Origin of the sequence: Siphonobacter sp. BAB-5405 (assembly GCF_002872335.1) — a bacterium.
In the GTDB taxonomy this organism is placed as follows: Bacteria; Bacteroidota; Bacteroidia; order Cytophagales; family Spirosomataceae; genus Siphonobacter.
Window position 1 is genome coordinate 230,686 of sequence record NZ_NJAG01000036.1, and the last position, 115,343, is coordinate 346,028.

The 115,343-nt window shown below is 49.8% G+C and carries 77 protein-coding genes and 1 pseudogene (2 of these 78 only partly in view); 38 read left to right on the forward strand and 40 right to left on the reverse strand.

Going from position 1 to position 115,343, the window contains the following annotated elements:
* Together BWI97_RS20390 and BWI97_RS27430 are read left to right on the forward strand one after the other, a co-directional pair.
* Positions 1–2,255 carry the 3' portion of a PAS domain S-box protein gene (locus tag BWI97_RS20390; RefSeq protein ID WP_102202560.1) on the forward strand. The gene continues 895 nt to the left of window position 1, outside the view, so only the last 2,255 of its 3,150 coding nucleotides appear in the window; its start codon lies off the left edge, out of view; it ends in the stop codon at positions 2,253–2,255.
* Between the two features lie 611 nt (positions 2,256–2,866).
* The gene (locus BWI97_RS27430) at positions 2,867–3,181 is read left to right on the forward strand and encodes a GH32 C-terminal domain-containing protein (RefSeq protein ID WP_141217322.1); all 315 of its coding nucleotides are present in this window, start codon (positions 2,867–2,869) and stop codon (positions 3,179–3,181) included.
* A gap of 165 nt (positions 3,182–3,346) precedes the next feature.
* Here the strand turns inward: BWI97_RS27430 and BWI97_RS27735 are convergent, their stop codons facing one another.
* A complete protein-coding gene (locus tag BWI97_RS27735) occupies positions 3,347–3,484 on the reverse strand; it encodes a hypothetical protein (protein WP_158242810.1) in 138 nt (45 codons plus the stop codon).
* Between the two features lie 387 nt (positions 3,485–3,871).
* On the opposite strand from BWI97_RS27735, the gene BWI97_RS20395 reads away from it, so the two are divergent.
* Positions 3,872–4,267, forward strand: a complete 396-nt coding sequence (locus tag BWI97_RS20395; RefSeq protein WP_094808627.1) for a barstar family protein — start codon at positions 3,872–3,874, stop codon at positions 4,265–4,267.
* A 200-nt stretch (positions 4,268–4,467) separates the two neighbouring features.
* Here BWI97_RS20395 and BWI97_RS20400 read toward each other — a convergent pair whose 3' ends face one another.
* Positions 4,468–7,908, reverse strand: coding sequence for a ThuA domain-containing protein (locus BWI97_RS20400; protein WP_102202561.1), 3,441 nt, complete (start codon positions 7,906–7,908; stop codon positions 4,468–4,470).
* A 309-nt stretch (positions 7,909–8,217) separates the two neighbouring features.
* Between BWI97_RS20400 and BWI97_RS20405 the strand changes: the two genes are divergently transcribed.
* The 3 genes from BWI97_RS20405 (at position 8,218) to BWI97_RS20415 (ending at position 12,749) form a co-directional block, all read left to right on the forward strand.
* On the forward strand, positions 8,218–8,937 hold the full coding sequence (locus BWI97_RS20405) for an NUDIX domain-containing protein (RefSeq protein WP_094808511.1): 720 nt from the start codon (positions 8,218–8,220) through the stop codon (positions 8,935–8,937).
* Positions 8,938–9,162: 225 nt separating this feature from the next.
* The gene (locus tag BWI97_RS20410) at positions 9,163–9,957 is read left to right on the forward strand and encodes an SDR family NAD(P)-dependent oxidoreductase (RefSeq protein WP_102202562.1); all 795 of its coding nucleotides are present in this window, start codon (positions 9,163–9,165) and stop codon (positions 9,955–9,957) included.
* A 263-nt stretch (positions 9,958–10,220) separates the two neighbouring features.
* Positions 10,221–12,749: a PAS domain-containing protein gene (locus tag BWI97_RS20415; protein ID WP_102202563.1), complete on the forward strand. Its 2,529-nt coding sequence runs from the start codon at positions 10,221–10,223 to the stop codon at positions 12,747–12,749.
* Between the two features lie 60 nt (positions 12,750–12,809).
* Here the strand turns inward: BWI97_RS20415 and BWI97_RS20420 are convergent, their stop codons facing one another.
* From BWI97_RS20420 to BWI97_RS20445, 8 genes and pseudogenes are all read right to left on the reverse strand, one after another.
* On the reverse strand, positions 12,810–13,184 hold the full coding sequence (locus BWI97_RS20420; protein WP_102202564.1) for a hypothetical protein: 375 nt from the start codon (positions 13,182–13,184) through the stop codon (positions 12,810–12,812).
* 128 nt (positions 13,185–13,312) lie between these two features.
* Entirely contained in the window at positions 13,313–13,585 is a 273-nt protein-coding gene (locus tag BWI97_RS20425) for a hypothetical protein (protein WP_094808507.1), read from the reverse strand.
* A gap of 35 nt (positions 13,586–13,620) precedes the next feature.
* The gene (locus BWI97_RS20430) at positions 13,621–14,505 is read right to left on the reverse strand and encodes a hemolysin family protein (protein ID WP_369826625.1); all 885 of its coding nucleotides are present in this window, start codon (positions 14,503–14,505) and stop codon (positions 13,621–13,623) included.
* Positions 14,402–14,950 (reverse strand): CNNM domain-containing protein, encoded by a 549-nt coding sequence (locus BWI97_RS29270; protein WP_369826623.1) that lies wholly within the window; start codon positions 14,948–14,950, stop codon positions 14,402–14,404. The genes BWI97_RS20430 and BWI97_RS29270 overlap by 104 nt, the downstream gene beginning before the upstream one ends.
* 190 nt (positions 14,951–15,140) lie before the next feature.
* A complete protein-coding gene (locus BWI97_RS27435) occupies positions 15,141–16,598 on the reverse strand; it encodes a TolC family protein (protein ID WP_146010987.1) in 1,458 nt (485 codons plus the stop codon).
* Positions 16,588–19,755: pseudogene (locus tag BWI97_RS20435) on the reverse strand (efflux RND transporter permease subunit). Before BWI97_RS20435 ends, BWI97_RS27435 begins: the two are co-directional and overlap by 11 nt.
* Positions 19,756–19,962: 207 nt before the next feature.
* Entirely contained in the window at positions 19,963–21,111 is a 1,149-nt protein-coding gene (locus tag BWI97_RS20440; RefSeq protein ID WP_102202566.1) for an efflux RND transporter periplasmic adaptor subunit, read from the reverse strand.
* 150 nt (positions 21,112–21,261) lie between these two features.
* Entirely contained in the window at positions 21,262–21,666 is a 405-nt protein-coding gene (locus BWI97_RS20445; RefSeq protein WP_146010988.1) for a hypothetical protein, read from the reverse strand.
* A 277-nt stretch (positions 21,667–21,943) separates the two neighbouring features.
* Between BWI97_RS20445 and BWI97_RS20450 the strand changes: the two genes are divergently transcribed.
* Together BWI97_RS20450 and BWI97_RS20455 are read left to right on the forward strand one after the other, a co-directional pair.
* The gene (locus BWI97_RS20450) at positions 21,944–22,450 is read left to right on the forward strand and encodes a DUF4269 domain-containing protein (RefSeq protein ID WP_102202672.1); all 507 of its coding nucleotides are present in this window, start codon (positions 21,944–21,946) and stop codon (positions 22,448–22,450) included.
* 99 nt (positions 22,451–22,549) lie between these two features.
* Complete coding sequence (locus BWI97_RS20455) at positions 22,550–22,975, forward strand: response regulator (protein ID WP_102202568.1); 426 nt, start codon at positions 22,550–22,552, stop codon at positions 22,973–22,975.
* 280 nt (positions 22,976–23,255) lie between these two features.
* On the opposite strand, the gene BWI97_RS20460 is transcribed toward BWI97_RS20455, so the two are convergent.
* A complete protein-coding gene (locus tag BWI97_RS20460; protein WP_102202569.1) occupies positions 23,256–24,533 on the reverse strand; it encodes a sensor histidine kinase in 1,278 nt (425 codons plus the stop codon).
* 421 nt (positions 24,534–24,954) lie between these two features.
* On the opposite strand from BWI97_RS20460, the gene BWI97_RS20465 reads away from it, so the two are divergent.
* From BWI97_RS20465 to BWI97_RS20495, 7 genes are all read left to right on the forward strand, one after another.
* The gene (locus BWI97_RS20465; protein WP_102202570.1) at positions 24,955–26,547 is read left to right on the forward strand and encodes an ABC-F family ATP-binding cassette domain-containing protein; all 1,593 of its coding nucleotides are present in this window, start codon (positions 24,955–24,957) and stop codon (positions 26,545–26,547) included.
* Between the two features lie 516 nt (positions 26,548–27,063).
* Complete coding sequence (locus tag BWI97_RS20470; RefSeq protein ID WP_094808498.1) at positions 27,064–27,477, forward strand: hypothetical protein; 414 nt, start codon at positions 27,064–27,066, stop codon at positions 27,475–27,477.
* A gap of 157 nt (positions 27,478–27,634) precedes the next feature.
* Positions 27,635–28,717 (forward strand): efflux RND transporter periplasmic adaptor subunit, encoded by a 1,083-nt coding sequence (locus BWI97_RS20475; RefSeq protein ID WP_102202571.1) that lies wholly within the window; start codon positions 27,635–27,637, stop codon positions 28,715–28,717.
* A gap of 25 nt (positions 28,718–28,742) precedes the next feature.
* On the forward strand, positions 28,743–31,910 hold the full coding sequence (locus BWI97_RS20480; protein ID WP_102202572.1) for an efflux RND transporter permease subunit: 3,168 nt from the start codon (positions 28,743–28,745) through the stop codon (positions 31,908–31,910).
* Complete coding sequence (locus BWI97_RS20485; RefSeq protein ID WP_102202573.1) at positions 31,903–33,339, forward strand: TolC family protein; 1,437 nt, start codon at positions 31,903–31,905, stop codon at positions 33,337–33,339. The genes BWI97_RS20480 and BWI97_RS20485 overlap by 8 nt, the downstream gene beginning before the upstream one ends.
* Before the next feature lie 701 nt (positions 33,340–34,040).
* Positions 34,041–36,449 (forward strand): TonB-dependent receptor plug domain-containing protein, encoded by a 2,409-nt coding sequence (locus tag BWI97_RS20490; protein WP_102202574.1) that lies wholly within the window; start codon positions 34,041–34,043, stop codon positions 36,447–36,449.
* Positions 36,450–36,461: 12 nt separating this feature from the next.
* Positions 36,462–37,790: a hypothetical protein gene (locus tag BWI97_RS20495; protein ID WP_094812174.1), complete on the forward strand. Its 1,329-nt coding sequence runs from the start codon at positions 36,462–36,464 to the stop codon at positions 37,788–37,790.
* A gap of 76 nt (positions 37,791–37,866) precedes the next feature.
* Here BWI97_RS20495 and BWI97_RS29275 read toward each other — a convergent pair whose 3' ends face one another.
* Complete coding sequence (locus tag BWI97_RS29275) at positions 37,867–37,962, reverse strand: hypothetical protein (RefSeq protein ID WP_141217458.1); 96 nt, start codon at positions 37,960–37,962, stop codon at positions 37,867–37,869.
* 224 nt (positions 37,963–38,186) lie between these two features.
* Between BWI97_RS29275 and BWI97_RS20500 the strand changes: the two genes are divergently transcribed.
* Positions 38,187–41,660, forward strand: a complete 3,474-nt coding sequence (locus BWI97_RS20500) for a PAS domain-containing protein (RefSeq protein ID WP_158242811.1) — start codon at positions 38,187–38,189, stop codon at positions 41,658–41,660.
* A gap of 93 nt (positions 41,661–41,753) precedes the next feature.
* On the opposite strand, the gene BWI97_RS20505 is transcribed toward BWI97_RS20500, so the two are convergent.
* Positions 41,754–42,968, reverse strand: coding sequence for a hypothetical protein (locus BWI97_RS20505; protein ID WP_102202576.1), 1,215 nt, complete (start codon positions 42,966–42,968; stop codon positions 41,754–41,756).
* Between the two features lie 120 nt (positions 42,969–43,088).
* Here BWI97_RS20505 and BWI97_RS20510 point away from each other — a divergent pair, with 120 nt between their 5' ends.
* Positions 43,089–43,796, forward strand: a complete 708-nt coding sequence (locus BWI97_RS20510) for a hypothetical protein (protein ID WP_102202577.1) — start codon at positions 43,089–43,091, stop codon at positions 43,794–43,796.
* A gap of 2 nt (positions 43,797–43,798) precedes the next feature.
* Here BWI97_RS20510 and BWI97_RS20515 read toward each other — a convergent pair whose 3' ends face one another.
* Complete coding sequence (locus BWI97_RS20515; RefSeq protein WP_102202578.1) at positions 43,799–44,437, reverse strand: M949_RS01915 family surface polysaccharide biosynthesis protein; 639 nt, start codon at positions 44,435–44,437, stop codon at positions 43,799–43,801.
* 99 nt (positions 44,438–44,536) lie between these two features.
* Between BWI97_RS20515 and BWI97_RS20520 the strand changes: the two genes are divergently transcribed.
* On the forward strand, positions 44,537–45,529 hold the full coding sequence (locus BWI97_RS20520) for a hypothetical protein (protein WP_102202579.1): 993 nt from the start codon (positions 44,537–44,539) through the stop codon (positions 45,527–45,529).
* 88 nt (positions 45,530–45,617) lie between these two features.
* Here the strand turns inward: BWI97_RS20520 and BWI97_RS20525 are convergent, their stop codons facing one another.
* Positions 45,618–47,540 carry a DUF4153 domain-containing protein gene (locus BWI97_RS20525; RefSeq protein WP_102202580.1) on the reverse strand — a complete coding sequence of 641 codons (1,923 nt, stop codon included), beginning with the start codon at positions 47,538–47,540 and terminating at the stop codon, positions 45,618–45,620.
* Positions 47,541–47,594: 54 nt separating this feature from the next.
* On the reverse strand, positions 47,595–48,011 hold the full coding sequence (locus BWI97_RS20530) for a hypothetical protein (RefSeq protein WP_102202581.1): 417 nt from the start codon (positions 48,009–48,011) through the stop codon (positions 47,595–47,597).
* A 277-nt stretch (positions 48,012–48,288) separates the two neighbouring features.
* Here BWI97_RS20530 and BWI97_RS20535 point away from each other — a divergent pair, with 277 nt between their 5' ends.
* The 8 genes from BWI97_RS20535 (at position 48,289) to BWI97_RS20575 (ending at position 57,314) form a co-directional block, all read left to right on the forward strand.
* Positions 48,289–49,827, forward strand: coding sequence for a YgcG family protein (locus tag BWI97_RS20535; RefSeq protein WP_158242812.1), 1,539 nt, complete (start codon positions 48,289–48,291; stop codon positions 49,825–49,827).
* 880 nt (positions 49,828–50,707) lie between these two features.
* Positions 50,708–51,094, forward strand: a complete 387-nt coding sequence (locus tag BWI97_RS20545; RefSeq protein ID WP_146010989.1) for a curlin repeat-containing protein — start codon at positions 50,708–50,710, stop codon at positions 51,092–51,094.
* Positions 51,095–51,139: 45 nt separating this feature from the next.
* Entirely contained in the window at positions 51,140–52,513 is a 1,374-nt protein-coding gene (locus BWI97_RS20550; protein WP_102202585.1) for a curlin repeat-containing protein, read from the forward strand.
* A gap of 172 nt (positions 52,514–52,685) precedes the next feature.
* Positions 52,686–53,219, forward strand: coding sequence for a hypothetical protein (locus tag BWI97_RS20555; protein WP_094812151.1), 534 nt, complete (start codon positions 52,686–52,688; stop codon positions 53,217–53,219).
* A 104-nt stretch (positions 53,220–53,323) separates the two neighbouring features.
* Complete coding sequence (locus tag BWI97_RS20560; RefSeq protein WP_102202673.1) at positions 53,324–53,839, forward strand: hypothetical protein; 516 nt, start codon at positions 53,324–53,326, stop codon at positions 53,837–53,839.
* Positions 53,840–53,900: 61 nt separating this feature from the next.
* Positions 53,901–54,326, forward strand: a complete 426-nt coding sequence (locus tag BWI97_RS20565; protein ID WP_102202586.1) for a curli production assembly/transport component CsgF — start codon at positions 53,901–53,903, stop codon at positions 54,324–54,326.
* A gap of 60 nt (positions 54,327–54,386) precedes the next feature.
* Positions 54,387–55,793 (forward strand): CsgG/HfaB family protein, encoded by a 1,407-nt coding sequence (locus tag BWI97_RS20570; RefSeq protein ID WP_102202587.1) that lies wholly within the window; start codon positions 54,387–54,389, stop codon positions 55,791–55,793.
* A 27-nt stretch (positions 55,794–55,820) separates the two neighbouring features.
* On the forward strand, positions 55,821–57,314 hold the full coding sequence (locus BWI97_RS20575) for a carboxypeptidase regulatory-like domain-containing protein (protein WP_102202588.1): 1,494 nt from the start codon (positions 55,821–55,823) through the stop codon (positions 57,312–57,314).
* Positions 57,315–57,426: 112 nt separating this feature from the next.
* Here the strand turns inward: BWI97_RS20575 and BWI97_RS20580 are convergent, their stop codons facing one another.
* The 3 genes from BWI97_RS20580 to BWI97_RS20590 all read right to left on the reverse strand — a co-directional run bounded on the left by BWI97_RS20580 (position 57,427) and on the right by BWI97_RS20590 (position 63,529).
* Positions 57,427–58,509 carry a PD40 domain-containing protein gene (locus BWI97_RS20580; protein WP_102202589.1) on the reverse strand — a complete coding sequence of 361 codons (1,083 nt, stop codon included), beginning with the start codon at positions 58,507–58,509 and terminating at the stop codon, positions 57,427–57,429.
* A gap of 325 nt (positions 58,510–58,834) precedes the next feature.
* The gene (locus BWI97_RS20585) at positions 58,835–60,526 is read right to left on the reverse strand and encodes a RagB/SusD family nutrient uptake outer membrane protein (RefSeq protein WP_102202590.1); all 1,692 of its coding nucleotides are present in this window, start codon (positions 60,524–60,526) and stop codon (positions 58,835–58,837) included.
* A 12-nt stretch (positions 60,527–60,538) separates the two neighbouring features.
* A complete protein-coding gene (locus tag BWI97_RS20590; protein WP_102202591.1) occupies positions 60,539–63,529 on the reverse strand; it encodes a SusC/RagA family TonB-linked outer membrane protein in 2,991 nt (996 codons plus the stop codon).
* A 255-nt stretch (positions 63,530–63,784) separates the two neighbouring features.
* Between BWI97_RS20590 and BWI97_RS20595 the strand changes: the two genes are divergently transcribed.
* The gene (locus BWI97_RS20595; RefSeq protein ID WP_102202592.1) at positions 63,785–67,720 is read left to right on the forward strand and encodes a two-component regulator propeller domain-containing protein; all 3,936 of its coding nucleotides are present in this window, start codon (positions 63,785–63,787) and stop codon (positions 67,718–67,720) included.
* Positions 67,721–68,215: 495 nt separating this feature from the next.
* Here the strand turns inward: BWI97_RS20595 and BWI97_RS20600 are convergent, their stop codons facing one another.
* Positions 68,216–69,550 carry a hypothetical protein gene (locus BWI97_RS20600; RefSeq protein ID WP_102202593.1) on the reverse strand — a complete coding sequence of 445 codons (1,335 nt, stop codon included), beginning with the start codon at positions 69,548–69,550 and terminating at the stop codon, positions 68,216–68,218.
* Positions 69,551–69,717: 167 nt separating this feature from the next.
* Here BWI97_RS20600 and BWI97_RS20605 point away from each other — a divergent pair, with 167 nt between their 5' ends.
* From BWI97_RS20605 to BWI97_RS20615, 3 genes are read left to right on the forward strand one after another with little or no spacing between them, the layout of a single operon-like run.
* Positions 69,718–72,741: a TonB-dependent receptor gene (locus BWI97_RS20605; protein WP_102202594.1), complete on the forward strand. Its 3,024-nt coding sequence runs from the start codon at positions 69,718–69,720 to the stop codon at positions 72,739–72,741.
* A gap of 23 nt (positions 72,742–72,764) precedes the next feature.
* Positions 72,765–74,441 (forward strand): RagB/SusD family nutrient uptake outer membrane protein, encoded by a 1,677-nt coding sequence (locus BWI97_RS20610; protein ID WP_102202595.1) that lies wholly within the window; start codon positions 72,765–72,767, stop codon positions 74,439–74,441.
* 46 nt (positions 74,442–74,487) lie between these two features.
* Positions 74,488–76,959 (forward strand): hypothetical protein, encoded by a 2,472-nt coding sequence (locus BWI97_RS20615; protein ID WP_102202596.1) that lies wholly within the window; start codon positions 74,488–74,490, stop codon positions 76,957–76,959.
* A gap of 562 nt (positions 76,960–77,521) precedes the next feature.
* Here BWI97_RS20615 and BWI97_RS20620 read toward each other — a convergent pair.
* From BWI97_RS20620 to BWI97_RS20670, 11 genes are all read right to left on the reverse strand, one after another.
* Positions 77,522–78,025: a WYL domain-containing protein gene (locus BWI97_RS20620; protein WP_102202597.1), complete on the reverse strand. Its 504-nt coding sequence runs from the start codon at positions 78,023–78,025 to the stop codon at positions 77,522–77,524.
* Complete coding sequence (locus BWI97_RS20625) at positions 77,947–78,489, reverse strand: YafY family protein (protein WP_102202598.1); 543 nt, start codon at positions 78,487–78,489, stop codon at positions 77,947–77,949. Before BWI97_RS20625 ends, BWI97_RS20620 begins: the two co-directional genes overlap by 79 nt.
* 11 nt (positions 78,490–78,500) lie before the next feature.
* Positions 78,501–79,094 carry a YdeI family protein gene (locus BWI97_RS20630; protein ID WP_102202599.1) on the reverse strand — a complete coding sequence of 198 codons (594 nt, stop codon included), beginning with the start codon at positions 79,092–79,094 and terminating at the stop codon, positions 78,501–78,503.
* Between the two features lie 176 nt (positions 79,095–79,270).
* Complete coding sequence (locus tag BWI97_RS20635; RefSeq protein ID WP_102202600.1) at positions 79,271–81,517, reverse strand: ATP-binding protein; 2,247 nt, start codon at positions 81,515–81,517, stop codon at positions 79,271–79,273.
* Positions 81,518–82,060: 543 nt separating this feature from the next.
* Positions 82,061–85,087 carry a PA14 domain-containing protein gene (locus tag BWI97_RS20640; protein ID WP_102202601.1) on the reverse strand — a complete coding sequence of 1,009 codons (3,027 nt, stop codon included), beginning with the start codon at positions 85,085–85,087 and terminating at the stop codon, positions 82,061–82,063.
* Between the two features lie 631 nt (positions 85,088–85,718).
* Positions 85,719–87,398 carry a PepSY domain-containing protein gene (locus BWI97_RS20645; protein ID WP_102202602.1) on the reverse strand — a complete coding sequence of 560 codons (1,680 nt, stop codon included), beginning with the start codon at positions 87,396–87,398 and terminating at the stop codon, positions 85,719–85,721.
* Between the two features lie 7 nt (positions 87,399–87,405).
* On the reverse strand, positions 87,406–87,681 hold the full coding sequence (locus tag BWI97_RS20650; RefSeq protein ID WP_094808397.1) for a hypothetical protein: 276 nt from the start codon (positions 87,679–87,681) through the stop codon (positions 87,406–87,408).
* Positions 87,682–87,683: 2 nt separating this feature from the next.
* Positions 87,684–88,013, reverse strand: a complete 330-nt coding sequence (locus BWI97_RS20655) for a hypothetical protein (RefSeq protein ID WP_102202603.1) — start codon at positions 88,011–88,013, stop codon at positions 87,684–87,686.
* 76 nt (positions 88,014–88,089) lie between these two features.
* Positions 88,090–89,292, reverse strand: a complete 1,203-nt coding sequence (locus BWI97_RS20660) for a DUF4374 domain-containing protein (RefSeq protein WP_102202604.1) — start codon at positions 89,290–89,292, stop codon at positions 88,090–88,092.
* Positions 89,293–89,296: 4 nt separating this feature from the next.
* Positions 89,297–91,636, reverse strand: a complete 2,340-nt coding sequence (locus BWI97_RS20665) for a TonB-dependent receptor (RefSeq protein WP_102202605.1) — start codon at positions 91,634–91,636, stop codon at positions 89,297–89,299.
* A gap of 487 nt (positions 91,637–92,123) precedes the next feature.
* Positions 92,124–92,750 (reverse strand): MarR family winged helix-turn-helix transcriptional regulator, encoded by a 627-nt coding sequence (locus tag BWI97_RS20670; protein ID WP_094808393.1) that lies wholly within the window; start codon positions 92,748–92,750, stop codon positions 92,124–92,126.
* Between the two features lie 120 nt (positions 92,751–92,870).
* Between BWI97_RS20670 and BWI97_RS20675 the strand changes: the two genes are divergently transcribed.
* Positions 92,871–94,085 carry an FAD-dependent monooxygenase gene (locus tag BWI97_RS20675; protein ID WP_102202606.1) on the forward strand — a complete coding sequence of 405 codons (1,215 nt, stop codon included), beginning with the start codon at positions 92,871–92,873 and terminating at the stop codon, positions 94,083–94,085.
* A gap of 159 nt (positions 94,086–94,244) precedes the next feature.
* On the opposite strand, the gene BWI97_RS20680 is transcribed toward BWI97_RS20675, so the two are convergent.
* On the reverse strand, positions 94,245–95,351 hold the full coding sequence (locus tag BWI97_RS20680; protein WP_102202607.1) for an NAD(P)/FAD-dependent oxidoreductase: 1,107 nt from the start codon (positions 95,349–95,351) through the stop codon (positions 94,245–94,247).
* Positions 95,352–95,444: 93 nt separating this feature from the next.
* Here BWI97_RS20680 and BWI97_RS28405 point away from each other — a divergent pair, with 93 nt between their 5' ends.
* Both BWI97_RS28405 and BWI97_RS29280 read left to right on the forward strand, forming a co-directional pair.
* Positions 95,445–96,257 (forward strand): AraC family transcriptional regulator, encoded by an 813-nt coding sequence (locus BWI97_RS28405; RefSeq protein ID WP_233207923.1) that lies wholly within the window; start codon positions 95,445–95,447, stop codon positions 96,255–96,257.
* Entirely contained in the window at positions 96,251–96,379 is a 129-nt protein-coding gene (locus tag BWI97_RS29280; protein WP_369679075.1) for a helix-turn-helix domain-containing protein, read from the forward strand. Before BWI97_RS28405 ends, BWI97_RS29280 begins: the two co-directional genes overlap by 7 nt.
* A gap of 100 nt (positions 96,380–96,479) precedes the next feature.
* On the opposite strand, the gene BWI97_RS20690 is transcribed toward BWI97_RS29280, so the two are convergent.
* The 7 genes from BWI97_RS20690 to BWI97_RS20720 all read right to left on the reverse strand — a co-directional run bounded on the left by BWI97_RS20690 (position 96,480) and on the right by BWI97_RS20720 (position 108,165).
* On the reverse strand, positions 96,480–97,943 hold the full coding sequence (locus tag BWI97_RS20690) for a DUF3526 domain-containing protein (protein WP_102202608.1): 1,464 nt from the start codon (positions 97,941–97,943) through the stop codon (positions 96,480–96,482).
* Between the two features lie 27 nt (positions 97,944–97,970).
* The gene (locus BWI97_RS20695) at positions 97,971–99,368 is read right to left on the reverse strand and encodes a DUF3526 domain-containing protein (RefSeq protein ID WP_102202609.1); all 1,398 of its coding nucleotides are present in this window, start codon (positions 99,366–99,368) and stop codon (positions 97,971–97,973) included.
* Positions 99,369–99,453: 85 nt separating this feature from the next.
* Positions 99,454–100,170, reverse strand: a complete 717-nt coding sequence (locus BWI97_RS20700; RefSeq protein WP_102202610.1) for an ABC transporter ATP-binding protein — start codon at positions 100,168–100,170, stop codon at positions 99,454–99,456.
* 9 nt (positions 100,171–100,179) lie between these two features.
* Positions 100,180–102,549 carry a TonB-dependent receptor domain-containing protein gene (locus tag BWI97_RS20705; protein ID WP_102202611.1) on the reverse strand — a complete coding sequence of 790 codons (2,370 nt, stop codon included), beginning with the start codon at positions 102,547–102,549 and terminating at the stop codon, positions 100,180–100,182.
* 460 nt (positions 102,550–103,009) lie between these two features.
* Positions 103,010–105,067 (reverse strand): PAS domain S-box protein, encoded by a 2,058-nt coding sequence (locus BWI97_RS20710; RefSeq protein WP_102202612.1) that lies wholly within the window; start codon positions 105,065–105,067, stop codon positions 103,010–103,012.
* Between the two features lie 159 nt (positions 105,068–105,226).
* Entirely contained in the window at positions 105,227–105,652 is a 426-nt protein-coding gene (locus BWI97_RS20715; RefSeq protein ID WP_094808385.1) for a response regulator, read from the reverse strand.
* A 53-nt stretch (positions 105,653–105,705) separates the two neighbouring features.
* Entirely contained in the window at positions 105,706–108,165 is a 2,460-nt protein-coding gene (locus BWI97_RS20720; protein ID WP_158242813.1) for a PAS domain-containing protein, read from the reverse strand.
* 312 nt (positions 108,166–108,477) lie between these two features.
* Between BWI97_RS20720 and BWI97_RS20725 the strand changes: the two genes are divergently transcribed.
* Both BWI97_RS20725 and BWI97_RS20730 read left to right on the forward strand, forming a co-directional pair.
* A complete protein-coding gene (locus tag BWI97_RS20725) occupies positions 108,478–109,368 on the forward strand; it encodes a helix-turn-helix domain-containing protein (RefSeq protein ID WP_102202614.1) in 891 nt (296 codons plus the stop codon).
* A 71-nt stretch (positions 109,369–109,439) separates the two neighbouring features.
* Positions 109,440–110,177, forward strand: a complete 738-nt coding sequence (locus BWI97_RS20730) for an SDR family oxidoreductase (protein WP_102202615.1) — start codon at positions 109,440–109,442, stop codon at positions 110,175–110,177.
* Positions 110,178–110,347: 170 nt separating this feature from the next.
* Here BWI97_RS20730 and BWI97_RS20735 read toward each other — a convergent pair whose 3' ends face one another.
* Positions 110,348–111,556, reverse strand: coding sequence for an enolase C-terminal domain-like protein (locus BWI97_RS20735; protein ID WP_102202616.1), 1,209 nt, complete (start codon positions 111,554–111,556; stop codon positions 110,348–110,350).
* Positions 111,557–112,469: 913 nt separating this feature from the next.
* Between BWI97_RS20735 and BWI97_RS20740 the strand changes: the two genes are divergently transcribed.
* From BWI97_RS20740 to BWI97_RS20750, 3 genes are all read left to right on the forward strand, one after another.
* On the forward strand, positions 112,470–113,231 hold the full coding sequence (locus tag BWI97_RS20740; RefSeq protein WP_102202617.1) for a DeoR/GlpR family DNA-binding transcription regulator: 762 nt from the start codon (positions 112,470–112,472) through the stop codon (positions 113,229–113,231).
* A gap of 17 nt (positions 113,232–113,248) precedes the next feature.
* Complete coding sequence (locus BWI97_RS20745) at positions 113,249–114,454, forward strand: anhydro-N-acetylmuramic acid kinase (protein WP_102202618.1); 1,206 nt, start codon at positions 113,249–113,251, stop codon at positions 114,452–114,454.
* Positions 114,455–114,568: 114 nt separating this feature from the next.
* On the forward strand, positions 114,569–115,343 hold the 5' end (the start) of the coding sequence (locus BWI97_RS20750) for a SusC/RagA family TonB-linked outer membrane protein (protein ID WP_199182047.1). Its footprint extends 1,355 nt past the window's final position; the window shows 775 of its 2,130 coding nt (coding positions 1–775); its start codon is at positions 114,569–114,571; the stop codon falls past the right edge of the window.

A 115,343-nucleotide genomic window follows, 5' to 3' on the forward strand; every position in this document is an offset into this window, starting at 1 on the left:
ACAGCATTCAGGCCTTTGAAGCCGTTCGGGATTCGTCTGGAAAGATTGTGGATTTTGTCTGGATCATGAATAACCAGCTGGCCGTACAGCAAAATGGCGACGTGATCGGAAAAAGTTTGCTGGAAATGAACCCCGGCGTACACGAAGCTGGTTTGTTTGAGAAGTTCGTTCAGGTAACCGAAACCGGTATTACCATCGACGATGAACAGTTTTATGACTTTGAACAATTGAAAGACTGGTTTCATCTGACCCTAGTCAAAATGGGCGATGGGTTCGTCATGAACACTGACAATATTACCCAGCGGAAACGGGCGGAACTGGAAAACCTTCGGTTAAAAGATGAGGTCACACAGCGGGCGGAATCGGCTTTACGTGTGAACGAAGAGCGGTACCGGGTACTTATTCAGAACTTGCCCGATTACGCCATTTTTCGCATTGACCCAAACGGCATCATTGCTGAATGGACCGAAGGAGCCCAACGGGTGAAAGGCTTTTCGGCGGCAGAAATACTCGGTCAGCCGATCGCGATCTTCTACACGCCGGAAGGACTGGCCGCTGGCGATCTGGAGCAGGAATTAGTCGAAGCAAGCCGCATCGGGCATACCGAAAAGGAAACCCAGCGAATACGAAAAAACGGCGAACGATTCTGGGTCAATGAAATCACGGTTGTCATTCGTGATGAACAGGGTCAGCTTCAGGGTTTCACCAAAATTAGCCGGGATATTACCTTACGTAAACAGGAAGAAGCGGCTCGGCTGCAACTCGAAACCCGAACCCGGCTGGCCGTTGAAGCCGCTGAAATGGCTACCTGGGAGTGGCATTTACCGACGGATCGCGTCTACTGGAATGAACAGCACTTTCTATTGTTGGGACTAGAGGTGCAAACCGGGGAACAAAAATCCGGGCTGTTTTTAAATCACATTCACCCCGACGATCGGAACCGTATTATTGCCCAGCTTAATCAAACCATCGAACAGCGAGTTCCTTACGATGAGCAGTTTCGAATTATTCGGGAGGATGAACAGGTTCGCTGGATGAGTGGTTACGGCAAAGTTACGGCCGAAGAAGACGGCATTCCCGTACAGCTTAGCGGCGTGATGTTTGATATCACCGACCGGAAAGTAGCAGAAGAGGCCCTTCGCGAAGCCGCTCGGCGGAAAGATGAATTTCTGGCCATGCTGGCTCACGAGCTACGAAATCCCATGGCCACCATCCGCAACGGCCTTCAGGTACTATCGCTCACCACCCCCACCGATGCCAAAGCCCAAAGTATACTGGGAATGATGAATCGACAGACGGATCATCTGGTACGGCTGGTCGATGATTTGCTGGATGTAAGCCGGATCAGTCAGGGCAAGATTGACTTACGAAAGGAACGCGTAAACCTGGTGGAACTGGTTCAACAGGCGGTGGAAGCCGCAAATCCGCTGTACCAGTCCAGACAACGTCGTCTGTACGTGAGCCTTCCGGTCACGGAAATTTTGATGACAGGTGATGATACCCGTCTGATTCAACTGGTAACCAATCTTTTAACTAATGGCGTACGGTACACCGTTGATGAAGGTCAGGTATGGCTGAGTCTGGAACACAAGGAACAGCAGGCTATTCTCCAGGTGCGGGATAACGGTATTGGACTCACGCAGGAGCAGCAGGCATCGATTTTTGATCTGTTTGTGCAGGTAGATCATTCGCTGGCCCGCTCACAGGGAGGTTTGGGCGTGGGGCTAACCGTTGTTAAACGCCTGGCGGAAATGCACGGGGGTCGAATTGAAGTCCAGAGTCCGGGCCTGGGTCAGGGCAGTACCTTCACCGTTTACTTACCAACGCTTGACCTGCCGCACGTCAATGAAATCGTTACGGATCCGGAGGAAACGGTCACGCCTTATCGGATTCTGGTCGTTGATGATAATCCGGATGCCTGTCTGACCCTGCGTATCTATCTGGAGCTGAAAGGGTATGAAGTGTACTCCGAAAACAGCGGATACGCGGGAATCAAGGCCGCTGAACGGCTTAACCCGGAGGTTATCCTGCTGGACATTGGCATGCCCGGTCTGGATGGCTACGAAACCTGCCGACGCATTCGGCAACAACCCTGGGGCGACTCTATCCTGCTTATTGCGTTAACCGGTTACGGACAGTATGAGGACAAACAGCGTACGCAGGAAGCCGGATTTGATCAGCATCTGATCAAGCCCGTCAAGCTCGAAACACTTACCCAACTGATTAAGGACTGGATGAATCAAAAGAAGAAGTAAGCAGTACCGAAGAAGACACGGATACGTTCCGGGGACTGTTGAAATAACCCTCTTTGGGTGGAATCTGAATCCATACATCCCTCCAGGCAGGAACTCCGCTGATTTGATTAGTTATCCCCTTATGAACCAATTCAAACCAACGAAGGAGGTCCCCAACCGCCATTAAGGTGCCTCAACCTGCCTAAAGGAGCAGAAGATGTACACGTACTCCCCTGCTGTACAAGTACTTTACAAAGGTAACTAACAGATTTTTAGAACATTTAGGGAAATAGTAACTACACTGTGACCCCTAAATTTGAGGTCTTCCGTTCAAGCAAATGAGTACCGAAAAGGGCGGGTTTGTGCTCTTGTTTAACTCTGCTACCGGTTTTAACAATACTTCCTGCCATCAGAACGAGTACAGGGACGGTCTGAGTCCGGATTGCCCTGCCAATACGTTCAGCCTGCCTCGAAAATAGATGCACAAACGAGGTTACCCCAGTGCGTGAAATCCCTTCAAGCTACATACGCCGGAACCTCGTCAATACCCCGTTTGTCAATACGTCACCCACCCCCTTTTAAACCGCACCAGCTATGATTACTCATGAACCGAATCCCAATTTCCCGCAACCTTGAAATCTTACTGGATTGTGCACCGAAAGCGTAGGTTCTTCTCTACATTCGGCTCGCCTATTCAGCAGGGCCGCTATACAGCTGGTGCCAGATCAGGCCCATACGCAGGCATTACGCTTGTTCAGAAACGGAAACGAGGAAATGGTACTTTCTATCAGGACGGCTCGGTTCGCCTGGATCGCCGTCGCTCCGGAAAAGTCGATTTCAACGCCCGCTTTCACAGCGTCGAGCAGGTCCCGGTAAAACTTCAAAAAGGAGTCGTTAAGCTACAGATCATTGCCGACGCCCCGGTGCTGGCGGTATACGTCAACTAAGGCGAAGTCGTACTTACGGATCGGGTTTTCACAACCTAGCAGTACGGGGTCGCTCGAACTGTTTACCGAGGGAGGCCCGGGAACGTTTCACAACCTGAAAGTTTCAGCATTAAAGCCTTGATACTTATCGCCGAAAATGGTACGGTTTATTGCGAAACACTCCGTTTACAGATAAGGCCCAATCAGCGTAACCAGAATACGGGCTAGTCCGACCGCAATCCACAGGCTACAGCCAATGATTACCCGGAGCGGATACGGTTTGCAGCGATGGTTGAGTCGCGATACTTTTCCCAACCGTTTCATAGTAAGCGAACGAGTGGTTGAAAAAGCTGGTTTTTGCATTGGTCTAAACAGTTCATCTTCTGTAAGGTTCATACCTCATGTTCATTGATTTAGGTTTGGTTGAAAAGGGCATACTGTTCGTTAATCGAATTTTATATAATTGATAGTCAAATATTTACCTCCATATATTGTTCACTTACCTTTTCAGAATGAAAAATCAATTTTCACTTTGAAAGGCTCCTTTTCTAAATCCTCTGTGATTCCAACAGTCTATTCAAGGGTGTCTACCCTGCAACGTACATTGACCGTAGAAATGGGGTTTATACTGGGCGACATTTACTGCTTCACCCTAACCTGGAGCCGGATACTTTGCTGGACGACTACACCCGCGTACAAAACGTAGATTTTATGAAAAAACAAATCGTCCTTAATGGTCAGGCAATCAATGACCTCCCTTCTTTTTACCAGGAAATCAATCGGGTCTTCATGGCGGAAGAAGACTGGGAAATTGGTCCGAGTCTGGATGCCCTAAATGATTTGTTGTACGGTGGGTTCGGTGCCCTCAAGGATCAGGACGAAATCCAGCTGGTCTGGCAGCATAGCTCGCACAGCCAGAAAGCCCTGGGCTATGAAACGACGAAAGCCTATTATGAAGCCAAACTACAGCCGGGATCTCCGTTTAATGTTTCCTTATTTCAAGAAAAGCTAAGGGAGCTGGAAAGTGGCTCGGGACCGACCTATTTCGATCTGATCCTGGAAATCATTGCCGAGCACCCTACGATTGAACTTGTAGCCCTGAATTAATTCTTTGTACTCACCAATTCTGGAATTTCCGCGATTGCAAAGCTTTGCGTATAACTAAAAACGGAGAAGGAACTATCCGTAGACAGTCCCTTCTCCGTTTTTAGCAAACGCCTAGACTCACTTTACTTTATAGCTATACGCGTTTAGATGGGTAAGTACATGGATCACATTGGAAACCCTAGAACTATCCTGCTTTCATCCTATTCCGTACCCATCAGAAACTCCGTACCCATCACCACCATCAAACTGCCCGTAACATTACTGGGACTGACAAATAGCAAGTACACATCCTGTGGTTTGGTTTCCGTAGCCATCGGACCTTTCAACGGAATGGTCAGGGCCTGGGGTTGAAAATCGAGTTTGTCGGAAGGCTCTAACATCGCCGACTCTCCCAGTAAGGGACCCGTGGGACTATTCAGACGGAGTTGTATTTTTCCACCCACGGCATTAAGCTGCGGTTTCGGAGCTACCGCCAAAACCCGGACTCCTGATACGCCATTCAGATGCACCTGTTTAAGGACCATGTACGCACCGGACTTAGCGGGAATGGCCAGGTTATTTCCACCATAAGCCATTTTATTGACATTGTCGTAATCGTCGAAATTGTGCACATCCACCTTGGCATTTCTGAGTACGTAGCTTTGTTCAGAGCGTAAGGCAGGCAATCCTTTGGCTCCTTTATCTTCGTAGGAAGCCCGGACGATGTAAACCCCTTTTCCTTTATCTCCCGTGGGCAAATTCGCCGTATAACTTCCCTTCAGCGGTAGCGTCTTCGCTCCGGCCGTCTGATCGGATACGCTCAGAATGTATTTTACCATTTCGGCCGCATCGGACGTAGACAGCTGCGGATGAGCCGCCATTGCCGTTTCTCCCCAGACACCGCCACCGCCAGCAATCACTTTCTTCGTCAGCCGTTCTACCGCCGAAGGGTCACCTTTGTATTTTTTGGCCACGTCCAGATAAGCAGGTCCGATGGACTTTTTGTTCAGACTATGGCAAGCCTTGCAATCACTCGATTCGATGAGCTTTTTACCCGTTGCCAGCAAAGCCCCCGCATCTGCCGAGCGGTGCCCCTGAGCAATGGCAACTTTGTCGTAGCCTTCAGCGAGGTAATCAATGTTTACGGCTACTCGCTCCGGGTTGATGCCCTTGCCTAATGTTCCATCTTCCTTATCGCTTACCTTTACCTGATACTGAATGGGCTGGTTGGGCGTGAAAAAGGACTTCTGGGGTAATTCAACCGAAAGTACAGGAGCTTCATTGCCTACGGTGATGTCCAGCGACTGCGAAGCGATACCTCCCTTGCCATCGTTCACCGTCAGCGTAGCTTTGTAAAGGCCCGTTTGAGCCAGGGTCAGAGCCGCTTCGGGTTGCGTAATGGTTTTGTTGAATCCATTTTTAGAAGTGATCTTCCAGGAATAGTTGAGTTCATCACCATCCGCATCGGTGGTGCCTTTAGCAGTAAGCTTCACGGCCAGCGGAGCAGCTCCCCCCAGCTTGTTGGCAGCGATTTGTACCTGTGGCTTACGGTTGCCGCCGTTAAATTCAATCCGAATCAGACGGGCGTCGTCGTTCGCCGTAAACCAGCCGGAACCGTATTCCAACATGTACAAATCCCCATTGTCAGCGAATTCCATATCCATCGGATTACTGAATTTGTAGCTGGGCATGAAGCGATCCATTGACACATAGTTGCCCACCGAATCCATGGTCACGGCCATAATCCAGCCTCGCATCCAGTCATACGTGAACAGTTTTTTGTCGTAATAACTAGGAAAGGCCCGCTCTGCTTTCGCAAAATCTTCGGTGTAGAAAACGGGACCTGCCATGGCGTTTCGACCGCCCGCTCCTACCAGGGGAAACTCCGAAGAGGCCTCATACGGATACCAGATAAATGCTTTCTGAGCGGGTGGTAAGACTTTCAGTCCCGTATTGTTCGGGGAGTTATTCGTCGGTGCACTGACCTGCCATTTTTCACCGGATTTGCTGGCGGCGAAGTCGTATTTCGCATATGCTTTGTTGTCGCCCACAAAATGCGGCCAGCCGAAGTTTCCGGCTTTGCGAGCCTGCCCAACTTCATCGTGGCCCGCCGGACCACGACTGGAATCCGCTTTGGCAGCATCCGGACCCACTTCGCCCCAGTACAGGAAGCCCGTTTTCTGATCGACCGAGATCCGGAAGGGGTTGCGGTGGCCCATCGTGTAAATTTCGGGTCGGGTCTGAGCGGTTCCTTTCGCAAATAAATTTCCTTCGGGAATGCTGTAACTACCATCAGATTGAGGCTTGATTCGCAAAATCTTACCCCGTAAATCGTTGGTATTCGCCGATGATTTCTGAGCATCCCAGGCCGAACGACCTTCCCGCTCATCGCTGGGACTAAATCCGTTCGAACCGTGCGGGTTGGTGTTATCGCCCGTTGACAGGTACAAATTGCCTACTTTATCCCAGGCAATGGAGCCGCCCGTGTGGCAGCATTCCTCCCGCTGGGTGGGGATTTCCAGCAATATCTTTTTCGAATCCATTACGAGTTCATCGCCTTTCAACTCAAAGCGACTCAGTACATTCTTCGATTCGCTGGGATCCGAATAATACAGATAAATCCAGTGGTTCTGGGCAAAGTTGGGATCCTTACTCAGCCCCAGCAGACCATCTTCACCCATCGACTCCTTGCCTTCCTTACTTACGTATTTAATGCTTACGGGTAGTTTGGCAATGGTTTTCAGTTCCTTGGTTTTGGTGTTATACAGTCGGACTTCGCCCTTGCGTTGGATAAAAAGTACCCGACCATCGCCCAATACGCTCAGTTCCATCGGCTCGTCGAGTTTCTCTTCCAGGATCACTTTGGTAAAGCGGTTTTCTTCGGGCCGGGCCTTCGAAAAGTCCAGGGACTGGGGCGTATCGCCCCCCGCCGTATACTGAATACCTGCCCAGAGGTGATTCAGAAACAAAGGTTCCGAAAAGGTTTCATCGGTATGCCCCATAGCGGTGTAAAAGGCTCGTCCACCGTCGAAGGGCTGGTACCAGCTCATGGGATGAAAATCGGGATTCTTGCCGCCGATGTAACTCTTTTCGTCAATTTTCAGGACGACGTTGATCTGGGGTGAAATATTCTTAAAGCTATAAAATTCATCCGTACGCTCGAATTCATCCGGCATACCCCGCGTGGCCCAGTGGTTTTTCAGGGTTACGATGAATTTGCCTTTCTGCACATTACTCGGCGTCATGGGGTGATCCAGAAAGTACGCTCCCGCCAATCGGCCGTACCAGGGCCATTCGTATTCGGTATCCGTAGCCGCGTGGACGCCCACCCAGCCGCCACCCGCCTGAATGTAGCGTTCGAAGGCCGTCTGCTGCTGCTCATTCAGTACATCACCCGTCGTATTCAGAAAAACTACCGTGCTGTACTTCTTCAGGTTGGATTCGGTAAACTGACTGGCATCTTCCGTAAAAGCGACGGCAAAACCTTTTTCGCCGGCCAGTTTGGTCAGAGCCGTTTTTCCGGCGTCAATGGAAGCGTGACGAAATCCGGCCGTTTTACTAAAAACGAGAACGTTAAAGGTCGGTTTCTGAGCGAAAGCGGCTTGCTGGAGGAGGCAGATTCCCAGCCACAGCGAGGTAATTCGGAGAAATATAGCTTGCATAGGTAAGTAAACGAGTGCTTGAATGCAGCAAAGCTAGAGAAATACTTTTATTGTCTAATTTTTAGACAATAAATTTTACACAATTATTTATCTGGTTAATACAAATTAATAACTCCGAAGATAGCTAAGTTATTCTACTGATTTCCTGTAATTTACACGCTGTCTTTTCGCTTTAGACGAAGCCATTTTACTTACACTGCGTTTACGTTCACCAAGACTATTTTTTGATTTGTAATTTTAGCTATTTCAGGAAAATCAGGGATTGAAGCTATTTTTAGGTCTTTCTTCTAAACTTTATAGTATTCTCCTATGCAACCGCTACGTGAGCAAGATTATATTCAACAACTCTCTATCGATTGCGTCATTTTTGGGTATGAAGCGGGTGAGCTTAAAGTGCTGGTACCTAAAATGGATTTTCGGGGAGACTTCTGGGCTTTACCCGGGGGTCATATCTTACAGAAAGAAAGTATTGATGAAGCCGCGTACCGGATTCTTAAGTTCAGAACCGGCATCAGCGACATCTATCTGGAACAATTCTGGGTTTTCGGGGATCAGTCGCGAAGCAGTCAGGATTTTATTGACCGCTTACTAGCCCTCAATACTGACAAACTCGAACACCAAGATCTCCGGGCCTACGCCTGGTTGAGCCGACGTTTTGTATCGATTGGTTATTATGCTCTGGTTGACATGCATCAGGTAAAACCTCAAACCAGTGAGTTGGACGCATCGATTGAGTGGATGAATGTCAGGGAGTTACCACCGTTGATTATGGACCATAACGCCATCGTAGTCAAAGCCCTGGAAACGTTGCGTACCAATCTGGATCAGAAATTGATTGGGTTTAACCTGCTGCCCGAAACCTTTACCATGAAGGAAGTACAGCAGCTTTACGAAGCCATCTTTGACAAACCATTGGCCCGTAACAATTTTCAGAAGAAGATGCTGGATCTTCAGGTACTCGAACGTCTGGAAAAGAAATTCACGGGTGCCGCTAACAAAGCTCCGTATCTCTATCGGCTCGTTCGGTGACCTGGCAAGCGTAGAATGTATGCCTCTTTTTCATTGCGAAGCATTGCTTTATCATCGACTTTGTTCTCTGGAATCCTGCTGACCCGCTGGCTATTGCACGGTTGAGAAACTAAACCGCCCTGTATTCGTTATTCCATCGATTTCAGATCTCGTCAAGCCTTCCCGTAATTCAACAACGAATTGGAGTGAAGCAGGCGAGTGGTCCATCTTCAAAAATCAAGCATTATGGATTTGCAATTAGCAGGAAAAACAGCGTTTGTGAGTGGTTCAACGGCGGGCATCGGTTATGCCATTGCCCTTGGTCTGGCTAAGGAAGGCGTCACGGTCATCCTAAACGGCCGTACCTCCGAAAACGTAGCCGCTGCCGTGAAGCAGTTACGATCCGAAGTTCCGGATGCCCAGGTCAGCGGTTTTGCCGCCGATTTTGCTCAGGCGGCCGACGTGGAGGCTTTGCTGGCCAATCTGCCTCCCGTGGATATTCTGGTCAATAACATTGGCGTGTTTGAGCCCAAAGCCTTTACGGAGATCCCCGACGAAGACTGGTTCCATTTTTTTGAAATCAACGTCATGAGTGGCATCCGGCTTTCCCGTCACTTCTTCCCGAAAATGCTGGAGAGAAACTGGGGACGTATTCTTTTTATTTCCAGTGAATCAGCCGTATTCATTCCCAGTGAAATGATTCACTATGGGATGACCAAAACCGCCCAGCTGGCCGTCGCCCGGGGACTAGCTGAACTTACCAAAGGCACGGGGGTGACCGTGAATACAGTTTTACCAGGTCCGACCAAGTCCCGCGGTGTGGGCGAATTCATTGCCAATCTGGCGAAGCAGGAGAATAAAACGGAAGAAGAAATGGAAAAGGTATTTTTTCAGGACTTCCGCCCCACCTCGCTGATCCAGCGGTTTGCCAGTCCGGATGAAATTGCTCACATGGTTACGTACCTCTCCAGCCCCCTGGCTTCGGCTACGAACGGGGCTACCTTACGCGTAGAAGGAGGGTTATTGAAAACTGCTTTTTAGCTTTTCATGGGCTGAACTAGCAGACTAATTAAAGGCTTTGCTAGTTCAGCCCAGCCATAAACGTATACACATATACGTCAATCCATTTCGCTCATTCAGTTCATTGATTGTCAGGTTAGCAATGTCCTAATCGCTTTTTGAATCTGTTTTATAAATCATTATACCCAACGACCCGCCGTAAGTTTTTCCCCCAATTGATAACATTTCTCGTCCGCTTCAAGTTTTCCCATAACTTTACCCATACATTGGATTGAAACGTACGAATGGCTATCCCTCCTGTATCACCCGAGGAAAACAATCGGATCACCGCCCTTAAAAGCTATGACATTCTCGACTCCTTACCCGAAGAGGATTATGAGGATATTACCCGACTGGCTTCAGATATCTGCGAAACGCCCATTGCGTTAATCAGTCTGGTTGATAAAGACCGCCAGTGGTTTAAATCGCATCGCGGTCTTGACCTGCAGGAGACTTCGCTGGAACATTCCTTCTGCGTACACAACCTCATCAGCCCACAAAAGCCGCTGGTAGTGGAAGATGCCCGGCAAGATCCCCGCTTTGTCAACAACGCCTTTGTCACGGGCTACCCCAATATCGTTTTTTACGCGGGATCACCTCTGGTCGATCCCAATGGCTACGTACTCGGATCGCTTTGCGTGATTGATCACCAGCCGAAACAGCTCACTGAAAAACAGTTATCTGCTCTTAAAATTCTTGCGAAACAGGTCATTAAACTCCTGGAATTACGTAAACAAAATCAGGCCCTGAAAGAAAGCGAAGAACGGTATCGACTCGAAAACATAGCCCTGGCAACCAGCCGTAAGCGATTCGAAACGGTTCTGAAACACGCCCCCATTGGCCTGGGCCTGCTCCGTGGCGATGACCATGTATTTGAGTTAGTTAACGACCGTATTGCTGAAATGGCCGGTCGACGCGTCGAGGATATGCAGGGAAAAACCTTGCTGGATGCCCTCCCCGAGTTGAGCCGTCAGGGTCTCAAAGAAATATTTGATTCTGTTCGTACTACCGGACAGCGATTCGTAGCACCGGAGATTCCCCTTCAACTCCAGCGAAATAATCAACTGGAAACGGCCTATTTCTACGCCAGTTTTGAACCCGTCCAGGAGCCCGACGGCACGGTAAGCATCGTGGATTTCAGTATGGAAATTACCGAGCAGCTTAAAGCCCAGCGGGATTTACAGGAAAGTGAAGCCCGTTTCCGAGCCATTTTTGAGCAGGCTCCCATGGCGATAGGTCAATTGAAAGGCCGGGATCTGGTGATTGAACTGGGTAATAAGCAGCTTTTTGAAGTCTGGGGAAAAGATCCGTCCATTAGGGGAATGCGGCTCATCGATGCCTTACCAGAAATGCAGGGCCAGCCCTTTATAAACATTCTGGAAGGCGTGTTTGATAGCGGTAAACCCTTTTACGGGAATGGCGTCTTAGCCCAGCTTTTCCGAAACGGTCGCCTGGAAGATTTGTACTTCGATTTCAGTTATACGCCGCTCCGCTCCGCCGAAGGCGAAGTAACCGGAATTATGATTATGGCTGTCGAGGTTACGGAACAGGTATTATCCCGGCGAAAACTTGAAAAAAGTGAAGCTCGATTCCGGGGTTTGATTAAAGAGGCTCCTTTCGCCATTGGAGTCTACGAAACCAATGATCTGATCATTTCCATTGCCAATGATGCGATGCTTCAATTCTGGGGCAGAACACCAGAGGTCATTGGTCAGAAGTTACCCGAAGCTCTGCCCGAGCTGGAAGGACAACCCTTTATTCCGCTCTTGCATGAGATCCTGCGTACGGGCGAAACGTACCGGGCGACTGAAGAACCCGCTGACCTCCTAACGAATGGTCGTTTGCAACGGTACTGGTTCAATTACGTTTACCAGCCCATTTTTGATAATGAAGGCAAGGTATTTGCGATTCTGAATTCAGCGGTCAACGTTACGGATAAATACCTGGCTCGGCAGGAATTGCAACAGAGCGAACAGCGGTATCGCGATTTGGCGGCTGAGCTGGATCAGCATGTACAGGAACGCACCCAGGAACTGTTACAGACGAATCAGGAATTACAACGTTCGAATGAAAACCTGCAGCAATTTGCTTACGTAGCCAGCCACGATTTGCAGGAGCCTTTACGGAAAATTCAAACCTTTAGTACGCTACTTTCCAAACGCTTTGCGGGCCAACTCGATGAGCAGGCCTCAAATCTGCTTGAACGCATCAACACGGCCGGGTATCGCATGTCCTCGCTGGTTAGCGATCTGCTGACCTACTCCCGGTTTGCAACGCGACAGCAAAGTTTTGACGACGTTTCGCTGGATGCCGTACTGGCGGGTGTTCTGGATGCCCTCTCACTAACCATTCGTGAACGCAAGGCCCGTATTCAAACCAATACATTGGGTTCGGTTAAAGGGGATGTGGTGCAGTTGCATCAGCTCTTTCAGAATCTGGTTTCGAATGCCATTAAATTTACCCCGGCTGAAGACCAGCCCCTGGTGCGTATTCAGTATGATGTGATCAAACGTCAGGAGTTACCTCCCCAAAGCAAACTTACCGGACATCTCTTTCACCGCATCAGCGTAACCGATCAGGGAGTAGGATTCGATGAGCAGTACCTCGACCGAATCTTTATGGTATTCCAGCGTCTGCACAACAAAAATGAATTTCCGGGTACGGGTATTGGACTGTCGATCTGTCAACAGGTAGTAGAAAACCACGGTGGATGGATTACGGCAAAAAGTCAACCCGAGGCAGGTACTACCTTCCTGGTGTATCTGCCCGCCTAAGAATAGGCTACTAACAAAAGGGATCTGGAAGGTTTCACGCCTCATCATTAGGCGTCCCACTTATTTACGCATCGCCGCCTTAAAGGCCGCCAGATCCTGAGCGGTGGGAGGAAGAATTTCGGCTACTTCAGCTCCCCGATTCATCGTTGAATGCGTAAAAACTTTCGCCCGTACAGGTGTACTTTTCTGCTCCGCGGACCGGATCGCTTTCACAAACTCCTCACTATTTTTGAGTTTCATATCCAGGAAAAATACCTGAGCGAGCGGATAAAGTGCGAGCCATGCCGTGTCATTTTTAATGCTCCGCAGTTCGGGTAGTACGGCTCCGGTTTCGTAGGTGTCACCCTGTTTAACCACCTTTCCATCGGAGTACTCGTTTTTGTGACAAGCCGAGCAAACCGTTACAAAAGTCAGGAGTAGGAGTAAGCGATTCATGGCTTCAAGGTTGATAGGTTTTTTTCGTTTTATACTGTAACGTCAATCGTGTATACCAGCGTCTACGAACAAGTCATCGATTTTACAGAAACTATATTTTCCAACTCGCCTATCTGCTGCAAGTTCCTTTACCTCCGTCTCAAGGCGTTATAAGCCAGCAGAATCAGCAGTTCTAGGGCATAGATAACAATCACTGGAAGTAGGTACGCTTCATCCGTCATATCCAGAAAATGATACAATCCCCACGTAACGAGAAAACCGAAAATCAGCATCAAAAACGTGGAAACTGTCACTTTCTGACCATGACGGAATTTATTAATGATGTGTACTAACAGCAGTCCCTGAATGAGCAGAAAGAAAAACAGACAGACAACCGTACCAAACTGATGAACAAACATCATACTTTTACTTTTTTCCAGTGAGCTTCCAAACGCAGTTATTCCTCACTGGCAAGGGGCTCTTCACCCAGATCTTTGAGCAGTACCAGTCCAATTGCATTATTTTCAATACTTTCAATTTTGATTTCATAGCGATCCACTGTTGCCATTTGTCCTACGGCAGGCAGGCGACCAAATCGCTCAACCAGAATTCCCGCCAGGGTTTCATAACCAGCCCGCTTCTGAATGGGCCGGGGTAAGAGTGCGTTTAGATCCAGGAGCGAACTAGTAGCCCGGAGCCGATAGCGATGTTCATCCACCTGTTCTACAATGGGCCGTTCTTCGTCGGATTCGTCCTGGATTTCACCCACCAGTTCTTCCAGAATATCTTCCATCGTGATAAGCCCTTCCGTACCACCGTATTCATTAATTACAATGGCCATTTGCTGACGACTTTGCTGAAACTCCCGCAACAAAGGACGGATTCGCTTCGTGGAAGGTACGAAAAACGTGGGTTTAATCAGCGAACGAATATCGATGCCTGGGCCTTCCTGAAGCTTCAACAGGATTTCCTTTAAATACACAACGCCCAATACATGGTCCAGGTTTTCTTCGTAGCAGGGAATGCGGGAATAATTTTCTGCGATGATTTCGTCCAGAATGGCCTGATTGAACTCCAGTACATCGATACCAAAAATCTGCGTCCGGGGCGTCATAATCTGGCGTACGCTCCGCTCGGAAAACTGAAAAGCTTTTTCTACCAGGGTCAAATCCGAACCCTCGGTATGATCTTCCTTCGCCTGATAATCCTGCTGGCTCTGATGCACCAGATACTTCAACTCATCCGCACTGTGTACTTCCGTGCTGTGGCTCACCGTAATGCCAAAAAGTCGGAGCACTACCGCCGCAATGCCATTCAACAGCCAGATTACGGGACGGAAAATGAGAAAGAAAAATTGCAGCGGGTACGAAACGGCCAGGGTCGTTTTTTTCGGCCTGCTGGATGGCCAGCGATTTGGGTGCCAACTCTCCAAAAACAATGTGTAGAATAGTAATAACCACGAAAGCGACGGGCAGGGCAATCTGGTGGGCCAGTTTTTCGTCCAGTTCGAGGCCCACGGCGTGCATACCGGCGATCAGGATTTTGGATACGACCGGCTCGCCGATCCAGCCCAGCCCTAAACTGGCCAGCGTAATACCTAATTGCGTAGCGGCCAGATAGCCATCCAGATTCCCTAAAATTCGGGTGGACAGACGGGCAGCTGCGTTTCCGGCCTGAGCTTTCATTTCCAATTGCGAGGCTCGTACTTTGACAATCGCAAACTCAGCCGCCACAAAGAAACCATTGAGTAAAACTAGAAGCAGCGTGATTAAAAAGTTGAGTAACATGGTTTGGTTGAATTAATAAACATAAAGAGGGAAAGTGTGGGGATTAAAAACCTAGGATACGCCCTCGTTAGACTTGCTGCAAAAATCCATTGCCAGCCCCAATTCGGAAATCCGGTGATGCCGTTGAACAGCTTGCACACAAAGCGTTTGAATATACGCACGTTTCTTTGCATACAAGCTGTTTTCAGGCTTATTGCCAGCCGCCGCCCAAGGCCCGGTACAAATCTACCAGGGATAAAAACTGGGAACGTTTGGTATTGATTAGGGACAATTCCGATTCCAGAACCGATCGCTGGGCCGTAATTACTTCCAGATAGGTGGCGTAGCCCGTAGCAAAAAGATTATCCGAAGTCGTAGCTGCCTGCTTCAATACATTCACCTGTTGCGTCTGGTAGTCAGCTACGTTACGAAAGTTTTCCAGGCCTTTCAAACTTTGTACCACTTCCGAAACGCCCCGTAAAATGACCTGCTGATACGCCAGGAAGGAGCGATTTCGTTCGGCCTCGGTCACCCGTAAATTACCTTTGATGAACCGACGATTCAGTACAGGGGCTGATAGACCGCCTAAAATACCCGCCGTCATGGACTCCACACTTCCCAGTACACCCAGCCGGAATGCATTCAAACCAACATAGGGCGTCAGATTCAGCGAAGGAAGAAATTCGGCCCGGGCCACGGCTACGTCGATGTTGGCGGCTTCTAGCTCCCGTTCAACCTGACGAATATCGGGACGGCGGCTCATCAGCTGAGCCGGTACCCCCGCCGCGACCGTCGCGGGGAGTTGTTGCTCACGAATCGAGATGCCCCGCTGGATGGGTTGCGGATACCGGCCCAGTAAGACGTTGATCTGGTTTTCGGCCTGAAGAATTTGCTGGCGTACGCCGCCTTCCAGGCTTTTTGTATTCAGCAACTGAGCGTTAAACTGCTGCACGGCCAGTTCGGTAACCCGACCCGCTGCCTTCTGTACTTCGACCAGCGACAGGGCCTGCTGCTGTAATTCAACGTTATCCCGAATGATTTCCAGTTCCGCATCCAGCGATAGCAGCGTGAAATACAGGCGAGCCACCTCAGACACCAGATCCGTTACGATGACATTACGACCTTCCTGACTGGCCAGTACCCGGTTGTACGCGGCCCGTTTGCGGTTACGCAGTTTTCCCCAGAGGTCAATTTCCCAGGAACTCCGAAAGCCCACGAAATAATCCGGTACGGGGTTGGGGATGATACTGGAACCCGTTACGTACTCCGAAAAATTGGTATCGTAATTTCCTACGCCATTAAGGGTATAACGGCCGAAACGGTCCACCCCCGCCGAAACCACGGCGTCTACCTGGGGCCGCAAGGCGGCCTGACTGATGCCGTACTGGGCCCGGGTTACTTCCAGGCGTTGTAGAGCCATTTTTACGTCCAGATTCCGGGCCAGAGCCGTATCAATCAACGCCACCAGATTGGCATCGGTAAACAGACGGTTGTAGGGATCGTTCCCAATACTCAGGGAATCCGTATTGGGGTCATTTAAACTACCCGCGTAAGACGAGGGTACGGGCACCGGAGCAAGGGTCGCGGGCGTATGCCTGACCCGACAACTGCTTAAACTCAATAGCCAGGCTCCGGCTAGTATAGAAAAAATTTGACGTTTACGATTCATGCACATACGTAGATTCAGTGGGGGAAGAAACCGAATCGGACTCTGATTTAGAGCCCATTCGCTCCGCAAGTTTGGCGAAGATGACGTACAGACCGGGTACAACGACCAGTCCGAAAATGGTACCGATCAGCATACCGCCCGCGGCAGCCGTACCGATCGAGCGGTTGCCCAACGCTCCGGCACCCGTAGCAATACACAGCGGAATCAGACCCGCAATAAAGGCAAAGGAAGTCATCAGAATCGGGCGTAGGCGGGTCACGGCACCTTCCATGGCTGCTTTCACAATACTCAGACCTTCGCGTTGTCGCTGACTGGCAAACTCCACAATCAGAATGGCGTTTTTACCCAACAATCCAATCAACATGACCAGGGCTACCTGAGCATAAATGTTATTTTGTAAACCAGCCAGTTGCAAACACAGAAACGAACCAAAAATCCCCGTAGGCAAGGAAAGTAGTACGGGCAGAGGCAACAACAAACTTTCGTACTGAGCTACCAGTAATAGATAGACAAACAGCAGACACAGCATGAAAATATAAATGGCCTGATTGCCCGAGAGTACCTCCTCCCGCGACATGCCCGACCAGGCAAACGAGTACCCGCGTGGTAATTCCTTGGCCGCTACTTCCTCGACGGCTTTCAGGGCGTCGCCACTACTGTAGCCAGTGCCCGCATCCCCATTGATCAGAGCCGAGGTGTACATATTATAACGGGTGAGCTGCTCGGGACCGTAGACGCGTTCCAGCCGAACGAAATTGGAATAGGGCACCATTTCGCCTTTTTCATTTTTCACGTGCATAGTGAGTACGTCTTCGGGCTTGGTCCGGTATTCGGGCGAGGCCTGTACCATCACCTTGTACATTTGTCCGAAACGAATGAAGTTGGAAGCGTAGAAACTCCCCATCAGGGTTTGCAGCGTACTCATGGCATTGTCTACCGAAATACCCTTTTGGGCCGCTTTATCGTAATCCACATGCAGCATGTACTGCGGGAAAGTGGGGTCGAAACTCGTAAAGACCTCACCCAATTCCGGCCGTTTCCGCAGGGCGTCCATGAAGGCTTCGGTAACTTTTTTGGTGGCTTGCAAGTCCCCTTTCCCCGTTCGATCGAGCAATCGAAGCTCAAAACCACTGGAGTTACCAAATCCGGGTACGGTTGGGGTGGGAATACTGAATACTGGCTCCCTGAATATGCCGGGTTTGTTTGGTCAACGCCGCAATGACGTCGTCTACCGTTTCCTTCCGTTCCTCCCAGCTTTTGAGGTTGACCATTGCCATTCCGTAGGAAGAACCCGAGCCATCGGTCATCAAACTAAAACCAGCCAGAGTCGATACGTTTTCAACGGCGGGCATTTTCGCCGCCACTCCCTGAATCTGATCGAGTAATTCTTCGGTTCGTTTCACCGTAGCTCCTGCGGGGGTCGTCACGTTGACGTAAATCATACCCTGATCTTCCGTAGGAATAAAACCGCTGGGCAGAATGGTATTGATGCCCCAGGTACCCGCTACGAAAATCAGTAATATACCCACCGTTACGACCCGTCGGCTGATGATGCGTTTCAGCAAGCTCTGGTAACGACCCGTCAGACGATCAAAACCTCGGTTAAATCCATCAAAAAAGCGATCTAATAGATTCTTCTTCCCACCTGCTGCGTGCGGACGCAGCAGCAAGGCACACAAAGCAGGCGTAAGCGTCAGAGCGTTCAAACCTGAAATCAAAATCGCTACGGCCAGCGTCAGCGAGAACTGTCGATAGAAAATCCCCACGGGACCCGACAGAAACGCTACAGGAACGAATACGGCGGACATCACCAGCGTAATGGCAATCAAAGCCCCGCTGATTTCCCGCATGGCGGCAAACGTTGCCTGCGGGGTGATAAATGTTCCTGCGTAATTTTAGCGTGGACGGCTTCCACAACCACAATCCCATCATCCACCACAATACCAATGGCCAATACCAGGGCAAACAAGGTCAGCAGGTTAATCGAAAAACCGATAACGCTCATGAAAGCAAAAGACCCTACCAACGCAACGGGTACTACTAAGGCACAAATCAGCGTTGATCGCCAGTCCTGTAGGAAGAGAAATACAACGATGAACACCAGTACGAACGCTTCAAACAGCGTCCGTACCACTTCGTGAATGGACGCATCAAGAAAGCGGGAAACATCGTAGGCAAAATTATAAGTCATGCCCGGCGGAAACGTCTCTTTCTTGAGTTCAGCCATCCGCTGTTTAACGTTGGCGATGATCTCGCGAGCATTGGAGCCAGGGCGTTGTTTGAGCATGATCGCCGCTGAAGGTCGTCCATCGGTTTTGGAAAGGACATCGTAATCCAGGGAGCCGAATTCTACATCGGCTACGTCTTTCAGCCGCAGGATCGAACCGCTCGGATCGGCCCGCAGGACAATGTTTTCGTACTGTTTGGGTTCGAAAAACTTACCCGTGTAGCGAAGTACGTACTGCAAGACCTGCGGAGCCCGGTCGGCACTCTCCCCGGCTTTTCCCGGAGCGGCCTCCACGTTTTGTTCCCGAATCGCTTCGATGACTTCTTCGGGAGAAAGGTTATAGGCGGTGAGCCGGTCGGGTTTAAGCCAGACCCGCATGGAGTACTCCCGGGAACCCATAATATCGGCAAAGCCCACGCCGTCGATGCGTTTCAGTTCGGCCAGAATATTAATATCCGCGAAATTGTAAATGAACTTTTCATCGACCGTAGAATCGTCACTGAAGATGTTCAGATACAACAGCATACTATTCACTTCCTTCTCCGTAATTACCCCGGCTTTGATTACCTCCTCGGGCAATTCATCCAGTACGGCCGTCACACGGTTCTGCACGTTCATGGCCGCCAGATCGGGGTCCGTACCGACTTCAAAAAAGACCTGAATCAGGGTAGTACCATCATTCCCGGATACGGAGTTCATGTACACCATACCGGGAACGCCGTTAATGGCCCGTTCGAGCGGTGTGGCAACGGCCTTCGTACAAACTTCGGCGTTGGCACCCGTGTATTTCGTGGTGACGGTAACCGATGGGGGAACAATATCGGGAAACTGCGTCACGGGTAAACCCGTCAGAGCCAGTACCCCCAGTAGCGTAATGACTACGGAGATAACCGACGACAGCAGCGGCCGTTTAATGAATATATCAAACATGAGTTCATTTATTTTTTATGATCGTTTCATGGACAGGTATTACGTCCCTTAGCAAAGCTGGCTTTCACTTCCCTGATAGGATTGTCAGCGTCGCATGCGACAGGGCACCGTTTGGCTTGTTGTCGTTTTACAACCACTTCTTCAAACCAGGTACTACCAGCCATCCACTCTCCATTCATTAGTCATCAGCGTATGAAAACCATACGTTTACATCACCTTGACGGCGTTTTCCTGCGAAATACCGAGGCTATCGCTGGAAATGGGTTTGGGAGTAATTTCTTCACCATCCCGAACGTTCTGAATGCCTTCAAAGACGATGCGTTCACCGGGCTGTAACCCCGAGCTGACGATGTAATGCTTGCCGACCCGGCCCCGGGGAACGAAACTGCGGGATTTCACTTTCCCTCCCTGATCTACCACAAAGACGTAGTTTTTATCCTGTACTTCAAAAACGGATTTTTGCGGGACGAGCAGGGCATTGGATACCTGGGTACTGATCCGGATTTTACCGGAAGAGCCGTGCTTCAACAGTTGCTTGGGATTGGAAAACCGGGCCCGGAAGGCAATCGTACCGGAGCCGCCTTCAAACGTACTTTCCATCACTTCGATGTGACCTTTGTAAGGGTACAGGGATTCGTCGGCCAGCAGCATTTCTACTTCTTTGCCTCCTTTGCCCAGCAAATTCCGGTTGTTTTTGATGAAGCCCAGGTACTCGCGTTCCGAAACGTCGAAATAGGCGAATACCTCGTGAATGTCCGAAACGGTCGTTAGCAGAGCCCCTTCCTCAATTAGACTACCGATTTTAAAGGGAATCCGGTTGATGACACCGTCGAACGGAGCCCGGATCTGAGCCTGCGTCAGTTTCAGGGCCGCCGCCTGATGCGAGGCCCGGGCTTCGTCGATTTCGGCCCGTGCCGCTTCCAGTTTGGCCTGAGCCAACTCCATCTCCGAGGGCGATACCACTTTGCTAGCCAACAGTAGCTTTACTCGCCCTACTTCTACTTCGGCGGTTTTGGCTTGTGCCTGGGCAATTTTCAGGGCGGCCTTTGCCTTGTCGGCTTCTACCTGATATTCGGCGGCGTTCAGACTAAAGAGTACCTGTCCTTTCTGAACCCGCTGTCCTTCGTCTACATGAATTTTTTCGAGAAAACCTCCTACACGAGCCCGAATCTCTACATTACGTACCGCCTCAAGCGTACTCACGTATTCGCGTTGCAATTCTGTTGATTGCTGGGTAAGCTTTACGACGGGCAAGGTCAATTTTTCGTCCGTTTGATCGGACTGCTCCTGCTTGGTCTGACAACCCGTCAACCACGCACCGAGCAGCATGGCCCCAAAGCCTATGCTCTTTTTCATAATAACAAGCGGTAAATCGTCCGTAGGCTGCACGCGTTGAGTCAGCATCCCACGAAACCAGTGAAGAAAGAATGGAAAAGAAACGCAGCCCGTCCAGACAGCACGGTATAAGTGTACTGTCTCAACGTTCGCTGAGTGAAGGAAAAGAATTTAGGCAGTCGCCTGGGGGGGAGGCAAAGAAATTTCCATCAGGCAGTGCAGCAACTCAATGGAAGGTTCGGGGGTACGAACCATGGGTAAGGTTACTACGGTAGGAACCGGCGGTAGTAATCGAAAGACCGGAACGAAGCAGTAGTCTTGCTGGAGTTTGGTGAGGTCACTATCCTCGTCGGGATCATCGTGTTCAGGAATGACGTCTTCGAGTCCGAGGCCTTTTTCCAGCACAAACTCAATGAGACTTTCCATGTCGTTGATCGTCGGATCTTCATGCGTTTCACCGCTTTCCGAATGGATTACGATATGGTCGGGCGTGTCAATGCTCAGGTTGATGACGTGTAACGCCATCACCAGACAAAACATCTGATACAACCACCAACTTCGTTTTCGTTTTTTCATTCGATCCAATCAACCCCATACAAAACTAAATCTAAACTAGCCCTAATGCCTAAAAAGTGGATAAATCTTAAAACAAATTGTTTCTATCCTACTATTACTTGTTGATTTAATGATATTCTAATGCTACTCGCTAGGGAAAGCTATGTTTTGGTGTATGGAAAATGTGGGGCAATTTTTGCCGGTTGCGTTGGCAATTCATAGCCTTTTCAGCGAAAAACAGGATCGCATGGCTCACAAAATCGCTTACTTTTGTTGCTGTAGCTTCTCTTCTAAAGTCATGCATTTTGAAACCCTGGCGTACTTACAAACCGGTACGCCTCGCCAACAGGAAGCGTATCGCGTACTTACGCAGTATCAGGTTTTAGAAAAACTCAGCCGGTACGATCCACTGCTGGTCGGAACGATTCCCCTGAATATCGACATCGAAAGCAGCGATCTGGATGTGATCTGTCAGTGGCAGGATCAGCAGGAGTTTATCGATACAGTACGAAATTCGTTTAGCAGTTTAAAGGATTTTCAGATTCGTGAAAAGCGGGAAATCGTGGTCGCGACGTTTAGACTGGATACGTTCGACATTGAAGTTTTTGGACAGAATCTTCCCACTCGCCAGCAACTGGGCTATCGTCATATGCTCGTGGAAGACCAGTTACTTCGGCAATACGGCGAAGACTTCCGCCAACAGATCATTGCTTTGAAACGCCAGGGTTATAAAACGGAACCTGCGTTTGGTAAACTACTCGAACTTACCGGCGATCCCTACGAGCAGTTACTACGCTTTGAATGAGCTACCCTTGTATCGTAACGTTGACATGATTGATGAGTACCTTAACTATTAATATGTGGTATACTTCTTTAGCGTAAATTTTACTCACATGTATACCCTATGAATCAAGCTATGATATGCCCGTTGATCCTGGTTGTGGAAGACGATAAAGAGTACCAGGAATTACTGGAAAGAGGCCACAAGAGAAGCCAAATCTCTTGTGAGTTTAAGATAGTAGATTCGGCGGAAGAGGCTTTTCAGTATCTAGAAAATCATCATACGATTCCCAATCTTATTTTGCTGGATTATGATTTGCCGGGTATGGACGGTTTGCAAATGGTAGAAGAGCTGAAAAAGTCGTCTTATCGGGCTCTGCCCATTCTTATGTTTTCCGTGCACAATCGTCCTCAACTTATTGAGCAGGCTTACGAAAAAGGGGTTAGTTCATTCATCCCCAAGCCTGAGGGCTATACTTCGATTATTGAGCTTTGGCACAGCATCTGTACCTTTTGGGGTGAGTATGCCAGTTTGCCTACGCTTACTTAACTTACAAGTATAGATTTACAATACTTTCTGCTGTATCCCGCGTGATGTAAAAAGCGGATTCTGTAGTGAATCGTTTGATTCTCTCCAGATTTACATACCTAGATTTGGGTGAGCCTGAAAAGATTACATCGCTAGTAGCTCAACCCATACTAAGGGCTTGAGTGAAGTACAGACTTCTTCTAATCGTCTATCTTCTTCCATAAGGCATCAAAGGCGGACAGTTCATGAGTGAGCAGTAACCGTTAACTCTGACTATTCATACCCATACAAAAGGCCTGATTCAGGAATGACTATCCTGTTTCTGGTTGATTAACAGACGAATACGAATCAGAGTACCTTTTTCGCTGGTTTCAATTTCCATGTTCGCTTTTAATAGCTCACATAAACGTTTGATAATAAACAAGCCAATCCCTTCCCCGCTGCTTTCACCGCTTTGTTTGTTACTCAATCGGGTTGCAGGAACTTCCGGATCCAGAATTTCTACCTGTCTATGCGAGCTGGTTGAGTGTACGTAAGGCTGTAGCTGCTGGGCTAATAGAGAAACGACTCCTTCTTTGAGGCCAGGACCTGTATCCTGCACACTTACCTGCCAGCGGGAGTCCGTTTCCTGTATCCAGGTCACGTTTACCCATCCTTTTTCCGTATACTTGAGGGCATTGAGTAAGAGATTCTGAATGATCCGTTCTATCTTCATGGGATCGCCCACTACTAATAATTTCGGTGGACCATCAACATTTAGCTTCAGCTTTTTGGTTTTTGCCAGCCCTTCAAACCGTTTAATGATTTTCTGTAGTAATTCACTGGCATCGAACGGCTGGTTCTCAATTACTTCCTGACCAGCTTCCAAGCGAGCGTAATTCATCAACTGCGTAAGCATATCTTCGGCCGCTCGTATATTTTTCGCCAGCATTTCCAGAAACTTTTGCCGATCCGACTCCTTCTTGGGCAGCTGCAAGGAAGCCGTAGCTCCCGACATTAGTCCCAGATTACCGCGTAAATCATGCGAAACCTGCCGCAGATGTTCCCCCCGTTGTTTTGTAATTTCCTCCAGGTTTTTCAGGGCATTTTCCAAGGTTCGTACCTGTTCAGCGGCGGCCGTTTGGCGAAGCTGATCAAAGTACAAAATGCTTCCTAAATTTAAATCTTTAGCTAACTGAAGAAGCTGGCGATGAGCATGCGTCATTACGTGTACTTGCGTATCCGGATACTGGTCCAGAAAGGCCTGGAATCGCTCCTGAATGACTTCGTATAAATGACTCAATTCCCGCGACAATTCACTGAGGGAATATCCACTTTGCCAGCGATGAAGCCCGTGCTCTTCGGAAAACTCAAGAACGTTGTTGTTTTTTGTCTCGCCTTTGATGCGTTGCGATAGATAGTTAAGCAGACTCGGAATTTGATCGTTGAATTCTTCCCGTGAGAAGTTGGTATGCTTAGGAGAGGCCGGATCACTGGCACACCGCATCCGCCAAGCGTTCAAAATAGTTTCCCGATTAGCAAAGAGATAATCTGTTAATAAATCGAGCTGGGTACTGTATTCCGAGTTCTGTTTAGCCATTGGCTGGAAGATCTGATGGATCCCTTGATTTGCTTAATAAACCTTGAATGGACGAAAGAGTTTTGCATTCACGGATTTGAATCATGGCTAGCGGAACGGATTAAACCCCAGTCCTTGATTTTTTACGCCTATCTTTAGCATTAATCGAATGCTCGTGCCTATCTTTGTCGCATCTTAAAGATCATTTCCATGTTATAGTTAAGTAAATCGGACGGGTACTACCCCTTTATCACTTCTCTTTCACGAAGTTTAGATAGTAGTCCAATTCACCCCTACGCCTTGGTAGTGGGTTCTTACTTAGCCCTTATGTGATTCATCGTTTTTCTTCTTAGGCCGTAATCGAGCCATCCCTACCCAACGTTTCCGCCCCGCAGCCGGGCCCGGATCGTCAATTCTTTTTATTTTTTTAAGACTTACCTTCATGAGTATAATCGTGAACGCACTTTCCTATGTGCATGCCAACGGTGACGCCCTACTGGACTCGATCAGTCTTTCAGTTGCTACGGGGGAAAAAGCCGCTCTTGTCGGCAATAATGGCGTAGGAAAATCTACTCTACTACAAATCATTGCAGGCCAGCGGCAAGCCGCTTCGGGAGAAATAGTCCTTTCCGAAAAACCCTATTACGTACCCCAGCATGTAGGTCAATATGATTCATATACCGTTGCCGAAGTACTGGGCGTGGCAGAAAAGCTGAAAGCCCTACGGGCCATCCTTTCGGGCGACGCAGCTGAAGCACATTTTACGACATTGGCCGATGACTGGGAACTGGAAGAACGCCTACAGGCGGCCTTTGAATCCTGGCACATCAAAACCCTCGATCTCAACCAAACCCTTGAAGGGCTGAGCGGTGGTGAAAAAACCAAGGTTTTTTTGGCGGGCCTGTTTCTGCATTCGCCCGGTATTGTGCTATTAGACGAACCGACGAACCACCTGGATGGTACGAGTCGCCAACGGCTGTACCGTTGGCTTAGTCAAAGTAAAGCTACCGTACTCATCGTCAGTCACGATCGGGCTTTGTTGAATCAGTTGGATACTACTCTGGAACTTGGCAAGGGCCATCTGGAGGTATACGGAGGGAATTACGATTTTTACCAGGAACAGAAACGAACCCAGCGGGAAGCGTTAAAAGCACAGGCTGATGAACATGAAAAAACCCTTAAACAGGCACAGCAAAAGGCTCGTGACCTAGCTGAGCAACGCCAAAAACAGGAAATCCGGGGTAAAGCCCAGGGGCAGAAACAGGCACTGCCCCGCATCATTGCCGGTGGTCGAAAAACTCAGGCCGAACAAAGCACGGCCAAGCTCAAAGAGGTCCATCAGGAAAAGCTACAGGACTTATCCGGTCAGCTTCGCTCGGTACGTACACAATTGCATCAGACTCAGCCCTTACATTTAGTACTGGAATCTTCTGATTTGCACCATGGAAAGCTGCTCATCGAAGCTCAGCATCTCAACCAGCATTTGGGGGAATCCAGTCTTTGGCCAGAGCCCTTACAGTTCCAGATTTGTTCCGGCGACCGTATTCGAATTCAAGGGCCCAATGGGTCGGGTAAAACAACACTTTTGAAACTGGCAACGGGTCAGCTAACGCCTTCCCAAGGAGAAGTAACACGAGCGGATTTTTCGTACGTCTACCTTGATCAGGAATATTCACTACTGGCCAGTGAACTGACGGTTTTTGAGCAGGTTCAACGGTTCAACAACCGACAATTACTGGAACATGATTTGAAGAATCTCCTACACCAGCATCAATTGCCGCGGGCAAGTTGGGATCGTACGTGTGATAGCTTGAGTGGCGGGGAGAAAATGAAACTGGCCCTCTGCTGTTTGCAGGTTAGTCAAAACCGACCCGATTTGCTGTTACTGGACGAGCCTACCAATAACCTGGACTTAACCAGTCAACAGATTTTCACGCGGGCTGTAAAAGATTTTAAGGGCTCCTTACTCGTGATTTCGCACGATGAATATTTTATTGAAGAAATCCAGGTGAATCGTACGCTTTTGTTATCTTGAACAAAAAGCTCAGGTGGTTACATAACTACCTGAGCTTTTATTGACTATAAATCATCCCTGGCTATTTATTCCTCTACTCGCAGGAGAGAAGTCCATGTCATACCCTCATCATTCGTTAGCCCTCTACATCCGCTTAGGTAGGTACGTTAGCAAAGCTCTGTCATTTGCTTAAATCTTACTAAAACCTGATAAATATTAAAAAAAGTCAATTCATTCTTCTGTATAAACTAAAAAACAGGCTTAAAAGGGATTTTAAGCCCTTTTTAATACAATATGCAGGGTCTTATTTCTTAAATGAATCTAATTTTGGTCAACCAAGCAGACGGTATTCCCCAGTATCTCTGATGTATAGCCCACTAGGATAGACTTTCGATCGAAACTTCCGAACTGCTTCCTGCATCTCAAACTTCGTAAAACGCCTGATCGGTACTCATTACAACGAGTAAAATGGCTGAATAGCCTAAAGTTAGCCGGTTAGCCAACAAACGTGAGCCGGTGTGATTTTAACCAACGAGGATGAAGATTCGATTTTTCATATCGCTTTGTTTTCTCCTGTGGACAGGATGTAGCTCCTTATATGCGGCAACGTGTAAGGATGCTCTCCGCTATTCATCCCTTTCCATCGCTGGTTTCTGTGAAACGGCTCAGCCCGACACACCTGCCAATCTTCAAACGCTCCAATCAACCTCTTCCGAGGCTCGACACGGTAAAGCCAATCTGGAAGCAACCGAACTGAAAGAAGAGAAAGAAGATGAAAAAGGGCCCTTATCTCCTCAGCAACTTGACGTTGATCGTGCGTTCATTACGATAGCGTATCTTCCTTTATTTCACTGGCTTGTTCATTTTCAGCCGCTGCAACACCCACAGGGTCAGCAGGTTTCCTATGGTTCTCAGGACCGTTACCTTTTCCTTCGCGTACTTCGCTTATGAGCTTAATCGGGTTTTGTAACTGAACCTGACCTTACATATCCATTACCCTCCATTACAATTAGCATCCCGCTCAGGGGATGTTGCTGGATTGTCTTGTTTACACCTTCCATAATAACTACTTAGTAACCCGTATTCCGCTTTAAAAAGCAATACCCCTATGAATCGAATGCTCCTGCTGATGAGCTTGTGTGGCCTATTGTGCCTCGCAAGCTGTGAATCCAAACACGAAGAAAAGGAAGAGGAAACCAAATATTTGGTGACCAGTCCCGCCCAAATGGATACGCTGATTACGCAAAATTACGTATGCCAAATCCACTCCATCAGCCACATTGAACTTCGGGCTCAGGAAAAAGGCTATCTGCAGAACATCTACGTGGACGAAGGAAAGTTCGTTAAGAAAGGACAGCTTCTGTTCCGCATCATGCCGAACCTGTATCAGGCCGAATTCCAGAAAGCACAGGCCGAAGCCAAAGCGGCCCAGATTGAAGTAGACAACGTTAAGCCCCTGGCTGATAAAAACGTAGTCGCCAAAAATGAACTGGCGATGGCGATGGCAAAACTCGAAAAAGCCAAAGCCGAACTTTCCCTCGCTCATACGCATCTTGATTTTACCGAAATCCGGGCCCCTTTTGATGGCATCATCGACCGTTTTCAGGTACGGTTGGGGAGTCTGGTGGATGAAGGCCAATTGTTAACCACGCTCTCTGATAATCGCCAGTTGTGGGTGTACTTCAACGTACCGGAAGCCGAATACCTCAATTTCAGGGCTCACAACCAAAACCAGGACAAAATTAAGGTGAACCTCTTAATGGCAAACAATGAATTGTTTGCTCATCCCGGCGTGGTCGAAACCATTGAAGCGGACTTCAATAACGAGACGGGTAACATTGCTTTCCGGGCCACCTTCCCCAACCCTAAAGGTCTGCTTCGTCACGGCGAAACGGGTAATATTCAAATGGCCGTCCCGCTGAAAAACGCCCTCATCATTCCGCAGAAAGCCACGTTCGAGGTACTGGAAAAACGATACGTATACGTGGTGGGTAAAGACAACAAAGTACACTCGCGTGAAATTACCGTCGGAGCCGAGATGCCCGACCTCTACGTAGTCAAAGAAGGTTTAGCGGCTAATGACAAGATTCTTCTCGAAGGTATCCGTAAGGTACACGACAATGATAAAATCGCTTATAACTACGAGGACCCCAAATCGGTGATCCCGAAATTAAAAGTGTATACCGAGTAGTAGAAGCATTTAAAATATTCAGCGTATGTTTCGTCAATTCATTCATCGACCCGTACTGGCAATTGTCATTTCACTGGTCATTATATTAACGGGTATACTGGCCATCAACAGTCTGCCCATCTCCCAGTTCCCGGAAATTTCTCCCCCAATGGTTATCGTACGGGCGTCGTATCCCGGAGCGAGTGCCAAGGTACTGACCGAATCGGTGCTGATTCCGATCGAGCAGGCCATCAACGGGGTTCCAGGCATGAAGTACATGACTTCCGATGCTACGAGTGCCGGGGAAGCCAACGTTCAGGTTGTCTTTAACCTGGGTACGAACCCCGATCAGGCGGTCGTCAACATCAATACCCGGATTGCTCAGGTACTCAACCGGCTGCCCGTTCTGGTCCAACGCGAAGGGATCATTGTGAACCGGATCGTGCCGAACATGTTGATGTACGTCAACCTGTATAGTAAGGACCCGCACGCCGACATGAAGTTCCTCTTCAACTTTGCCGGGGTCAACATGTTACCCGAATTGCAGCGTCTGGGCGGGATTGGTCAGGCGAGTATCCTCGGTAGCCGTCAGTATGCCATGCGGATCTGGCTGAAACCCGACCGGATGCGGGCCTACAACATTTCGGCGGACGACGTGATGGAAGCACTTAACGAGCAAAGCGTCATCGGATCGCCGGGTCGTTTGGGTCGAAGCGACGGAAAGCGGGCCGAAGCTCTGGAGTACGTACTGACCTATCAGGGCCGCTACAATGATGTAGAGCAGTACAAAAATGTGATCGTCAAGTCGAATCCGAACGGAGAAATTCTGTACCTGAAAGATGTAGCCAACGTAGAGCTGGGCAGTGAGTACTACGATATTTACTCCAACCTCAACGGCTATCCTTCGGCGGCTATTGTCCTGAAACAAACGTACGGTAGTAACGCTTCGGACGTAATTAAAGAAGTAAAAGACAAACTGGAGGAGCTGAAGAAAACGTCCTTCCCGCCGGGCATGGATTACAAAATCAGCTACGACGTTTCCAACTTCCTCGATGCTTCCATTGAGGGAGTAATTCACACCCTGCGGGATGCGTTTATTCTGGTGGCTCTGGTGGTATTCATCTTCCTGGGCGACTGGCGTTCAACGCTGATTCCGACCATTGCCGTACCCGTATCGTTGATCGGAGCCTTTACCTTCATGCAAATGTTTGGGCTGACCATCAACATGATTACGCTGTTCGCTCTGGTACTCGCCATTGGTATCGTAGTCGATGATGCCATTGTAGTCGTCGAGGCCGTGCACGCCAAGATGGAGGAGAAGCATTTATCGCCCTATAAAGCGGTAAAAGAAGTACTGCACGAGATTAGCGGAGCCGTAATCGCCATTACGCTGTTAATGACGGCGGTATTCGTTCCAGTTGCCTTCATGACGGGTCCCGTAGGGATTTTCTACCGGCAATTCTCAATTACCATGGCTACGTCCATTGTACTTTCGGGTCTGGTTGCTCTAACGCTTACGCCGGTACTCTGTGCCATGATTTTGAAGAATAACCACGGCAAGCCCCGCAAGAAAACGGTACTGAACCGGGCTCTGGACAGCTTCAACCGCGGTTTTGATAAACTAACGGGTAAGTACACTGGCCTGTTACGTATGATCGTGAATCGTCGGGTGATCACCTGGGGTATTCTGCTGGTCTTTGGGTTGGGCATCTTTGGTATTTCCAGTACCCTGCCTTCAGGCTTTATTCCCAGCGAAGATCAGGGGATGATTTACGCCATCATTCAGACGCCTCCGGGTTCTACCCTGGAACGTACCAATGACATTGGCCGTAAGCTTCAGTCTATTGCCGAAAAAGTAGAAGGGATTGAGTCGGTTTCTGCTTTGGCCGGTTACGAGGTATTGACGGAAGGTCGGGGTTCCAACGCCGGTACCTGTTTGATTAACCTCAAGCCCTGGTCAGAACGCCACCAGACCGTGAACGAGATCATCTACGAACTGGAAGAAAAAGCCAAGGCCATTCCCGGAGCGACGATCGAATTTTTCGATCCCCCAGCCGTACCGGGTTACGGTGCTGCGGGTGGTTTCTCGCTCCAGTTGCTGGACAAAACCAACAGCGGGGATTACAACCAGTTGCAGAAAGTCACGAACGATTTCATGGCTGAGCTGAAAAAACGGAAAGAACTGATGGGTCTGTTCACGTTCTACAGTGCGAACTACCCGCAGTACGAACTGGAAATTGATAATAAACTGGCCATGCAGAAGGGCGTTTCTATTGGCAATGCCATGAACACGCTGTCCATTCTGATCGGTAGTACCTACGAGCTGGGCTTTATCAAATTCCAACGCTTCTTTAAAGTATTCGTACAGGCCGCTCCCGAGTACCGTCGCTTACCGGACGATCTGCTGCAACTGTACGTGAAGAACGATAAAGGTGAAATGGTACCTTTCTCAGCCTTCATGAAAATCAAGAAGACGCAGGGAGCCAACGAGATTAACCGCTACAACATGTACACGACGGCAGCCTTCCGGGGTGCTCCAGCCAAAGGATACAGTAGTGGTGAGGCCATCAAAGTTATCAAGGAAGTAGCGGCCAAAACGCTGCCGAAAGGATATGACATTGACTGGGCCGGTCTTTCGAAAGATGAGGTAATGCGGGGGAACGAAGCCATTTACATCTTCCTCATCGTACTGGTATTCGTTTACATGGTACTCGCTGCTCAGTACGAAAGCTTTATTCTGCCGCTGGCGGTTATTTTCTCACTGCCCGCCGGTATTTTCGGCTCCTTTGCTCTGATTAAAATGATGGGTCTGGCCAACGACATCTACGCTCAGGTAGGTCTGGTCATGCTGGTTGGTCTGCTCGGTAAAAACGCCGTATTGATTGTGGAGTTTGCCGTACAGAAACACCGCGAAGGGATGTCGGTCTTCAATGCGGCCATCGAAGGAGCCAAGGCTCGTTTCCGACCCATTTTGATGACTTCTTTCGCCTTTATTGCGGGATTGATTCCGCTGGTGATTGCTACGGGCCCCGGTGCCATTGGTAACCGTACCATTGGTTCATCCGCTCTGGGCGGGATGCTTTTCGGAACGGTCTTCGGCGTGATTGTCGTACCGGGTCTGTACTACATCTTCGGCAGTATTGCGGCCAAGCGTAAACTCATCAAGCACGAAGAGGAAAATCCCTTAACTGAAGAAATTGAGCATCATGTTTAGAAATCGAATCATTCAGTACGCGGGCCTGATTCTTTTTTGCCTGCTGTACACCACGGCGTGTAAGGTACCTTCGCTGGTGCCGAAAACCGAAAATAAAAAGTTACCGGGCAGCTACGGCTCTTCGGAGGATTCTACCAACACCGCTCAGCTTAAGTGGCGGGAGTTTTACAACGACCCCAATCTGGTAGCCCTGATTGACACGGCCCTGAAGAATAATCAGGAATTGAATGTGGTCTTGCAGGAGATTGAGATTTCCCGGAATGAAATCAGTGTCCGCCGGGGGGAATACCTCCCCTTCGTGGGCCTGAGAGCCGGAGCGGGTTTCGATAAAGTACCCCGGTATACCAACATCGGAGCCATGGAAGCCACTACGGATATTAAACCGGGCAAACCCATGCCCGAACCCGTACCCGACCTTGGCTTAGGGGCCTACGCTCGCTGGGAAGTGGATATCTGGCACAAACTGCGGAATGCCCAGAAGTCAGCCGTGAAACGGTATCTGGCTTCCAGCGAAGGTCGGAACTTCGTCATTACGAACCTGATTGCCGAAGTGGCCAATAATTACTTCGAACTGTTGGCTCTGGATAATCAGTTGGCCATTCTGAAACAGAACATCGAGATTCAGACCAATGCACTGGAAATCGTGCGACTGCAGAAGCAGGCTACCCGGGTAACGGAACTAGCCGTACGTCGATTTGAAGCTCAGGTATTGAATACCCGAAGCCTTCAGTACGACATCCAGCAGCGGATTACGGAAACGGAAAACCGGATTAACTTCCTGCTGGCTCGTTACCCCCAGCCCATTCCCCGGAACGACGATGCCTTTAATACCATGATTCCGAAAACGATCCAGGCGGGCTTACCCTCTCAACTGCTCACCAATCGTCCGGACATTCGCCGGGCGGAGTTTGAGCTGGCTGCGGCCAAGCTGGATGTACAGGTAGCCCGGGCTCAATTCTATCCTTCGCTGGGTATTTCGGCTTCCTTGGGATACCGGGCCTTTAGTCCTGCGTATTTGTTCAGCACGCCCGAATCGATTCTGTACTCATTGGCGGGTGAACTGGTGGGACCCCTGGTCAACCGACGGGCCATTACGGCTACTTACGCCAACGCTAATGCTCGCCAGACGCAAACGGTTTACAACTATGAGCGGATCGTTTTGAATGCGTATTTTGAGGTAGCCAATCAACTGGCTAAGATCAATAACCTGGAAAGAAGTTATGATCTGAAATCGCAGGAAGTACAGGCTCTGACCCAGTCGATTGGCATCTCCAATGATTTGTTCCAATCTACCCGGGCGGATTACATGGAAGTATTGCTCACCCAACGGGATGCTCTGGAATCACGATTTGAACTGATCGAAACCAAGAAGCAGCAACTTAATGCCATGGTGAATATCTATCAGGCCTTAGGAGGCGGCTGGAATTAATACATTCGTCAAGCGAGTACGCTGACAAAAAAGCCCGGATTCAGTTGAATCCGGGCTTTTTTATTGGTTCAGAAAACGCTTTTATTGTCAAAGCCTCTCGGAGAAATGAATGCAACCTTACCTGTATCTAGAGAAATTCCTGGAATAACCTGGTAAAGCAGGCTATGCTTACCGATCCGAGTAGGTTTGAACTCTAGTATTCAGCAGAAATCATTAAACAAATTTTAATATAGATTAAACTGAGGTTAGTCTATAAAAGCTCGTTTACGAATAAAATAAAAAGTTTTCTATCGTTTTCTTGCTTCACTTTTTACTTGCCGTGACGACTAGTAGCGTGTTCCTTTCAGGCCTCTTTTCTCAGAAGTTTACGTCTTTCATTATACGTTATTTAGGATATAAATAATGTATCAATTATTTCACTATCCATTACAATATTCTATTTATCAACGACTTGCACAGTATAAACAGTCAAAATAAAGGGTATCTATTTCATAAGATCGGCCATTCGTAGAAGTACATCACCGGACGAATGAAACCCTAAAATACAGGCTAGCAGCCTCTACCGATTTACGTACTCGCTTCATTGTAATCTTCAGCATTTTTAAAAACGGCGTTCGGAATTTTAATCCCGTTTTTATATTTTCGCAGCACCATTTATTTAGTCTTGGTCTAAATAACATCCCATTGAAATTTTACCACGCATGAAATATATCTATCTGGTGTCCTTACTGCTGGCCAGTGGTCTGGCTTTTGCTCAAACCAGTACGCTTCAGCTCGCTACCGTGAAAGGCAACATTCATTTCGAAGGAGGTACCGGAGTAGAGCATGTTACGGTTCGCATTAAGAATAGCAATGTGGTAACCATGTCCGATCAACAGGGCGGTTTCGAGCTAAAGAACGTACCCTACGGACATCAGGAAATTCTGATTACATCGGTAGAAATCCAGCCCAAGAGTTTAAAACTCAGCGTTCATAAATCGTCTCACAGCGTATCTGTTCTCGTTAATAAGGCCATCCAGGATCTGGCTGAAGTGCAGGTGACCCACAAAACCGAGAAGAAAGAGCTGGAAACCCAGGGATTTGCGGTCAACGTAATCGAGACAAAGGATGTCGCCACCCGCAATTTTCAAACCAACGAAATGCTGGATCGCACCGTTGGGGTACGCGTTCGTCAGAACGGGGGTCTGGGTTCGGCGGTGACGTATAACTTGAATGGCATGTCAGGTGAATCGGTACGTATATTTATTGACGGCATTCCTATTTCCACCTACGGAGCTTCGTTCAGTTTGAACAGCATTCCCCCGGCCTTAATCGAGCGAATTGAAGTATACAAGGGCGTCATCCCGGCTCATTTGTCGGACGATGCCCTGGGCGGAGCCATCAACGTAATCCTGAAAAAAGGAATGAGTAATAACCTGACGGCCTCGGTTTCGTACGGTTCCTTTAACACGCTACAGGCCAATGTCAGCGGTACGCACCGGTCAGCCAAAAGTGGGTTCACCGTAAAAGCATCAGGTTTTTATAATTACTCGGACAATGATTACGAGGTGTGGGGAAAATTCGTTCGGAATATTCTTCCGAATGGCCGCTATGATTACGTTCGAGCTCGTCGCTTTAACGATGCCTATCGCTCCGTGGGCGGCCAGATTGAACTGGGTTTCACGGATGTAAAATGGGCCGATCAGTTTTTCATTGGCTACAACGGTTCCAGCGATTACAAGGAAGTGCAGCACGGAACGTACATGTCCATTCCCTACAAAGGACGTTTTACGGAATCCGAAGCCCATGTATTCAGCCTGAATTACCGCAAGAAAAATTTCATGGTGAAGGGCCTGGAATTAACCGTAAGCGGCATGTCGAGTATGCGGAAACAGGTGGTTGTGGATACGGTGAAATGGAATTATAACTGGTACGGGGAACGTAGCGTTGGACTGGACGGCAGACCCATTCTGCGTCCCACCGGTGCTCAGCAGGGTGCTCCAACGATCAATCACATCAACCGAAACGTGACGACCTTCCGGGCGGGGGTTAACTATGATTTTCACAAAAACCACCGATTGGTTGTCAACCACATCTACTACAACATTGACCGGGATCAGCAGGATTTTATGCGATCCGTCGTGGAGCGGGAATTTATCGGAACCCGTAATCTGTCCAAGAATATCACTTCAGTAGCCTATGAACTGAAAGCACTGGATTCCAAATTACGAGCGAACATTTTCGGTAAATATTACCAGCAGAAAATCGACCGCATGGACCCCGTGCTGGTGGAAAATAACCGCCGGGAGAACCGTACGTCGAGTAACAAAACGACAACTGGTTACGGAGCAGCTCTTTCCTACGCGGTTATCCCTAATCTGTACCTGCTTACTTCCGCTGAACGGGCCGTACGCCTGCCCTCTGAAAATGAAGTCTTTGGTAGTCCGGGCGAGAACATTGTGGAAAATTTCGGAATCCGTCCGGAAGTCAGTAACAATCTCAACGTGGGTTTCCGAGCCGGTACGTACACGTCTGGCTCACACAAGTACAACTTTGCTCTGTCTGGCTTTATTCGGGATACCCGCGATAAGATTGTCCAACGAGTGAACCCGCGTCTGAACGATGCCGTACAAACCGATCCATTTGAAAATTTGGGCAAGACGAAATCGATTGGTTTTGAAGTCGAGGGTAACTACATCTATAACAATAACCTGACCGTTGGGCTGAGTGCTTCAAAGTTCAATTCGGTTTTCAACATGCAGTACGACCCGAATGGTCGGGAATATGATTACTACCGTCGTCAATTGCCCAATGAGCCGTTCTTCACCATTAACAGTACCGTTCAGTATTCCTTCAAAAATGTGCTGAAGTCAAACTCAAGACTGAATGTGTATTACGGATTTCGTTTCGTAGAGCGGTTTTACACCACCTGGATGATCATTGAGGATTTCCGCACCCCGCGTCAGTACATCCAGGATCTGGGAGCGAGTTACATGTTCCCTAACAAACGCTTCATCGTGAGTGCTGACGTCAAGAATATGTTCGACCGACAGGCGTACGACAATTTCGCCGTTCAGAAGCCCGGACGAGCCTTTTACCTGAAGTTAAATTACACTATAAACAATTTTTAATCAATCGCTTCCATGAGAAAACAAGGTCTGAATCTTTCCCTGTTAGCCGGTCTTTTGATGACGGTTGCCCTGACGGGTTGTAAGGACAATAACACAACTGAACCAGAAGACAATGCAAACGCGGACCGTTGGATTACGGTAGCGGGAGCCTTGATGGGCACTACGCCCGGAGATGGGAATGGGGGTACGATGGTGTATTCCGTAAGTAAGGAAGATGCTAAAAACCCAAATGTATCCATTAGTGTTTACGACAACGGTTTCGGTGTAAAATCAACGCGTACCGCTCGTTTACAAGCTTCCGAAGATGGCAAGACGCTTTTCAATATCGCTTACAATGGTGATAACGGCGGAGAATTTGCCCGCTATAAAGTAGAAGGTGCCGGAAAATATACGCAGGAAGATGTAACGGTGAACATCTCGCAATACGCCAGTGCCACCCCACGCTGGGTGAAGCTTTTCGATGGTGACAAAACGGGTATCGCCGTAAACGTAACGACGCCAACGGCTAACAACGCTTCGAGTGGTCCTACGCCATCGGCTCCCTTCGCGTATTTCCGTGGTACTGCTACGATCCTGGCTCTGAACTTACAGGACGTTCTGATTACGGGTTACAAGCAGTATCAGATTCCTTTAACGGCGGCCGAAGAATTACAGGGTCACACGATTTTCCGTCTGGATGCTCCGGTACTGAACAAAGCTCAGAATAAACTCATCGTGGGTACCTGGATGCAGAAAAGAAATCCAGCCACGGGTACTACCGAATCAAACTTTACGCGTCTGGGAAGTAAAGCTGTAATCGTTGATTATCCTTCCCTGGAAAATCCAAAGGTGATTACTTCAACGGTAGGTTTCGGTGATAACAGCGGTTACCGCAGCCACAACTCGTTCTTAGCGGATGATGGTAACATTTATCAGGCGACGCAACGCGATTCGAAAGGTTCACACATCCTGAAAATCAACCAGAACAACGAATATGACAACTCGTATGTATTCAGTTTAGACGCCGCTCTGGGTGTGAAAAACGTATACGTCGATTGCTGGAAATATGCCGGCAATGGCATTGCGTATGCTTTGTATAGCCAGGATGGTTCGGATCAGGGTTACGTGGCTCGTCTGGACCTGAACGCGAAAACCGCTACAAAAGTAGATTTGCCCTACGAAGATGGGCTTGATTTTGGTCAGTATCAAGGTATTCTGGTGAGCGGTGACGAAGTATACATTGCCATTACTCCCGTAGGAAAAGATGGTAATATCTACATCATGAACCGTACGTCTGGTGCCGTAACCAAAGGAGCCAAACTGGTAAATAAAGCCGGTAATCACTACATCGGTATCTTCTAGTACTCTTTCGTACGAACATCAATAAAAGCTGTTTCCTTTTGAAAGGGAGACAGCTTTTTTATTGATGTTCGTACGATCAGTTACGCCTGTTGGCATCAGCCGTGTTTTTGATGGAATGGCCTGCACCCCTGGGTACGTAAAACACCTGTCCTAACCTAACGAATCGTTGCATACGTCTTCTGGCTCTACTACCGCCAGGTGAGGTCTTCAATGTTTATTCATTTCATCCAGTACCTCAACACGTCAATGTTAATCTTCGCTCATAATTCAGATTATACCCTGAAAAGAATCTACTACTTGAACTCAATAAAAAAAGGGACAATATCTCCCTTCATTTATTTCATATACGTAAATACACTTATCTTAGTGCGTATACACAAGCATAGTTCCCGCCAAATGCACTATTTAAAACAAGAATTATTGAAATTGCTGGTAAGCGATGAACGCATTTTTGATTTTTTTCAGGAAGCCGGTATCTGGACCTGGGATTTAATCAACCCTGAAAATCAATGGATGAGCCAGAGTTTTTGGGAAACGTTAGGTTACCAGGTTAATGAAATCCCCAATATTTTTCAGGGCTGGCAGACGCTGATCCATCCGGAAGATATTCGGTTAGTTGAAGAGTCGTTACAGGCTCACCTTGAGAACTCTACGCATCCGTTTGAAGCCGTCATTCGGTATCTGCACAAAAATGGCTCCCTCGTCTGGATTCGCTGCCGGGGCATTGCCATTCGCGACGAAACGGGTAGAGCCCTTCGGATGCTCGTCTCGCACGTAGACATTACGAAAGAAAAAGAAGCCGAGTTAAAAGCCCGCCAGGAATCTCTGCTTTTCCAGTATATTACCAATAGTGAACTTCTTTACATTGCCAAAACGGATCTGGAGGGTAAGTACACCTTTGTGAGTGAGTATTACGCGAAAGTACTAGGACGATCCGTCGAATCTTTAGTGGGTACTTTTGCCAGTGAAGACGTCATTCAAACGGACATTCCTGTTGGCATGGAAGCTTATCAGGCGTGTATCCAACAACCTGAAGTACCCTTTACCGTTTTATTACGAAAAAAATTCTACCCTAACCAGTTAAAAGCCTACGAGTGGACGTTCATTGGACTAACGGACGGGCAGGATCGTCCGGTTTCCGAAGTCCTTTGTTTAGGACGTGATATTTCTGAAAGCGTAAGAACCGAAGCCGAGTTGTCGGTTCTGCTTTCGAACATGAGTGACATCTTTTACATGACCACTCCCAGGGGGTTCATTACCTATCTGACTCCCATCTGGACGCGTGTGCTGGGCTACGACATCGAAGCCTGTTTAGGGCAGCGACTGGATGATTTTGTGCATGCCGAGGATGTTGATCGGTCCCTGGAGGCAATGGAGCAGGCTCAAACCTTGGGCAGAGCCCGTCTGGTTCAGCGATTGCGACATCAGGATGGCCATTATGTGTGGATGCAAACCCAGGCCAACCGGCACGAAGTAAGCGGAGAAATTGTCTGGATGAGTGATGACATCACCGATCAGAAAGAAGCGGAGGATATCTTACTACGCACGCAGGAGCTTTTGGAACAAACCGCTCAGATTGCCCGGGTGGGCGGCTGGGAGTACATTGTCAGTACGGGAAAAATGTATCGTTCTTCCGTAGCTCAGGCCATTTACGAGGTGGAAACCAGTGAAGTCTCGGAAGCGGACGAAGTTTTCGATGCTTTTACGGATGTAAACTTCCGTGAACAGGTTCGGGCAATTCTTCAGCAATCCATTGACGTCGGAACGCCCTGGGAATTTGAGGGCGAAATTTTAACCGCAAAAGGTAAACGTAAGTGGATTAGAAGTCAGGGAAAGGCTGAATTTAAAAATGGGGTCTGTGAACGGCTGGTTGGCACCACCCAGGACATTACCCAACAAAAGGCGGCTCAGGGTGAATTACTTCGTACGCAACAGTTTCTGGAAGATACGGGTCGGATGGCCAAAGTTGGCGGCTGGGAGCTGACGCTGCCTGGCGAACAACTCTACTGGTCTTCGGTCACCAAGGAAATTCACGATTTACCCCCGGAGTTTGAGCCGAATCTGAACGCAGGACTTGATTTTTACGCCAGTCCTGCCGATAAAAAATTGATTACGGACGCGTTACAGCACGCCATTGAAACCGGCACGCCCTGGGATTTGGAAGCCCGGATCCGAACGGCTACGGGTCAGCTCAAATGGGTACGGGCCAAAGGCCAGACTGAATTCGTCAAGGATCAGTGCGTACGGGTATTCGGAACATTTCAGGACATTGACGACCGGAAGCAGATTCAGGCCGAAACCGAAAAAGCCCGTCAGCAGGCCGAGGCAGCAAGCCAGGCCAAATCTGAATTTCTGGCTAACATGAGTCACGAAATCCGGACGCCTTTGAATGGGGTCATCGGTTTTACAGAACTCCTGCTGAAATCCCGACTGGACGAGACCCAGTTCCAATACCAGCAGATGGTGTTGCAGTCGGCGAATTCCCTGCTGGACATCATCAGTGATATTCTCGATTTTTCTAAAATTGAAGCGGGCAAGCTGGCCCTGAATCCCGATAAGACAAATCTCTGGCAGCTCACCGAACAGGCCCTGACGATCATTACCTCTCAGGCTCACCAGAAGGGGCTGGAAGTACTCTTAAACGTGGATCCTGCGGCTCCCACCTGGATCTGGATTGATGGCATTCGTCTCCGCCAAATTCTGGTTAATCTGCTGGGCAATGCCGTTAAATTCACGCTCAGCGGCGAAATTGAGCTGAACGTAGCCGTAATCGAAAAGCGGGGTAATCAGGCTTTATTGCGGTTTTCGGTTCGCGATACCGGGGTCGGAATTGCCCTTGAAAATCAGCAGAAGATTTTTGAAGCCTTCACCCAGGAAGATCTTTCGACTACGAAAAAATTCGGTGGCACGGGCCTGGGTCTGACCATTTCGAGTCGCCTGTTGCGATTGATGAACAGTAGTTTTGCTCTCGAAAGTACGCCCACCCAAGGAAGCCTCTTCAGCTTTGATCTGGATGTACCGGTTGAAACAGAACCCCGGCCAAGCTGGCCCCACTTACAAGCGATTCGCTCGGTATTAATTGTGGACGATAACGTCAGCAACCGGCTCATTCTGGAACGTATGCTCGCGTTGGAGAACATCGCCAGTAGCCAGGCCCAAGACGGAACGGAGGCTTTGCAACTGGCAGCCCGCCAGGATTTTGATGTGATCATTATGGACTATCACATGCCTTCGCTCAACGGTCTGGATACCCTGATTCAACTACGACAGCGTGGCCATAACGTCCGGCAGCCCTTCGTAATCATGTATACTTCTTCGGATGACGAACAATTGGAACGAAGCTCAGCGGAACTACAGGTGGCTCAACGGCTGATCAAACCCGTGCGAATGGAACACTTGTTCCGGGTGCTTTCAGCTTTATTTGAGCCGACTCCGGCTACGCCCGCAGTTACTTCTATTGCCCCAGAAAAACCGCTGGAACTGTCGACAAAAAGCTTTTCCGTACTCATTGTTGAAGATAACCCGGTTAATCTCCTACTGGCTAAAAAGCTCATTGGTTCGCTCAGGCCGGACTTGAAACTGTACGAAGCGAAAGATGGCGTACAGGGAGTTGAAGCCTATCAGAAATACCAGCCTGATTTAATTCTGATGGATATTCAGATGCCGGAAATGAATGGATACGAAGCCACGCAGGCGATACGGGCCTTGGAAGCCTTCACTGGCACCCGAACGACTATTCTGGCCCTTACCGCAGGTACCATGGCCGGTGAGCGGGAACGGTGTCTGGCTGCGGGTATGGATGAATACCTTACCAAACCCGTTGCCCGGGCGGTACTGGAAAAAGCCTTAAATGAAACCTTACCCCACTGATTGTAACCAAGCGGTATATACCCGTACTGTTCCAGGCATTCCGACTTCGGGAGCTTATCTGGAACAGTACTCACCCTTCCATTACCTCACGCCTTACTCGGTGCGTGAAAGCGTATACTCCTGTATGATCTTCCCGGTGGGCGATACCACCAGGACGCCGTGTACGTAATCCGCTTCGGGACCTCTGCGGTATTCGATGGCGAAGCCCTGCCTGCACTTTACTGCATTCTGCAACGTGTACGTGTCGGGCGGTAAGGCCCAGAGAATTTCTCCCGTTTTTACATCCAGCCGCTGAATGGTAAGAGGCGGATTCGGAGCCGCCGTCGTATTGACAACGATCAGCAAATCCTGCTCGTCCTGATGCAGAATCCTGGGAGCAAAATACTTTCTTCCAGGCGTCAGATTTTGTCGCTTTACTTCCCCCGTAGCCCTGGCGTACGTTGTTTCGATTAGCTGGTAATCCCTGTTTTCATCGAAGGGTCCACCCAGGTAGCCGAATTCAAAAAAATGGCGGTCGAACTCCATCTTCCATACTTCCTCGGCCTGTGCTTGTGTTTCTACCAGTCGGTGAATCGTCGGAAAGTAGAAATAGCTTTTCCCTTCGTTATTCATCACATTGATCATCGCTTTGGAATAATCAAAGTCCAGTCTGGCTACTCCTGAGCTAAGTTGTGGAAAATCTTTGAACACTTCCTGCGTAACCTCTTTAAGCTCATTATGTTCCACATCCAGTTGTACCAGTTGCGTATTACAGCCAATCGCGTAAATCAGATCGGGAGCATAGGTTTTGAAACTCAGGGCACACCGCTTTTTACCAAACGTTTCGTTGGTTACCACTCGATCCACCAGCAGTTTGCCGTCCGTTACCCGGTTGAACTGAGCGTGTGTTTCCAGCTCTTCGGCTCCATTCCCTTTTCCTGCCCGATCCGTACCGAGCCGCAGATATACCGGATCGCCCGTGAGGGTGTTGGTGTACACAAAGCTGTCGTAGTACATCCGGGGCAGCTTGAAGTTGGATACGGTATAGGTGCTGGCTTTTTTGGGTTGAAACCCTACCACCACCCCATAGATGATCAGAATGCCTGCGATACAGCCGATGAGTAGGATAATCGGCAACCGGTTATTTCCCGGCGGTGCAGAACTGGGCCGAAGCGGTGGCTGCTCGTAATGGTGATAAATGTGCGTATCGTCGCTATCTAAATAGTATTCCGTACTACAATTCTGGCATTGGTATACCTGGGGTTTTATCTCTCTTTTATGAATGCTGCCGCAGTGCGGACAATGGATTACTTTGATCTGTTTGGCCATGTGTGGATAGAAACAATCGAACCTTTGAGGCAGTTTTAGGCTATTAAGGGCTTAAAGAAAATAAATTGCTCTTACAGTTCTGAAGAGACCCGTACCCGTTTTAATTTACTTTTTTGCGAAATGAGCCTGAAAACGCTTTCCTCAGTACCCGTGGACCCATCCCAGCAATCGGGTTTGCATCGTTTCAGCTCGTGGTTGGTGCTTGCATACTGGGGTTTCTTTCTGATTATTCACGTATTCACTGACTGCTTTCTGGATCTGCATACGTTTACGGATTGCGGGAAACTTGCCCTATTCAGTGGACTGGCGGTATTGCCCCTGGCTTTGTATACCCTTGTCCTGATCGTTCCTCATCTGGAATGGCCGTGGTATGGAAACGTGTTCATCAGTCTCGCTCTGCTTGGATTTTACATACTTTCCGCCTATTTCACCGTTAAAAAACTGGACTTGCTCTGGAGCATAGCCACCCGCCCCGCCATCGAACAGCAGTGGCCGATTCTTCGGGTCGAACAAGTTTTTGCCAGACGAGGGGGCTTTATTCATACCAGGGTTATGTTACGAATCAATCAGAAGCCCGTGGAGTTGGAAACCAGCCGAAGCAGCTATTTTCTATTAAAAAACCGGAGCCTGATTGCAGGAAAAATAAGTATTTCCGCGTTGAACGAGTACATCGTGCGTGACCTGAACGTATCCGCCAGTGAACGCTGGCAGGCCCGCAGAGCTTATGCTCAGGACTGGTTTCAGCGGTACTGGTGGCTGGGAGTACTTATCGTTTTGTACCTGATCTGGCAATGGATTAAGTCCCGGCTTTTCCCGAAGACCGCCTAGTATTATTCCATTACCTCAACCAGATAAGCCTTCCATAACTGCTCCGCGTGGGTGTTGAAAGCACTTTTTCGAAAGCCATTGCTGGTCATGGTTCCGCCGTCGGGTTGGAGAGCATTGCCCACTTTCAGCTTACCCACACCCCGCATGGCGTATTTGGTCGTTCCTTCATGCATGATGATTTTCAGCTCGCTGGGGCTCACATCGCCCCGGCAACCGATCCGATAGGCTACCCATACCTCTGCTTTCCCGTTTTTGTTCAGATCCGTAACTTTAAATGAGCCGGGAACAAAGGCAGCGACCCGATCCAGCGGACAATCGGCTATTCCGTCGTTTAGTTGCCAGAGCTTCGAACCGTTCGCCCCAAACACGTACGCGGCGATATGAGCCTCGTCTTCCCGCGTAGTCGTCTCAGTCGTAAGAGCTATGTAATCGCCGGTTTGATCGTGAAACTGAAGGACTTGCAAAGGCTTTCCTTTATACAGAAGTCCGGCCGGCAGAGCGGACGGAGCGATGCCTTTTGACTGCACTTGTGCCAGGGCTACCTGCTGAACCGAAAGGATAAAAAGAAATAGCGAAATGCGTAGAAAGGTCATGATTTGGTGCGACTTAAACTTGATATTACCCCGCAGGAAAAAATGCATTGCAGAGCAAACGAGCTTTCCTGTTTTGGGCGATCAACCCTACGGAAAACCATTTACTTAACTAAAGGTTATTAGTGAAACCTTACTCAATCTATTTTTATGTCTTTAAAAAGTCTGTCGAAAACCCGCTGGAGCCTTGAGCCGCAACGGGTTGTCATTTATCCGTATGGTGTTTTTTACATCTTCACGCTTGTCTTTGCCTTATTTGCTACTGGTCTCTTCTTAGTGTACGTCACCTATCAGAACACCACTTTTGCGGAATCGCTCCCTTTCGTACTTTTTCTGCTGCTGATTGTAGCGATCTTCTGGGGTCATGCGGGAACGTACGTCGAATTTGATCATAGTAAAGGGCACATGCGAAAAATGTTCCTGGGATTTATTCCAGCGACTACAACGCCTCTATCTAAACTTCAGGGAATCAATGTAGTAAGCAACATGGCGGGTAGTTATAATTACCGCCTGTTTCGTAAAGATTCCCGTTATGGAAAGGGCCTGGTCGTTTCCTGCGGCTATACGAAATCCAATGACCCGAATGCCCTCGCCTTCGTCGAAGAGGCCGTTCCGGTGATCCATCAGTTTCTGGATCAATACGATACTCCCGCCGATTATGTAAAAGTACCGCTTACGTCCTACCGCTTTTTCACGCAGGAAGGTCCTGTGTTTACGGTTAAAAATGCGAAAGCCGGAGCAATCGTGATCGGGTTGTTTTTTATCGCCATTGGCATTTCCATGCTGGCTCTGCAAACCAACGGTCTGCTGGCAAAAGTGGTGATCATCGCGATTATGCTGGGGATCGGATTTATTTTCTTCAATGCCGCGTACACGGAAACAACGTTCAACACCGATACGCAGCTGCTGGAAAGAAGGGGATGGATTAAAGCTTTTAACAAACGCTATCACTTTGGAGCTTTTGCCGGACTGCAAACCGTCCGCCAGTCGTTTAATTTTGTTTATACGGGCACCTCAATCAATATGTACTTTCACGTACCTGGCAAGGCCGACCGGCAGGATGTGTTTGCCATAGCCTCTTTCCGGAAGAGTGCTCAGGTAGAACGATTCGTCGATGAGCTTCACCAGATCATGGAAGGATAAAACCACCCTTTTCAAAAGATTTCCAGAGCAGCAATACTCCCTCTTTTCTTTCTAAACGGACGGATCAGGGCATTGATCCGTCCGTTTTTCATTGACCAGCCGTATTCGTTTGCTTGATGAAATACCATACGCGAAAGGAGAGGATTCTAGGCCCCTGCTTCCTCGAGTAGTCGAAACTTAATTCCTGAAGCTGTGCCATCACCCGGAAGCCTTCTTTCTCCTGCGTCAATTGCAGCATTGCCTTCGGTAGCGTATAGTTTCGGTTCAGAGCCTGTGAACTCGCCTGATTTTCATACTTTCTCAACTGCTTTTCCTGCTGTACAATTCGCAGGGCCAGTTCGTTCGCCGGAAAAGCAAAACGGGTTTTCCCAATTTTAAAAGTTAAGCTATTGTCAAGGCTATCGCTGTAGGTGATTACAGAACCAGCCAGTGTATCCGATAGGGTGGTATCCAGGAACATTGACCTATCCAACATATAGTCATAGCCTTTTATACTGGAGAGGTTGCTATTCGTGCGGATGAAGTAGTTTGTGCTCAGTTCGAGGGTATTTTCTTCTTCCGCCTCATACGAACGATATTCGTAGCCACTCAGGCCCAGATAATTCTGTACCCAGGCAGTCCCCGCCCATTTGATTTCCTGCTCGGCAGGAATATAATCTCCACTCGTTTTATACGTTTGGCGAAGCGAATCTTCTTTCCGGAATAAGTCCACCTGCAAAATCGGCTGCAGGGCCGTAAACTCGTAATTGTTCAGCAGGTAACTGAGGGCACTTGCCATCCGTACCGCCGTGCGGGGTTTCAGACGGGTGGCATCAACCGGAATCAGTTTTCCTGCTTCTACGGCCTTCGCCTGCGTAAACAGGTTCACGAGAATGTTTTTCTGGGACCGAAAACTAACCGATGTCGCACTTTGGGGACCATAGGTTATGAACAGGATCGTCAGAGCGAGCGAAATGGGGATGGTTTTAATCGTGGCTTTTTTATACCCCAGAAAATAGATGGTCAGGAAGAACAGCCAGGCCGCCAGTACGATCAGAAAATAACGGGGCTGCGTAATTCCGTACGTACTGACGCGTTTGGTAACGGCGAGTACCAGCAGAACCAGCAGGGGAATCAGACCTACGTAAAAATACTGGCTGTACGCCTGAATCCAGCCGCGTCCTTCCTGCTTACGGATAGGGTACACCAGCAATAGGGCCAATAGTCCAAGGCCCGCATAGCCGAGAATGAGTCCTGAAACCAATCCTTTGGGCAGTTGCCATTCGATCAGTATTTTCAACTCATAAGCCAGTAAGATGACCAGATACACCAGGGCCAGCGGCACCAGAATGTACTGACTGAAAAACTGAAGGGCCCTTGGATACGACTCGGGATTTTCTTCTTCCCAAAGCTGCTCCGGAATTCCGCTCAGAAAGAATAACGTATTAAACAAACCAAAGATCACCGCCCATATTTTGTACAGATGATGCCAGGCCATATCCAGGCCGAACAGGGAATTGACGGCCGTGTAGGCAGTCGTTAATCCAATCACCAGCACCAGACTATACAGAATAGCCGTCAGCAATCGAATGAACAGCGTTTTGTTGAATTGCCAGAAAAACAGCGTATCCCCGCTACCGGTAAAGCCCGCAAACGAAACCAGCAGGTGCGTAGCTACGAAAAGCAGCCCAAAGTGTACAAAATCCTGCGGATAGGCTTCTGGCTGAAGTACCCAGAAAAAGACCACAGCAATGGCCGCCGCCAGACCCTGTACTACCCACCGCCCTTGTTTCGACCCGTTTTTACGCTGCCCAAACAACGAGGCCGACAGGCAAAGCGGCAGACCCAACGCGGCCATCATCACCAGACGGGTATACTCGTCACGGGTCAACGGCCCCGTAGGTTCGGGAGAGGAAAGAATGGCTGCCGCAATCGTTCCGATCAGGGCAAAGACACATTCCAGCGGATAACGCCGCAGGGTATCGATCGTATTTTGAAATAGAATAGTAGCGGAAGGGAGCTTGAGAGCCATGGCTTTGGGGGGAGTCGAGGTCGAAGGGCAATGGGCTGATTAACGTACGTTTTACTAAAAGAAAATATCAATGTAGTCGGTCGTAATACCGTCGCAGTTGAGTTTCTCGAACAACCGCCAGTACCTGCGGGTCCCCGTAGCCCGAAACACCTGAGGCCCTACCCGTTCGCAGGGTTTTCCTTCGTTGATGTATTCGATTCGGGAAACGATTTTGCCGTCAAACAACAGTTTTCGTTCGGCTACTTCAAAGGTACCTTTGATGGTTACGTATTCGTTTCGGTGGGGGTCCCGCTGTTCCCCTTCGATTTTGTATTTTCCTTTGCCTAAGGACGTTACCTCAACCGTTCCTGGTTTGGCATTATTGAATTCGATCCATTGAATTCGCAGATCGTGGGAGCCGGTTCGGAGTTGCTGAGCAAAAACGGGACTCACCAAAGAAAGAAAAGAGAGCAGAAAGAAAGTAACTTTCATGGGTACTCGCAGACAGTTTAAATGGATAGATATGTTGATCCTTCCAAGATTGGCTTCATGATTTTTGAGCTATACAGGACGAATCGATTGAAACTACAACCCGTGAACGCCGGAGAAGTTTTTGTCGCTTATCTCGCCCCTATCTTGCTGACTCATCGTCAAATTTCATCCCGGTTTCAAGGCGAATTAAGTGCTTTTGCGTAGGTTTTAAACAAACCTTATGTTTTTTCGAAGGTTAAAGCAGGAAGCATTGCCTCGAACTACCCGCCTTGTACGCATGAACCACCCTACGTTTCTATACGCCAGAATTTTTTCAATACCAGCGGTTAACCGGACTTTACTCGTCGCTTTGGGACTGCTCTTATGCCTGGGGATGGTTCGGACACAGGCCCAAACCTTTTCGACGGTAGAAGAAATCCCGAACCCCAAAGCGATGGGCCAGGGCTACCTCAGCGACCCCACTGGCTTACTTTCCCAGACAGAATTTGACTCAATTACGCACGTACTGGAACGACTTGAACGTCGTACGGGCGTCGAAACTGCCGTCGTGATTATTCCTGATTTCAATGAAAATGAGGACGACTTCAGCTTTGCCACCGAGCTGTTTCGGCACTGGGGTATTGGCAAAGCAAAAGCCAATAACGGACTGCTGCTCCTGGTTGCCACGCAGCGACGGCAATACCGTTTCATTACGGGTTATGGGCTGGAAGGTATCCTGCCCGACGCCACCCTGAAAACCATTGGCGAGGAATTACTGGTACCGGCCTTTCGTCAACAGGCTTACGGTGCGGGTATCCTGGCAACGGTGCGAACCCTCTCCGATTACCTGCAACGACCGGATCATGAACGAGAACTTTCCTCCTTGCTTCGGCAGTACAAACCTCAGCAAAGTACCGATTGGTCAGGGTTTATTACCTTCTTCGTGCTGGTGGGGCTTAGTCTGCTGGCCTTCTGGCAACTTTCAGGATTTACGAAAGGAGCTTCGGTAAAAATCATTCCGAATCGGTATTCCGAAATGCTGGGGTTGCTTGCACTAGGTTTGGTGATCGTGGTGGGTCTAGTACTCGTCATTCTCTTTTTTTCCGGATCGTTTTCTCAACTGTTCCAGCATTTTTCTGAGCTACTGCCCTACCTCACCTACGTTACGATTGGATTCGTACTCTTTTTCAGGCAGCTCCATACGCTGGCTCACCTGAGAAGCCAGTATCGGGACGATCAAACCTTTTTTAGTGCCGTGCAGAAGCTGTTCCGGGCCACCTGGTGGCAGGTTATCTTATCGCCGCCTACGCTCCTGTATCCGGTGCTTGAAAAAATCCGGTCGCAGCGTAGCAGCAGCCGGTTCACGCCGCTACTCGACAGTCTGGGGCAGCCCATGCAGCGACTTAACCGGGATGAAGCCACCGACCGTGACCAGTATCTTTCGACTGGACAACGGATGGAAGAACAATTAAACAGTCTGACGTACGACGTTTGGGTAAGTACTCAGGGTGAAACCAGGGTTATTCCGCATCCGGCGGATACGTTTGAGCAGCATCCGGTATGCCCGGCCTGTGGTTTCCGAACCCTGAGCGAACTCGTTACGCTTACGGTCACACGGGCCACACAGCATCAGGCGGGTATGGGCAAACAGGTGCGAATCTGCCGCCATTGCAAACATGAGGTTTTCATTAAGTCGGTCGTGAAGGCCCCACTGGCGGAGCAGCGTTCCGGTTCGTCAACACTGTCGGGAAGAAGTGGTTCTTCTTCCTCCTCGTCTTCTTCCGGAAGCTGGGGAGGGGGCACAACCGGGGGCGGCGGTGCAGGGGGAAGCTGGTAGGATTAGTCCGTTTCAGGTACCAGGAACCTGGTTCTGGCACAGGTATCGAACTGAGCCAGATCCTACCAATCAAAGAGGTCTGCCGGTACATTCCATGAGCGTTTACGAGTTAGAGTTAGGCGAGACTTTTGCCAGGTCAGCAGCCACTCCACGTGTATTCGAAATCGGTCAGATTTAGTCAAGCCTATGGTGTACGATCACGATCTCCTGCCAGTTAATATGGCCTGAATTTCGCTGAATCATTCTTGACCGCTGGTTAGTGGCCCCGGCAGGCTGAGAGTTACAAAATGTAAATAAATAAGTGATTTTCAGCAGTCTCCTATCAATCTTAAGTCGTTCACAAACAAACTATCGTCGTTCACTACAATTTTTTGGCGGCAATGTACTATTTATAATACTTTTATGTCATCAGATCGCCGCCATGATCATCACCCCGCTAGCTTCAACGCAATGAAATCAATTCATTATCAATGGCTATTATCTGATTTTCATGAATTAACCCGCATGAGATCTTCTCGAGTACTTTGCATTTCTCTTTTAGTGTGAATGTAAGCTCATCTCTAAACCTACACCTGGTTCTCAGAAAAGCTACGCCATCGCACGAAAAATCCGTCCTGTCAGGATCAGCCCTGAACCCGTCATGCATGCCCTTCCGGAAAGGCCTATCCTGACGCGTTTAGACTGATACTCCCTCATTCCTTTTGCACTTCCCAATCAATTAATCTGTAGATCATCTGCTTTCATCCATTGGCATGGCTGACTACTCGTTTGTTGCCCCAAGGATTTGACTGCTATTTGATTCGTTTCGTAAGTCGTATCATTTCTAAGCTTTTCCCGCAATGATTTATCAACTATAAATCAACTTAATCCATCGTTTTCTATGAGAGTGGTGATTCTATCCAGCTTCGCCATGCTGACTACTATGTCCTGTCTGGGACAAAACCGTGTCAGCATCAGCCAAAGCGGGGACGGCGGTAATACCGCGTCCATAACCCAGACCGGAGTAGGCAATCAGGTCAGTATCAACCAGCAAAGTGGAGGCGTTGGCGGTTCTAACAAAGCCGGGAATCGCCTGAAAGTTAAAACCCCCAGGGGTACTAAAACCCACATTATTCAGGGAGGAAATGGCCCCAATCTGGTAGAAATCTCGCAGGAGGGGCAGGCTTCAGCCCACATCCAGCAGTTACCGGATTCTACCTCACGGATTGAAATTCTCCCGACCGAGCCCGAAAAACCCAAAACGCCAAAGGACCACAAACGCCCCTAGGCCGCATAAGCCCTTACCTTTTTCTACCTTTTAAACTTTTATTTCATGAAAAAAATCTCTCTTACCGGATTTGCTTTGCTGGCCTTTGCTGCCGCAGGCTTTGCTCAATCAAACACCACTTCCACCAATCAGGTCGGCAATCTTCAAACGGCCAGTCAGACCCAGAGTGGCCATAACCTGAAGTCAACCGTCAGCCAGGACAAAGGAGGTGGTTCCAATACGGGCAACTACGCCCGGACCAGTCAAACGGGTGCAGTATCCATGAATAATGAAGCCACTATTCATCAAGACCAAAGCTCCAACTCCAACCGGGCCACCGTATCACAGTCGGCCGGATCGGGTAACAAATCCTGGATTCAGCAGAATAACAACAGTGGTGGTGGGTCTTTGCAAGTCACGAGTGGTACCTCAGCGGCAGCTATTGCAGCAGCGGGTGGTAATACGGCCGCCATTACCCAGCAGGGTAGTAATAATACCAACACGTATATTATTCAAAGTACGAATTCTTCGTCAAACCAAGGAGAAATTCTTCAGTACGGTAACAGTAGTCGTCAGACCTCCATCGATCAGTCACAAAACTCTGGCAGCAACCAGGCGAAAATTGAGCAGGGCTCTTCAGGAAGCCTCGTCACTGCCAATTACGCCGTGGTTTCGCAACAGGGAACCAGCTTTAACAATAAAACTATGGTTTCGCAAAAAACGCACGAAAACCTAGCCTACGTCAAGCAAAACGACGTATCGTATCGCAATGAGACTACGATCTCTCAAGTGGGTGTTAACGGTCGTGCAGAAACGGCAAACGTTTATCAATCGGATAATTCTACCGATAACAAAGCAACGATTACGCAGGGTGGTTTCGGGGATTTTGCCAACGTTTATCAGCAGTATAACAGTACGCACAACCAGGCTACTGTAACTCAGAAAAGAGAGGCTGGCGGATTTGGCAACGTAACTGAAATCTGGCAACAGCAGAACTCGCACTACAACCAGGCTACTGCTACCCAGGACGGTATCAATAACAGTGCCAAAATCAGTCAGGTGAATGCGGCGGGCAACAAGGCAACGATTGCACAAGATCTGAGTACCACCCTAGGCGGATTGAACACAGCTGAAATCCAACAGGGTAAAACAGACATAGCACGCTCAGATAACAACACGGCTACGATCCGACAGGAGTACAGCAAAAACACTGCCCGCCTGCAACAGTTTGGTTCTGATAACAAATCAACGATGTCGCAGCTGGTTGGAGACAGCAACGTGATCAAAGGGATGAACGGTGATTTTGCTCTCCAGCAGGGTAACAACAATACCCTATCGGTTGTGCAGGATTCCGGCAGTTCCAACTACGTTCCCAATACCGCGAGTGTGAGCCAGATTGGCAATGGCAACATGGCGACGATCAGCCAGACGGGTCGCTAACCACCAAGGCTGGCCCTCGTCCCTTCTTTCGGATGGGGGCCTCCTTCTGCTATGGCATGTTTCAGTTTCCGGCGTTCCGTAGCTGATTAACAAACCATTCTATTTTTCACCACCTTCCACCTTCTTGTGACCCTGACTGATCACGAAAGAAGCGACGGTACATTTTCCCTGTATGTTGTCACGACTCCTCATTCTGCTGCTTGGTTCAGCTACCAGCGTATGGGCTCAGGTACCCCCTGCCGGATCACCGGACGTTTATTGGCGGATGAACGCCGGTACTTCAGTGCACAATGAAGTCAATATCCGGCAGGCAGGCACCGATCACCAGACTACGGTGATGCTGACCGGGCTGCAGAATGGAGTAACGTTGAGTCAGACGGGCCTGGCTCAACTGGCTGAACTGCACGTAACGGGCCAAACCAATCAATGCTTACTTACTCAAACCGGTGAACGAAATCGACTTACCGTTGGGCTTGCTGGCACGAACAATCAACTACGAATCAGTCAGGACGGCGGAGACGTTATGAGCCTGGCGGGGCTACAAACGAACAACGCCCGCCTTGACCTGATTCAGAAAAGTGGAAACAATACCCTGGTAGTGGATGGCCCTACTCTCGCCCCGAATTCGGGAGTGGCTCATCTGAAAATCGAGCAAACGGGTGGAGCTTCGGCACGTATCCAGCATGGCCCAACGATGGGTCGTTAATAAAAAGGTCATAGGTTGGTAGTTGATGGTTGTTGGCAGCGGTCCTTCGTGGTGCCTGTGCAATCGGTTGCTTATTGTTTCACTGAATGGTTTTCTGTCGCCTCATGCGAAACGTCATCACTGTACTCATTTTCCTGCTGATCGGTTATACGGGTCTGGCTCAGGACCCGGACCTGGAGGGTTTTCTGGATGAAGGAACCATGGACGAAGCCGTGGTGACTGAAGAAGGCACTCAAACCCTGATTCTGGATAATACCCGCTCAAAAATTGGCCGGGACTTTTACGAAACTTTCTTTCAGCACTATGCGGAACTGCCTAAACTGACGGGGCTCCCCACACCAGGCGACTCCTCGCGTAGCATCGTACCCAACCTGGAACTCGATCTGACGGCTTTTGTGGTCACTATCGATGAGCTTCCGGCCTTTGGTATTGGCACTACCATTCTTGTCGTTTCGCTGAATGACCAGGTCATCTGGCAGAATTACGTACAGATCCGGGCGGACATTCTGGAACTCTACGCGTTTAATGCGGCGGAAGTCATTAATCAGTATGTCATCAATTACCAGGATGTACAAAATCAGCTGGGCAATGAAGACCAGCAAGGATCCGGCCTTTTCTAGCTTTCTGCCGGCATCGAACCAATCCCCCTCCATTACCCATCTACCATCGACACCAAAAACTATGCTGTACAAACGTTTACTTTTTCTTCTGTTTATAGGGGGAATCGCCGGGAAAGCCTCTAGTCAATCTTTCGTGTACCGACCCAACAATCCCAATTTTGGCGGAAATACGTTCAATTATGCCTGGATGCTTAGTTCAGCTACGGCCCAGGATCGCACCGTCGACCCAGCCTCCAAGCGGACGAACACGTCTACTGACACCCGTACCAACACCCTCGACAGTTACGCCCAAAGCCTGCAGAATCAGCTATTGAACCGAATTACCAATAACCTCATCGGTCAGCAGTTTGGGGAATCCACGCTGAAGCCCGGCACCTATACGTTTGGTGACTTCCGGGTTGAAATTGCCAATGGTACGCAGGGGGTTGTGGTTCGCATTGTGGATGGAAAAGGTGGCGAAACGTCCATCACCGTACCCTATTTCTGATTCAACCCACGGCTCTAATGACCCCGGGTCTGCCCTTTTCCCCCATCTGAATTTTCACCCATGCGTTCCTCTTACCTACACCGCCTGCTGGTGCTTGTCATGCTAGGTGTGATGAGCAGTTGCACGTCCTTTTTTTACCAGCCTACGGCCCCCCGGCGGGCTCGGCTGGGCGAAGAAACGCCAACGACTACCAGTCTCCGTCAGTTGCCCGAAGCCCGGGAAAAAATCGTGGCTGCCGTCTACAAATTCCGGGACCTGACGGGGCAGTATAAACAATCCGAAACCGGTACGGGCTTCTCCACCGCTGTGACGCAGGGTACCACCAATATTCTGCTGAAGGCCATGGAAGAAAGCGGCTGGTTTATCCCCATTGAACGCGAAAACGTCAGTAATCTCCTCAACGAACGCAAGATTGTACGCTCCAGCGTAGCCCAGTTTAAAGACGGCGAGAACCTGCCTCCTTTGCTTTTTGCAGGGATTATTCTGGAAGGAGGCGTGGTTTCCTACGATGCTAACATCATTACGGGTGGCGGCGGACTTCAGTACTTCAGTGCCGGGGGGTCCACGCAGTATCGGCAGGATCGGGTAACGGTTTATCTGCGGGCCGTAGCTACGAAAACGGGAAAAATTCTCAAGACGATTTATACCTCAAAAACCATCTTATCCCAGACGGTCAACGCCAGTCTGTTTCGCTACGTCACCTTCAAACGACTGCTGGAAGCTGAAACCGGACTCACCACGACCGAGCCGGGTCAGATGGCCGTAACCGAAGCCATTGAAAAAGCCGTAGAAGGCCTCATCATCGAAGGCGTTCGGGATGGCCTGTGGGTACCCAGCGACAGCTCGGCGGTGGCCATGCAAAAAGTACTGGAAGCTTACGACACGGAAAAAAGCCGGATGACCGAAACCGACGTATACGGGATGCGACCCGAGGTGGGGGCTCCCAGGCTGACCATTCAGCCGTACTCCGGACTGATGCGGTACTCCGGTGATTACGCCCGGCATACCATCCGGGGTACGTACGGCGTTTCGGCTGACGTATATTTTACACCGAATGTAGGCATTCAGGCCAGTGGTTCCAGTGGCGTACTGGCCAGTGAGGGTGCCTTTTCGAATCGAATTACTACACTGGAGGGCAATTTGCTGTTCCGACTTACCCCTTATCAACGCTGGTCTTCGCTCCTCTTTGCGGGAGCAGGCCTGGTTACCCGAACGGGCCGATCACCGCTGGACTGGCAGGGCAATCGGGCGGTTCAGGCTCAGGGTGGCGTGGGCATTCAATACACGCCGAAGGGTGTGCTGGGTTTTCGTACCACGATTGCTTATCATCAACCTTTCAGCGACGATCTGGACGGCATTACGGCCGGCACCCGCAATGATTATTACCTGCGGGCCACCCTGGGCGTAACGCTGAACATCGGCCGGAGGATGTCGGCCCGAACCACCGTCACACCTCTTCGCAAGTAGTTCAACACCCTTTCCTGACCCTGCCTCATGTCCTTGAAATCTACTTTTTTTTACCTCCTGCTCGCCTGCCTTGGTACACTAGTAAGCTGTAACGAAGACCTCTATATTGAACCCGTTCAACTCACCACGATTCGGGGCCGGGTGTTGTACAGCCCAACCCAGCAACCCCTTGGTAATGCGACGGTGCGACTTACCCCCGGTAACCGGATTGTTGCTACGGATTCATCGGGACTGTTTCGGTTTGATAGTGTAATTACCGGAACCTACACCATTCAGGCTTCCAAAACGGGTTACGGAACGGAAGTAGCCACGGTAGAAACTTCCGTCCGCACTTCGCCCCTGATTACGCTTCTGCTAAGGAATGATCAAGCCCTGAACCGTCCGCCCAGTACACCAACGCTGGTTGCTCCCGCCCAAAACAGTACCGGACAGCCCAACTCACTTATTCTTCGCTGGAAAGCTACGGACCCCAATCGCGATTCCCTGACGTATCAGGTGCAGCTATTTCGATCCGGCTCTGTTACCCCAACGGCTACCTTTGCCAACCTGAAAGTGGATACCCTGGTGCTGAATGGCCTGGATTATAATACCACCTATCTGTGGCAGGTAGTGATTACTGATGGTACGAATAGCGTCAATGGGCCCGTGTGGTCGTTTCAAACCGGAACGTATCCGGAGTTCAGTTACCTTTTTGCCCGGCGGATGAATGGTCAGTTTCAGATTTTTGGAGCAACAGCCAGCGGTACTGAAACCCAGCTTACCCGCCAGGGCAGCAACTGGCGGCCCATCGTGAGTCCCAACCGACAGAAAGTCGCGTTCATCTCCAATAGTGCTACCGACTTACACCTCTTTGTGATGAATCTGGATGGCAGTCAGCGGCAACAGGTGACTACCGTTCCGATTGCGGGTTTACTACCCACGGATCTATCTTTCTGCTGGTCGCCCGACGGCACGCAACTGCTCTACCCCAGCAACGATCGCCTGTATGCCGTACGCACGGACGGAACGGGACTGCGTGCGGTGGCTCAGGCGGGAAGCGGACGCGTCTGGGCGGGTTGCGACTGGGTGAGTAGCCGCATCGTGGCCCGCAGTACGGGTACCAGCTTCTATGACAACGAACTACAGGTCATGAACGCGGATGGTAGTGCACCCCGAATGTTTTACGCACGCCGTACGGCCCGCGTGGGCAATCCGGTACTTTCCATTACGGGTCAGCAGGTTCTGTTTACCGCGGATGTTGCGGATTTTCAGAATGAGGAAGGCCGTCAGCTCGACAGCCGACTCCATAGTTTTGATCTCAACCGCAATACCCTCACCGAACTTTCGGTGGTCAATCTGCAGACCAGTAAAGTTGCCGGAACGAATGACCTCGACCCCCGCTTTTCGCCCAACGGAGCCAGTCTGATCTTCACGAATACGGACAATACCGGACAGGGTGTTCGGTCCGTTTATACCTCCGATGTTAACGGAGCCAATCGAAAGCTGATTTTGAGTCAGGCAGAAATGCCTTACTGGCGGTAAATTTCCTTGAGGTTCAGTAAGCGAAAACGCGTACGGAATTTTAGTTTCCGTACGCGTTTTCGTAGAAAAAAAGGTCCTGTTGGGCCAATTCATACGTACCCCAGCAGCTGGACTAGAACCTGGGCTCTTCCAGTCCAACCATGTACAGGTCAAATCCACCTTTTCCACCCGGGCGATTCGAGGAGAAAATCATCAGGTTGTAATTGAATTGTGCCTGTAACTCCCAGGGAAGTATAGGGCGGTACTCATCCGAAGCCGTATTGATTCGTTTGCCCAGATTTTCGGGCGTTGACCACGTTCCGTTAACATTACGGGAGATGTATAAATCATATCCTCCTTCGCCACCGGCCCGATTGCTGGTAAAAACCATAACATTTCCCAGAATAGCCGGGCATTTGTCATCGGCAGTCGAAGAGAGTTCTTCCACTTTTTCAACGGGCAGCTGCTCCTCCGATTTCAACACTTCCAGCAGGGATTTCGTGGCAGGCAGTTTCACCCGGTAAATATCAAAGTTACCCGACCGGTTCGAGGTAAAATATACTTCACGAAATTGGCCCCTGTACCAATCCAGTGCCGTGGTTGTGCCCGTGTAGAACGTAGGATAAGCATCATCCGCGGAGCTATTTAAAAACGTTACCTCAAAGGGTCCTTCTACGTTTTCCTTGTTTCCGCCCGCATTATGTACGAAGCGAATATTCAGATTTCCCTCCCGATCGTCGGCAAATAACGTGAGGTACTTTCCATCCCCGGAACCCGTAGCCGGGTCATTTAGCTGGGGCATCTGGAAGGACAAAGACAGGGGACCGAGCACATTGTAAGGGCCGTTGATGGCACGCACGTGGTTTTCCAGCGGCCGCATGTTAGTGAACACATCCAATCCTGAACGAACGTTCGTAGTGGCGGACAATTGCTGCGTCTTTTCGTCATACACCAGCTCAAAGGGTTTGAAAACCAGATTATACCGATCTTTCAAGTCCCGCCTGGAGGAGAAAATCAGGGGCCCAAATCCGTATTTGTTGGGAGGTAACGCCGAATTGTAGTCGTCGTATTCGGAATTGAATTCAGTTAAATTAAGCGGAGTATTTAAAAACGTTCCGGCTTGCCGGGTTGTGTCGGTTTCATCGGATATACAGGAAGAAAATGCTCCGGCAAGCAGCAACAGGGATAGGGTTGAGGAACGATACCAACGAGTCATAGGGAAAGGTTTCATTTAGGGTTTAGCCGTTCAGGCGTACTGAGGAAACGGTTCTGTTACGCTTATCAGGGGAAGCGACAGTGCTACGATTCCCGGCAGAAGGTTTCGAAGACGAAGACCCTATCCTGATTCCATACGTTGGAAGATCTTTCCGTTTTATTTTCAAAAGTACCCGTTGCTTTCCCGTAAAAACCCTTTGACCCGAACTGGGGCAAATCCAATTCTTCCAGCGTTCTCCCATAAAAAAAGGCAGTTCGCAAGCACGGGGCTTGCCAACTGCCTGACTAGTTTCAGAGGTTATGCAGGAACTAAGGTTCTTCTAAAATTAATAGCCGGGATTCTGTCTCAGCTGCGGCGATACGTTCAATACGTTAAAGCCAATCGGGAAAATACTCGTGTGCGAATCGGCGTCGGGTTGTTTGTCCCACCAGGTTCCGGTATTGAACTGATTAAAGCGGATCAGGTCCGTACGACGGCGGCCTTCACCCAAAAACTCGCGACCCCACTCATCGAGTAATTCCTGTTCGGTTAGCGTACTGCCATCCGCCGGATACAAACTCGGCGAGCCCGCCGGGTAGTTCCGCTTCCGAACGCGATTCAGCAACTCGGCTGCTTTCGCTTTATTTCCGGCCCGGAATTCGCATTCCGCTAATGTATAATAGACTTCAGCTAAACGAATTTCGGCGTAATCAGCTTCGATTTTGTGTTCGTCTTCCGTCCGGTAGAACGGATACTTGAGCATGTATACGCCGGAGTTTTGATCGGCGTGGTTCATGTTCGACTCCTTATCCGCCGGTACCTGAGTGGGAGGCGTGTTTTTAAACCAGCCCACCTGATCCCGAATGTACAATTTATAGCCACGGGTACTCGCCAGGGTATCGCGGTTGTTGTTGTAAGTCAGATAACCGTAGAGGAACATCCCTTCCCGACTGTTGTTGCCCAGGTTGCGGTATTTCTTCAACCGAACATCATCGCTGTATTTCTGGAATTTCACAAAGGGCTTGCCCAGCGTAAACGAATACTCCACGTTATCGACGTTGCGACCGGGCTGGAGGGCAAAACGGGGGTTACTGCCGCCCCAATCGGTAAAGCCCAGGTAATTCTGCGGAGCGTTATAAGGCATCATCCACCAGTACATCCCGCCTTCGTACTGCCAGTGCGAGCGACCAAAGGTACCCGGAAAAGCAAAAACGGTTTCCGGTGATTGATCATTGTTCCAGTCAAAGGGAGCATCCCAGCGGTTTTCAATGGTATAGTTCCCGTATTTCCCTTCCACAATGTCCCGGCAGATCGTAGCACAATCAGCAAAATGATCTTCGTTGATGTAAACCTTGGCGTTCAGGTACAGACGGGCCAGCAGCGTCATCGCTCCCGCCTTCGTCCAGCGGCCTTGAAACAGTTCCGTACCGGCATCGCCCTTCATGGCCAGATCGGGCAGTGCTTCCTTCAATTCCGTTTCAATAAAGCGAAACGTCTCCTGCGGCGTGGACTGCGTCGTACCTTGCGTTTCGCCTTTTACCCGGGTAATGATTTCAATATTGCGGTAGAAATCGAATAGACGGAGGTAATACCAGGCCCGCATGGTGCGGAGTTCAGCAATAAACTGCTTCTGCTCCGCCGCCGTCAAATTAAATTTGGCCGGATCAATGGCTTCAATATCCTGTAATGAGTTCGTGGCTAAAGCAACGCCCGTATAGAGGTTGTTCCAGGCACCACTGGTGTAGCCATCCTGCGACGTCCAGGTATGCTGGTGAGCCCGGATGTACTGGCCACCGTCGTACCAGTCGCCTTCCCGGTTGGGCGTCATAAACTGATCGGCGGGCAATTCCTGCATGATGAACTGATCACCCTGAACGGTCCAGTACCCGTGTTCAAAGGTCCGCAAAAACGTACGGTACACATCTTCCTTGGTTTGGAGGAAGTTTTCGGAGGTAATCCGATCGTACAGTGTCTCGTCCAGATTCGTACAACTGCTGAGCACACTCGTCAGTAAAATATAGGAAAGTATCTTTTTCATGTGAAGTAAAGGTTACAGACCCAGTTGGATTCCGGCCAGAATCTGAGTGGTCGTGGGATAATAGGAACGGGAACTGTTGATACCGGGATACAAGCCGTTAATGGGGTAGCGATCCGGATCACCGCCCGTGAAGGAGGTAAAGGTCAACAGATTCCGGGCCGCCGCGTACAGACGAATCGAGCGAATGGCTTTCAGATTTACTTTCGGCGTATAACCCAGTGTCACGTTATCCAGCTTCAGGAACGAGCCATCTTCCAGGAAGTAATCCGATAAAATAACGGTCGTAGCCTGGTTGGTTAACTTAGCATACTTACCTCCGCCGTACGCTGAAGTCAATACGTTCGCATTGGACTGCGTACCGGGCGTACCGGTATAGAACGCCTGCGTATTGAACAGTTTGTAACCTACCACGGCCCGGAAGAATACCGAAGCATCCCACTTTTTGTACGTAAACGTGTTGTTTAAACTCAGGGTCGCTTTTGGTAAGCCGTTTCCTACCACGCGTTTATCGTCGTTGTTGGCTTTATCGGCGGGAATGATGTCTCCTTTCTGGTTGTACACGAGCAGTTTGCCATCATCACCCACACCCGCTGCGTGCAGCATGTAGAACGTACCGATCCGCTGACCTTCCTGTAAGCGTTGAGCCGTTCCAGGCGAACCGGGGCTGGGCAGACCTACGACGTCAATGTAGTTTTGGCCCTGATACGCCGCATTCGAGAAGGATACGAACTTGTTGCTGTTGGTAGCTCCCGCGAAGGCCATAGTGTACGTAAAGGCAGACGTTGAAACCACCTGAGCGTTCAGTTGTAATTCGATACCCGAGTTTTGCATCGTTCCTACATTAGCGTAGGTAGAACCCTGAATGTTGGGGGGTAACGGAACCGAGTAAAAGCCCAGCAGATCCTTATTCTTGCGGGTATAGTAGTTGATACTTCCCGAAAACCGTTCCTTGAAGATCGAAAAGTCAATACCGAAGTTCAGGTTTTCCGCCGTTTCCCAGCGTAAGTCGTAGTTGGTATTCTGACTGGGTCCCCACACCTGATACTGCGATCCGTTGAGGGGATAGTAACCGTAGCCACTGTAGGTATCCAATGACAGGTAGTTACCGAAATCCTGGTTTCCGGTCACCCCGTAATCGGCCCGGAGTTTCAGATCGTCAATCCAGCTCAGGGTCTTCATAAAGGTCTCCTGGCTTAAACGCCAGCCCACCGAAGCCGCGGGGAAATTCCCCCACTTGTGGTTGTAACCAAACTTAGAAGAACCTTCACGGCGTAAGCTGGCCGAGAACAGGTATTTGTCCTGCAAGGCGTAGTTGATCCGACCGAAAAAAGCAATCAGGCGGGAATCGTTTTTGTAGGTTCCCATGCCATTGCGGCCTTCCACCTGCTGATACAGACCCGTGCCGATGTTGTTATACGTCAAGGCGTCGGAAGGCATCTGGCGGTTTTCGCCCGACAGACCTGAGCTTTGGAAGTACTGGTACGAATACCCCCCGAGTACTTTCACGTCATGGGCTCCTTTCGTCAGCGAGTAGTTGCCCACCCATTCCAGACTTCGCTGGTCGTACTTGTTATACGCCCGGCTGGCCGAGTTCATGCTACCCTGGTACTGAGCCGCGTAGGTAGAAGTCGAGGGCCGGAAGAAAAAGTCAAAGTAATCCCGGGTAAACTGACCAAACGTCAGCTGAGTGGTCAGCGTCGGCAGGAGATTCACCAGCAAACTGGCGTTGTAGTCGAGAATCTTTCCTTCAGTTCCGCTTTGTTCGGTACGTAGCCGTTCCACGGGGTTGAACGGTGACGAAAAGCCCGACTGGATACGGTTATAACGCGTCGGATTCTGGGGATCAAAAATAGGGAGGGTTGGATTGAGCGTCAGAGCCTGATCGAATGAATCGTAATCGGCATTATTGCTTTTGAAGTAACGTGGAGCTACGTTCAGAGTCAGCGTGTATAAATTGTTGGCCGAGGTGTGATTGAGCATCAAACGAGCCCCGTACTCTTCACGACCTGAGCGTAAATCCAGACCCTGAGCATCCCGGTAATCCGCCGTAGCCCGGTAATTATTGCGGGCATCACCGCCGGAAAAAGACAAGGTATGCTTATGCGAGAAAGCCGAGGGCCGCGTAATGGATTTCAGCCAATCCGTCTGGGCACCAAAGTCCGTACCGCGGTTCTGAGCCAGAAACTCACTGGCCGAGAGCGTTTTAAGTGGCATCGCAGCGAAATCAAACGCTCCGTACCCATTGTAATCGACCCGAGAGCCCTGAGAGCCTTTTTTCGTTGTAATGATGATTACACCGTTGCTGCCACGGGTACCATAAATGGCCGAAGCCGCTCCCCCTTTCAGGACATCAATCGACTCAATATCGTTCTGGTTGATGTTTTCGAGTACTCCACCGGGTACACCATTCACGACGACCAGCGGTCCCAGACCTGCATCCCGCGAGGATACACCCCGTAACTGAATGCTGGGCATGGAGTTTGGATCACCACCTCCCGTATTCGTAATAGTCAGACCAGAGACTTTACCCTGCAAAGCAGAAATAGGGTTCGTAACGCCCACCGTTAACAGGTCTTTTCCCGAAACGTGCGTAATGGCACTGGTTACCTCTTTTTTATCGAGGGTACCGTAGCCTACTACCACTACTTCCTGTAACGCACTGCTGGATTCCTCCAGCGTAACATTAATCACGGGCTGGTTGCCTACCGTAATTTCCTGTTTTACGTGACCTATGTACGTAAACGTTAATACGGAATTCGCACCCTGAACGTTAATTTTGTAATTCCCATCGGCATCCGTCAGCGTACCGTTATTGGTTCCTTTTTCAAGGATGGACACGCCGGGCAGCGGGCCACCGGTGTTGCTAATGACTTTCCCCGTAACCGTCACCGCCGCTGGCCTGGGGAGAGCCACCAACGAATAGCTGAATAAAAGTGCGGGCAACAATAGCCACAGGCCGCTCCATCGGCGGCGTGGGCCAGAAACATGTAAATACGAAAGCATGCAAGTAAAAGTGTTAGGATTAAGGGGCAGTTGGGGCTACGAAAAGTGCCAGTACACCAGGACCTAAATCAGAAAGAAAACAAAAGAAAGCAAGGGCTATTTTGCATCATTCACACAATAAATAGTATCCTGCAAAGTAAGATTTAGAAAGAAAGTACTGAGAATCCCTGCGTATCAATTTTGATTCAAATTGTCTCATAATATCTACCGTCTCACGCCGGCGTTGTAGTTTTAAAGACTAGTTGTATCGCGTGTATGAGGCGTTATCTTTTTTCAGTTCTATTGCTTCTGTGGGGAATCGGTTCCGGGGCTCAACCCCACTATTCCAACTTTAAATCGTATCAGGTTGCCGACGGTTTTTCCAGCAATACCATCACCTGTATTTTGCAGGATCGGCGGGGCTTTATGTGGTTTGGCAGCCGCAACGGTCTGAATCGCTTTGATGGACATACAGTGAAAGTCTTTCATCACTCGGTGAAAGATTCGCTGAGTCTGGGAAGTAATACCGTTTACAGCCTGTGCGAAGATCAGCAGCAACGCCTGTGGGTGGGTACATCCAGGGGCGTCTACTGGTACGATCCCCGTCTGGAAACGTTCCAGCGTTTTACGGGTGTTCCAGCTAATGAAATCCGTTTCTTACAAACGGACGCCCAACACCGGGTGTGGATCATTGCGGGCTTTAAGCTTTACTGTTATCAGCACAACCGGATTAAAGTCTATCCCTTTGCCCAGGATCAGTCGATCTTCCTACACGTCTCCGACCGGGGTACGGTTTGGGTGACGACGGAGAATGGTCGCCTGAAAAGGTACGACGCCCGTTCGGATCGTTTTGAGGAACTTCCCCACCCCAGCCAGGTGTATGCCCGCATTGAGACGATGTACTCCATGGGTGATACGACGCTAATCCTGCGGCAGGGTAATCAGGTGTTGCTCCACCACATCCAGCAGCGACGGACGGTTCCTTTAACGGGCAGCAACGGCCTCGAAATGCGGGTCAATTCCATACTCCGAAAATCGCCGTACGAATTCTGGATTGGTACGGAATCGGGCATCTACGTTTACAATAGTCGCACGCAACAACTGACGCACATTCAGGCCCAGTACGGAAACCCCTATTCCATTACGAATAATGCCATGGCCTGTTTGTACCAGGATCGGGAACAGGGGATCTGGATTGGTACGGCCTTTGGAGGCGTTAATTACTATTCCGATCACCTGACACATTTTACCAAATACATGCCCTTGCCGGGACAAAACAGCCTGAGTGGCAACGTCGTACACAGCATTCAGAAGGACGGTCAGGGGAACCTGTGGATCGGTACTGAGGACGCGGGTTTGAACAAGTTGAATCTGGCCACGGGGCATATCAAATCCTTTCGTCCCGGTTCGGGTCAGCACGGGATTAGTTATCAGAATGTTCACGGACTATTGGTCGACGGCCAGCGACTCTGGATTGGTACACTCGAACACGGTTTGGACCTGATGGATTTGAAAACCGAAAAAGTGATCCGTCGGTACCGATCTTCCCCTCAGCCCGGCCACTTCAGCAGCGACTTTATCGTAACGCTGTACAAACGCCGAAACGGAGATATTATGGTGGGTACCTGGAATGGCCTCTTCCGCTACCGACCCAGAGAGGATGACTTTGTCGCCGAGCCCTTTTTTAATATCCAGACCCAAACCATTCACGAAGCCAGTGACGGTACGCTTTGGGTGGGTAGCTACGGTCATGGCATCTATTACGCGAATGAACGAACCGGCAAACGGGGCCACTTTAATACCCGTTCGGGCCTTCGTACCAATTACGTCAATCACCTCTACGAAGATCGCCACCACCAGCTCTGGATTTGTACCGAAGGCGGCTTAACGCGTTACGATCCGGCCCAACACCGTTTTACGCACTATACCGTAGAAAACGGTTTGCCGGATAACCAGATATTTCGGGTGGAGGAAGACCGCTTCGGAAATATATGGATTTCCACCGGACGGGGTCTGGCCCGGTTTGATCCCCAGCGAAACCAGTGGCAGCACTACTTTACCGCCCACGGCTTACCTACCGAGCAGTTTAATTACAATTCATCCTTTAAAGACACCGATGGTAGCCTTTATTTCGGCACGGTCAAAGGACTTGTCCACTGGGATCCGGCTTCTTCGGTCCACCCGAATCAGTACGTTCCGCCCGTGTACATCACCGGGTTACAGGTAAACAATCAGGAAGTACGGATTGGGGCGAAAGATTCGATACTTCGGCAGTCCATTACCCATACTCCTTCCCTGGTGCTGTCCTACCGACAATCCACTCTGAGTCTGGACGTAGCGGCTTTGAGTTATACCAACGCACCGATCAATCAGTACCGGTATATGTTGGAAGGAATGGACCCGAACTGGGTTCATTTAAGTAATAACCGAAAGATTTATTACACCAACCTTCCGGCGGGTTCATACCGTTTTCGGGTACAGGGTTCGAATAATGACGGCATCTGGAATCCTAAAGAAACCGTACTTCGCATTCAGATTCTGCCTCCTTATTGGGCGACGCCCTGGGCCTATGTGCTGTATGCCAGTCTGGTTCTGCTCATTATTCTCATCATTTTCCGGTACTATCATTTAGCCGTTAGGGAAAAGAACAAAAGGCAGATAAAATCGCTTGAGATAGAAACGGAACGGGCCATTTATACGAGCAAAATTGAGTTTTTTACCAACGTGGCTCACGAAATTCGTACCCCGTTAACGCTCATTAAATTACCCCTGGATAAACTGCTGTTCCAGCCGATTCAGGACCCCCTTTTACGTGAAAGCCTGCACATGATGAAAAAACATACCAATCGTCTGATCGAGTTAACGAATCAGTTACTGGATTTTCGGAAAGCCGAATCCCAGAGTATTCGTCTTCATTTTGCCAATACCGACATTAATGCTTTGCTGAACGAACTCTGGCTCTGGTTTAAACCCGCCGCGGATGAGCGGAAGCTCAGCTTCAAGCTGGAATTATCCCGCATTACGCTACACGGCTTTGTCGATGAAGAAGCCCTACGGAAAATCCTGAGTAATCTGCTCAGTAATGCCATTAAGTACGCCGATTCCTCGATTCTGGTGAAATTGCTACCGTTTAGTAGTGAAGATGATTTGTTCCGAATTGAGGTCAGTAACGATGGCTACCGCATTCCACAGGAGTTAAAGGATAAAATTTTCGAGCCCTTTTACCGCATCAAGGAAACCGACCAGCAACCCGGTACGGGCATTGGACTGCCCCTGTCGCGAACGCTGGCGGAGCTACACAAGGGGACGCTGACGCTGGAAACCGACCGACTGGAGGTGAACTGCTTTCGGGTAAGCTTACCCATTCACCAGGAAAATGAGCTGGACTTTCCATCCTTTTCAACCAATGAACCTCCGGCAGAAGACGTACTAGCTCCACAGGATCTGGACCCTTCTAAACCGACGCTCTTACTCGTCGAGGATCAGCGGGAAATCAGTGCCTACATTCATCAGGAATTTAGTGACCGCTATAACGTCCTCATCGCTTACCACGGTCAGCAGGCTCTGGAAGTTTTGCAGCAGGAGAATGTGCAATTGGTCATCAGCGACATCATGATGCCCGTTATGGACGGCATTGAGTTGTGCCGGACTATCAAATCAGATTTGGCTTACAGTCACGTACCCGTAGTACTGCTCACGGCGAAGAACTCGCTACAGTCGAAAGTGGAAGGGCTGGAAGTCGGAGCGGATGCGTACCTGGAAAAACCGTTTTCGGTGATTCACCTGGAAGCCCAGATCGAAAGCTTACTGGCCAACCGGAACCGGGTGAAAGAGTACTTCGCCCGCTCGCCGCTGACGCCTTTCAAGGGCATGGCGTATACTCCGGCGGATAAGGCTTTTCTGGAACAGCTGAATCAGGTGATCTACGATCACATCATCGATATGGAACTGAACGTGGATCAGCTTTCCAGGCTTATGAACATGAGTCGGCCCACGCTTTACCGCAAAATCAAGGGTTTATCGGATCTAAGTCCGAACGAATTGATTAACCTCTCCCGCCTGAAAAAAGCCGCCGAATTACTGGCCACGGGGCACTACAAAGTCAACGAAGCCGCCGCTCTGGTCGGGTACAGTTTACCGACGAACTTTTCCCGTGATTTCCAAAAGCAGTTTGGCATCACGCCTAGTCAGTATATGCATGGGAAGGGTTAAGGTATTTTTGCTGTTTGATTCAACTGAGATGCTTTATTAACCTAGACCGGGTTTTGTCTTCATAACTGGCTGACTAGTAGCATGTGGTCCACTCCACGGCTAACGATAGCTTGCTTAGGGCCGCCGCATTGCAACTATCGTAGGTCGTTCCGCGGTCCACATGCGGGAGATATTTTCATGCCTTGACCATAGTTGAGGGTTGCTAGAAAAATAAAATACCTTCATGGAAGACTTAAATCCAATCCCCGTCCTATCGCATGCCATGGGGGAATTACATTCCGGGAATCGCATTCTGGGGTTTAAGCTGCCTACCATTCATTCCATGGTAGCTCCCTCAGCAATGCGTTGGCCTAGAGCAAAAGCAAGTCAGTAGTGGGCGTGCTAACATGCGATGCCCGGCATGGGATGCATACGGACTAAATGACCAGCTGTCTTTCAGGGGCGAAAGTTGACGGTACAGGCTTGATTATCGTTAGCATATGCTTAAACGTTTTATTAAAAACTCCCCTGAAACAGTTTACCCGTATTTAAATCCTTCAAATTCAGTGAGCTTACGGTTCCTACGCCGGAAAAGCGGATACTTACGCCGTAGATCTGCTGTAAGGGATGCGTGTAAGTGCTTTCGAATACCTGTCGGTCATTGATGTACAACCGGGCCTGCTGATTTTTTACCAGCAAGCGTAACGTACCCCCGCGACGTAAATCGGCTCCGAGGAAACTCAGATCCTCCTGTCGCCCATACCAGCCTTTTTCGGAGAGGATCAGTCGTGACCAATACACACAGCCGGGTTTGGTCACAACAAAGGTATGGTTGGACGACTCCCCCATGATCCGGACATCCACCTGAGAGCACCGAATCCCCGTTCGGTCGGGTGTAGTGATCAAATGCGTTTGCAGTTCAAAGTTATCCCCGCTAATACCCGTTTGCTGAGCGTTGGTAAATTCTACAAAAAAGGTACGATTGGTATCAATACCCGCCTGAGACAGCTCCCGCGTGTTAATCGTTCGCTTTCCACCCGTGAATAAGGCCGGTACGTCAATGGGATACACCCGCGAGGTGTCGTACATCATGTACGCCGTCGCCGCCCAGCCCTGCGTGGGCAGGTACACTGTGGTAGAATCGAGGGGTTGATTGCCCCGCTTCAAAACGGCCTGATACCGCCCGGGCACTTCGTAATAGTGATTATAAACGGTCGTGTTCGGGTTCACTGCCCTACACTTGCCATCACCGAAATCCAGCGAATAATCATCCGCCTGTTCATGGGGCGTTTGCACGGTAAAAATGGCCGAGTGCGGGTTTTCGCCTACGGGGTTTTTACAGATCAGGGAAGGCGTACCTTCCGGACTTACCCCTTGTCTCATTTTCCAGCCTGCCCACAGGACCAGCAGCACCAGTAGACTCATCCCCGTCCACAAAAGCGTACGGGTTGCAAATCGTTTCGGAACCGGACTTTCGTTCCGTTCGGGTACCTTTTGATGGAGTGCCGGTTCGACCAAGGGTTCTTCTACCTCCGCAAGGGGTTCCTCCTCCGCCATCGCTTCTACGAGCTGGTCCCAATCCCCAAAGCCCGCGTACGCAGCCAGGGCGTCGCGGGTCGCTTTTTGCGGATAATACCGGGCATCCGTCTTGATCTTTCCAAAAATTCGCTTCAGCGTATTGGGGCTGATTTGTACCCGGGTCTTCCGAAAGAGGATTCGACTTAGTAAAATGTAGTCTCCGTTCGTCCATGCGGACCACTCTTCCCTCCCATATGTCTCGGCAACTCGCTGGCAACAACGCTCTAGGTAGTAGTAACTCCAGGTTTGCTCCGGGCCTTTATCCGTAATCATTAGTTTCTATATTGCTGTACGTCAGATACTTACCTTGTCCATAATTCTGTATAGGGAATTGGATACCCCTTCTGCTTTCAACACCGTATAGTCCAAAATTATGTTTGTTAAGTTAAATCACAAGTCCGGTAAAATTGCAGAAGAACCTCTAATTATCAGAAAAAATTATGCATTTAAGACTACTACTAAGCACGCTGCTGTACCTGGGCCTCCTGTTACCTGCTTTTGCTCAGAGTCGTTCCATCACGGGTCGCGTCACGGATGAAAAGGCTAAAGAGCTACCGGGCGTCAGTGTAGCCATCAAAGGAACGTCACGGGGTACGACGACCGACGCTCAGGGTGACTACCGACTGGCCATCGCGGATACAGGGTCGGTCACACTTACCTTCTCTTCCATTGGCTACCAAAGCCAGGACATTCTGATCACGGATCAGGCCGTACTGAATATTACCCTGAAAGCAGCCGAACAATCACTGGATGAAGTCGTCGTGGTTGGTTACGGAACGCAGAAGAAAAAGGACCTGACGGGGGCCATTTCCACCATTGATTCTAAAGATGTAGCGGGGCGTCAGACCGTGCAAATCTCGGAAGCCTTGCAGGGCAGTATTGCGGGGGTATCTGTCACCCGCAGCAGTGGAGCTCCCGGAGCCAGCTCCAACATTCTGATTCGGGGCATTACAACGCTGGGCACCAACGCTCCCCTGATCATCGTGGATGGCGTTCCGGTCAGTACGATCGATAACGTCAATCCGAATGACGTGGAAAATATTACGGTACTGAAAGACGCCGCTTCGGCCGCCATTTATGGGTCCCGGGGAGCCGCTGGGGTTATTCTGGTGACGACCAAGCGATCCAAAGAAGGCCAAACGAGCTTTGAATACAACGCCGAATACGGGTTTCAGAAGCCAACGGCTCTGCCCGCTTACGTCAATGCTCCGGAGTACATGCGGCTGTTCAACGAGCAGGCCACTAATGACGGTTCTTCAGCGGGTCCCTACGCCGCCGATTATATCACGAATTTTGATCAGTACCACCGGGATAAACCGGACGTCTTTCCCTTTGCCAATACCGACTGGCAGAAAACTATTCTGACCCGGGCGACGGCTCCGCGAGTACGCCACGATCTGGTGTTTACCATGGGAACGGGTAAAATTAAAACCAAGGCCTCGCTGGGCTACACGAAATCCGGAGCCTTCTACGACAACTACAACTATGAACGGTACCTGATGCGGGTCAACAACGATTTGCAGGTGAATTCTAAACTGGGCATTACGCTGGATGTCACCTACAAGCGGACCAAGTCGCTTTCGCCCGTGGTCAACCCCTTGTACGAAGCCCGGTTGATGCCTCCAATTTTTGATGATTACTATTCAGAGGGTCGGTACGCCCTGGGCAAAGACGGTCGGAATCCGATTGCTCAGCTCAACGAAGGAGGAACCAACAACGAGTACTACAATCAGGTGATGGGCCGACTGGCCTTCAACTTCAAACCCATCGATGGGCTAACGCTGACGGCCCTGATCGCTCCGAGTTTTGATTTTGACCGGGGAAAAGCCTTTGCCAAGCGAATCACGTTTACGAACCTCGACGGGAGTACGAGTGCCTTCAGCAATCAGCCCCGTACGACGCTGAACGAACGACGGCAGGAAACCACCAATATCACGGGTCAGTTTTTAGCCAGCTATTCTAAAGAAATCGGCTCGGGCCATAACGTGGATGTGTTGGCGGGTTACGAAGAACTGTATAATTCCAGCGAAACGCTGACGGCCTCGCGGAGTGGTTTTGCCCTGATTGATTTTCCGTACCTGAATGCCGGTTCGCAGGAATTACGCGATAACTCCGGCAGTGCCAGTGAGGCGGCCCTGCGTTCGGTATTTGGTCGATTGAAATACGATTATCAGAACAAGTACTACATCCAGGGTAACCTACGCTATGACCAGTCTTCCCGCTTCAATCGCCAGCACCGCGACGCTTTATTCCCTTCGATTTCGGCGGGATGGACGATTTCCGAAGAGAACTTTCTGCGGAGTACACCCTGGCTATCGTTTCTGAAAGTACGTGGTTCGTACGGCGTGGTGGGCAATGAGCGAATCGGGAATTATCCGTATCAGGCGACCATCAGTTTTAGCAATGCTCTTTTTTACCAGAATGGGGTAGTCGTTCCGCTGAACGGGGGTGGTCAGGTGGACTATGCCGTTGAGAATATTTCCTGGGAAACTACCCGGACGCTGGATGCGGGTATTGATGCCGCCTTCTTCAAAAATCGACTAAGTGCAGCCATTGACGTCTACCATAAACGCACCTACGACATCCTGCTGGCCCTGGATATTCCGCTGTACCTGGGTTATGAACGACCTCAGCAAAATGCCGGAATCATGGACGTGAAAGGTTGGGAACTGGAAACCAGCTGGCGAGACCGGATTGGGAAAGTCAACTATTCCATTGCCTTAAACATTTCCGATTCCAAATCAAAAATTGTGGATTTGAAAGGTACGCAGATTCTGGGTAGTCAGTCTACATTCAAAGGCAGTGAGTACAACGAATGGTTCGGTTACCGCTCGGCGGGTTTATACCAGACCACCGAGGAAGCCCGTCAGTCGCCGCGACTGAATACCAACGTTACGGCGGGCGATGTTCGCTACGTGGATATCAATAACGATGGCCGCATCACGCCCGATGATCGCGTACTACTGGGCGGTTCCCTCCCCCGTTTTCTATACGGTAGCACGATTCGACTGGATTATCAGGGTTTTGATCTAGGCTTGGTCGTTCAGGGCGTTGGTAAAAAACTCAGTCGCCTGCCCGATGAAATCGTACGACCTTTTGGGGAAGCGTTTGGAAACGTGCCGCAGGAAATTGTGGGTAAATTCTGGAGTAAAACCAATGCGGCGGAGGTCAACGCCCGGGCCCGGTATCCGCGGCTTTCGACGCAGTCGCTGGCGGCCAATTACGAAACGTCTGATTTCTGGCTCATCAACGGATCGTATTTCCGCGTCAAGAACATCACGCTGGGCTATACCCTAAAAGGAGATGTACTCAAAAAACTGAGCCTGCAATCGACGCGATTTTACGTTTCGGCCAACGACGTACTCCGGATTCACCACTTCCCCCGCTACGCCGATCCGGAAGCCGCGAATTCTTCCTACCCCATCGTCACCACCTTTCTGGGCGGCATCACCTTACGCTTTTAAGCTCCTTCAGACACGGCTTCGTTATGAAAAAATACCTGTTTCTTCTGCTGGGAGGTATCGGCTTTACCGCCTGCAACTCGCTCGACTTAAATCCTTTATCTGAGCCATCCACGGCTACGTTTTACGCCAATCAAACGGAATTGGAACTGGCGGTGAACGATCTGTATCGCCTGGATTTCTGGGGGAACGACAATGAACAGTTCACGGATAATTACTGGCATCGGGGTATGCTGGGCAATGCGGTCACCTTCGGCACGATGAATTCCGAAGACGCCACGGCACAGGCTTACTGGACGGTCTGCTACAAAGCCATTGCCCGGGCGAATTCCTTCCTGGCTAACAAAGATCGGGCAGCGGCGAATACACCCGCGACCGTACTGACGCGACTGGAGGCAGAAATGCGACTCATCCGGGCCTACCAGTATTCCAGACTCCTGACGCATTTTGGCGACGTTCCGCTCATTACCGATCCGCTGGTACTGGAACAATCGTATAGCGTGACCCGTACGCCCCGCAATGAAGTCCTGACCTTCGTTTTCAATGAACTTGATTTTGCCATTGCGAACCTGCCCGCTTCGTACCCGGCTTCGGCTGTACGTCGGTTGACCAAAGGGGTAGCTCTGGCCATCAAAGCCCGTACGGCTCTGTATACGAACAACTGGGCAGTAGCCAAAGACGCTTCGCAGGCCATTATACAGCAGACCGGAGTATACAGTCTGCATTCAAATTACGGTCAGCTCTTTCTAAAAGCCGGCGAAACCAGTCCGGAAATCATCCTTAGTATTCCCCGGGATGAAATGCAGAAGGTATTTACAACGGGCACACCCGTGCGGGATCAGCTGCCTCGGATTGCCGGCGGTTTTGGAGCCCAGATTCCTACCCGGGAGCTGGTTGACGCCTACGAATGCCGGGATGGCAAGCCCATCGACGAATCTCCGCTGTACAATCCGCGGGAGCCGTTTAAAAACCGCGATCCCCGCTTAACGGCTACGGTTGTTGAATTCGGTACGAACTGGCTGGGGTATACCTATCAGCCGCACCCCGATTCGGTTACCGTTTTCAGTAGCAAGGAAAATCGGCGAGTGGCCAATCAGGATACCCGAAGCGTCGCGGCATTTGCCAGTTTTACGGGTTTTCTCTGGAAAAAAGGCATCGATCAAAGCTGGGCCGACAAGCAGAGCGAAGACGCCGATGCCCTGTTGATCCGTTACGCCGAAGTACTGCTGACCTACGCCGAAGCGAAAATCGAACTCGGCGAAATCGACCCGACGGTCTTGCAGGCCATCAATCAGATACGGGCCCGGGCTTACGGGGTGCGGGTAGACGATGCGGCGGCGTACCCGGCTATTACCACTACGAACTTGAGCGAACTACGGCAAATCGTTCGGCGGGAGCGTCGGGTGGAATTTGCCAAAGAAGGCTTGCGATACATGGACCTCATCCGCTGGCGACTGGCGGAAAAGGCACTCACCCGACCCGTCATTGGCTTACCCGATCCGGCGGCCCAGAACCGCTCCAAATGGCCCTTCCCCGGTATTACGCCCATCGATACGGATGGTCTGGCGGACTACTCCGGTTTTGGCACTGACGTTAAAATCGTGGCTCAACGCAGCTTTGACGCCAGCCGTCAGTACCTCTGGCCCATTCCCGCCCTGGAGATCCGCGTCAATCCCAAACTGACTCAAAATCCGGGTTACTAAAATCTCCGTGCTGATCTATCCTTTCCCAAATCATTTTTCGATTCGAATGAAGAAATTGTTTCTTTCGGCTTGCGTAGCCGCTCATGTACTACTCGCGGATTCCTGCGGGGCCCAATCCCTCCGCCGCCCCTCGTTCAGTGGTATTTATCCACACCTCGCCATGTACAACCGCGAAGGCGAATGTGGTACGGGAGCCGTCGTACCCTGGGCCAATCAGCTGTGGGTCATCACCTACGGTCCGCATTTACCGTTTGGTTCTTCGGATAAATTGTACGCCATCAGTCCGGATTTGCAGCAAACGATTCGTTCGGAAAGCATCGGTGGTACGCCCGCCAACCGAATGATTCACCCCGAAAGCAATCAACTCTTCATCGGACCTTACGCGATTGACGCGAAGGGACAGGTTCGGACCATTCCGTACACGGCCATGCCCGGTCGGCATACGGGCAATGCCCGCCACCTCACCGATCCCGCCCACAAGATTTACTACGGTACCATGGAAGAGGGTTTTTACGAAGTGGATGTACAAACGCTTAAACCCAAGCTGTTGTACGAAGACGGAAACGTAAATCGCCAGAAAGACTCCGATGAATCCAACAACCTCCAGAATGCTCTGCTTCCCGGGGCTCACGGCAAAGGACTGTATTCGGGGCAGGGCGTACTGGTCTATTCCAACAACGGTGAACCGGGCAAAAGGGCTCTTGAGCAGTTCGATGTTCCGGCAGGTTCGCTCTCCGAGTGGGATGGCCATGGCTGGAAAGTCGTTCGCCGCAATCAATTCGTGGAAGTAACGGGTCCCGGCGGTATTTACGGCAACAAAAACCCGCAGGCGGACCCGATCTGGGCGACGGGCTGGGACCATAAATCCGTTTTGCTGGGCGTGCGGAATCCGCAAACGGGCTGGCAATTTTTCCGGCTACCCAAAGCCAGCCATTCCTACGACGGAGCACACGGTTGGAATACCGAATGGCCTCGGATCCGGGATGTTGGCACGCCTCAGCAATCGGATTATTTAATGACCATGCACGGGCTGTTCTGGCGGTTCCCGGCGACGTTTACCACCGCTAATTCGGCCGGGATTCGTCCCCGCTCGGCGTATCTGAAAGTCATTGGTGATTACACTCGCTGGAACAATCAGCTGGTATTTGGGTGCGATGATTCGGCCCAGAAGGAATTTTTGAATAAGCGGAAGGTAAAAGGCAGCATCGAAGGTCCCGCCCAGTCCAATTCCAACCTGTGGTTTACTTCGCTGCAAATGCCCGATGAACTAGGCCCTAATACCGCCGAAGGAGCCGTCTGGCTTCAGGAAACCGTCGAGTCCGCTTCCGAACCTTTTCTGTTTGCGGGCTGGAAACACCGCTCGGCCTGGGTACAAAACCACGATTCGCAGGAAGTGACGCTGACGTTTGAAGTAGATCAGAAAGGCACGAATACCTGGACCACGCTGCAAAAGGTCGTACTCGCTCCGGGTGGGTCGAAACACCTGACCTTTACCGAAAAAGAAGTCGGCGAATGGATTCGTATTCAGCCTGGTACGAAAGCCAAACTGACGGCCCATTTTTCTTACGCAACGCCCGATACCCGTTCGGAAAAACCCCAGGCTTTATTTACGGGCCTGAGTACCGTACAATCGGATCGACCCGTAGGCGGTCTTTTGTATGGACTGGGAAATGATCTTAAAACGATGGGCATGACAGCAGTACGGTTTGAAAACAAACAGCCCGTTACAACGGGGTATTACGAATTCAATGACCAGATGCAACTGGTACGCAAGGAGAATCCGAAGATGCAGTCGTTCATTACCAGCAAATTCGCCATTCCTAAAAATGTCGTTACTGTCGAGGAATCGAGTGTACTGATCGTGGATGACCAGAACCGACGCTGGCGACTGCCGCTGGGTGCCGATGCCTTTACGGATTTAACGAATCAGGGAGCCTTACGCCTGTGTCGGGAAGTGGCCACGGAACGTGATTTATTCAACTGTCACGGTACCTTTTATGAACTTCCCGCCGAAAACGCGGACGGCTTTGCCAAAATCAGACCGGTGTCTTCACATAACTACCGCATCCATGATTTTGCTTCCTACCGGGGTTTGTTGCTGCTCACGGGTATTGATCGGGCTGGAGCCTCGAAAAATGAGCACATTATCATTTCGGAAGATCAACAGGCCGCCGTCTGGGCGGGTACGATCGATGATCTCTGGAAACTGGGCAAACCGAAAGGACACGGAGGCCCCTGGAAAAATACCCCGGTGGTCGCTCAGCAGCCTTCTGATCCGTATCTGATTGGTTTTTACGACCAGCGTAGCGTGCAACTGAGTCATCAGTCGTCGAAGACGGTCACTTTTACGCTGGAAGCCGATCCCGTAGGTACGGGGGTATGGATGCCCTACCAAACTTTTACGGTACCCGCGGGGAAAACGATCACGCATAGCTTTCCAGACGCCTTTCAGGCCCGCTGGATTCGCCTCAAAACAGATCAGAATTGTACGGCGACGGCGTTGTTTGATTATAAGTAGATTGAGGAGAGTGTGTTTGATGAAGTCTCGTGAGTCACCTAGACAGGGCTGACCACTGTTTGGTAGCGGTCTATTTTAGTACCCGAGGCTTTGCTCTTGACATGTGTTAAAATCTCGTTATCCACCTAGACGGAGTTTGGTCCTCCTTACTAGCTGTTCGATAGCCGGTGAGCCTCTCCGTAACTGTCTAGCTTAGCTCCAGGCCACCGCATTGCCCGCGAGACAGGTTACTCCGTTGCTCACGGGCGGGAGATGTTTTCTTCTTCTGACATCTTTTGAAAGTCGTTCGTTACTAATAGATAGTTGTTAGAAGACAGTCAAATACCTACATCGACGGCATAAAACGACCCCCGTCCTATCGCATTCCATGCCGTAATTCCATTCTGGGACTCAAGCTGCCTTCTATTCCATGTGGGCCATCCCATGGCGGCCGGCATGGGATGCATATGGACGAAATGACCAGCCAACGCAGCAGGACGAAATAGTGATCCTATTCACTAGTTAATAGCTGTCGATTGCTAGCATGAGATGTCCCTCATAAAATACCTAGGTAAACTCTTCTCTAACACCAATGCTCATACACCCGTTTTGCTAACTCGCGGAGGTGCTGCTGCAGGGCTGGCGGTTCGAGGATGGTAACGCCGCTGGCGTAGGGGATTAACCACGTCGCCAGGTACGGTAAAGAACCTACCAGAAAGGTCATGTCAACGCTGCCGTCTGCCTGGGACTGATCGTGCATCCAGCCGTATTGGTGCCGGGTGTCCAGCAGGTGTTGAGCCAGAGCGGGCAATACTTCCGTACGCCGAAAGCGAATCACTACTTTTTCCCTGGATCGCCGCTTGGCTTCCGTTGCCCAGTAGTCCTGCAAGGTTTCTGGACGGGCCGCAAACGTTTCAGTATCCAGCGTTAAGTGTTGAATACGATCCAGCCGAAAATCCCGAAACGATTGCCGAAGTCGACAATACGCCACCACGTGCCAGTGCTGACTCAGATACAGCCCAATGGGTTCAATCGATCGAACCGAGGGAAAGCCGGATTCCGCAGCTTGGTAGTGCAGATGTACCACCGGTGCGTCGAGATGGCCGTCAGTAAAGGCTCATAGGCGTTGGCATAACGAAAGGGCCGGGCAGAATCCAACACCTCAATGAGCGGCGTTAGCGTTTCCAGATGATCCCGGTCGCTGCGTTTCAGGGCGGATCGTAGCTTGTCCATGGCCGTCTGGCAATGTTCAGCCGTAACCGCGTCGGTTCGCTGGCGGGTCAGCTTTTCCGCCGTTAGCAGGGCAATGGCTTCTTCCCGGGTGAATAAAATGGGCGGCAGTCGGTAGCCTTCGAGCAGTGTATAGCCTTTGCCTTCGAGTGTAACGAGCGGTACCCCCGCCTGTTCGAGCGTACGCATGTCCCGGTAAATGGTGCGGGTACTGACTGAAAAACGCTGGGCCAGTTCGGTGGCCGTTAGTAGCCGCTTGCTTTGCAGGAGGGTCAGTAACGATACCAGGCGGGAAAGACGGGTAAATTCGGAATCAGGCATGAATGCTTACACTACTTTTTCGTTCCCTGAATGAACTTGGGTTTCCGTTGCTGATCCGCTCGTTCAACGACCTCGGCAATGCGACTTTGCCGCGTCTCAGCTCGTCTGGCCAGTACCAGCCACTGTAGAATGTTCCGGGTGTCGGTTTTGCTTAACTGCAAAAAGTAGGCGAAGGCTCGGGGCTTTACTTCCAAAGCGATTCGCAAATCTTCAGGAATGATGCCTTCTTCCACCTCGTCCAACACAGTCCAGGAGCCATTTTGCCGGGCGATTTCAATGCTTTGGAAGCCGGCTGGCATCATCAGGCCCTGTTCCGTCAATACCCGGATTTTCTCTTTGTTTACTTTCGACCAGGTACTGCGGGCTTTTCTTCGGCTGAAAAATTGTAGGAAAGCTTCATCACTGACTGGTTTACGTACGCTATCAATCCAGCCGAAGCACAGGGCTTCGTCCACGGCTTCACTCCAGGTCAGCGTGGGCAATCCTGACTTCTTTTTATAAAACAACAGCCAAACCGATTGCTGGGTGGTGTGGTGTTCGTGTAACCAGTCCCGCCAGTGCTGTGGGCTCTGGGGGCAAAAAGTTTCTACTGTTTTTTCTTCCATGCTCTACGTCGTTCACCTAAAACGTTGCTTGTACACCGTAAAGAAAAAAGGGATTGATGACAGCCCTATGTCAGGAGTAGTAGCCGTCATTCTTTTTTATTTAGAAGCGAGGGCGTTACAGACTCGTATCGATTGATTCAAACGGCGAATACCATTTCCTGTCTCCGCTTTGAAGCTTAAATGGGTAAATAGATTTCGAAAGTAGAACCCTGATCAGGCTGACTATGGGCTGTGATCACGCCCCCATGATTGGCTACTACTTTTTCACAAATGGCCAGTCCAATACCCGTTCCTTCGTAGTCGCTGCGTTTGTGTAATCGCTGAAAAACCTGAAAGACGCGGTCCAGATACCGGTCGTCAAAACCAATGCCATTATCGGAAACTGAAATCCGGCAGTAGGCTTCACTGGTACCCAAGGGCCGAACGCCCGTTGGTAATTCCCTGGAAGTTATCTGCTGTACCCGGATGTGAATGTGCGGAGCAACCCCTGGTTTTCGAAACTTCAGGGCGTTGGAAAGGAGATTTTGAAAGAGCTGTTCTAATTGAAAGCGGTTTCCGGCAATGGTTGGTAAATCGTCTACGTCCACGACCGCTTCTGTTTCCGTAATAGTTAGTTCCAGATCTCTTCGTACGGTCTGCACAACGGCATTCAGGTCAATCGGATCGCTCGCCTCCCGCTGCGTAGAGATCAGCGAAAAAGCGAGTAGGTCCTCGATGAGAACAGACATACGCGAGGCAGCGGCCTGCATCCGTTCCACGTAATCTACGCCATTCCCCAGCTGCGGGGCATGCTGCCGAATGAGCAGATTGCCGAAAGACTGAATCTTGCGAAGGGGTTCCTGTAAGTCGTGACTGGCTACATAGGCAAACTGTTGCAGATTTTCGTTCGACCGTAGCAGTAAGCGATTCGACTCCTCCAGTTCTTCGTTGGCCGTTCTCAGTTGCTGAACGGTACTCGCTAACTCCTGATTGGTTATGGTCAATTCCTCCGTTCGCTTCTGGACCTCCTCTTCCAAATGAGCGGCCAGTTGACGGTACCGGGCTTCACTTTCCCGGAGTAACTGTTCAGCCAGTTTACGGTCATGGATATCGACGCCAATCCCAATCCATTTAATAATCTGACCCGTCTCAGGGTGACGGAACGGTGCTCCTTTATTCAGAAACCAGCAGTATTCGCCTGAGGCTGAACGGTTTCGCTGTTCCACTTCAAATCCCTGACCCGTTCGCATGGCTTCCCGAAATGCGGCTACCAGCACAGGGCCATCTTCGGGATGCAGAATATCCGTAGCAATCTGCCACGCCGTCGTGGCTTCATAAGGAACGCCACTGTACTGAATCCACCATTGATTCAAAAACGTCGAATCACCTTCGGCATTCGTTTCCCAGATTGCCTGAGGGATGGTATCAGCAAAGTGCCGGAAGCGTTCTTCACTTTGAAGCAGGGCTTTCTGAGCCCGAGCCCGATCTACCGCCTCCCAGGTTCGTTCGGCCGTCTCTTCCAGTAAGTCCAACTCCAGTTGGGTAAACGCGTGGGGTTGTTCGTAATGGATAAATAATACGGCAATCAGCTGCCCCTGCTTCATCAGGGGTCGATTCACCGTTGCTCCTAACTGCAAAACCCGGTGGGCTTCTTTTTCAACATCAGTCAATGTAGGATCATTGGGAATGTCCGGGCGAACCACTGTTCTACCCGCTAAAAAGTCAGCGAGCAAGCTGGGCCCATAATCCACATACTGATACAGCCCTTCCAGATTGGATACGCCATTCACGTAGTTGCGGGTAACGATGATATGCGTATGATCGCCCTGATCTTCCGCATATCCAACCCGGTCAGCCTCGAGCTGTTCACCCAAAACCCGAGCCGCCTCGTATTGAATCTCGGCAGGGTCCGTTAACGAACGTAGCCGGTCACTTAGCCGCAGTAAAAACCGTTGGCGGGTTTCACTCTCCTGCAGTTGCTGGGTTGGATACGTAAGCGTGACCCAAACGCCGACGGTCTGCCCCACCTCATCCTGAACCGGATTATAGCAGAAGGTACCATTTGTTTCTATACCCCAAACCTGCCGACCAATGGCTAGGTCGTCATCACACTGGGCTTTGCCTTTCGTCAGGATCTCCTCCATAAATGACTTGAATTCGGTCCAGGATTCAGGCCATACCTGAGCGGCGGCTTGACCGGGCATTACCGATTTACCCCATTTTTTCAGAATAGGAAGGTAGGCATCGTTGTAAAAACAAGTGTATTCCTTTCCCCAAAACAAAAAGGAAGGACATTCTGCATTTAGCAATAAGCCAAGGATAGACTTTAAGGTTAGCGGCCAGCTTTCGGGATTTCCTAGTAAGGTTTTCGACCAATCATAGGCACGAATCCATTGCCCTACTTCTCCGCCCCGGCCTAAAAATGAAAACGGGGTGTTATGCATTGATTTCAAGGGTGACGATAATAGAGCGGTGGAGTAACCTAAGTTCTAAACTCTTCCAGGTAGGTAATTACCCCTAAATGTAGGGAGTAAGATCATTTGTTAAGGTATATTTTCTAAAAAGCTTTGCAAACGTATACGGCTTATAAACCCAGTGGTCTTCACACGCTTCACCTCCCTGTAAGTCGCCCCCGCTCCTTTTCTGGCTGGCTAACTCAAAAAACAGGTGCTTGCCTGCTATTTCATTTATGCCTGATTACTAGCCCATAATGGTTGACAAGCAATGATTTCAACCTTGATTCATTAAGGTTGAATGTTTTTTTACTGTCGTGCTTTTGCTGGTAATCATTGTCCAATAGGCATTACCTTCTTCTAACTACTGAAGCTGCGAAGATGTTTGATTGAAAATTCGAAGGGCTCTTCCCCAGATTAATTGTCAATGGATAAATTGGTGTAGTCTAAATACTTTGACAACGAGCGAGCCCGCCGCACTTCTCAGTACAGCGGGCTCGCTCGTTGTCAAAAGTACCTATCTGGCTAGAGCATTTACTGAGCTACTCCGGTTGGAATGGCATTCATCGTATACCAGGCTTCCGTTGCCCACAGTTTAGCACCTGTACTACTCATGACCGTATTGCGATTGAGTCGAACATAGACGACGTGTTTACTTTGCATACCAGGTAATTCAAGAAACACCTTTTTACGATCTTCCGAAACCTGAACCGTTTTGATGGTCAGTCGCTGGTCGTCCAGCTTAGGTCCGCCGTAATCGGCTGTTGGTTTAAACCACCATTGCCGGATGGTATAGTCACTGGCCGCCTGTCCACTGCCTTCCTTGAGCGGTTCGGTAAATTCGATTTCAATACCTTTGGGTTTGGCCCGTACGGCGAGCATTTCGAAGGCAGGCGTGTTGTTAAACGTCAGTTTCTGTAGCCCATAGCCCAGCTTGCCCGTTTGGCCCCAGTTACCCGTAGAACCCACGCCGCCGATGTACAGCGAGCCATCGGGTCCCCAGGCTAGCCGATTCACGCCCGCTTCCAGTCCCTGCGTAAACCGAAACACTACGCCCTGGTACGCCCCGTTTACTTTTTCGGCAAAAACCCGCTTCAACCCGCCATGCGTCACATCGCCGTGAATCATCTGATTTTGATAAGGTCCGACGTTCAGAGTAGCCGGCTGGCTCGGGGAATTACCGATTTCGTCCTGCGTTAACCAGACTACCGGTAAGGTTTCCTTGGCATTCGCCGTGCCCGCAAAATCAACCGAGCGGGAACCATACCAGGCACCGGTCTGTAAATGAACAATCTTGTTGGCCGGTAGCCAGTCGCCCTGATTATCCGCAATATAAATTTCATTATCTACACCAAGGCCAATCCCATTGGGCGTACGCAGGCCCGAGGCAATGAGCGAGAAGGAACCATCCTTCCGGTTGATTTTTACCACTTTCCCGCGATCCGGAATCTGGGGTTGCGTACTGGCTCCACCTGGGTTGATCGCCGTCGCCAGCGTACCATAGAAATAACCATCTTTGTAGACCAGTCCGAAGGCAAATTCGTGAAAATTAGCGGATACTTTCCAGCCGTTGCATACGGTCTGGTATTCGTCGATGAGGTCATCTTTATCCGAATCCACTAGCTTGGTCAGTTCCTGTTTCTGCATGACGTAGATTTCATTATCTACTACTTTAAGACCCAGGGGTTCTGCCAAACCGTAGGCAATCCGTTTCACCTGAATCTGCTCGGGCGAGCTTGCTTTCCGGGCATCGACCAGGTATACGGAACCTAGTGAATCCCAGGTACTGACCACCATTCGACCATCGGAAAGGAAGTCCATACCGCCAACTTTAGGCTTAAACGACTCAGGTCGGGCCTGGCTAAGCGTAAAGCTGGGATGAACGTCTACCAGCGGTGACTGATCACCGGGTACTTCATCTTTTCGCACTTCAATCGCCCCCTGTTGCGTCCGTTTGATGTCCTTGCCTTTGAACGTAAATACGCTGGGCGGCACGACTACAAAAGCTTTACTACCGTAGGGCCGCCATTGCAGCGATACGCCTTTTCCGTACTCGCCCTGGTAGTATTCCAGGCGAAAAGCGTGTTTTCCCCCCTTCAGAATAATCTCTCCATCGGTGGGTTTCAGGCCGTGGTTCACACCGTTATCTACCACCAGTTTGTCATCGATAAACAAGCGTCCGCCATCGTCGCATACGAGACGAAACACGACGTTGGTCGTCTTGGGAATGTTCAGTACCCCACTGGCGTGCATGACGAAATTGGTCTTTAAGGTACCAAAATCATTATCCTCCCAGTGCAGGGCATTCATGGATCCCGACTGGATGGGAGCCATTTCGTCGTTGATTTCAGGAAGCGTCGAAAGAGTACTGCTAAACTGATACACATTGACGGCCATGCCCGGCAGTTCCGTATTGGCGGCTACTTTGGCAGGATTGAGGGGCTTGAACGTGACGGGGTAGCTCGGTTTGGGCATCAGCTTACCCGCTTCCCGCTTTCTTTCTTTTTCAGCGTCCAGATCCAGAATGTAGGAAACCAGAGTAGCCGCGTCTTCGCGTTTCAGGTCTGGGTGAGCGGTCATGGGAATTTGACCCCAGTTGCCCGCTCCTCCTTTGATTACTTTCGTGATCAGAGCTTCGCGGTTTTTGTCCGTACGATCGTACCGTTCGGCAATGGCCATGTACGAAGGGCCCACCGTTTTTACATCGCGGTTATGGCAGGTATTACAGTCGCTTTTCGCAAAAAGATCAGCGACTATCTGTTCCTGATTTTTTTGCTCGCTAGCTTGTTTTACTGCGGGTTTCGCCGTGAAACTGACTTTAAAAGTGGTCTTGCCATTGGCGTTGAGCTGTAATTTTCCGGCAACCGTTTGAAAGGATTTATCTCCACTTTGCTCCGTACCTTGCTCGCTTATGGTGAATGTTCCGTCGGTTTGGTAATCGCTGGCGGCGGCGAGCGAATTCAGGTGCATAGCCAGCGTAACCTGTACCCCGGCGGGTACATGCTTCGTCACAAACGCTCGCTCAAATCCGGCCCGATTACCGGAAGCATCGAAAAATTCGGGGTTTTCTTCAATCTGAATTTTTTTGCCCTGGTAATCCAGTTCGTACTTCAGCGTCAGGCGATTCTGGTGAATGGTGTGGCCTTTGTACGTGATGGTGGGCGTTATTTCTTTCGCATTTTCTACGATACGCCAGGGGTTATCCGCTGGCTCTTCCATGTACGAAACACCCGAGGAAACGGGCTGCGGACCGTGAGCGGAAGTATACACCGGGCCGCCAAAATTGATGGTACCCAGCCAGGCCTTGTACAAGGAAGCGGTTTGGGTATTGTACGCTAACCAGAGTTTGTTGTTTAAGGCCACACTCAACATGCGGGGCCGACCATCCAGCACGGATCGGAGTACCCAGGCTTCTCTCGGGCGATCCTTCGCGACAACCGTTTTTTGAATGGATGGAGGTGCAATAAAAGCAGTACTCACTACCGCCCCTACCATCGCAGTAGTTAGCAGCCTTACCAGACGGGCGTGATTCATTTTTAATCGAAAAGCAGTATAACTCATATGATTTTTTAGATTTTACGAAGGTCTGGCCTAAAACGAAAACCATATGATCTACCCGAATCAATTTAAAATCACATTTTCTCAATATGGGGTATTCAGGATTAAGCAGTCTGCTATTTAATAGCGAATACGCTAGCCTTGGAGAGTCCCACGCCACCGTCCTGTACAAATGGAAAGGTTATCTTTCCATATCGGAAGCAAACGATCGCCTGTTCAGATATACTACTGTCGTCGTTTTTCTATTATCCGGCTTTTCAACCGCTCGACTTGAAAAGAAAATTTTCGCCCTGTTGAGTTGGCTGGTTTTTTAGTCCCTATCGCGAACGCTGCTAACTTCCTCTTGCTCAGGCCACCGCATTGCCGAGGGAGCCACCATGGGATGGCCCCCATGGAATGAGGCGGCTTAAGCCCCAGAATGGAATTCCGGCATGGAATGCGATAGGACGGGGCCCGGTTTTATGCCGTCCATGCAGAAATCGGCAAACTTCAAATAATAAATAACAATCAACTAACAACTACATAAATCATCAAAAGAAATAAACCGCACCTGAGCCGTCCCTAAGGGACGAAAACCTATTCTATTTAAGACAACCCACTCAGAAATGTAATTCCTAACCACTAAAACTCCCCATCAGGCATGCCCTAACTGCCCGACTTTCTCTTTGGTTGGTACGGCACTGGGCTCTGCTCGCCTTTTTTGTTCCATCTTCCACCAGATTATTCCGCTCAACAGGGAAAGGATCAGGAAGAGTACATCGATGAACAGAATATCGTACGCCTGTCGATTCAGCGTGTTCCAGAACCAGTTGCCGCGAACCACGCCATCCAGTACAGGCAGGAGAAAACAGGTCACCGCTGACAGGAAAGTGGATTGCCGATTCACCAGATCCAGATCTTTGCGAATCAGAAAATACACGCTCAGTGCTAACCAGGGGTAGAAATACCAGTGGTAAATTTCGGGTTGTCCCGGTTTATCCAGAAAAAGCAGGGCGATCATGGCAAAAGCAGTAACCGGCAACATGCTTAGGCTGGAGGAGATATAGACATTGGCCGTCCAGAAATTGAACGCTCGCTTGCGGGCGGGGATGTTCTTCTTATCGCGGGCAACCAGCCAGATCATCACGCCTGAATTAATGACCAGACAGCCCATGATTCCCAACACAAAATAAATGACCCGCAACGGCCGTCCGCCATAATCACCAAAATGTAGATGGTAGATGAACCCTTTAACGGTATCAATATACGAAGGAGTATCCAGGGGCGAATGCTCTGCCATCACTTGCTGATCATGGACGCGGTAAATGAGTTCGCCCTGTCCGTTGAGCTGAGCATCCGTATGGGCTTTTCCCTGAATGACCACGTGCATATTTTCATCGCCGTAATTCCGGATGGCTACCAGACTGACGTCGCTCCTCTGCCATTTTTGTTGTACCTGACTTACCAACTGGTTGATGTCAAATGAGGATTGTAAGGGCTTACTGGCGTAGGGAAATTCCTGTTTGACGCCATAGCCTAAATCCTTGTAAATCTTCTCTTCGTTACCCTTGTAAAATAATTTCGTGTACGGAATAATCAGGAAAGAATTGAAGATCAGGATCACGCCCGTTAGGGCAAAAACGAGCTGATAGGGAAAGCCAATGACGCCCAGTACCGTGTGAAGATCCGTCCAGACGGTCTTCCATTTAGTCCAGGGTCGGAAGGTAAAAAAGTTAGAAACGAGCTTGTCCCAGTGCAGTAACAATCCCGTAATCAGGGCAAAAAGGAAAATGAAGGAAACAATCCCCGCCAGCAAGTATCCGAACGGAACGCCGAGCCGGAAGGGAAAAACCTGATTCAACTGGGCTAAAAAGTGCAGGCGGTACAGAAATTCGCCCATCGTATAGGAAGTAGCATAATCTGCTTCCTTCTTTTTACTGAAATCGTAGGTAAAATAAGCCGAGTCGCCATCGCCCCTCCGGCCCCGACCGCCGCGTTTGGCTTCCGGTTTTTTCTTGGGTTTGAGTTTTTGTACCTCGGGATCGTGGGAAGCGGTCATGGAAACATACGCTCCCGGGGCATTTCGCTGAATGGTAAAATCAATATCCCGCCCTTTAAGGGTATGATGACGGGAAAGCGAATCCAGAATGTAGTTGAAGTCCTTTTTGATTAGACCTTTCTGACTCAGGTACGACTCATTCTTCTGCCAGGCTGCCAGGTCGTCCCTGAAAAAAGAGAAGGAACCCGCAAAAAACATGACGTACAAAATCGCACAGATGATGATTCCGCTGACGGTGTGCGTGTTAAAGTAGATATTGTATTTCCGGTTATCCATAGCCGTTTTAAATCAAGTAAATACCCGTACATATACCGATTAACACTACATACAGAGCCCAGGTCTTCCACGCTTTGGGAATGAGAAAAGCCACGAGCAGAAGCGTTGCCCAAAGCAGATAGCCGGTAATGAATGAAGTCACGATTACCTCTTCTTTCGGAATCAATCGGGTCAGGGCGGCGTGAAAGCTGAGGGTAACCAGGTAACCTCCCACGGAGCCCGCCAGTATTTTGGATAACTTGATCCAGGGTGATTGGGTCAGGTATTTTTTGTTAGCAGGCATGGTCAGAGGAATCGTTCAAGGAGTACACAACAAACATAAATCACGGCCACACCCGGCGTGCGGAGGTACTGGAAAGGTTCGATCACCACGCAGAGACAACCAACGGCCATCAGCCCCACGACAAAACCCGCAAAGCCACTCGCCACGCCCCAAAGCCAGATAAAGCCCACGATGGCCAGTAGCCCGAGGAAAGCACCGATGAGACGTGTCTGGGATTTATGCGTGAAAGCATAGCCCATCAAACCAGTAGGAGCCTGCCGTTTATTGGACGCTGACGTGATTTGCCAGAGGTAAAAGGCGATGAACTGAATCAGGTACAAGGTGCTAATCATAAGTCATTCAGAATAAGGGGTATAAACCAACAAACCGGAAGAGCTTCGCATCTCCCGGTTCGTTCAGTAGCATATCTTATTTCAGGTGCTGAATGGCCGTAATGGATCCACCTTCCACTCGCAGGCCACGGGTAGCGGTTTGCGTACTGGCATCGATTTTGTAAACGAAGCTGTTGCCGTCTTTCAAATTCACGCCTACATAACCCGTTTTTCCGTCTTTGGGCGTGTAGTTGTTGGTGGTCAGGTTCGAAATGTCTTCCAGTTTCGGCAGTCCCGTCACGACTTTGTACGTTTTATCCACGACGTTCACAATACCCACTCGTGATCCAGCCGGGAAAGAAGTTTTTTCAGCTTTGGACTGCGAATGCACGATATAAGTGTTATTTCCCAGGTACTGCCAGGACGTAATGTTCATCCCTCCACTCGCCGCTTCTACGTCGAAGTAATAACTTTGATCAAACTCCGTGGTACCAGATTTAATTTTCAAAATCGCCGCAGGTTTGGTCGTAGAAATTTTATTATCCGTCGTTGCGGCTGAAGGAGAGAATCCGTACACATCACCATTTTCCTGCACGGAAAGGCCATCCTGGAAATAGCTACCCAGGAAACTCGCCCGATCATCCGTGATTACCTTTTCGAGTTTCATATCCGCGTAGTTGAAGATGGCAATGAACGCCTGATTCGGATACTTGGTATTGAAACTTCTATCCAGAATGGTTTGATACGGAGCAAACACTTTGGTACCCACTTGTTTCAGCCAGGTAAAGTGAGCCAGCTCGCCCAGCTTTGTCATTTCCAGCGTATTAACCGTTCCTTCGGAGGTGATGGTCAGGCTATTGGTATTTACCTTATACCAGCTAGATGTTGGAGCAGTCAGGTTTCTTGAAATTTTAAACAGTAGTAAGTCATCATTAACCGGTGCAAAGGCCTGTACTGTTTCCGTCTGGAAGTTCGTCAGCTTATTGAGCTTTCCGTCCTGGATGTTGTAGGCCGTTACGGCTCCGGGGTTGCCCTGGCCGTAGAGCATACTAAAAAACTTGCCATTGTGCGTGACATAATAGCGGTAGGTTCCATCCTGCTCTACGCCGTTCCTTTTCGTTGTAATGGTATCGGAATCGAGGGTTTGGGCGGTCAGCAGGTAATCGGCCGCACCCGTCGTAGCCGCCGGACTAACGGTCAATATGAAGTTACCCGGATTACTCGGACCGGATTCATTTTTAGAACAGGATGCCAGCATACCTGCTGCCACAGCTAATGCGAGCGTTGATCTCAATTGCATAGAATTAAATTTTAAAGGAATTAAAGAAATAGCGAACGTTGAGGTAAAAGCCACGACCGGGCTTTTGTAAACTGAAGTTGTCGTATAGGCGTCTATTGGTGAGGTTTCTTACTTCCAGGCCGATATTGTACCGTCCGTTCTTGAGACTGTAGACGGCATTCATGTCGTGCGTTAACTGCATAGGAATACCGGATTTCGTGATATCGCTAGCAATGCCCCGACTAGGCCAGTATAGCCAGAAAGAATGGACATAGAGCATGTTGTAGCCAATATTGAGGACATTCCCCTTCTGGCCCAGATTGCGTAGGGTGACTGAGGCATCGACATTGCCGAACAAGAAGGGAATGTTGGGCATCTGATCCTTGTAGACCGGACTTTTCACCCAGTTGCCATAATTATCCAGTACGTATTCCTGCTGGTTTTGCAAGTACTGATAGGTAAGCGTAGTGCCGAGCGTAAAGAGTTTTTTATAGGAATACCGTACTTCTCCTTCGCCGCCGACGGTAAAGACGCCATCGAGGTTATCGAGTACCAGGGCTGACTGATTCTGGTTGAACCGGGAATAGATGTAATTGTAGGAATACCGGTAAATGGCGTTGGCATTAATCAGGAAGCGATGATCCTCCTTGGCCGCAAAACCGTAACTAAACCCGGCATTTATGTTCTGGCTTTCTTCGGGTTTAAGGGTAAGATTCCCCTGTACTAACTCCACATCGCCGAACAGTTCATTGGCCTCAGGTAAGCGATTGGCCCGCTCGTAGGAAGCCTTTAACTGAAGCGTAGGTGTCACAAAATAACTGACAGCCGCCCCAAAGCCCAGTTTATTAAACGAGGATTGTCCGGGGGTGTTTTGATACAGATACTTGCCAAAAACAGACGTGCTCCACTTGTCTTTTTCGTCGTAGGTATACCCCAGACCCAGTACGTTTTTGTTGAGGCGGGGCCGTACATCGCCCCGGGTAAAACTGGGGTTAAACACATCCGAACCCTTCCGGTTAAAGGTACTAAATGCATTACTCAGGGCCAGGGCCTGCCGTTCCGATAGTTTGTAGTTAACCGTAGCCGTGGCCAGCCCATTATTGTTGGAGTATTTCGATAGGCTTCGTCCACGACCTTCCCCACTTACATTCGGCTTGGAGTTGCCAAACCAGTCAAAGCGGGCCGACAGCGTATCAATGTTTTGCTCCTGACCCAGGTTGTAATTGGCATTCAGCGTTACGTCCAACCCCTTGATCAGGTCGGTTTTCCGATACTTCAGAGTGGGCATGACGATGTTACCGCGTCGGTGCCAGCCGCCGAATACCGCTACCATCCGGGCTCCGGTCTGAAACTCTTTGTAATTTTTTCCCAGGGTTATGCCGAAAAGCAGCTGATCCGCGAATTTTTTACCTACTACGCCCACATTGGCTACCACCGTTTCATTGTGGTACGTGTCGTGGAAACGTCTCAGGACCGCATCCCGCTGGTACTTTCCAGTGTAGATGTCTGAGGCATCCACGGTTACTTTGTAGTTATTGTCCGAATAGTTCTGGAAAGCGTTCAACCGGAAAGTGAAACCTCCTTTGGTCGTAAAAGCGGCGTTTACTACACTGCGGTGGGTGTTGAAGGAACCATAGGAATACGAAGCGTCTACATAATTCCGGAATCGATCCCCCGTAACAATGTTAATTGCTCCGCCCAGAGCATCCGAACCCAGCCAGATGGGAACAACCCCTTTGTACACTTCCAGCCGATCCGCGATGTTGATGGGGATGTTGTTGATTTGAAAGGACGAACCGAAATTGTCCATCGGTACCCCATCAATAAAATAGCGAATCCGATTGCCGGAGAAACCATTCAATGAAAGGTTGAAGTTGGACCCTACGCCGCCGGACTCCCGCACCCGTACGCCGGATACCCGGTCCAGGGCACTGCTCAGATCCAGCGTCGAGTTGTACAACTGCTTGGCATCCACGGCGGTAACGTTAAAAGCCTGACGGTTCACTTCCTGAACTTCCGTACGACCCACTACGGTAACCGTATTGAGATCAACCATGCTCTCCTGCAACGTGACTTCGATACGACTGTCCTCTTCCGCTTTCACTTCTGCTTTCTTGTGTAGCGTCTTGAATCCTATACCACTGAAGACCAGCGTATAATGCCCGGGGGTAAGGTTCGAGAAGCGGTACTCTCCTCCCTGATTGGAAGTAGTTACCTTGTTAAGTTCAGTAATGCGAACGGTAATGGCTGGCAAAGGAGAACCCGTCTGGTTCTGGATAACTCCTCGAATCGAGCTTAGACGTTGAGCATGCGAAGAAAGAGCGATGGTGCATACACACATCAGCAATAGTTGTCTAAAATACATTGGTACAATGTGACAGTTAAACGCACCTTTCGGATGAAGCATTCAAAGTGAAGTAGTTTCTATGGGAGAAGGAATTCGGCCACAAATTTATCTTTATTTATACTAAGTCCAAATAATAATAACAATAAGTTTTGAGTTAGCCGTCGTATCGACGAGGAGCAGCGGGTGTTCAACTCGCCTATTAAACTGACCAGCAACGAGATGACCACCCAAACCATGAAACTTGAAAAAGCGGGACAGGAAAGACTGAACCTTGCCAGATTCGCGTATAGATAGCGTATCAGGCTTGTCTTGGGCCTTTACTACTAATCAGTAAACAGGATTGGAAAGCAAGAAGAATCGGGGAACAGCCACTACGGTATCCTGGATGTAAGACAGCATTTAACCCATTCAAAAAATAAAGGCAGTAAACGAGTGAGGTAAACCCTCTGCCTCATTACTGCCTCGACCTGACTGGAAACCCCTGATCAACAGGGGTCGCGTCTGCTTAGGGTTTGTAATACGGGAAATGATAATTGTTCAAATACTGAAGCACTTGTAACAAATGCTTCCGTTCGGTATCATCCAGATCGGCCAGCGTACTGGGCTCCAGCTGGCTTAGGGCCAGGGATATTTCCTGAATGGTCTGATGGCCCTTTTCGGTAAGCGTGAGTCGTTTGGAACGTTTATCCCGCTCATCAGCCCCTTCTTCGATCAGACCCTGCTTAATCAAGCGTCGTAAAATGTCCATCCCCGTGGTTAGCTCAATGGCATGGGCTACACACACCTCCTTTTTCGTAGGCCGATCCATTTCGTGGATGAGGGACAGAAACAGAAATTCATCCGGGCCGCTCATGCCATGCTGCGTCATCATCGGCTTCACGTAAAACTTCACGTACCGGATCAGACGACCCATGAAAAACCAGGCCAGGAAATCTTCCCCCTCCCGAAAGGCATCGGATAAACGCATGCCCGATTTCATGAGGGGCTCGGCTCCGGGATGGGGCTGTGTTTGCTGTAAGGGATTCGTGTTCGTTAGCAGCCAGCTTGCAAATTCCCTCATGCCTCCCTCCGGATGTTCTTCCGTAAAACGTTCCCATTCCATCACAACCGGGACTGCTGAAACTTTAGCCATATTTAATACAATTTCGTAGTATTATGAAAACAAAACTACAATATCGTTGTTTTGTCAATGTCGATCGTAACGCATGTGTAGTGCCTACGAATCTGACGAGTCGCACCAAACTACGAAAAAATGACAAAGCAAAAACAGAAAGTCCTCATTGCCGGGGCCAGCATTGCGGGTCCGACCCTGGCGTATTGGCTCCACCAGTATGGATTTGAAGTGACCCTGGTGGAACGAGCGACGTCGCTTCGTTTGGGTGGTCAGAGTATTGATGTGAACGGTCCTGCTCGTAAAATTGCTCGTCTCATGGGGATAGAGGAGGAAATTCGGGCAGCAAATACCGGCGAGCTGGGCACTCACTGGGTGGACAAATCGAATCAGGTAAAGGCCAGTTTTCCCAGAGAAGGGGCCGGGAGTCTGACCCAGGAACTGGAGATTGTCAGAGGCGACCTCGTAACTATTCTTTACGAACATACCAAAGAACACGTAACCTATCGGTTTGACGATCAGATCAGCCATCTGCAACAGGATGACCAGCAGGCAACCGTCACCTTTGCCAGCGGATCAACCGAATCCTATGATCTGGTGATTGCTGCGGATGGCATCCGTTCCAAAACCCGGCAGTTGATGTTTGGGGACGAACCCGTTTTTAACTACCTGGGCCTTTGCACGGCTTACCTCACTATTGCCAAAACCGAAACGGATCCCAACTGGGCTCGCTGGTACACGGCGGACGACTCCCGCGTGTTACTGCTGAGGCCCGATCGTCAAGGCACCACCCGGGCTTCCTTCAGTTTCCTGGTACCGGAGGAGGCGTATAACCAGCTGGATCGAGCAAACAAAAAGGCAATTCTCATTGAGCGATTAGCGGGTGCGGGTTGGGAAGCGGATCGATTAGCTCAGGAAGTAGAAAAAAGTGAGGATATTTATCTGGATGGCGTCGGACAAATCAAAGCTCCCCGCTGGTCATTGAATCGTTTTGCCATGGTCGGAGATGCCGCCTATTGCCCCGGACCCATTACCGGCAAAGGTACGACCCTGGCTATGGTAGGAGCGTATATTCTGGCGGGCGAGCTAGCTACGCATCCGCAGTACGCCGATGCTTTTGCCCGTTACGAGCGAATCATGCGGCCCTATGTGGAGTCCGTTCAGAAGCTACCTCCGGGTGTTCCCCGCTTAGCCTATCCAAAAACGGCCCTGGGGGTATCGGTGGTCAATACGGTTATGGGGATACTAGCCAGTGAACCCGTTCAAAAAATGGCCCGTGTACTGGGTAGCTCCGAGACGGAGAAAGAAGAGAGGATGGACGGCACGCCACTGCCCGAATACAAGCCTGCATACTAACTGACATTCAGCTCGTTTTTTATAGCAACTCACTTAGGCAGCCTTTTTATTCTGGGAAACGCTTAACGAACGTTGCTTTGTACCCGCTTCTCGGTCTTGTTAGTTAAGACAGTGCAGTACCCGCCGTTTTTCCACCAAGCTGTAACCTTACCCCTATATTCACCAAAGAAACGCATGAAACGAAAAGTCCGGCTGCCGCATTTGCTCTTCATTCCGGGCCGACTCCTCCTGTGCTTTCGTTGCGTACACCCGCATTTCCTGTTCATACGCAGCAATCGCCGCAGGTACGGTTTCGTAGTTCCCGCTGGTTAAATTTTCGGCTAGTAACAGAGCATCCATCAAACCCGTATTGACTCCCTGACCCGCAAAGGGTGGCATGAGATGGGCGGCATCGCCGATGAGCGTAATGGGTAAGGGACGATCCGTTTTCCAGGCTTCATCAAGCGGTAACTTCCGCGTCGGTAATGCCCAGTAAACAGCGGTAGCCCGGAATAACTGCTGATAGGGTTCTGCCCAACCGTTGAACTGATCGGCAATCAGTCTCCGCATACTTTCCGTACTGGAAACATCGCCTTCGTTCGGCAAAATGACGTTGTACGTCAACACGCCCCGGTTGTTGGGATTGGCCACCAGAGCCTTCGCCGCATGAGCACTCATCAGGATGGTACCCTGACATAATTCATAAAAATCCGGGCATTTCATGGCGGGATCGACCACCTCTCCCTGAATCATCAGCGTTCCCGTTTCTTCCACTTCACGATCCGTTACCCATTTTCTTACCTGAGACATCCCGCCATTCGCTCCAATGACTACGTCAGCGGTAGCCAATAATCCCTTGGAAAAATGCAGTACCCAACTCCCCTCCGCTACTTCGAGACGGGTACATTTGCGGTCCCACACTACCGTCCCTTCGGCTAAACTGTTCAGCAGAATTTCCCGTAGCACATTCCGGTTGATTTCGGGTTGGTCGTACTGGTTTTCGGGCGTAGGTTGTTTTGTGAAGTGTATGTGTCCCTGTTCATCCGCCAGCGTTCGTCCCATCGGTACGGCTTCGGTCAGGTAACGTTCCAGCAAACCTGCCTGTTGAAAAGCTTTCTGACCCGTCTCCCGGTGTAGATCCAGCGTACCACCCCAGATTCGGGCGTTGGCATCTTGATCCCGTTCGTACACCCTTACATCCACGCCTTTTTGCTGGAGTAATCGGGCCATGGTCAGGCCCACCGGACCCGCACCAATGATCGCTACTTTCTTATCCTTGAGTACCATCTTGTTGTTTGATTAATGATGGTACAAAAGTCGACGACCTTTCAAAGATAAAATAGCTATCTTAGGCCTAAAAATAGTCGTAAACGATCATCCATGAACCTGGATTCAACGGTACCTAAAATTCTACCTCTATTGGCTGAACGGCTGGGTACGGTCGTTCAGAACCGAACTGTCCTCATCCCGGAGACCTTTGGTGGCGGTACCTGTTCCGGCTATGTTTTCAATGAGCACCTCCGGTTACTGATTCTGAATTACGACCTCCGCGAAGATCTGATCGTTAAAAGTCCGGAGGTCATGCCTCCTGGGAAAATGATTCTTTTCAAATTTCAGAACGTCATTTCCGAAACCCAAGGAGCCAATAGACCTTCGGTTTTGATTGCTACCAGCCACATGCAAACCGATGGAGTGGTTCCCATTCACTCCCATCGATCTACCCTTAACATCGAAATAGACGCCCAGTATTTAAAGAGTTTGCTGGATACTTCGGACCTGCCGCCCCTGCTTCAAAGCCTTCTCGAAAACACGCAGCCTTTGCTTTTTGAAGAAATGATTTTCCCTTCTTTACAGGCAATCGTGGATGCGATTGTCAGCGAAACTGTCGAAGAAACCTTCAAGCTATTTTTTCTACGAGTCAAGGTAGAAGAACTGATTTGCCGCTTACTGATGGTTTTAAAAAAGCGGGATCAAACGCCGCTGTATGCCCTGAATCCACACGACCTGGAAATCATCTATACAATTCGGGATCAGATGCTTGCCCGACTGGAAACGCCGCCCGTTATTGAAGAATTAGCCCGGCAGGCCCACATGAGCTCCTCCAAATTCAAACGCTTATTCCGGCAGATTTTCGGCGACAGCTTTTTAGTTATTACCAAACCTTCCGAATCAAAGAAGCGGCTCGTTTGCTAAAAGAAGAAAAGCTATCGGTAGCAGAGGTGGGATACCGGCTGGGCTTTACCAACCTGAGTCATTTTTCCAGGGTGTTTTACGAACACATCGGTACAAAACCGAAACAGTACAGTCGGTCCTGAAAGGTGATTACCAGAGTAAAAACGCTTTCAGCTACGCCTTTAAAAAAAATGGGTTACAGTGTAAGCCCACTGCAACCCCATCTATCCCATCTGTATATTTCTACCGTTGAGCATTCAGTAACTTACGATGCCCGATCCAGCCCAGGAGAACAATAAGGGCCAGATAACTCAGAAACGCCTGCGGAACTGTACTCCAGCTATACGCATGGTAGGACCTGGGCGTAAAGGTTGGAATCGTCTCGGCGTCTTTCACGGAAAACGTGCGATAGGTAGATTCGTAGGCCATTTTCGGGTAATAAAACTGCTGCGTACGTTTCCGGAACTGATCCACATCGCGGCTAAAGGCGTTAAACTGAAACCAGTGCGTTCCCGACAAAGCGGAAAGCTCTTCCTGCATCATTAGAGCCGGACTAAGCAGTTGAAGAGCCTGGATGGCCGCCTGCTGTTTTTCGATTTGCCCGTACAATTTCCGCTCCGCTACCTCTGCCGCCGCATCTTTAATTTCCTGACTCTTGTAAACGATTACGCCATACCCATACACCATACCGGGCGTGACAATCGAAGCCTGCCGAATCAGGGTCCGGGGGCTACTGAAGACTTCCTTGGTTAACAGTTGTCCGTCTTTCTCAAAGTATTTGTTCACGGCTTTCCGTTCCTCATTGGTCTGCGAAATCCGGCTGGGAATGGGATACGCCTGATTCAAACCAATCTGTAAGAGATTGGGAATCAGGATACCCGTAAACAGCCAGATGAAAATTAGTACCATCGCATTTACAGTCGAGGACATTGAGAAACTGTTCACCAGAAAAGAAAGGACAAACCAGAACCCAAAGTACAGCGAAACCAGGGCGAAGGTCCACCACCAGTTCGAGGTACTTAAAAAGCTACTGCCCAGCAGGGTTACCATGATGGGAATGACCAAAAACCAGAACAAACCCGTAAAGAGCACGTAACGAATGCCCACCCGTAGCTGAATCAAACGAGCAATGGATTGATTACTGGTTTTGAGCAATACCCAGGTTCCCTGTTCCTTTTCACTCGACAGCACATTGTACGTAAAGACAATGATCAGCAAGGGAAACAGGTAGATGACCACGAAGGCAAAATCGAAGTTCCCAATGAACTGGAGCAGACTATTATCGATTTCCCCTTCGTACGTCAGGTACTGCTTTTTATTGATGTACACTTTGTAATAAAAGGGCTGAATATCACTTTGCCCCACGTTGAGAGCCTGTAAAACGAAGGGTTGCTTGACCGCAAACTTGGGGCCTTCGTTACGGGCGGTGTTATAGGCAAAGGTCGGATCGTCCCAGATAAAGCCGGGATGCACCATGTGGTTGGCTTCAATCCGGCGGATACGCGTTTTGAGGCTATCGAGCATTTCGGCTTCGTGAACCTGAATTTTACCGATGGTCTGCTCCTGTTTCCGGTACATGCTGTTGCCAATCCAAAGGGCGGAAAGGAGCATCATCAGCATAATGGCAAATAAGGCCACCAGTACTTTATTCCGGGATAATATTTTCAATTCCAGGTTCCAGATGACCCGAACGATGGCTAATTTCATGCGTTTACCTCCACAAACAATCAGAACCTACACGGTCATTTTTCGATACGAGAAGAACATCAGCAGCACGGATACGAGCGTCCAGCCGAGCAAAATGGCGATGGATGGGGCGGCCGAAGCCAGTCGCCAGCCAATTCCCGGAGCGGTATACGCAAACTGCGGGACGGTTTTCCAGAAGTCATTCCCCGCCACGGTGTTTTGCTGGTAAAAGTCATCCACGATTACGCCTACTTTCCGGCGGTGCAGCTCCGCTTTCTCCGCAAAATCATTGTGCGTATGCATATCCGTTGCCGTCATCCGCATCGAAAAATCCCGAAAAGCCAGAAAGGGAGAAAATACGGAAGAGGTTAGCAGGACGGCATTCTGTTTTTTCTCGTTCGTCTCCACGGCCTCGTACGCCCGATCCATGACCTTGCCATCCGATTCTTCGAAGTGTTCGATGGTGATGGGAATGTAGAAAACGGGTAAGTCCTCGAGCCGGGTTACGCCGTATTTCTTCAGGGTTTCTTTTTCCAGAATGGCTCGCCGTTCGTCTTTTGTTCCTTCGCCATCAACCCCGTATTCCTTGTCATGGAAGGTCGTATTCTCAAATTCCAGCGAAGTAATGGATGGGTACAGTCGCTTGGAAATCTCACTGGATAAACGCGGAATGAGAAACACACCCAGTAACCAGAAGCCGGACAGGCTTACCAGTGATAGCGAAGAATTCCGCGTGAGCAGGGATACGGACACACCAATGATGGTAATCAACAGGCAAAAAACGGCCAAACCCAGCCAGTACAGGCCATAAGCTTCCAGAATCTGCGGCAAATGGTTTGAATCCGGTCCCAGACTCAACAAGCCCAGCGAGGCGATGCCCAAGAGTACTAGCAGCGTAAAAACCAGAATCAGGCAGGCGAGTAATTTACCCGTAAAAATCTGTCGCGTCGTGGCTTTTGAGCTTAAGATCATTTTGATGGTCCCATTTTCCCATTCTTTCGAAAAGATATTGTGAGCAATGAGAAAGATGAACAGCGGCAGAATGAACTGGGCGAAATAGCCGACGTTGAAAAACCCGAAACTCCGGATTCCCGTGGCATCGGTCACTTCCCGAAAGCGTACCACGCCGCGTTTATGCGGTTCGAGGTAAAAGGAATTACCGGTATAGTCTTCGATACCGTTGTCGATCATGGCCAGTTCGGCCGTAGGCTTGTAGGCATAAAAGCCAAAATGAGCCCCCAGGTGCGGGTTTTTATCGCCCTGCGAGATAAACTGCTGGTACGTCACTTGCTGGGATTCCCGCAGCAGGGCACTATGGGATACGTAGTAGGAATAGCCATTGTACAAGGCTAAACCCATCAAGATCAGAACGCCGATGAGCAACCAGACGACCTTGGCAGTCCGGAAAATCTCCCGAAGTTCTTTTTGAATAACGAGTTGAATCATACTGGATAAGGGCTTGTCAGGTCAGCGTGCGGTGTTTTGTCGCGAATACTATAGGGCTTGCGTACTACCCGTAAACCTCTCTACGCTAGACATTTACTTCTTTCTCTTTCACCAGATCAATATAAATTCTGGTCAGATCGACATGCGATACTTCGTTGGAAATCAGCTCCTGCTTGAGCCTACCCTGGTGCATGATACCAATGCGGTGACCAAGGTTCTTAGCCATGAGCAAGTCGTGTGTGGCCATGAGCGTACTGACGCCCTGCAGACTGAGCTGAGTGATGATTTGAGAGAATTCATTGCTCGCATGCGGGTCCAGTCCGGACGTGGGTTCGTCCAGAAACAGAACTTTTGCCTTTTTGACCAGAGCAATGGCAATGCCTACTTTTTGCCGCATCCCTTTGGAGTACGAAGATACCCGTTTATGAAAAGCCGAAGCCTGCAGTCCCGCTATTTCCATAAAACGGCCCAGCTCCTGTTTGGTATACTGAAAGCCGGAGAGTCCGCTGAAAAACTCCAAATTTTCCATCCCGGAAAGCGTCGGGTAGAGATTGACGATTTCGGGGATATACGCCACCATATCGCGGGTGGCCTGGTTATTCACCGAAACTTCTACCCCATCGATGAATGCCTGACCGCTCGTAGCCGGAATGAAACCCAGAAACAGGTTGATCGTTGTTGATTTTCCCGCCCCGTTCGAGCCCAGCAGGCAATAGATTTCACCCGCTTGTATTTCCAGGTTCAGGTGATCCAGGGCGGTATGCGAGCCGTAAGCTTTGGTTAGGTTAACTGCTTTTAACATGGGAAAAGACTAAAGTACGTAATGCATACTCAGGCGGGCATTGAGGGGAGCCTGAGCTACCCAATAGTATAACCCATTGCGGTACCAAGGGGTTGCAATTAGCGTTTTATTTAAAATATTATTTATTAAAACATTGACCTTCAAATGTTTGCAATGCCAGCCAATGCCCCCATCCAGTCGGAAATAATCCGGACCGGGATGCTGCACGGCCGTGGCGTAACGTTCGCCGCGTCCACCCTGGTACTGATAACCCGCCGATACGGAGAACGAGGAAAGCTTCGAGCCGGGCAGGTGATAATTCAGCCAGGTATTCTGTACGTGCTTCACGTACATGGGTGTACGGGCTCCAATGAGCTGGGGATTGACATCAGAATCGATTTTCGAATCGTTGTAGGCGTAGTTGATTACGGCGTTCAGGCCCGGTAGTACTTCGCCCACCACGTCGAGTTCAATGCCTTTGGCATGCGTTTTACCCACTTGTAGTCGGTACAAGGCATTGCTGGGATCGGTAGCGACGATGTTACTGCGGTGAATATGGTACACCGAAAGCGTTGTATTCCAGCGGCCGTCCAGCCAGTCTTTCTTCATACCGATTTCCCGATTGATGCCTTCCAGCGGGCGAATGGCCTCCCCCGCACTCGTTATACCCGCCTGCGGAATCAGCGTCTGATCATACAGGGCATACACCGACCAGGTGGGCTGAATGCTGTAACTCAAACCCACCCGTGGCGTAAAGACCTGATCTTTTGAGGAAGTCTGTACGGAAGACACCTTATTCTGGGTATTTACCGCCGTAAAGCGTCCGCCCAGCGTTAGTCGCAGTTTTTCCCGAAAGAAGGTCAACTCATCCAGAGCATACAGCGAGTAATACCGGATGGATTGATCCGTATTACCGTGAGTCAGTCCGCCCGGCGTCCGGTAATCCGGCGTTTGAATCTGGTATTCCGGGGCATCTATATGGAGTGGGTAATACCTGGGCTGCGTTTTTCCAGCGGCATCGGTATAGGTGTCATACGTTACGTAAATATCGCCCAATACCTGCTTCTGATTCATATCCACACCCGCCAGAATCTGTTGCGTTACACCGGGCATTCGGATCTTTCCGTTCACAAATACCTGCTGCGAATAGACCTGCATCCGGACGAGATCGTACTTGGGATTCCGAAGCAGGAGGTTCGGGTTGGCGGGGTTTACGCCCGTTACCCACATGTACATACCCTCGTAGTCATTCTGCAGCAGGGATGCCCGAGCTGTCAGCGACCAGTTTTTATTAAATGCATGAGCAAAGGTCAGAAAGCCAGTATGGTCACGAACCTGGTAAGGCTTAAGGCTAGGTTCATGGATGGTGAAGTCACGCGGTAAGCTCGCGTATCCGTTCGGTGTCATCACAATCGGACTTATTAATGCATACTGGAATTGCTGATACGTATATTCAGCCGTCACGGAAGTACGATCACTGAACTGGTATTTCAGCACGGGAGCCAGCACCATGCGTCGGTTGTAGTCATACTTTACAAAGGATTCGCTCGTCATTCCCATGACATTCAAACGGTATTGCAGCTTTTTCTTAGCGTCCAGCACGCCATCCAGGTCTGCGGCCAGTCGGTACAGGTTCCAGCTCCCCAGCATGGCCGTAGCCGAATAGTGCGGCGTGCCCGTGGGTTGCTTCGTTAATACGTTGAAAGTACCGGCGGGGTCGCCAATGTTGTTCATAAAGAGTGACGGCCCTTTCATGAATTCGACCCGATCAATGATAGCGGCGTCTTCGGGAACGGGCCCCCGGTAAATGGGCGTCAGGTCAATTCCATTGCGAAGCGTCGAAATCTGACCGCCCCGCATGAACATATAGGGTCCGAGGTTGTTGGATACTTCCTGACGAATGACCCCACTGACATTCCGGCTAAGCCCGTCCGTCGTATTAAAACTTCCCTGATCATACAAAACTTCCGCACTGATTTCCTGAATATTCTGGGAAAGGTTAATCAGGGGCGTTTGTAGTCGCAACGCACTGGAAACGGTATTCAGATGATAAGGCTTGTAATACCGGGAAGTAACGGTAACTTCTTTGAGTCCTTGTGCGTTGGCCGCTACTAAGTTGATTTCGATGAGGTCCGGGTTGCCCGTTAATGAAATCCGCTGGGTCTGATAGCCTATATGGCTAACGGTAAGGGATGTAGCGGGTCCGTTGGCTGAGAGTTCAAAATAGCCCCCCGCATCCGTTATTGTTCCCTGAGCCGTGCCACTTAGCTGAATGCTGGCTCCGGCCAGGGGGTGTTGAGGAGATTGGGCTTCTTTAACGCGACCTTTGATGAAGTGTTGAGCCTGGGAAGAAAAGACAAACAAGCAGAGGAGGAATACTCCCGGAATTCGTAAAGCCATTACTGAAAAATCGAGATACCGTCGAATAATTCATACCGTCGTAGCGGAATTAAGGCTGCAAAACTACGAATCAAACGTCAGGATTTTCCTTTTCGGTGGGCAACAAATCAGAATTAATCTAAATTAAGTCAGACCAAACGTGTGTTCAGAGAAGTTAACAGGTATGTTTCTGCTTCGCGTATGAGGCCTCATACCAGCTTACTAATTAAGTGCTTTATACGCAAAAACGGCTATCCATTTAGTAGTCAGGTCATTTCTGGAGAAACTGGCAACAGCCCCTACCCAGCAAACATCTACTAGCCATAGAAAGTCGACGTTTCATCCCGTTAAGCAATCTAATCTTTTAGTGCTTACGTATCCAACGCCCTAGCCTACTGGATTCCTCCGGCAGGAAACGCGTTCCACCGGGAGCAGACCTTCCATCGCATTAGATACGGAGCCACGGAAATTCGTGCAATACCTAGTAAGGAAAGTACACATGGAAGCGGGCTCCCTCTTCGGGGATGCTTTCTGCGGTAATGGCTCCGCCGTGATTTTCCATCACTCGCTGGCAAATAGCTAGACCAATGCCCGTACCGTTGTAGATTTTCTTATCGTGCAGGCGTTGAAATACCTCGAAAATACGGTCCAGAAACTGCTCGTTGAAACCAACGCCCCGGTCGATCACGCTGACCTGATGAAAACGATCAGCCTTACTGAGGGGCTCCACATGCGAGGGCAACTGCTCCCGAAGCCTGATTTGAGTGGCAATCCGAATGTGCGGCCGCTCGCCCGGCTTGGCAAATTTGATGGCGTTCGACAGCAGATTCTGAAAAAGTTGGCCCAATTGCCCTTCATCTCCCAGGATCGCGGGCAATGCATCGATCTCAATCATCGCCTGCGTTTGTTCGATACTTATTTCCAGCGTCTCTGTTACGCTGGTTAGCACCTGCTGCAGGGAGACTACCTGAAACTGCTCGCCCTGGCCGCTGATCCGTGAATAGGCCAGCAGATCCTGAATCAGCGTAGACATCTGCTCGCCCGCTTTACTCATGCGGGTCAGCAGCGACAAACCCTGATCGCCCAACGCGTGTCCGTATCGTTGACTAAGCAGGGAACCAAAGGTTTGTATCTTCCGAAGCGGCTCCTGTAAATCGTGACTGGCTACATACGCGAAGCGTTGCAGACGATCATTGGAAAGCGAAAGCTGCTGGTTGGATTCACTCAGTTCTTCCCCCGAGGCCTGTAGTTCTTCATTGCTGGCTCCTAACTCTTCGTTGAGGGCCTGTAATTCTTCCAGACTGGCTTCCAGCTCTTCGGTCCGTTCCTGCACAAGGAATTCCAGGTGATGCTGTAAGTTCTTACGCTCGTGAATATTGGTTGCCCGGCACACCCAACCCGTAAGCAGTTGGTTTCCATCAAAAAGAGGGACAAACTCAATTTCGTGCCAGCAGTACTCGCCATCGTGCCGGCGTAATCTGCTTTCGCAGGTAAAGCCTTTTTGCGTCCGTATTCCCTCCGAGGCGATCTTTTCTATCTTTCGATAGTCCTGATTCGAGAAAAGGCTCTGCCAGCCTTTTTTCTGGCTTTGCTCCAGGGTGAATCCTGTATACTCGCCAAACCGCTGGTTTTGGAAGGTGATATTTCCCTTCGGATCCAGCAGACATTTCAATAATAAACTTCCTTCCAGCATGGCCTTGAACTGCTGCTGCTGCACTTCTAAAGCCCGGCGGGCCTGTACCTGGGAAGTAATGTCGGTGGCGGTGTGAATAATACCGTAAATTTTCCCGGACTCCTCCCGTAAAGGAGCATAGGAATAGTTAAACCAAAATTCCTGCAAGCGACCGCCTACCTGGAGAATGGCTTTACCTTCTGATTCGTGGTAGGCAATTCCCGTATCGTATACGTTCTGTAACAGGCTTAGAAAAGGCTGATCCTCCACTTCAGGAATCGCTTCCGCAAAGGTTTTCCCCTGCACGGATGCATCTTTACCCCAAATGGTAATCATGGCCTGATTCACGGCCTGAATGGTCATGTCTCTTCCCTGATAAATAGCCGTTGCGGTTGCTGAACTATCCACCAGATTTCGCCAGTGGTTTTCGCTGTACGCCAACAGCTGCCGGGTTTGGATCAGGGATGTTATATCCTGGGCAATTCCCGAAAATCGGTATACCTGGCCTTTGTCGTTGAAAAAGGCCTGTCCTTTGCAGTACAGCCAGCGAAGCCTGTTTTGGTTCGGATTCAGGGTACGGAATTCAACCTCGTAATGCCCAAGCGAACCGGGCCGTAAGGCTCGCTCAACGGCCTCCTCAACCCGGTTACGATCCTCCGCGTAAATAAATTCGAGTAAAGCGGAATAGGAAATGGACTGCTGTTCGGTAAGCCCGTATAAGTCGCGGCAACGCTCATCCAGCCAGACGAGTTGCTGAGCTACATCCAGCTCCCAAGTTCCTACCTGAGCTGCCTGTAAGGCTAAGGATAACCGCTCCTGGTCACAAAGTTGGTATTCTCCCGAAGGAGCAGATACGTCGCTATGCATACGCTTTAGTTATAAACCCAATGCGAAAGATACTTCTTACGCCATACATTCACAATACAAAAAAGCTCTTTTTAACCGGTTTCAACTCCGGCAATTACCTGTACCGTTCTTCCCGTGCATTATAATTCACCAGGGTAGCTCGTTTTCCTTTCCTGGTTTCTATTGAAAGTTATTGGGGTGCAGACAGCCCCGCCAGTAGATGATGATGGCCTCTAATTGTTTCTGAAACGTTTCAAATGAACTGGCTTTCTGATAAAATCCCTGGACACTTTGCATATAGGCTTCGTTCACTAAGTTAGCATTTGCGGCAGTAGTTAAAAAGACAAAAGGGATGGCTTTCCTTCGCAGAACCTCATTATCAGCAATTTTCGCATGCAATTCCAGACCATTCATCACGGGCATATTTACGTCGCAAAGAATCAGAAAGGGTTGTTCTGTAGTGACGGTCAGATAATCCAGGGCCAACTGACCGTTGCTAAAGAAAAGTATTTCGTTCGTCACACCCAGTTCTTTTAACACATCCCGAATCAGAAATTGATCATCTTCGTCATCTTCTACGGAAATAATGGGGCCTTTTGTAGACATACAATGAATAAGCTTAATAAACGTATAACGCTTTAACGAATAAACGGTAACTATTACTGACGTTGAACAGGCAGATAGATTTCAAAGGTAGCTCCTTGCTCGGGTCTGCCCTGGGCCTGAATAAATCCTTCGTGGTTGAGAGCTACCTTCTGGCAGATCGCAAGTCCTACGCCCGTTCCTTCAAACTCGCTTTTGCCGTGCAGGCGTTGGAATACCCCAAAGATGCGGTCCGCGTACTGTTCCTCAAAACCGATCCCATTATCCTGTACGCGAATCCGATGATAGCTTCCGTAGACGGGAGCCCAGCCAGCCAGTAAGGGAAGCTCATACGACTGTACCTGCTGATACGTTACCTGAATGCAAGGTACCGTCGCACTTCCCTGCATATCTTTACTGCTGAACTTGATGGCATTGGAAAGTACGTTTTGAAAAAGCTGCTCGAGTTGCCGGGCATCCCCCAAAAACGCCGGTAATGATTCGACCTGAATATCAGCACTCGTTTCTTCAATGGCCACCGACAAATTGTCAATGGCCTGAGCGAGCACTTCCGACAACATTACTTCCTGCGTATCCGCTTTTCCATTCGAAATTTTTGAGAAAGCGAGTAAATCATTAATGAGCAAGCCCATGCGATGGGCTGATTCCTGAATACGAATCAGCAGTCGGCTGTCTTCAGCCAGTGTATCCTGATGGCGTCGTACCAGAATGTCAATGAATTGCTGGATTTTACGAAGCGGTGCCTGTAAGTCGTGACTGGCGATGTAAGCAAACTGCTCCAGACTGGCATTGGACCGAATCAATTGATCGTTGGCCTGATGTAGCTGCTCATTCGTGTGAGCCAGTTCTTCATTCGAGGTAAAGAGTTCTTCATTGGTGGAGGCTAGTTCTTCGGTACGTTCCTGTACTAAAAGCTCTAGAGCAGCGTGCGTTCGACGTTGCAATGTAACATCCTGGGCACTACCCGCGATCCCGCAAACCTCATCTTGCTCATCCCGGATTACCTTACCCTGAGCGTGCAGAATCCGTTTCTGGCCCGTTTTTAAGCAATACACGGAAAATTCCGCTTCGTACTGGCCCTCATTCAGTAGTTGACGAGCCGCGTCCATTGCCGCTTTGACAATCAGCTGATTCTGAGGGTCGATTACTTCATAAGCCCGTTCAATCGTCAACGGCTCTTCCCGTTCAAATCCACACCAATCCCGTAAACGATCGGAGTACATCACCTTTCGCGTAGTAAAGTCTACCTCCCAGGCAGCCAGCTCGGCCAGCTCAATGGTTTCCTGTAACTTGGCCTGCGTTTCCTGTAGTTTTTGCTGGACGCGTATACTTTCGGTGACGTCGATGGCAATATCCAGAATGGCGTATACCTCCCCTTTTTCATTGAACAGGGGCGTATAGGTGATATTGTAGAAATTGTACGACATCACGCCATGCTGGACAATATTGACCTGGGAGCCGTGACTTTGAAACATCTTCCCCGACGTATATACATCATCCAGTATTTGCAGAAAGGGCTGGTTCTCCAGTTCCGGCATGACTTCCCGGAGCGGCTTCCCTTCAATGTCTGGCCCTTTTCCTACGATATCAATAAAGGCCTGATTGGGCATCTCCACGACTAAATCGCGGCCCACAAAAAGACCCATGGCCGCCGGAGCGGTGGCAATGATCGATTTAAGCTGGGCTTCACTGGCCTCCACTCTCTTCCGGGAAAGCACCTGCTGGGTTACATCGGTAGCAATGACCAGAATCCCCGTAATCTCGGTCCGGTTGACCGGCCGTTGGGGTTGATAGGTTAAATCGACATAGATGGTTTCCAACACCTGATTCCGAACGAGTGCAACGGCTACATCTTTCGCGATAAAGGGAATGCCTGTATCGAGCACGTCCTGTAACAATTGGTCAAATCCCTGTCCGGCCAGTTCGGGTAAAGCGGTCAGTAGCGGCTTGCCTACGATTTGATCGGGCGTTCGTCCGACCAGTTCTCCGTAAAAGGGATTGGCTCGCTGGAAGGTCAATTCATGACGATCAATCAGGGCAATTCCTACGGGTGACGCTTCAAACGAATCCAGAATTTGTTGCTGGGCAGCCTGTTGACTTTTCAGGTTTTCCATATCGCGGGTTACGTCCTGAGCAACGCCGCCAAATCGGTAGGGTTTTCCCTGTTCATCGAAAGAAGCTTTTCCGTAAAAACGTACCCAGCGTAGTTTGCCATCATCTGCTCCAATGGTTCGGTAAGCAACGTCATAATTGCCTCCCGAAGTTAATTGAAAAGCCTGATGTACAGCGTCATTGACCCGACTCACATCATCCGGGTGGACATACGCAATGGCTTTATCATAAGGAAGGTAATTGTCGCTGATCGACCCATAAAGCTCCCGGCAGCGATCATCCCAGAGGATCTGCATGGAAACGGGATCCAGCTCCCAAACGCCCAAACCCGCCGAGGTTAGGGCAAAATCTATATCTAAACGCTCCCGAAGCGATCCGGTATTAGGAAAATTCTCACCTGGCATATCATCTTTCAAACGTGTATCTGCATAACCCCATTCTTGCGAAATGGTTAGAAAAGTTGATGATTATGGCTAGAAAAAATAGTGATTAATGTTCTTCCTTTAGCTCATAGGCAGGTTTTCCCAGGATCATAGCTCTGTCGCCTCTACCCGTAAGAGAAGTGCCCTCTGAATGCGTATTGATTCGTACATTCGTTACCTTGTTAGCTTATACGTCAATCGTGTAGGGACTCCCTTGCCCATGCCTGGTATGCTGAATTCAATACTGCCTGCCCGTACGGTTAGAGGTAAACAGAACTTTTGTATTTTTTAAAAATGAATTTTATAACTCCTGATCAACCCATTCCCCTCTATACCCTGGAGCAGGACCCCGTACTAGGCAGCCCGCTATTCAGTATGGCCCGATTTGAAGGAACGCTCACCCATCACTCCGAACTTCTCATTCCCCACCGAAAAGACTACTATTTACTTGGATTCATTCGGCAGGGTGGCGGACGGCACTGGGTGGATATGGTTCCCTACGAACCGAAAGATCAGACTTTCTATTTTTTTGCTCCGCAACAGATTACGGTCAAGGAAGAGTCTTTGCCCACCTGGGGTACCGCCTTTGCCTTTACGCAGGAATTTCTGGCTTTGCAGGAAAACACACTGTTAAGGACTCTTCCGATGATCCAAAATCCGGAAAATGGGCACGAACTCGCTCTGTCTGAAGCAGATGTAGTGTTGGTAGAAGACTTGCTGGATAAAATTTATTCCGAGTATCTGACTGCGGGCGTATGGCATCAGCGAATGCTGTCGGCCTACCTGCAGGTTCTGCTGACGTATTTGAGCCGATTGTACACGGAACAATTTGAGCGTAAGACTTTTTCAGCGGAAACTCAACTTCTGAAAAAGTACCAGGCGGAAATAAACAAGCATTTTCATCAACTTCATCAGGTCAGTGATTACGCGTCGCTGCTGCATGTATCGGCGGGGTATCTAAGTGAAGTTATCAAAGCCCAAAGCAGTAAATCAGCCATTACGCATATCCATGACCGGTTAGTACTGGAAGCCCGCCGCCTGTTGTTTCATTCCGAACAGTCCTTGAAGGAAATCGCGTTTGGACTGGGTTTTTCGGATGCTTCGTACTTCAGTCGCTTCTTTAAACGCGAAACGCAGGTTACCCCAGCCGAGTATCGGGCGGCTACCCGAAGAATGTACCAGTAATACCGCAAAATGTGTTTCAGTGGCCTGAAGGGGCTATTCTACCTTTGTCCCAACAAGAAAACACCTGAAACATGAAGACTGCACTCATTACTGGAGCTAACAAAAGTATTGGATTTGAAACCGCTCGACAACTTTTACAAAAAGACTATTACGTGTATCTAGGTAGTCGCGATGCTCAGAAAGGTGAGCAGGCCGTCGCTCAGCTTACCTCCGAAGGATTAACCCAAGTTGAAGCGATTACCATCGATGTTGATCGGCCGGAATCCATTAAAGCTGCTCGTCAGGTACTCAGACTAAAAACGCAGGTACTGGATGTACTCATCAATAATGCGGGCATCAGTGGTGGCTTTCCTCAAACGGCTGCAGAGGGGGATATAAATACCTTTCGACAAGTGTTCGAAACCAATTTCTTTGGCGTCATCGAAACCACCCAGGCTTTTCTGGATTTACTCCGGGCTTCTTCGCAACCTCGGATTGTGAACGTCACCTCAGGTTTAAGTTCACTAACGCTGCATAATGATCCGAGCTGGAAGTATTATGCCGTGAAGGGAGCCTATTACACGACTTCCAAAGCCGCCCTGAATGCCTACACCATTGTGCTGGCACATGAATTGCGGGATACGGCTTTTAAAGTAAATGCCGTGGATCCGGGCTATACGGCCACGGATTTCAACCACCACAGCGGTACCGGTACCGTAGCGGATGCCGCCAGTCGCGTGGTAAAAGCGGCCCTCTTGGATGCCGATGGTCCAACCAGTAAATTCTTCAGTGATGACAACGCTCCGGAAACGGGCATAAGTCCCTGGTAAACACTAATTTAGATTGAGTGCTCGGGTAGCAGTACCGATGGACTACTCTACCCAAGCACTCGATTTGCGATTCATTCACCCACTCTTTCCCCAATTTCTACAACTCACCATTCACACCTCAAACCCAAAACCTTTCAAACCTCTTTAAACCCCTTCAAACTTCCCGCCCCTCAACCCTTTTTAAGCAAAGTCATGCCAAAGCCAGGGTCCGGGGAAGGAATGAATTTTCCCTTTTCGATTTTATACTTACCAAAATCAATGTCCTCACTCGTGGCGGGTACGCCTTCAATAGTCGTCGTATTGCCCAGTCCGCCCGCCAAGTGCGTACAGTAGTACGATTTGAGTAATTCACCAAAGGCGTGAGGCGAGGCTAGAATGCCCATTTTTTTAAGTTCGGGCATGAGTTTCCGCCAGGGCGTAAATCCGTAGCCGATGATGTCAGTCAGGTGAACGTCAATCAGTTTTTTCTCTCCCAACTCGCGTAACAAGGCCTGATTAGGATTGGCTTCGCCCTCGGCCAGTAGCATGTTAGGCTTATTGACTTTGGTCCAGGAACGCAGTTTCTCGTAATCGGCCACCGTTTCGGCAAAGGGTTCTTCCATCCAGAAGAGGGGAATATCACCAATACCCTTCAAGTAAGCAATTGCGGTATCTGCGGTATAGCCGTCATTGGCATCCACCAGAATTTCGACATCCGGGAATGTTTTGGCCACTAGTTTAGTCACCTCAATATCACGCTTCAGCCCTTCTTCTTTCGGCATCCACATATTGCCGCGACCAATTTTAAGCTTGAGTTGCCGATACCCCAGCTCGTAATCGTGCCGACAGTTTTCGATCAGTTTATCCAGTCCTCCGGTTGCTGTCTTTACGGGCCCTTCATTGGTTTCCAGCTCATCGAAGTAAATCATCCCGCTGTAGCACTTGGTCAGGATGGGTTTTTTCTGTCCCAGCAATTCGTACACAGGCTTATTCAGGATCACACCAGCCAGATCGTGCAGGGGCACATCAAAGGACAGGGCTTTGGGATCGGTAACGCCCACAGCGGGTTGAAACACCTCCGAAACCCGTTTGCCCTTCAGGTAGGCAATAGCTTCCTGATTTCGTCCCCCGTGCATTCCCCAGCCTTTGGCTCCCTGATCCGTCGTTAGCGTACAAACACCCACTTTAGGGCCATAACCGTGGTTATCCCGCCGACCATTTTTACCCACAAACCGGGGCCATTTGAGCTGTACTTCGGTATAGCTGATGTCCGCAATGGTATGGCTCTGGAGATCGGCGGCAGCAGGCCAGTCAGCGGCTGCGGCAGCCCAGGGTGTACTGAGCACAACCGTAGAAGCGGCACCTTGCAGTACCTGTTGAATAAACTGTCTTCTGATCATAGGTTTAGCGTAAGAGGATTCTAACGGTGGTAAAGAAACTAAGAAAAGCCCAATGATTCGTCGCTTACGTATAACAATTGTGTGGATTACGGTCTGTTACGGTTCTAGCTAGACGTAGCGTTGTGCGATATCTCCTGCATTTAGCGTTTCTTAATCACCTACACTGGGTTTGGTCCTGTAAATACGGCTGTTCGGTGCCCGTAAGCCTTCCAGGCTGGACCTCTCCACGCCTAACCACAGCCCGCTCTTGGCCACCGCGTTGCGGCTGTCGCAGGTCGTTCAGTTGCCATTCCATGGGGCCCCCATGGAATGGCTTACGGGCGGGAGAGGTTTACATCTTCTGACATTTCATTTAGTTGTTGGTTAAGTGTTCGTAGTTGTTAAAATACAGTCGAATAACTGCATGGACAGCATAAAATCAGGCCCCGTCCTATCGCGAAAAGCCGCCTATCTCCTCAGCAATGCGGTGGCCCTGAGCAAGAGGAGGTGAGCGGTGGGCGTGCCGGCATGGAATGCATACGGACTAAAAAATCAGCCGTACTTACGGGACGAAAACAGTCCTGTTCTTATATAAAAGAAACGAAACTTTGCTAGTATGTCTATTCCATAAACGAAACTCATACCCTATCCAACTCAAAAATTTTTCACTACCTCAAAACCCTATAGATTTCAGCTATTATATCCAATTTTATAACCCCATATTTAAATAAAAGCATGTTATTTATACAAATACTACATTTAATTTATTAAATATTTTAGAATTAAATATCACTATTTAAAATAAAAGCAACGTATTTAACTAGTTTTTGTCACTATTTCCAAATAATACTCAATTATCCACTAAAAATTGACAATTCTTTTTAATATTTGTAAAGATGAGTAGGCTAGAGGAACAGATTACCGGGCAATAGCTATGATTACGCTGGTCAAAAAAGAGCGAAAAGAACTTATACTTAAACACATTAACATCCACTCCCGGGTTACGTTCGGTGACTTGTCTCAACTGCTCCATGTATCCGAGGAAACCATTCGCCGTGACCTGAACGAACTGTCCGAGGAGCGGCTCATCATTAAAATCAAGGGCGGAGCGATGGCGGCGGGGAATCACTTCAGTCCCCAAAGCGAAAAATCATTGCGATACGCCTCCTCCAGCAAAGAGCGGATCGCCCGAAAAGCGGTATCCCTGGTGCGGGACGGCATGATTGTACTCATCGGCGGCGGCACAACGGTACAGGCCTTCATCGAAGCCATACCCGATCAGCTACGGGCGACCTTCGTAACGGTCAATCCGCATACCTGCATTGCGTTACTGAACAAGCCCAACCTGGAAACCATTCTGATTGGTGGAAAAGTGTCAACGTATAGTCAAACCGTAATAGGTGGGGATGCGTTTCTCAAGCTCGCCGATATTCGGGCCGACCTTTGCATCATGGGTACCAACGCCATTGACCCTACGGAAGGGATTACCGATCTGGAATGGGAAACCGTGGAGATCAAAAAGGCGATGTTCAAGGCGGCTCAGACCATTGCGATTCTGGCCATCGCCGAAAAACTGAACACCTCGATGAAACTACGGGTATGCCCCGTCACCACGCTTGATTACCTGATTACCGAACTTGACGCCAGCCACCCCAGTCTGCAGCCGTACCTCGCTCTCGGCGTCAAAACCCTTTAATTCACCCCAAACGAACCATGAACGCACATATACAGAAACTATATACGATTGCTCAGAAACCTGAACGTACCATCATTGGCTTGATGTCGGGTACTTCGATGGATGGACTGGACGTGGCCCTCTGTACTTTTCGGGGGGAAGGCGGACAAACGCAGGTTACCGTACGCGAGTTTCGGACGGTAGATTTTACCGAGGAAATTAAAGCGAAAATTCGAACCGTATTCGCCAAGCGAACCATTGATTTCCAACACCTGTGCGTACTGAATCCCTGGATTGGCAACCTGCACGGGCGGCTGGTGCTCGACTGTCTGGAAAGCTGGGGCATTGCTCCGGCGGAAGTGGATGTGATTGCCAGTCACGGACAGACGGTCTTTCACGCCCCCCGAATTCTGCACGGTCTGGACCAGTTTCCCAACGCTACCCTACAAATTGGCGATGGGGATCACGTGGCAGTTACTACGGGCATCATTACCCTGTCCGATTTTCGGCAGAAACACTGTGCGGCGGGTGGTGAAGGGGCTCCGCTGGCCGTGTACGGCGACTATCTGATTTTTTCGGAAGCGGGTGAAAACCGAATTCTGCTGAATCTGGGTGGTATTGCCAACTTTACCTTCCTTCCGGCCAATCTGAATGCGGATGAAGTATTCGCTACCGATACCGGCACTGGCAATACGCTGCTTGATGCGTATACCCGGCAGAAATTCAATAAAGCCTACGACGCAGATGCGGCTCTGGCCCGCCGGGGAACGATACACGAATCCTTGCTAGCCGCGTTGAAGCAGGACCCGTTTTTTGAGAAACCCTTTCCCAAAACTACGGGGCCAGAACTCTTTAGTCTGGCGTATCTGGAGGCGGCTCAGCAACAAATCCAGCGTACCGACCTCAGCCCCGAAGACGTACTGGCAACGCTTACCCGTTTTTCAGCGGAAACCATTGCCGAAGCCGTGCACCGTTCGCTGAAAAGCCGGGATACGACCCAACCCTGGGTGCTGTACGCCAGCGGAGGCGGGATGCATAATCCCTTGCTCTGGCAGTATATCCAGGAGCTTTTGCCCGAAATGACCCTTCGCCGGACCGATGAACTGGGTATTTCGGGGGATGCCAAAGAAGCCGTACTATTTGCTACCCTGGCCAACGAGGCTCTGGTGGGTGGCAAGACTCATTTTGGCAATCGACAGGGCGTTCCCAGTGTATCGATGGGTAAGATTTCATTCCCGAATTAACCGTTTTTCCTCTAAATCGACTTCCTGAATACGTTTTTCGTGGGACGCGGGCGGCTGCTACAGCTTTCCCACGACCTATCTTTTTTAGTAGTACACTCCAAACTAGTTAACCGTATGCGAAAATCAGTACTTCCAGGGAAGCTCCTGTTTTACCTTCTTTTTGCCTGGACGGCCCTGGCGGGTTCCGTTTCGGCTCAGGTACAACTGCAGGGGAAGGTCAGCGATGCTAATGGGTCCGGCCTTCCGTTTATCACCGTGAAATTAAGTTCGGCCAGTACCGGAACCACGACTAATGCCAGTGGGACGTACCAGTTTACGCCTTCCTTGAAGCCAGGTCGGTACACGCTGGTCTTTTCCGGCGTAGGGTACAAAAGTCAGCAGAAAAGCTTTGACGTAAACGCCAGTATGAATGCAGTAACCCTCGATGCCACGCTTGAGGAAGACGTGCTCGGTTTGGATGAAGTGGTGGTGACGGGTACGATGGGTGCCACCAGCAAACGCGAGCTGGGCAACTCCATTGCTACCGTAGGAGCGAAAGATCTTCAATTTTCCGCCGCCCCCTCCCTCGATGCCGCCTTACAGGGCAAGCTTTCTGGTGCTCAGATTACGCAAAACTCCGGGAACCCCGCGGGTGGAATCAGCATTCGGATGCGGGGACCGAGCACGATTGTGGGTTCATCGGACCCGCTGTATATCGTGGATGGGGTCATTGTCAACAACGATTCCCGCCAGTTGATTGACCTGGGCGGGTACTCCCAAAACCGTCTGGTAGATATCAACCCGGCGGATATTGATCGCATTGAGGTCATCAAGGGAGCGGCAGCAGCGGCCATTTACGGGTCGCGGGCCAACAACGGGGTAGTCCAGATTTTCACCAAGAAAGGGAAAG

What these genes read in the sequence shown, in the direction of transcription:
- BWI97_RS27735 (WP_158242810.1), bottom strand. Translation starts at nt 3,484, where the DNA reads ATGAAACGGTTGGGAAAAGTATCGCGACTCAACCATCGCTGCAAACCG.
- BWI97_RS20395 (WP_094808627.1), top strand. Translation starts at nt 3,872, where the DNA reads ATGAAAAAACAAATCGTCCTTAATGGTCAGGCAATCAATGACCTCCCT.
- BWI97_RS20400 (WP_102202561.1), bottom strand. Translation starts at nt 7,908, where the DNA reads ATGCAAGCTATATTTCTCCGAATTACCTCGCTGTGGCTGGGAATCTGC.
- BWI97_RS20405 (WP_094808511.1), top strand. Translation starts at nt 8,218, where the DNA reads ATGCAACCGCTACGTGAGCAAGATTATATTCAACAACTCTCTATCGAT.
- BWI97_RS20410 (WP_102202562.1), top strand. Translation starts at nt 9,163, where the DNA reads ATGGATTTGCAATTAGCAGGAAAAACAGCGTTTGTGAGTGGTTCAACG.
- BWI97_RS20415 (WP_102202563.1), top strand. Translation starts at nt 10,221, where the DNA reads ATGGCTATCCCTCCTGTATCACCCGAGGAAAACAATCGGATCACCGCC.
- BWI97_RS20420 (WP_102202564.1), bottom strand. Translation starts at nt 13,184, where the DNA reads ATGAATCGCTTACTCCTACTCCTGACTTTTGTAACGGTTTGCTCGGCT.
- BWI97_RS20425 (WP_094808507.1), bottom strand. Translation starts at nt 13,585, where the DNA reads ATGATGTTTGTTCATCAGTTTGGTACGGTTGTCTGTCTGTTTTTCTTT.
- BWI97_RS29270 (WP_369826623.1), bottom strand. Translation starts at nt 14,950, where the DNA reads ATGTTACTCAACTTTTTAATCACGCTGCTTCTAGTTTTACTCAATGGT.
- BWI97_RS27435 (WP_146010987.1), bottom strand. Translation starts at nt 16,598, where the DNA reads ATGAATCGTAAACGTCAAATTTTTTCTATACTAGCCGGAGCCTGGCTA.
- BWI97_RS20440 (WP_102202566.1), bottom strand. Translation starts at nt 21,111, where the DNA reads ATGAAAAAGAGCATAGGCTTTGGGGCCATGCTGCTCGGTGCGTGGTTG.
- BWI97_RS20445 (WP_146010988.1), bottom strand. Translation starts at nt 21,666, where the DNA reads ATGAAAAAACGAAAACGAAGTTGGTGGTTGTATCAGATGTTTTGTCTG.
- BWI97_RS20450 (WP_102202672.1), top strand. Translation starts at nt 21,944, where the DNA reads ATGCATTTTGAAACCCTGGCGTACTTACAAACCGGTACGCCTCGCCAA.
- BWI97_RS20455 (WP_102202568.1), top strand. Translation starts at nt 22,550, where the DNA reads ATGAATCAAGCTATGATATGCCCGTTGATCCTGGTTGTGGAAGACGAT.
- BWI97_RS20460 (WP_102202569.1), bottom strand. Translation starts at nt 24,533, where the DNA reads ATGGCTAAACAGAACTCGGAATACAGTACCCAGCTCGATTTATTAACA.
- BWI97_RS20465 (WP_102202570.1), top strand. Translation starts at nt 24,955, where the DNA reads ATGAGTATAATCGTGAACGCACTTTCCTATGTGCATGCCAACGGTGAC.
- BWI97_RS20470 (WP_094808498.1), top strand. Translation starts at nt 27,064, where the DNA reads ATGAAGATTCGATTTTTCATATCGCTTTGTTTTCTCCTGTGGACAGGA.
- BWI97_RS20475 (WP_102202571.1), top strand. Translation starts at nt 27,635, where the DNA reads ATGAATCGAATGCTCCTGCTGATGAGCTTGTGTGGCCTATTGTGCCTC.
- BWI97_RS20480 (WP_102202572.1), top strand. Translation starts at nt 28,743, where the DNA reads ATGTTTCGTCAATTCATTCATCGACCCGTACTGGCAATTGTCATTTCA.
- BWI97_RS20485 (WP_102202573.1), top strand. Translation starts at nt 31,903, where the DNA reads ATGTTTAGAAATCGAATCATTCAGTACGCGGGCCTGATTCTTTTTTGC.
- BWI97_RS20490 (WP_102202574.1), top strand. Translation starts at nt 34,041, where the DNA reads ATGAAATATATCTATCTGGTGTCCTTACTGCTGGCCAGTGGTCTGGCT.
- BWI97_RS20495 (WP_094812174.1), top strand. Translation starts at nt 36,462, where the DNA reads ATGAGAAAACAAGGTCTGAATCTTTCCCTGTTAGCCGGTCTTTTGATG.
- BWI97_RS29275 (WP_141217458.1), bottom strand. Translation starts at nt 37,962, where the DNA reads ATGCAACGATTCGTTAGGTTAGGACAGGTGTTTTACGTACCCAGGGGT.
- BWI97_RS20500 (WP_158242811.1), top strand. Translation starts at nt 38,187, where the DNA reads ATGCACTATTTAAAACAAGAATTATTGAAATTGCTGGTAAGCGATGAA.
- BWI97_RS20505 (WP_102202576.1), bottom strand. Translation starts at nt 42,968, where the DNA reads ATGGCCAAACAGATCAAAGTAATCCATTGTCCGCACTGCGGCAGCATT.
- BWI97_RS20510 (WP_102202577.1), top strand. Translation starts at nt 43,089, where the DNA reads ATGAGCCTGAAAACGCTTTCCTCAGTACCCGTGGACCCATCCCAGCAA.
- BWI97_RS20515 (WP_102202578.1), bottom strand. Translation starts at nt 44,437, where the DNA reads ATGCATTTTTTCCTGCGGGGTAATATCAAGTTTAAGTCGCACCAAATC.
- BWI97_RS20520 (WP_102202579.1), top strand. Translation starts at nt 44,537, where the DNA reads ATGTCTTTAAAAAGTCTGTCGAAAACCCGCTGGAGCCTTGAGCCGCAA.
- BWI97_RS20525 (WP_102202580.1), bottom strand. Translation starts at nt 47,540, where the DNA reads ATGGCTCTCAAGCTCCCTTCCGCTACTATTCTATTTCAAAATACGATC.
- BWI97_RS20530 (WP_102202581.1), bottom strand. Translation starts at nt 48,011, where the DNA reads ATGAAAGTTACTTTCTTTCTGCTCTCTTTTCTTTCTTTGGTGAGTCCC.
- BWI97_RS20535 (WP_158242812.1), top strand. Translation starts at nt 48,289, where the DNA reads ATGAACCACCCTACGTTTCTATACGCCAGAATTTTTTCAATACCAGCG.
- BWI97_RS20545 (WP_146010989.1), top strand. Translation starts at nt 50,708, where the DNA reads ATGAGAGTGGTGATTCTATCCAGCTTCGCCATGCTGACTACTATGTCC.
- BWI97_RS20550 (WP_102202585.1), top strand. Translation starts at nt 51,140, where the DNA reads ATGAAAAAAATCTCTCTTACCGGATTTGCTTTGCTGGCCTTTGCTGCC.
- BWI97_RS20555 (WP_094812151.1), top strand. Translation starts at nt 52,686, where the DNA reads ATGTTGTCACGACTCCTCATTCTGCTGCTTGGTTCAGCTACCAGCGTA.
- BWI97_RS20560 (WP_102202673.1), top strand. Translation starts at nt 53,324, where the DNA reads ATGCGAAACGTCATCACTGTACTCATTTTCCTGCTGATCGGTTATACG.
- BWI97_RS20565 (WP_102202586.1), top strand. Translation starts at nt 53,901, where the DNA reads ATGCTGTACAAACGTTTACTTTTTCTTCTGTTTATAGGGGGAATCGCC.
- BWI97_RS20570 (WP_102202587.1), top strand. Translation starts at nt 54,387, where the DNA reads ATGCGTTCCTCTTACCTACACCGCCTGCTGGTGCTTGTCATGCTAGGT.
- BWI97_RS20575 (WP_102202588.1), top strand. Translation starts at nt 55,821, where the DNA reads ATGTCCTTGAAATCTACTTTTTTTTACCTCCTGCTCGCCTGCCTTGGT.
- BWI97_RS20580 (WP_102202589.1), bottom strand. Translation starts at nt 58,509, where the DNA reads ATGACTCGTTGGTATCGTTCCTCAACCCTATCCCTGTTGCTGCTTGCC.
- BWI97_RS20585 (WP_102202590.1), bottom strand. Translation starts at nt 60,526, where the DNA reads ATGAAAAAGATACTTTCCTATATTTTACTGACGAGTGTGCTCAGCAGT.
- BWI97_RS20590 (WP_102202591.1), bottom strand. Translation starts at nt 63,529, where the DNA reads ATGCTTTCGTATTTACATGTTTCTGGCCCACGCCGCCGATGGAGCGGC.
- BWI97_RS20595 (WP_102202592.1), top strand. Translation starts at nt 63,785, where the DNA reads ATGAGGCGTTATCTTTTTTCAGTTCTATTGCTTCTGTGGGGAATCGGT.
- BWI97_RS20600 (WP_102202593.1), bottom strand. Translation starts at nt 69,550, where the DNA reads ATGATTACGGATAAAGGCCCGGAGCAAACCTGGAGTTACTACTACCTA.
- BWI97_RS20605 (WP_102202594.1), top strand. Translation starts at nt 69,718, where the DNA reads ATGCATTTAAGACTACTACTAAGCACGCTGCTGTACCTGGGCCTCCTG.
- BWI97_RS20610 (WP_102202595.1), top strand. Translation starts at nt 72,765, where the DNA reads ATGAAAAAATACCTGTTTCTTCTGCTGGGAGGTATCGGCTTTACCGCC.
- BWI97_RS20615 (WP_102202596.1), top strand. Translation starts at nt 74,488, where the DNA reads ATGAAGAAATTGTTTCTTTCGGCTTGCGTAGCCGCTCATGTACTACTC.
- BWI97_RS20625 (WP_102202598.1), bottom strand. Translation starts at nt 78,489, where the DNA reads ATGCCTGATTCCGAATTTACCCGTCTTTCCCGCCTGGTATCGTTACTG.
- BWI97_RS20630 (WP_102202599.1), bottom strand. Translation starts at nt 79,094, where the DNA reads ATGGAAGAAAAAACAGTAGAAACTTTTTGCCCCCAGAGCCCACAGCAC.
- BWI97_RS20635 (WP_102202600.1), bottom strand. Translation starts at nt 81,517, where the DNA reads ATGCATAACACCCCGTTTTCATTTTTAGGCCGGGGCGGAGAAGTAGGG.
- BWI97_RS20640 (WP_102202601.1), bottom strand. Translation starts at nt 85,087, where the DNA reads ATGAGTTATACTGCTTTTCGATTAAAAATGAATCACGCCCGTCTGGTA.
- BWI97_RS20645 (WP_102202602.1), bottom strand. Translation starts at nt 87,398, where the DNA reads ATGGATAACCGGAAATACAATATCTACTTTAACACGCACACCGTCAGC.
- BWI97_RS20650 (WP_094808397.1), bottom strand. Translation starts at nt 87,681, where the DNA reads ATGCCTGCTAACAAAAAATACCTGACCCAATCACCCTGGATCAAGTTA.
- BWI97_RS20655 (WP_102202603.1), bottom strand. Translation starts at nt 88,013, where the DNA reads ATGATTAGCACCTTGTACCTGATTCAGTTCATCGCCTTTTACCTCTGG.
- BWI97_RS20660 (WP_102202604.1), bottom strand. Translation starts at nt 89,292, where the DNA reads ATGCAATTGAGATCAACGCTCGCATTAGCTGTGGCAGCAGGTATGCTG.
- BWI97_RS20665 (WP_102202605.1), bottom strand. Translation starts at nt 91,636, where the DNA reads ATGTATTTTAGACAACTATTGCTGATGTGTGTATGCACCATCGCTCTT.
- BWI97_RS20670 (WP_094808393.1), bottom strand. Translation starts at nt 92,750, where the DNA reads ATGGCTAAAGTTTCAGCAGTCCCGGTTGTGATGGAATGGGAACGTTTT.
- BWI97_RS20675 (WP_102202606.1), top strand. Translation starts at nt 92,871, where the DNA reads ATGACAAAGCAAAAACAGAAAGTCCTCATTGCCGGGGCCAGCATTGCG.
- BWI97_RS20680 (WP_102202607.1), bottom strand. Translation starts at nt 95,351, where the DNA reads ATGGTACTCAAGGATAAGAAAGTAGCGATCATTGGTGCGGGTCCGGTG.
- BWI97_RS28405 (WP_233207923.1), top strand. Translation starts at nt 95,445, where the DNA reads ATGAACCTGGATTCAACGGTACCTAAAATTCTACCTCTATTGGCTGAA.
- BWI97_RS20690 (WP_102202608.1), bottom strand. Translation starts at nt 97,943, where the DNA reads ATGAAATTAGCCATCGTTCGGGTCATCTGGAACCTGGAATTGAAAATA.
- BWI97_RS20695 (WP_102202609.1), bottom strand. Translation starts at nt 99,368, where the DNA reads ATGATTCAACTCGTTATTCAAAAAGAACTTCGGGAGATTTTCCGGACT.
- BWI97_RS20700 (WP_102202610.1), bottom strand. Translation starts at nt 100,170, where the DNA reads ATGTTAAAAGCAGTTAACCTAACCAAAGCTTACGGCTCGCATACCGCC.
- BWI97_RS20705 (WP_102202611.1), bottom strand. Translation starts at nt 102,549, where the DNA reads ATGGCTTTACGAATTCCGGGAGTATTCCTCCTCTGCTTGTTTGTCTTT.
- BWI97_RS20710 (WP_102202612.1), bottom strand. Translation starts at nt 105,067, where the DNA reads ATGCATAGCGACGTATCTGCTCCTTCGGGAGAATACCAACTTTGTGAC.
- BWI97_RS20715 (WP_094808385.1), bottom strand. Translation starts at nt 105,652, where the DNA reads ATGTCTACAAAAGGCCCCATTATTTCCGTAGAAGATGACGAAGATGAT.
- BWI97_RS20720 (WP_158242813.1), bottom strand. Translation starts at nt 108,165, where the DNA reads ATGCCAGGTGAGAATTTTCCTAATACCGGATCGCTTCGGGAGCGTTTA.
- BWI97_RS20725 (WP_102202614.1), top strand. Translation starts at nt 108,478, where the DNA reads ATGAATTTTATAACTCCTGATCAACCCATTCCCCTCTATACCCTGGAG.
- BWI97_RS20730 (WP_102202615.1), top strand. Translation starts at nt 109,440, where the DNA reads ATGAAGACTGCACTCATTACTGGAGCTAACAAAAGTATTGGATTTGAA.
- BWI97_RS20735 (WP_102202616.1), bottom strand. Translation starts at nt 111,556, where the DNA reads ATGATCAGAAGACAGTTTATTCAACAGGTACTGCAAGGTGCCGCTTCT.
- BWI97_RS20740 (WP_102202617.1), top strand. Translation starts at nt 112,470, where the DNA reads ATGATTACGCTGGTCAAAAAAGAGCGAAAAGAACTTATACTTAAACAC.
- BWI97_RS20745 (WP_102202618.1), top strand. Translation starts at nt 113,249, where the DNA reads ATGAACGCACATATACAGAAACTATATACGATTGCTCAGAAACCTGAA.